The organism is Ralstonia pickettii (assembly GCF_000607165.1).
GTDB classification, from domain to species: Bacteria; Pseudomonadota; Gammaproteobacteria; order Burkholderiales; family Burkholderiaceae; genus Ralstonia; species Ralstonia holmesii.
The window spans coordinates 626398-740005 of the sequence record NZ_JFZG01000006.1; the positions used below are offsets into that span (position 1 = coordinate 626398).

107 protein-coding genes (2 of these 107 running past the window's edge) are annotated in these 113608 nt (G+C 64.0%); 46 read left to right on the forward strand and 61 right to left on the reverse strand.

The window, feature by feature from the left end; all coding sequences use genetic code 11:
* On the reverse strand, window positions 1-628 hold the 5' portion of the coding sequence (locus BG83_RS0109205; RefSeq protein ID WP_024976441.1) for a glycosyltransferase family 87 protein. The gene continues 644 nt to the left of window position 1, outside the view; the window shows 628 of its 1272 coding nt (coding positions 1-628); the start codon lies at window positions 626-628; the stop codon falls past the left edge of the window.
* Between the two features lie 600 nt (window positions 629-1228).
* On the opposite strand from BG83_RS0109205, the gene BG83_RS0109210 reads away from it, so the two are divergent.
* From BG83_RS0109210 to BG83_RS0109270, 13 genes are all read left to right on the forward strand, one after another.
* Window positions 1229-1462 (forward strand): hypothetical protein, encoded by a 234-nt coding sequence (locus BG83_RS0109210; protein WP_024976442.1) that lies wholly within the window; start codon window positions 1229-1231, stop codon window positions 1460-1462.
* Window positions 1463-1592: 130 nt separating this feature from the next.
* Window positions 1593-1760 (forward strand): Flp family type IVb pilin, encoded by a 168-nt coding sequence (locus BG83_RS0109215; RefSeq protein ID WP_004629688.1) that lies wholly within the window; start codon window positions 1593-1595, stop codon window positions 1758-1760.
* 148 nt (window positions 1761-1908) lie between these two features.
* Window positions 1909-2079 (forward strand): Flp family type IVb pilin, encoded by a 171-nt coding sequence (locus tag BG83_RS0109220; protein WP_004629689.1) that lies wholly within the window; start codon window positions 1909-1911, stop codon window positions 2077-2079.
* A 46-nt stretch (window positions 2080-2125) separates the two neighbouring features.
* Entirely contained in the window at window positions 2126-2296 is a 171-nt protein-coding gene (locus BG83_RS0109225; RefSeq protein WP_024976443.1) for a Flp family type IVb pilin, read from the forward strand.
* An 89-nt stretch (window positions 2297-2385) separates the two neighbouring features.
* The gene (locus tag BG83_RS0109230) at window positions 2386-2931 is read left to right on the forward strand and encodes an A24 family peptidase (RefSeq protein ID WP_024976444.1); all 546 of its coding nucleotides are present in this window, start codon (window positions 2386-2388) and stop codon (window positions 2929-2931) included.
* A 61-nt stretch (window positions 2932-2992) separates the two neighbouring features.
* Window positions 2993-4432: an ATP-binding protein gene (locus BG83_RS0109235; RefSeq protein ID WP_200869035.1), complete on the forward strand. Its 1440-nt coding sequence runs from the start codon at window positions 2993-2995 to the stop codon at window positions 4430-4432.
* Window positions 4433-4481: 49 nt separating this feature from the next.
* A complete protein-coding gene (gene cpaB, locus BG83_RS0109240; protein ID WP_024976446.1) occupies window positions 4482-5333 on the forward strand; it encodes a Flp pilus assembly protein CpaB in 852 nt (283 codons plus the stop codon).
* Window positions 5334-5442: 109 nt separating this feature from the next.
* Window positions 5443-7425 carry a type II and III secretion system protein family protein gene (locus BG83_RS0109245; protein WP_024976447.1) on the forward strand — a complete coding sequence of 661 codons (1983 nt, stop codon included), beginning with the start codon at window positions 5443-5445 and terminating at the stop codon, window positions 7423-7425.
* A gap of 25 nt (window positions 7426-7450) precedes the next feature.
* Window positions 7451-7789, forward strand: coding sequence for a hypothetical protein (locus tag BG83_RS0109250; RefSeq protein WP_024976448.1), 339 nt, complete (start codon window positions 7451-7453; stop codon window positions 7787-7789).
* Window positions 7790-7905: 116 nt separating this feature from the next.
* Window positions 7906-9114, forward strand: a complete 1209-nt coding sequence (locus BG83_RS0109255) for an AAA family ATPase (RefSeq protein ID WP_024976449.1) — start codon at window positions 7906-7908, stop codon at window positions 9112-9114.
* 39 nt (window positions 9115-9153) lie between these two features.
* The gene (locus BG83_RS0109260) at window positions 9154-10518 is read left to right on the forward strand and encodes a CpaF family protein (RefSeq protein WP_024976450.1); all 1365 of its coding nucleotides are present in this window, start codon (window positions 9154-9156) and stop codon (window positions 10516-10518) included.
* A 64-nt stretch (window positions 10519-10582) separates the two neighbouring features.
* Complete coding sequence (locus tag BG83_RS0109265; RefSeq protein WP_024976451.1) at window positions 10583-11560, forward strand: type II secretion system F family protein; 978 nt, start codon at window positions 10583-10585, stop codon at window positions 11558-11560.
* Window positions 11561-11630: 70 nt separating this feature from the next.
* Entirely contained in the window at window positions 11631-12593 is a 963-nt protein-coding gene (locus BG83_RS0109270; RefSeq protein WP_024976452.1) for a type II secretion system F family protein, read from the forward strand.
* An 827-nt stretch (window positions 12594-13420) separates the two neighbouring features.
* On the opposite strand, the gene BG83_RS0109275 is transcribed toward BG83_RS0109270, so the two are convergent.
* The 14 genes from BG83_RS0109275 to BG83_RS0109350 form a co-directional block, all read right to left on the reverse strand.
* Window positions 13421-13867, reverse strand: coding sequence for a TadE/TadG family type IV pilus assembly protein (locus tag BG83_RS0109275; protein ID WP_024976453.1), 447 nt, complete (start codon window positions 13865-13867; stop codon window positions 13421-13423).
* Window positions 13860-14357, reverse strand: a complete 498-nt coding sequence (locus BG83_RS0109280; protein ID WP_024976454.1) for a TadE/TadG family type IV pilus assembly protein — start codon at window positions 14355-14357, stop codon at window positions 13860-13862. The genes BG83_RS0109275 and BG83_RS0109280 overlap by 8 nt, the downstream gene beginning before the upstream one ends.
* Before the next feature lie 9 nt (window positions 14358-14366).
* On the reverse strand, window positions 14367-15611 hold the full coding sequence (locus tag BG83_RS0109285; protein WP_024976455.1) for a pilus assembly protein TadG-related protein: 1245 nt from the start codon (window positions 15609-15611) through the stop codon (window positions 14367-14369).
* A gap of 221 nt (window positions 15612-15832) precedes the next feature.
* The gene (locus BG83_RS0109290; RefSeq protein ID WP_024976456.1) at window positions 15833-16279 is read right to left on the reverse strand and encodes a GtrA family protein; all 447 of its coding nucleotides are present in this window, start codon (window positions 16277-16279) and stop codon (window positions 15833-15835) included.
* Between the two features lie 119 nt (window positions 16280-16398).
* Window positions 16399-17484, reverse strand: coding sequence for a M48 family metallopeptidase (locus BG83_RS0109295; protein WP_024976457.1), 1086 nt, complete (start codon window positions 17482-17484; stop codon window positions 16399-16401).
* A gap of 26 nt (window positions 17485-17510) precedes the next feature.
* Complete coding sequence (locus BG83_RS0109300) at window positions 17511-18584, reverse strand: YjgN family protein (protein WP_024976458.1); 1074 nt, start codon at window positions 18582-18584, stop codon at window positions 17511-17513.
* Between the two features lie 238 nt (window positions 18585-18822).
* Entirely contained in the window at window positions 18823-20466 is a 1644-nt protein-coding gene (gene groL, locus BG83_RS0109305) for a chaperonin GroEL (protein ID WP_024976459.1), read from the reverse strand.
* Window positions 20467-20570: 104 nt separating this feature from the next.
* Window positions 20571-20861: a co-chaperone GroES gene (gene groES / locus BG83_RS0109310; protein ID WP_004629730.1), complete on the reverse strand. Its 291-nt coding sequence runs from the start codon at window positions 20859-20861 to the stop codon at window positions 20571-20573.
* A gap of 1093 nt (window positions 20862-21954) precedes the next feature.
* The gene (locus BG83_RS0109320; protein WP_024976460.1) at window positions 21955-22956 is read right to left on the reverse strand and encodes a transketolase family protein; all 1002 of its coding nucleotides are present in this window, start codon (window positions 22954-22956) and stop codon (window positions 21955-21957) included.
* Complete coding sequence (locus BG83_RS0109325) at window positions 22953-23804, reverse strand: transketolase (protein WP_024976461.1); 852 nt, start codon at window positions 23802-23804, stop codon at window positions 22953-22955. Before BG83_RS0109325 ends, BG83_RS0109320 begins: the two co-directional genes overlap by 4 nt.
* Before the next feature lie 51 nt (window positions 23805-23855).
* Entirely contained in the window at window positions 23856-25181 is a 1326-nt protein-coding gene (locus tag BG83_RS0109330; protein WP_024976462.1) for an MFS transporter, read from the reverse strand.
* 97 nt (window positions 25182-25278) lie between these two features.
* Window positions 25279-26028, reverse strand: coding sequence for an SDR family NAD(P)-dependent oxidoreductase (locus BG83_RS0109335; RefSeq protein WP_024976463.1), 750 nt, complete (start codon window positions 26026-26028; stop codon window positions 25279-25281).
* Window positions 26029-26177: 149 nt separating this feature from the next.
* On the reverse strand, window positions 26178-27071 hold the full coding sequence (locus BG83_RS0109340; RefSeq protein ID WP_024976464.1) for a LysR substrate-binding domain-containing protein: 894 nt from the start codon (window positions 27069-27071) through the stop codon (window positions 26178-26180).
* Between the two features lie 827 nt (window positions 27072-27898).
* The gene (locus BG83_RS0109350) at window positions 27899-28102 is read right to left on the reverse strand and encodes a ribbon-helix-helix protein, CopG family (RefSeq protein ID WP_024976466.1); all 204 of its coding nucleotides are present in this window, start codon (window positions 28100-28102) and stop codon (window positions 27899-27901) included.
* Window positions 28103-28219: 117 nt separating this feature from the next.
* Between BG83_RS0109350 and BG83_RS0109355 the strand changes: the two genes are divergently transcribed.
* The 3 genes from BG83_RS0109355 (at window position 28220) to BG83_RS28665 (ending at window position 29843) form a co-directional block, all read left to right on the forward strand.
* Window positions 28220-28531 carry an HPr family phosphocarrier protein gene (locus BG83_RS0109355; RefSeq protein ID WP_235193177.1) on the forward strand — a complete coding sequence of 104 codons (312 nt, stop codon included), beginning with the start codon at window positions 28220-28222 and terminating at the stop codon, window positions 28529-28531.
* Between the two features lie 19 nt (window positions 28532-28550).
* Window positions 28551-29396 carry a fused MFS/spermidine synthase gene (locus BG83_RS0109360; RefSeq protein ID WP_024976468.1) on the forward strand — a complete coding sequence of 282 codons (846 nt, stop codon included), beginning with the start codon at window positions 28551-28553 and terminating at the stop codon, window positions 29394-29396.
* A 99-nt stretch (window positions 29397-29495) separates the two neighbouring features.
* Window positions 29496-29843 carry a YkgJ family cysteine cluster protein gene (locus tag BG83_RS28665; protein ID WP_080693663.1) on the forward strand — a complete coding sequence of 116 codons (348 nt, stop codon included), beginning with the start codon at window positions 29496-29498 and terminating at the stop codon, window positions 29841-29843.
* A gap of 223 nt (window positions 29844-30066) precedes the next feature.
* On the opposite strand, the gene BG83_RS0109365 is transcribed toward BG83_RS28665, so the two are convergent.
* The 8 genes from BG83_RS0109365 to BG83_RS0109405 form a co-directional block, all read right to left on the reverse strand.
* Window positions 30067-30993, reverse strand: coding sequence for a cation diffusion facilitator family transporter (locus BG83_RS0109365; protein WP_024976469.1), 927 nt, complete (start codon window positions 30991-30993; stop codon window positions 30067-30069).
* Window positions 30994-31185: 192 nt separating this feature from the next.
* Window positions 31186-32562 carry an ATP-binding protein gene (locus BG83_RS0109370; protein WP_024976470.1) on the reverse strand — a complete coding sequence of 459 codons (1377 nt, stop codon included), beginning with the start codon at window positions 32560-32562 and terminating at the stop codon, window positions 31186-31188.
* Window positions 32559-33233 carry a response regulator gene (locus BG83_RS0109375; RefSeq protein WP_024976471.1) on the reverse strand — a complete coding sequence of 225 codons (675 nt, stop codon included), beginning with the start codon at window positions 33231-33233 and terminating at the stop codon, window positions 32559-32561. Before BG83_RS0109375 ends, BG83_RS0109370 begins: the two co-directional genes overlap by 4 nt.
* Before the next feature lie 31 nt (window positions 33234-33264).
* Window positions 33265-33996 carry a cytochrome b/b6 domain-containing protein gene (locus BG83_RS0109380; RefSeq protein WP_024976472.1) on the reverse strand — a complete coding sequence of 244 codons (732 nt, stop codon included), beginning with the start codon at window positions 33994-33996 and terminating at the stop codon, window positions 33265-33267.
* Window positions 33968-34459 (reverse strand): diheme cytochrome c, encoded by a 492-nt coding sequence (locus BG83_RS0109385; RefSeq protein ID WP_024976473.1) that lies wholly within the window; start codon window positions 34457-34459, stop codon window positions 33968-33970. The genes BG83_RS0109380 and BG83_RS0109385 overlap by 29 nt, the downstream gene beginning before the upstream one ends.
* Window positions 34460-34507: 48 nt before the next feature.
* Window positions 34508-34924: a DUF1924 domain-containing protein gene (locus BG83_RS0109390; protein ID WP_024976474.1), complete on the reverse strand. Its 417-nt coding sequence runs from the start codon at window positions 34922-34924 to the stop codon at window positions 34508-34510.
* A gap of 484 nt (window positions 34925-35408) precedes the next feature.
* The gene (locus tag BG83_RS0109400) at window positions 35409-36374 is read right to left on the reverse strand and encodes a dienelactone hydrolase family protein (protein WP_024976475.1); all 966 of its coding nucleotides are present in this window, start codon (window positions 36372-36374) and stop codon (window positions 35409-35411) included.
* A gap of 72 nt (window positions 36375-36446) precedes the next feature.
* Window positions 36447-37346 carry a LysR family transcriptional regulator gene (locus BG83_RS0109405; RefSeq protein WP_024976476.1) on the reverse strand — a complete coding sequence of 300 codons (900 nt, stop codon included), beginning with the start codon at window positions 37344-37346 and terminating at the stop codon, window positions 36447-36449.
* 103 nt (window positions 37347-37449) lie between these two features.
* Between BG83_RS0109405 and BG83_RS0109410 the strand changes: the two genes are divergently transcribed.
* Both BG83_RS0109410 and BG83_RS0109415 read left to right on the forward strand, forming a co-directional pair.
* A complete protein-coding gene (locus BG83_RS0109410) occupies window positions 37450-38313 on the forward strand; it encodes an SDR family oxidoreductase (protein ID WP_024976477.1) in 864 nt (287 codons plus the stop codon).
* A gap of 206 nt (window positions 38314-38519) precedes the next feature.
* Window positions 38520-40022: a sensor domain-containing diguanylate cyclase gene (locus BG83_RS0109415; protein ID WP_024976478.1), complete on the forward strand. Its 1503-nt coding sequence runs from the start codon at window positions 38520-38522 to the stop codon at window positions 40020-40022.
* Between the two features lie 66 nt (window positions 40023-40088).
* On the opposite strand, the gene BG83_RS0109420 is transcribed toward BG83_RS0109415, so the two are convergent.
* A complete protein-coding gene (locus BG83_RS0109420; RefSeq protein WP_051541464.1) occupies window positions 40089-41354 on the reverse strand; it encodes a hypothetical protein in 1266 nt (421 codons plus the stop codon).
* A gap of 63 nt (window positions 41355-41417) precedes the next feature.
* Window positions 41418-43715, reverse strand: coding sequence for a LamG-like jellyroll fold domain-containing protein (locus BG83_RS0109425; RefSeq protein WP_024976480.1), 2298 nt, complete (start codon window positions 43713-43715; stop codon window positions 41418-41420).
* Between the two features lie 306 nt (window positions 43716-44021).
* On the opposite strand from BG83_RS0109425, the gene BG83_RS0109430 reads away from it, so the two are divergent.
* Entirely contained in the window at window positions 44022-44936 is a 915-nt protein-coding gene (locus BG83_RS0109430; RefSeq protein WP_024976481.1) for a LysR family transcriptional regulator, read from the forward strand.
* A gap of 36 nt (window positions 44937-44972) precedes the next feature.
* Here the strand turns inward: BG83_RS0109430 and BG83_RS0109435 are convergent, their stop codons facing one another.
* The 11 genes from BG83_RS0109435 to BG83_RS0109485 form a co-directional block, all read right to left on the reverse strand.
* A complete protein-coding gene (locus BG83_RS0109435) occupies window positions 44973-45755 on the reverse strand; it encodes a substrate-binding domain-containing protein (protein ID WP_024976482.1) in 783 nt (260 codons plus the stop codon).
* Between the two features lie 55 nt (window positions 45756-45810).
* Entirely contained in the window at window positions 45811-47106 is a 1296-nt protein-coding gene (locus BG83_RS0109440) for an MFS transporter (protein ID WP_024976483.1), read from the reverse strand.
* Between the two features lie 223 nt (window positions 47107-47329).
* Window positions 47330-48229, reverse strand: coding sequence for an alpha/beta fold hydrolase (locus tag BG83_RS0109445; RefSeq protein WP_037031763.1), 900 nt, complete (start codon window positions 48227-48229; stop codon window positions 47330-47332).
* 79 nt (window positions 48230-48308) lie between these two features.
* Complete coding sequence (locus tag BG83_RS0109450) at window positions 48309-49190, reverse strand: alpha/beta fold hydrolase (RefSeq protein ID WP_024976485.1); 882 nt, start codon at window positions 49188-49190, stop codon at window positions 48309-48311.
* Between the two features lie 115 nt (window positions 49191-49305).
* Window positions 49306-50103, reverse strand: a complete 798-nt coding sequence (locus BG83_RS0109455) for a substrate-binding domain-containing protein (RefSeq protein WP_024976486.1) — start codon at window positions 50101-50103, stop codon at window positions 49306-49308.
* A gap of 43 nt (window positions 50104-50146) precedes the next feature.
* Entirely contained in the window at window positions 50147-51088 is a 942-nt protein-coding gene (locus BG83_RS0109460) for an SMP-30/gluconolactonase/LRE family protein (protein ID WP_024976487.1), read from the reverse strand.
* A complete protein-coding gene (locus BG83_RS0109465; RefSeq protein WP_024976488.1) occupies window positions 51085-52386 on the reverse strand; it encodes an MFS transporter in 1302 nt (433 codons plus the stop codon). Before BG83_RS0109465 ends, BG83_RS0109460 begins: the two co-directional genes overlap by 4 nt.
* A 9-nt stretch (window positions 52387-52395) precedes the next feature.
* On the reverse strand, window positions 52396-53217 hold the full coding sequence (locus BG83_RS0109470; RefSeq protein WP_024976489.1) for an amidohydrolase family protein: 822 nt from the start codon (window positions 53215-53217) through the stop codon (window positions 52396-52398).
* Between the two features lie 2 nt (window positions 53218-53219).
* Window positions 53220-54053, reverse strand: a complete 834-nt coding sequence (locus tag BG83_RS0109475; protein ID WP_024976490.1) for an SDR family NAD(P)-dependent oxidoreductase — start codon at window positions 54051-54053, stop codon at window positions 53220-53222.
* Between the two features lie 26 nt (window positions 54054-54079).
* Window positions 54080-54643 (reverse strand): carboxymuconolactone decarboxylase family protein, encoded by a 564-nt coding sequence (locus tag BG83_RS0109480; RefSeq protein ID WP_024976491.1) that lies wholly within the window; start codon window positions 54641-54643, stop codon window positions 54080-54082.
* 34 nt (window positions 54644-54677) lie between these two features.
* Window positions 54678-55994 carry a cation:dicarboxylate symporter family transporter gene (locus BG83_RS0109485; protein ID WP_024976492.1) on the reverse strand — a complete coding sequence of 439 codons (1317 nt, stop codon included), beginning with the start codon at window positions 55992-55994 and terminating at the stop codon, window positions 54678-54680.
* A 180-nt stretch (window positions 55995-56174) separates the two neighbouring features.
* Between BG83_RS0109485 and BG83_RS0109490 the strand changes: the two genes are divergently transcribed.
* Window positions 56175-57161 carry a LysR family transcriptional regulator gene (locus tag BG83_RS0109490; protein ID WP_235193179.1) on the forward strand — a complete coding sequence of 329 codons (987 nt, stop codon included), beginning with the start codon at window positions 56175-56177 and terminating at the stop codon, window positions 57159-57161.
* A gap of 122 nt (window positions 57162-57283) precedes the next feature.
* Here the strand turns inward: BG83_RS0109490 and BG83_RS0109495 are convergent, their stop codons facing one another.
* Complete coding sequence (locus BG83_RS0109495; RefSeq protein WP_024976494.1) at window positions 57284-58870, reverse strand: isocitrate lyase; 1587 nt, start codon at window positions 58868-58870, stop codon at window positions 57284-57286.
* A 441-nt stretch (window positions 58871-59311) separates the two neighbouring features.
* Here BG83_RS0109495 and BG83_RS0109500 point away from each other — a divergent pair, with 441 nt between their 5' ends.
* Window positions 59312-60556 (forward strand): saccharopine dehydrogenase family protein, encoded by a 1245-nt coding sequence (locus BG83_RS0109500; RefSeq protein WP_024976495.1) that lies wholly within the window; start codon window positions 59312-59314, stop codon window positions 60554-60556.
* A gap of 30 nt (window positions 60557-60586) precedes the next feature.
* On the opposite strand, the gene BG83_RS0109505 is transcribed toward BG83_RS0109500, so the two are convergent.
* Window positions 60587-61636, reverse strand: a complete 1050-nt coding sequence (locus BG83_RS0109505) for an AI-2E family transporter (protein ID WP_024976496.1) — start codon at window positions 61634-61636, stop codon at window positions 60587-60589.
* Window positions 61637-61888: 252 nt separating this feature from the next.
* On the opposite strand from BG83_RS0109505, the gene BG83_RS0109510 reads away from it, so the two are divergent.
* A complete protein-coding gene (locus BG83_RS0109510; protein ID WP_037031673.1) occupies window positions 61889-62170 on the forward strand; it encodes an antibiotic biosynthesis monooxygenase family protein in 282 nt (93 codons plus the stop codon).
* Window positions 62171-62523: 353 nt separating this feature from the next.
* Complete coding sequence (locus BG83_RS0109515; protein ID WP_024976498.1) at window positions 62524-64281, forward strand: GGDEF domain-containing protein; 1758 nt, start codon at window positions 62524-62526, stop codon at window positions 64279-64281.
* A gap of 13 nt (window positions 64282-64294) precedes the next feature.
* Here the strand turns inward: BG83_RS0109515 and BG83_RS0109520 are convergent, their stop codons facing one another.
* Complete coding sequence (locus BG83_RS0109520) at window positions 64295-65107, reverse strand: AraC family transcriptional regulator (RefSeq protein WP_024976499.1); 813 nt, start codon at window positions 65105-65107, stop codon at window positions 64295-64297.
* Between the two features lie 130 nt (window positions 65108-65237).
* Here BG83_RS0109520 and BG83_RS0109525 point away from each other — a divergent pair, with 130 nt between their 5' ends.
* Window positions 65238-65906 (forward strand): glutathione S-transferase family protein, encoded by a 669-nt coding sequence (locus tag BG83_RS0109525; RefSeq protein ID WP_024976500.1) that lies wholly within the window; start codon window positions 65238-65240, stop codon window positions 65904-65906.
* Between the two features lie 7 nt (window positions 65907-65913).
* Here the strand turns inward: BG83_RS0109525 and BG83_RS0109530 are convergent, their stop codons facing one another.
* Window positions 65914-67716 (reverse strand): methyl-accepting chemotaxis protein, encoded by a 1803-nt coding sequence (locus tag BG83_RS0109530; protein ID WP_024976501.1) that lies wholly within the window; start codon window positions 67714-67716, stop codon window positions 65914-65916.
* A gap of 233 nt (window positions 67717-67949) precedes the next feature.
* On the opposite strand from BG83_RS0109530, the gene BG83_RS0109535 reads away from it, so the two are divergent.
* Together BG83_RS0109535 and fghA are read left to right on the forward strand one after the other, a co-directional pair.
* Window positions 67950-69056, forward strand: a complete 1107-nt coding sequence (locus BG83_RS0109535; RefSeq protein ID WP_024976502.1) for an S-(hydroxymethyl)glutathione dehydrogenase/class III alcohol dehydrogenase — start codon at window positions 67950-67952, stop codon at window positions 69054-69056.
* A 22-nt stretch (window positions 69057-69078) separates the two neighbouring features.
* Window positions 69079-69942: an S-formylglutathione hydrolase gene (gene fghA, locus BG83_RS0109540; RefSeq protein ID WP_024976503.1), complete on the forward strand. Its 864-nt coding sequence runs from the start codon at window positions 69079-69081 to the stop codon at window positions 69940-69942.
* A gap of 23 nt (window positions 69943-69965) precedes the next feature.
* Here the strand turns inward: fghA and BG83_RS0109545 are convergent, their stop codons facing one another.
* Window positions 69966-70460, reverse strand: coding sequence for a hypothetical protein (locus tag BG83_RS0109545; RefSeq protein WP_024976504.1), 495 nt, complete (start codon window positions 70458-70460; stop codon window positions 69966-69968).
* 251 nt (window positions 70461-70711) lie between these two features.
* Between BG83_RS0109545 and BG83_RS27720 the strand changes: the two genes are divergently transcribed.
* The 4 genes from BG83_RS27720 to BG83_RS0109565 are packed head-to-tail and all read left to right on the forward strand — an operon-like array spanning window position 70712 to window position 74548.
* Window positions 70712-71476, forward strand: a complete 765-nt coding sequence (locus tag BG83_RS27720; protein WP_235193181.1) for a paraquat-inducible protein A — start codon at window positions 70712-70714, stop codon at window positions 71474-71476.
* Window positions 71473-72237, forward strand: a complete 765-nt coding sequence (locus tag BG83_RS0109555; RefSeq protein WP_024976505.1) for a paraquat-inducible protein A — start codon at window positions 71473-71475, stop codon at window positions 72235-72237. The genes BG83_RS27720 and BG83_RS0109555 overlap by 4 nt, the downstream gene beginning before the upstream one ends.
* Window positions 72234-73877 (forward strand): intermembrane transport protein PqiB, encoded by a 1644-nt coding sequence (locus BG83_RS0109560; RefSeq protein WP_024976506.1) that lies wholly within the window; start codon window positions 72234-72236, stop codon window positions 73875-73877. The genes BG83_RS0109555 and BG83_RS0109560 overlap by 4 nt, the downstream gene beginning before the upstream one ends.
* On the forward strand, window positions 73874-74548 hold the full coding sequence (locus tag BG83_RS0109565; RefSeq protein WP_024976507.1) for a PqiC family protein: 675 nt from the start codon (window positions 73874-73876) through the stop codon (window positions 74546-74548). The genes BG83_RS0109560 and BG83_RS0109565 overlap by 4 nt, the downstream gene beginning before the upstream one ends.
* A gap of 9 nt (window positions 74549-74557) precedes the next feature.
* On the opposite strand, the gene BG83_RS0109570 is transcribed toward BG83_RS0109565, so the two are convergent.
* Complete coding sequence (locus BG83_RS0109570; protein ID WP_024976508.1) at window positions 74558-76021, reverse strand: PLP-dependent aminotransferase family protein; 1464 nt, start codon at window positions 76019-76021, stop codon at window positions 74558-74560.
* A 222-nt stretch (window positions 76022-76243) separates the two neighbouring features.
* Here BG83_RS0109570 and BG83_RS0109575 point away from each other — a divergent pair, with 222 nt between their 5' ends.
* A complete protein-coding gene (locus tag BG83_RS0109575) occupies window positions 76244-76585 on the forward strand; it encodes a hypothetical protein (RefSeq protein WP_024976509.1) in 342 nt (113 codons plus the stop codon).
* A gap of 18 nt (window positions 76586-76603) precedes the next feature.
* Here BG83_RS0109575 and BG83_RS0109580 read toward each other — a convergent pair whose 3' ends face one another.
* Together BG83_RS0109580 and BG83_RS0109585 are read right to left on the reverse strand one after the other, a co-directional pair.
* The gene (locus BG83_RS0109580; RefSeq protein ID WP_024976510.1) at window positions 76604-76792 is read right to left on the reverse strand and encodes a hypothetical protein; all 189 of its coding nucleotides are present in this window, start codon (window positions 76790-76792) and stop codon (window positions 76604-76606) included.
* Window positions 76789-77094, reverse strand: a complete 306-nt coding sequence (locus tag BG83_RS0109585; RefSeq protein WP_024976511.1) for a hypothetical protein — start codon at window positions 77092-77094, stop codon at window positions 76789-76791. Before BG83_RS0109585 ends, BG83_RS0109580 begins: the two co-directional genes overlap by 4 nt.
* Window positions 77095-77268: 174 nt before the next feature.
* Between BG83_RS0109585 and BG83_RS0109590 the strand changes: the two genes are divergently transcribed.
* Both BG83_RS0109590 and BG83_RS0109595 read left to right on the forward strand, forming a co-directional pair.
* On the forward strand, window positions 77269-77856 hold the full coding sequence (locus BG83_RS0109590; RefSeq protein WP_024976512.1) for a hypothetical protein: 588 nt from the start codon (window positions 77269-77271) through the stop codon (window positions 77854-77856).
* 135 nt (window positions 77857-77991) lie between these two features.
* Window positions 77992-78624, forward strand: a complete 633-nt coding sequence (locus BG83_RS0109595; protein ID WP_024976513.1) for a hypothetical protein — start codon at window positions 77992-77994, stop codon at window positions 78622-78624.
* A 50-nt stretch (window positions 78625-78674) separates the two neighbouring features.
* Here BG83_RS0109595 and BG83_RS0109600 read toward each other — a convergent pair whose 3' ends face one another.
* The 3 genes from BG83_RS0109600 to BG83_RS0109610 form a co-directional block, all read right to left on the reverse strand.
* The gene (locus BG83_RS0109600; protein ID WP_024976514.1) at window positions 78675-80879 is read right to left on the reverse strand and encodes a TonB-dependent receptor; all 2205 of its coding nucleotides are present in this window, start codon (window positions 80877-80879) and stop codon (window positions 78675-78677) included.
* Between the two features lie 86 nt (window positions 80880-80965).
* A complete protein-coding gene (locus BG83_RS0109605) occupies window positions 80966-81382 on the reverse strand; it encodes a hypothetical protein (RefSeq protein WP_024976515.1) in 417 nt (138 codons plus the stop codon).
* A 105-nt stretch (window positions 81383-81487) separates the two neighbouring features.
* Window positions 81488-82474, reverse strand: coding sequence for a DUF6685 family protein (locus BG83_RS0109610; RefSeq protein WP_024976516.1), 987 nt, complete (start codon window positions 82472-82474; stop codon window positions 81488-81490).
* Between the two features lie 229 nt (window positions 82475-82703).
* Between BG83_RS0109610 and BG83_RS29660 the strand changes: the two genes are divergently transcribed.
* Complete coding sequence (locus BG83_RS29660; protein ID WP_200869036.1) at window positions 82704-82865, forward strand: hypothetical protein; 162 nt, start codon at window positions 82704-82706, stop codon at window positions 82863-82865.
* Between the two features lie 17 nt (window positions 82866-82882).
* On the opposite strand, the gene BG83_RS0109620 is transcribed toward BG83_RS29660, so the two are convergent.
* A complete protein-coding gene (locus tag BG83_RS0109620) occupies window positions 82883-84097 on the reverse strand; it encodes an HD-GYP domain-containing protein (protein ID WP_024976517.1) in 1215 nt (404 codons plus the stop codon).
* A gap of 343 nt (window positions 84098-84440) precedes the next feature.
* Here BG83_RS0109620 and BG83_RS0109625 point away from each other — a divergent pair, with 343 nt between their 5' ends.
* Window positions 84441-84782: a hypothetical protein gene (locus tag BG83_RS0109625; RefSeq protein WP_024976518.1), complete on the forward strand. Its 342-nt coding sequence runs from the start codon at window positions 84441-84443 to the stop codon at window positions 84780-84782.
* Window positions 84783-84856: 74 nt separating this feature from the next.
* On the opposite strand, the gene BG83_RS0109630 is transcribed toward BG83_RS0109625, so the two are convergent.
* The 3 genes from BG83_RS0109630 to BG83_RS0109640 all read right to left on the reverse strand — a co-directional run bounded on the left by BG83_RS0109630 (window position 84857) and on the right by BG83_RS0109640 (window position 87889).
* Window positions 84857-85372: a MarR family winged helix-turn-helix transcriptional regulator gene (locus BG83_RS0109630; protein ID WP_024976519.1), complete on the reverse strand. Its 516-nt coding sequence runs from the start codon at window positions 85370-85372 to the stop codon at window positions 84857-84859.
* 72 nt (window positions 85373-85444) lie between these two features.
* On the reverse strand, window positions 85445-86578 hold the full coding sequence (locus tag BG83_RS0109635) for an ABC transporter substrate-binding protein (RefSeq protein ID WP_024976520.1): 1134 nt from the start codon (window positions 86576-86578) through the stop codon (window positions 85445-85447).
* Between the two features lie 45 nt (window positions 86579-86623).
* Window positions 86624-87889, reverse strand: coding sequence for a flavin-dependent oxidoreductase (locus BG83_RS0109640; RefSeq protein ID WP_024976521.1), 1266 nt, complete (start codon window positions 87887-87889; stop codon window positions 86624-86626).
* 176 nt (window positions 87890-88065) lie between these two features.
* On the opposite strand from BG83_RS0109640, the gene BG83_RS0109645 reads away from it, so the two are divergent.
* From BG83_RS0109645 to BG83_RS0109660, 4 genes are all read left to right on the forward strand, one after another.
* Window positions 88066-88788: a GntR family transcriptional regulator gene (locus BG83_RS0109645; protein WP_024976522.1), complete on the forward strand. Its 723-nt coding sequence runs from the start codon at window positions 88066-88068 to the stop codon at window positions 88786-88788.
* A gap of 46 nt (window positions 88789-88834) precedes the next feature.
* The gene (locus BG83_RS0109650) at window positions 88835-89512 is read left to right on the forward strand and encodes a DUF2848 domain-containing protein (protein ID WP_024976523.1); all 678 of its coding nucleotides are present in this window, start codon (window positions 88835-88837) and stop codon (window positions 89510-89512) included.
* Between the two features lie 27 nt (window positions 89513-89539).
* Window positions 89540-90901: an amidase gene (locus tag BG83_RS0109655; protein WP_024976524.1), complete on the forward strand. Its 1362-nt coding sequence runs from the start codon at window positions 89540-89542 to the stop codon at window positions 90899-90901.
* A 165-nt stretch (window positions 90902-91066) separates the two neighbouring features.
* The gene (locus BG83_RS0109660; RefSeq protein WP_024976525.1) at window positions 91067-92389 is read left to right on the forward strand and encodes an MFS transporter; all 1323 of its coding nucleotides are present in this window, start codon (window positions 91067-91069) and stop codon (window positions 92387-92389) included.
* 385 nt (window positions 92390-92774) lie between these two features.
* On the opposite strand, the gene BG83_RS0109665 is transcribed toward BG83_RS0109660, so the two are convergent.
* Both BG83_RS0109665 and BG83_RS0109670 read right to left on the reverse strand, forming a co-directional pair.
* Window positions 92775-94187 carry a methyl-accepting chemotaxis protein gene (locus tag BG83_RS0109665; RefSeq protein ID WP_024976526.1) on the reverse strand — a complete coding sequence of 471 codons (1413 nt, stop codon included), beginning with the start codon at window positions 94185-94187 and terminating at the stop codon, window positions 92775-92777.
* A gap of 149 nt (window positions 94188-94336) precedes the next feature.
* Window positions 94337-97060, reverse strand: a complete 2724-nt coding sequence (locus tag BG83_RS0109670; protein WP_024976527.1) for an EAL and GGDEF domain-containing protein — start codon at window positions 97058-97060, stop codon at window positions 94337-94339.
* 169 nt (window positions 97061-97229) lie between these two features.
* Here BG83_RS0109670 and BG83_RS0109675 point away from each other — a divergent pair, with 169 nt between their 5' ends.
* Complete coding sequence (locus tag BG83_RS0109675) at window positions 97230-98405, forward strand: alpha-D-ribose 1-methylphosphonate 5-triphosphate diphosphatase (RefSeq protein ID WP_024976528.1); 1176 nt, start codon at window positions 97230-97232, stop codon at window positions 98403-98405.
* A gap of 8 nt (window positions 98406-98413) precedes the next feature.
* Entirely contained in the window at window positions 98414-99190 is a 777-nt protein-coding gene (locus BG83_RS0109680; RefSeq protein WP_024976529.1) for a DUF1045 domain-containing protein, read from the forward strand.
* Here the strand turns inward: BG83_RS0109680 and BG83_RS0109685 are convergent.
* The 3 genes from BG83_RS0109685 to BG83_RS0109695 all read right to left on the reverse strand — a co-directional run bounded on the left by BG83_RS0109685 (window position 99180) and on the right by BG83_RS0109695 (window position 101800).
* Entirely contained in the window at window positions 99180-99995 is an 816-nt protein-coding gene (locus BG83_RS0109685) for a hypothetical protein (RefSeq protein WP_037031676.1), read from the reverse strand. The genes BG83_RS0109680 and BG83_RS0109685 overlap by 11 nt on opposite strands.
* A gap of 19 nt (window positions 99996-100014) precedes the next feature.
* Window positions 100015-100404, reverse strand: a complete 390-nt coding sequence (locus BG83_RS0109690) for a hypothetical protein (RefSeq protein WP_024976531.1) — start codon at window positions 100402-100404, stop codon at window positions 100015-100017.
* A gap of 211 nt (window positions 100405-100615) precedes the next feature.
* On the reverse strand, window positions 100616-101800 hold the full coding sequence (locus BG83_RS0109695; RefSeq protein ID WP_024976532.1) for an MFS transporter: 1185 nt from the start codon (window positions 101798-101800) through the stop codon (window positions 100616-100618).
* Between the two features lie 156 nt (window positions 101801-101956).
* Between BG83_RS0109695 and BG83_RS0109700 the strand changes: the two genes are divergently transcribed.
* The 5 genes from BG83_RS0109700 (at window position 101957) to BG83_RS0109720 (ending at window position 108945) form a co-directional block, all read left to right on the forward strand.
* Window positions 101957-102871 carry a Ku protein gene (locus tag BG83_RS0109700; protein ID WP_024976533.1) on the forward strand — a complete coding sequence of 305 codons (915 nt, stop codon included), beginning with the start codon at window positions 101957-101959 and terminating at the stop codon, window positions 102869-102871.
* Between the two features lie 18 nt (window positions 102872-102889).
* Window positions 102890-105493: a DNA ligase D gene (gene ligD, locus BG83_RS0109705; RefSeq protein ID WP_024976534.1), complete on the forward strand. Its 2604-nt coding sequence runs from the start codon at window positions 102890-102892 to the stop codon at window positions 105491-105493.
* 139 nt (window positions 105494-105632) lie between these two features.
* Window positions 105633-107171 (forward strand): D-alanyl-D-alanine carboxypeptidase/D-alanyl-D-alanine-endopeptidase, encoded by a 1539-nt coding sequence (gene dacB / locus BG83_RS0109710; RefSeq protein WP_024976535.1) that lies wholly within the window; start codon window positions 105633-105635, stop codon window positions 107169-107171.
* A complete protein-coding gene (gene mobB, locus BG83_RS0109715) occupies window positions 107168-107695 on the forward strand; it encodes a molybdopterin-guanine dinucleotide biosynthesis protein B (protein ID WP_024976536.1) in 528 nt (175 codons plus the stop codon). Before dacB ends, mobB begins: the two co-directional genes overlap by 4 nt.
* Before the next feature lie 203 nt (window positions 107696-107898).
* A complete protein-coding gene (locus tag BG83_RS0109720; RefSeq protein WP_235193182.1) occupies window positions 107899-108945 on the forward strand; it encodes a tetratricopeptide repeat protein in 1047 nt (348 codons plus the stop codon).
* A gap of 79 nt (window positions 108946-109024) precedes the next feature.
* Here the strand turns inward: BG83_RS0109720 and BG83_RS0109725 are convergent, their stop codons facing one another.
* From BG83_RS0109725 to BG83_RS0109745, 5 genes are all read right to left on the reverse strand, one after another.
* The gene (locus tag BG83_RS0109725; protein WP_024976538.1) at window positions 109025-110068 is read right to left on the reverse strand and encodes an SGNH/GDSL hydrolase family protein; all 1044 of its coding nucleotides are present in this window, start codon (window positions 110066-110068) and stop codon (window positions 109025-109027) included.
* A 146-nt stretch (window positions 110069-110214) separates the two neighbouring features.
* Window positions 110215-111228 carry an L-threonylcarbamoyladenylate synthase gene (locus tag BG83_RS0109730; protein WP_024976539.1) on the reverse strand — a complete coding sequence of 338 codons (1014 nt, stop codon included), beginning with the start codon at window positions 111226-111228 and terminating at the stop codon, window positions 110215-110217.
* 13 nt (window positions 111229-111241) lie between these two features.
* Complete coding sequence (locus BG83_RS0109735; protein WP_024976540.1) at window positions 111242-112477, reverse strand: 5-(carboxyamino)imidazole ribonucleotide synthase; 1236 nt, start codon at window positions 112475-112477, stop codon at window positions 111242-111244.
* Between the two features lie 19 nt (window positions 112478-112496).
* Window positions 112497-113006: a 5-(carboxyamino)imidazole ribonucleotide mutase gene (purE, locus tag BG83_RS0109740; protein WP_012434947.1), complete on the reverse strand. Its 510-nt coding sequence runs from the start codon at window positions 113004-113006 to the stop codon at window positions 112497-112499.
* 16 nt (window positions 113007-113022) lie between these two features.
* Window positions 113023-113608, reverse strand: partial view of a phosphoribosylaminoimidazolesuccinocarboxamide synthase gene (locus tag BG83_RS0109745; RefSeq protein ID WP_024976541.1) — the 3' portion only. The gene runs 338 nt beyond the window's last position; the window shows 586 of its 924 coding nt (coding positions 339-924); its start codon lies beyond the right edge, outside the window; it ends in the stop codon at window positions 113023-113025.

Below are 113608 nucleotides of genomic sequence, written 5' to 3' on the forward strand. Positions count from 1 at the left end.
CACCGGCAAGCACGGGACGCTTGTTCAGGTGATACACGGCAGCCCCGGCCACACCGGCCGTCAACAGCGCGTTTTGGCCAGCAAGAATGGTGATGAGCGTTGCCGGAGCGGCCAGCACAGGCAACCACAACCCTTGGCGCCACGGGTGCTGTGCCCCCGTCAACATGCTGATCGATTTGAAATAGACGAGCCCCGTGCCGGCCAGGAACAGCAGATAGCTCAAAGTCAGCGGCATCAACGACAGCGGCAAGACCATCAGCAGAAAGGTCGGCGGATAGAGCCAGGGAAGGATCAGCTCGGCTCCCTTTCCCAACGTTCCATGCTCGGCAATCACCGCAGTCAGTTCGCGCACGTCGTATGCATGCAGGGGGCCCTGCGTCAGCGCGAGATGGGAGGCCCCCCAGAACGCAGAGAAATCCGTTCCAGGACGCGCCATCGTCACATCGGTAAAGCCGTTGCTCGTCCAGGCCCAGCCAAGCAGCAGCACGCAGAACAGAACCAGCAGCGCACCGCTGTAGGCGCGCACTCGGGCCAGGTCGATCCAGTGGCCAGCAGCATCCTCACCAGTTGCACGAGTTGCTGCAGCGGTGCTGCGCGCGGCTGGCAGACGCACAGATCTCTGGCTCATGCTGCTCCTCGCGTCGGTTCCGGGTGATGCGCCGCACACGATGTCTGCGCTGCGCTGAGTGGGGCTTCGTCACGCGCGCGACAGCTTCACGCCGCGTGCGGGTCTTAGAGCCCAGTCTTGTTCGCGCACTCGGATAAGGCAAGGCAGGGCACGCGCCTGCGGTCTGTGTTTAGCGCCGCCCGAGCGTCGAAATTGCATCGACGTTTCAGCACTGAAGCACGGGGACATTTCCCGCGATGCGTTGTGGCTACGGCCTTGCTGCGCGCAACCATCAGAGCGATACGCCAGGAGGATCGATCAACGTTTCCATCCGGAAACGTCGCCCGGCTATGGACACACCCTCGGCTGGGGCACTGTGAGGAGGCTCACGCAGACCCCCAGCCTACCCGACGGCGATTTCCACCATCCACTACGCTACCCCCCCACCTGTCCATTTGAATGAGGGCACCCCTGCGCTGCGTCATCCCTACGTAGCCTCATCCAAATCGACGTGCCACGCCACGCGTTTCCCCCTGGCAACCCCGCCCCCGAGAACGCGGCCCCCAATCACCAGGCACACGCCCCCGAATTCTGTCAGTCGCCCGCAAACCCTTGTCGCACATGGAAGTGCACGAGGGTGGCCCGGCTCTTGCCTATGCCAGATCGCAAGACATCGTCACCGCCGCCTTGAACGGGGAGCAGCAAGTTCACAGCAGAAGGCGAAGCGAAACGGAATCTCCAATTCAAAGCATCGAATTGAAAAAAGGGATCGAGACAAATGCCGGCCAACAACACGCTCACATCGCCCACACGGGACAGCACGCTGCGCAACACCGCACGGTGCGTGTCACGTGAGTTCCTGCGGGCAGGTGACGGCAGCCAAGGCTGCTGGCCCTTTCATGCTTGTGCCATCTGTGCGCCGCCGACATGACCTCTTTCATTCTGGCTTTTCGAACGCGCATTTTTTCCACCGAAGGAGATTGTCATGAACTACCTCAACGCACTCAAGCAATTCGCCCGTGACGAAGATGGCGTGACCGCCATCGAATACGGCCTGATCGCCGCCCTGATCGCAGTCGTGATCATCGCTTCGGTCAAGCTCGTGGGTCAGAACCTGAGCACGGTGTTCTCCAACATCGCCGCGGCACTGTAAGTGCACCGATGTTGCAAACGCGAGGCTCACTGCATTGATGCCCAGCAATGCATGCCAAGCGAGTGCAAGCGTGGGTCGCCACGAACATGGCAACCCACGCCCCAGCAACAACGGGCAAAACTTCTGCCAGGGTCAAAGGGAGATTGTCATGAACCGCTACAGCACGCTTCTACAGCAGTTCCTGTACGACGAACAAGCCGTCACTGCAATCGAATACGGCCTGATCGCGGCGTTGATCGCCGTGGTGATCATCGCTTCAGTTCAGCTCGTCGGCACGAATCTGAGTACGGTGTTCTCCAACATTGCAGCCGCGCTCTAGCGGACTGCCAACGCGGTCAGCTACCAGCGCTACACAGGAGACCAGCATGCACAAGCCAATCAACCCGAGGAAGTGGCTGCGCGACGATCAAGGTGTGACCTCGATCGAGTACGCACTGCTGGGTTCGCTTATCGCAATCGTCATTCTCGGCTCCGTCGTGGCGCTGGGTAGCAGTGTGAAGTCTCTCTACGAAATGATCGCTGCGGCCATCCCGTGATGCTGCGCTGCACCGAACAACTACAACTTTTGCACGACCCGACCCCATTGAACTGAACACGCAACCGCACCAAAGAACCCGAGGACACCATGAACGACGCCACCCTGCTCTCGCCAATGATTGCCCCCGTTGCCATGGGCGTGGCGCTGATAGCGGCGGCCATCGACGCGCAGCATCGCCGCATCCCGAACTGGCTGACCTTCGGTGCATGGCTTGCGGCGCTGCCGTTGCAGGTCGCAATCCATGGCTTCGGCAATGGCGCGCTGGAGTGGACGTGCGGCTGGCTTACGGGCCTGGCGATCTTCCTGCCCTTCTATCTGCTGCGCGGCATGGCTGCGGGCGACGTGAAGCTCATGGCCGCCGTAGGTGCCTGGCTTGGTGCGTTCATGGCTTTTGAGATTGCAATGGCCACGTTCGTGATCGGTGGCATCTGGGCGCTGGTATTCACCCTCCGGCACAAGCGCATGGCGCAGCTGCGCCGGAACCTGCGCGACGTCCTGTTGACGTCGGGGCAGGTCAGCCGGGAAGCCGGCGCGCCAACGCCGCAAGCCGATGCCTCTTGGTCGGTGGGCACGTTGCCGTACGGCGTTGCGATTGCCGCCGGCACGATTGCAGTCTTGTTTGCATCGGCCTGATGCGCGCAATTTGCACATCTTGGCGCGCACTTCGTATTCACTCAGCCAAACGGTGATGAAGATGATCGGGGACCAAAGAATCGAGCACACAGAATTCGGGCACGCCCAACATGCGCCGCGCTCGCTCGAGGCCGTGCCATCGCCCACCGGGCTGGACGCCGCCCGTCGCGAGCCCGCTGCCCCTTGGCACATCCTGCCCCGCACCGTGGCCGAAACGGGCCTGGACATCTCGTTGCTGCTCGGCCTGCTCATGAAAGTGGCCTACCTGCATCGCAGCGCCACGCTGGTCATGCTGATGGACACCATCAAGCTGCCCGCCATGGTCATCAATGAAGTGGCGGCCTACGCTGTGCGCGAGCGCATGCTGGAAGTCGCCCACCGTGGCGCCAACGACCTGGACGTGCGCTTTCACCTGACCGACGCCGGCTATGTACGCGCCGCTGAATTCACTGCGCGCTGCAGCTATGTCGGCGCCGCGCCCGTCACGCTGGAAGCCTATGTTGAATCCGTTCAACGGCACTCCATCCAGTTCGCATCGTTGTCCAAGACTGATGTCACCACCGCCTTCAGCACGTTCGTGATGCCGCCGGACCTGCTCGACGATGTGGGCGTCGCACTGAACACGAGCCGCGCGCTGATGCTCTACGGCCCTGCCGGCGGCGGCAAGACCTATCTCGCCCAGCACCTCGGGATGCTGCTGCCCGGCGCCGTGCCGGTGCCGCACGCCATCACGATCGCGGGCGAGATCATCCAAATCTTCGACCCACTCGTGCACGTGGCGCAGGAAGACGAAGAAGGCCCCGTGGCCCGGCGCCCGCTGGATCGCCGCTGGCAGATGTGCCATCGGCCCGCGGTGCTCTCCGGCGGCGAGCTGACGCTGGAGATGCTCGAGCTGCGCTATGACGGCACGACCGGCTTCTATCAAGCGCCCCCGCACATGAAGGCCAACTGCGGCATCTACATCGTCGATGACCTTGGCCGCCAGCAAGTGGGCGTGAGCGAACTGCTCAACCGCTGGATCGTGCCGCTGGACCGCCGCGTCGATATGTTCTCGCTGCGCAATGGCGTTCGGTTTTCCGTGCCGTTCGATGTTTGGCCGATCTTCTCGACCAACCTTGAACCGGCACAGTTGGGTGACGACGCCTTCCTGCGCCGGCTCGGCAGCAAGCTTTACGTAGGCCCGCTCTCGGTGGCCGACTACCGCGAGGTCTATCTGCGCGCTGCGCAGGATCTCGGCCTGCAGAACGCAGATGCCGCCTTCAATTACCTGCGCGAAGCGCTGCACGAGGGCAGCGGCAAACCGTTGCTGGCCTGCATTCCGCGCGATCTGCTGCGCCTGGTGGCCTCCGCCGTCCAGTACCACGGTGGGCCGTCCGAGGTGACCGCAGAGGCGCTGCGCCGGGCATGGGACATCTACTTCTGTTCGCACACAGATTTCAAGACAACCGATTCCATGAGTGCGGGCATGGGCTGGCGGCAGGACAAGCAGGCTCGCACCTGAGCCTTGCCGATCCGATCCGCTCTATTGATCTCAGAAGGGGGAACTCATCATGAAAAACGCGCGTGCAATCGTGATGCTGGTCGTCGCATTGGTAGCGGGGATCGCGGCCGTTGTCTCTGCATCACGCTGGCTGTCTCAGCAATCATCCAGCTCCGTCAAACAAGTCGCGGTGGCCGCCAGCGACATGGATCTTGGCCAACCGCTGGGCAATGAGCAATTGCGCATGGTCAGTTGGCCAGCCGGCAGCCTGCCACCGGGCACGTTTGACGATCCCAAGGCGCTGCAAGGGCGCGTGGTGCGCGCAAGCCTGCAGAAAGGCGAACCGATTCTGGAAAGCAAGCTTGCACCCATCGGTACCAAGGGCGGGCTTTCTGCCGTCATCGCGGAAGGCAAGCGCGCCATTACCGTACGTGTGAATGACGTGGTGGGCGTAGCGGGCTTCGCATTGCCCGGCAACCTGGTCGACGTGATCGTCAACACCAATGAAGAAGCGAAGAGCGCGAACAACAATAACAACAGCATCTCCAAGATCGTGCTGGAAAAGATCCTGGTGCTGGCAGTCGCACAGCAAGTCAGCCGCGACGACACGCAACCCAAGGTCGTCAACGCGGTCACGCTGGAAGTGACACCCGATCAGGCAGAGAAGCTCGATGTGGCACGCAGCGTCGGAACGCTCTCGCTGGTGCTGCGCAATCAGGTCGACGTGGCCGCCACGGCAACCGGCGGCGCCACCAAGGGCACCTTGCTGGGCACGCCCGCAGCCGAGCCCGCACCCAAGGTGGTGATGGTCAGCACGACGCGTGCAACCGCCAAGGTGCGCCACGTTGCCTCGGGCCCGATCCGGCAACGCGACTGCATCGGTGTACTGGCGGGCGTGCAAGGCAGCATGGAATGCTTCTGACCCGCCATACCTGACAGTCCTTCAACACGCATTGCAACGTAGAGGTTAACCAGCCACAGCGTATCAACCGCATTTTCATCCTGTGCAGCAGACCCTCGGGGGGGGAGATATGAAGACGAACCAAAAAACCAATGTCGCCACTGTCGCGCCACGTAGCGGACAGATCCTCGGCAGCACACGCCTGCTCGTCCTGGCAAGTGCCGCCAGTGCCATGCTCTGCATGCCAACGCACGCGACAGCACAAACGGCCATGGAAGCAGGTGCCGTAGCCAAGTCCACGACGGCACCGGTCGTGATGCAGTCCCGCGCCGGAGCATCCGCGCCAGTGCAGATGACGATCAGCATGAACCCGGCGCTGGCGACTGCGCCGGTGGCTGACGTACGGGGCCCCAACTGCATAGGCGCCGTGCGCGGCGAAAGCAGCGTAGTGGTGCCTGTTGGCAAGTCTTCGCTCATCTCGCTACCGGAGCCCGTGCGCAATCGCACCCTCGGCAATCCAGCCGTGGTGCAGGCCACCATGGTGTCGCCGCAATCGATGTATCTGCTGGGCCGCAGTGTGGGCACCACCAACATGATCGTGCAGGGTCGCAGCGGCGCCTGCAGCATCGTCAATGTAGTGGTCAACGCAGATGCAGGGGGCTTGCAGACCTCGCTCGCACAACTGATGCCAGGGGAAAGCAAGATTCGTGTGATGACCGCGGCTGACAGCCTTGTGCTCGCCGGCAACGTGTCGAGCGCACAGGCCGCGCAGCAAGCCATGGAAATCGCACACGCCTATGCAGCCTCCGCACAGAGTGGCGCAGACAAGGGCGGTGGCGCAGCCGGTGCACCCGCAGGCGGCAGCGGCGCCAGCGTCATCAATATGATGATCGTGGATACGCCGCAGCAGGTCATGCTGGAAGTGAAGGTGGCGGAAGTGTCGAAGACCCTGCTGAACCAGCTGGGCTCGGCACTCAATGTCCAAGGCGGATTCGGCTCGTGGAGCGGCGGCCTGTTGACCTCCCTGTTGACCGGCTCGTCTACCGCGCTTTTTGGCAACAAGGCGAACAACCGGCCCTTCCAGGTTGAGCTGGATGCGCAAAAGAACGACAGCCTGGTGAAGATTCTTGCCGAGCCGAATCTCGTCACGCTCAGCGGGCAGGAAGCCAGCTTCCTGGCTGGCGGCAAGATCTACATCCCGGTTGCGCAGAGCAGCAGCTCAGGCGGCGCACCCACCATCACGCTGCAAGAAGAGGAATACGGCGTTGGCCTGAAGTTCACGCCAACCGTGATGGCCAATGGCCGCATCAACCTCAAGGTGGCACCGGAGGTGTCGGAACTCTCGCCCACGGGCGCAACTGTCACTGGTGCCAACACGAACGGCCAGACCATCCTGCCGCTCATCACCACGCGGCGCGCGTCCACCACCGTGCAGATGCGTGACGGAGAGAGCTTCGCCATCGGTGGGCTGCTGCAAGACAACGCACGCGGCTCGCTGAAGGCATTGCCTGGCGCGGGTGAAATCCCCGTCCTGGGCACGCTCTTCCGCAGCACGCAGTTCCAGCATGATCTGACGGAGCTGGTCATCGTCATCACGCCGCGACTGGTGCAGCCAATGCAGACAGCCTCGTATCCGCTGCCGACTGACAGCTTCTCAACGCCCAACGAGCTTGCCGTCTACCTGACGGGCAACATGGAAGGCTCCGGCCCCAAGAACCGCGCAGCCAAACCAGCAACGGCCGCTGCACCTGCCACGGCACCGCAGGCACCCGCACAGGCACCGAGCGCACCCACTGCGCCCAGCTCGCAGGCGCCGATGCCGGCTCCGGTTGCGCCCGCTCCGGTGGCCCAGGCCATCCCTGCCCCGCGCACTGAGGTGAGCATCGCCCCGCCAACGCAGCCGGCAAACGTCACGCCAGAAAAGCCGGCGGCCACGCTACCGGTTGCAGAGGCCGCGCCCGCCACAACATCGGCCCCGGCGCCCACGGACGACAACGCCGCGCGTGTTGCCCGAATCGAAGCCACCGCAGCACGGCTGGCCCAGGCCAGAACCAAGACGCAGGGCCGGCAGACGGCAGTGGCCGATACGACCACAACCCCGCAGACACGCTAACCCGGGAACCATGTGGAGATATGCCATGAACACCAATCTCAAATACCTGCAACGCGCCGCACTCGTGATCCTGGCTTGCCAGGCCCTGACTGCCTGCATGACCACGACACCCAACTGGGACAAGCACTTCGGCGAGGCCGTCACCAGCGTCAAGCAAGCACAGGTGATCAATCCCGACGCACCGGCCGGGTTGCCCGCGCTGAATGGCTATGACGGCAAAGCCGCAGTGGCCGCCATGAGCAACTATGACCGCTCGATGACCCGCTTCCCCGCTGGGGGTACTGGCACCGGCAGCGGTGGGTACGGCGGATTCGGCAGCGGCGGGTACGGCGGTAGCGGGATGTCCGGTAGCTTCTCACGCTGACAGCACTTGGCGGGTGCCCAAACAGCATCCGCCATCGCCAGCCTGATACCAGGCCAGCCCTGTCACGGCGCGATGCAACGACATACAGAACACACGATCGAACGGGGAGCTTTGCCATGCTCAAGATCTTGATTGCCTCCGAAGACGGTGAACGCCTGGCGGACCTTGCACGCCTGGTAGCCGCCGCCGGCAGCTACCAGGTCATGCACCTGCATGCGGCACCGGGCAGCCTGTCCACGCATGCCTGCCAACTGCGCGGCGCGGATGCGCTCATCATCGACCAGCCAAGCAGTGGCCCCAGCCAGATGCTGAGCATCGAACTGCTGCGGCAGCAGTTCGCTGACCTGCCCTGCATCCTCGTCACGCAAACCCAGGAGCGCGACGACCTGATTCGCGCGCTGCGCGCCGGCGTCAGTGACATACTGACTTGGCCGCTGGAACGCGCCCAACTGACGACAGCGCTCACGCGGCTGGAAACCAGCCACATCCCGAGAACGCGAGAGGAAGCGCGCGTGATTGCCTTCATCTCCAGCAAGGGCGGCGCCGGTTCCAGCTTCATCGCCAGCAACGTCGGCTACACGCTGGCAGCACACGAACACAAGCGCGTGCTGTTGATCGACCTGAACACGCAGTTCAGCGACACGCACTTTCTGGTGAGCAACAAGACACCACCCGCCACGCTGTCCGAAGTGTGCGCACAGGTCGACCGCCTGGACGATGCCTTCCTGGAAGCGTGTCTGACACGCGTGGCGAAGGACTTTGACGTCCTGGCCGGCGCCAGCGACCCCATCAAGGCGGGCGAGATCAAGAAGGACAAGATCGAGTACGTGCTCTCGCTGGTGTCACCGATCTACGACTTCATCCTGGTGGACGTCGGGCAAGCAATCAACCCGCTGTCGATTGCGGTGCTCGATCACTGCGACCAGATCTGCGTCGTGGTCCAGCCGACCATTGCCTTTGCGCGCACGGGGCGGCGCCTGCTGGATATCCTGCACGGACTGCATTACCCCGCCGAAAAGCTGCGCATCCTGGTCAACCGGCATGGCAAGCGTGACGAGCTACCACGCAGCACGCTGGAGCAAGTCTTCGGACAGAAGCTCTTTCATGTGCTGCCCGAAGATGCGGCCTCGGTGGATGACTCCATCTGCCAGGGCATGCCCATTGCCCAGCACCACCGCAGCAGCGCCATGGCCAAGGCGCTCATGGCCTTAGCCAACGTCTTCGCCACAGCGCGCGAGAACGATCGTCACGCATCGCAAGAGAAGGGCTTCTCCTTGAGCAAGTTCTTCTCGCGGGCCAAGACGTCGTCTCCGAACATTGCCTAAGTTTCTCCTGTCCATTTCGCCAGTCAGACGGAGCCCATCATGTCGATCCGCGAACAACTCTCCCGCCCGGACCACGCGCCGATGTCCATGAACGGACACGCACCGTACCACCACAGCGTGGCGGGCCATCCGGCCTATCGGGACTTCAAGAAAACCGTGCACGAAGTGGTGCTGGACCGCGTGGATCTGGAACGGCTGGCCCGGTTCCCGACCGAGCAGGTGCGCCACGAGATCGGCGCCCTGGTCAACAACATCATCGACGAAGAAAAGCTGCTGCTCAACGACACCGAGCGCCGGCAGATGACTACCGATGTGTATGACGAGATGTTCGGCTTCGGCCCGCTGGAGCCGCTGCTGCAGGACCCAACGGTGTCCGACATCCTGGTCAACACGGCAAAGCAGGTCTACGTCGAACGCCGCGGCAAGCTGGAACTTACCGACGTCACCTTCTACGACGATGCGCACCTGATGAAGGTGATCGAGAAGATCGTCTCGCGCGTGGGCCGTCGCATTGATGAAACCAGCCCGATGGTGGATGCGCGGCTGCCCGATGGCTCGCGGGTGAACGCCATTATTCCGCCCTCGGCCATCGATGGCCCGCTGCTCTCGATCCGCCGGTTTGCGACCAACCCGCTGCAGGTCTCGGACTTGATCGATCTCAAGACACTCACGCCGCCCATGGCCAAGCTGATGCAAGCCTTGTCGCAAGCCAAGGTGAACGTGCTGGTGTCGGGCGGCACGGGCAGCGGCAAAACCACACTCCTGAACATCCTCTCGGGCTTCATCCCGGCCGACGAGCGGATGGTCACCATCGAAGATGCCGCAGAACTGCAACTGCGCCAACCGCACGTGCTGCGCCTGGAAACGCGCCCGCCCAACATCGAGGGTAAAGGTGAGATCACGCAGCGTGCACTGGTGCGCAACGCCCTGCGCATGCGGCCAGACCGCATCCTCCTGGGCGAAGTGCGCGGCGGCGAGGCCCTGGACATGCTCAATGCCATGAATACCGGCCACGAAGGGTCACTCACCACCGTGCACGCCAACACCCCGCGCGATGCGCTCACGCGCATGGAAAACATGGTGAACATGGCGGGCCTGAACCTGCCACCCAAAACAATCCGGCAGCAGATCGCTTCGGCCATCACCGTGATCATCCAGGTTGCGCGTTTGACGGATGGGCGCCGCAAAGTCATAAGCATCCAGGAGATCACCGGCATGGAAGGTGATGTCATCAACATGCAGGAAATCTTCACCTTCCAGCGCACGGGCATCGCGCAAGACGGCTCCGTCAAGGGGCTCTTCCGCGCCACGGGGGTCTATCCGAAATTTGCCGAGCGGCTGCGCGTGTTCGGGGTGGGCTTGCCAGACGAGACCTTTGACCCGCAAAGGCACTTTGAGGTCTAAAGGCTTGAAGTCAAAGCCACCACCAGTGTGGTCCAAGCGCGATCTAGAAACGGGGGCACCCTAAATGAACGAAATCTTCTACGCGTTCGCAATCCTGCTGTTCGCGGCCGTCGTGCTCTGCATCGAGGGGGTCTACCAGTGGTGGAACAACTACCACGGCCCCGAGGCCAAGCGCGTTGATGCCCGCATCCGTGCGCTGTCCGCGGGCGGACACGTCGGCACCGAGCAGCTCTCGATTCTCAAGAAACGCCTGCTGAGCGAATCACCGCAGTTCCAGCGCTGGTTGATGAGCCTGCCCCGCGTGAGCACGATCGACCGTTGGCTGGAGCAATCCGGCAGCGCTTGGTCGGTTGCGCAGCTCCTGGGATACACCATCCTGATCGGCGTCGGAGTACTGGCAGTCGGTGCGTTGCTGCCGTTCCCGTTTGGCATCGTGACGGCCTGCGCGCTGCTCATGTCTGCGCTGCCGGTCTTGCACATCGCATCGCAGCGGCGCAAACGCCTGAAGAAGCTGGAGGCGCAGCTTCCCGACGCGGTGGACATGATTGCCCGTGCACTGCGTGCCGGCCACTCCTTCGCCAGCGCGCTGGGCATGGTCGGGCAGGAGATCAAGGAGCCGATGGGCCCCGAGTTCCGCACCACATTCGAAGAAATCAACTACGGCGTGTCGCTCGATGAAGCCTTGACCAACCTCGCCAAGCGAGTGCCCGTCAATGACCTGCGCTACTTCGTGATTGCCGTGCTCATCCAGCGCGAAAGCGGCGGCAACCTGGCGGAGATTCTCGACACCATCGGCAACCTTGTGCGCGAGCGCCTGAAGCTGTACGACAAGATCCGCGTGCTGTCAGCCGAAGGGCGGTTGTCGGCATGGATTCTCGGGCTGCTGCCCTTCGGCACCGCCGGCATGATCCTCATCGTCAATCCGGACTTCATGAAGGTGCTATGGACGGACCCGATGGGGCTGAAGATGATCGGCCTGGCAATGCTCAACATGGTGATGGGGCTGATCTGGATGCGCAAGATCATCCGCATCCGGGTCTGACGGACGTGCGATATGCAGCACAGTGACCTGACCTGACAACGTGACCTCGTTTTCTTGGGGGGAGACGATCATGCAAACGCTCTATTCCAATCAATATTTCATTCTGGCCCTGATCTTCGTGGCTGCCTTTGGCGGTGCACTTGGGCTGCTGCACCTGTTCTCTGCGAACCGCGCGCGCGGCCGGATGCAACAGATCGGCGGCCAGACCGTGGGCGCAGACCTGGCCGGAGTCCCCGACCATGCCTGGGTAGAGAAACTGGCCACCTGGGCCAAGCCGGTCTCGCAACTGTCGTTGCCCAAAGACGGCTGGGAGAACTCGCAACTGCGCATCCGCTTCATGAATGCCGGCTGGCGGCAACCGTGGGCGCCGTCGCTGTACTTTGGTGTGAAGACGGTGCTGGCGATCCTCTTCCCGCTGACGGCACTGCTGGTGCTGAGCAGCCGGCCGGAACATCACGACCAGGAGGTGGTCCTCGCTGTTCTGGGGCTGCTGAGCGCCATTGGCTATTACTTGCCCAACGCGGCACTGGCACGCAAGGTCGAGCATCGTCAGCGCGATGTGTTTGAAGAGTTTCCCGATATGCTCGATCTGCTCACGGTGTGTGTAGAAGCCGGGCTCGGCCTGGACGCGGCCATGATGCGTGTGTCGGACGAACTCGCGCTGCGCTGCCCCGTGATGGCCGAAGAAATGGAACTCACGCTGCTGGAACTGCGTTCCGGGTTCCCCAAGGAAAAGGCACTCACCAACCTGGCGCTGCGCACCGGTGTGGAAGACGTCGACCGGTTTGCATCAATGCTGATCCAGGCAGACCGTTTCGGTACCAGCCTTGCCGACTCGCTGCGCGTGTTGTCCGACATGCTGCGCACCAAGCGCCGCATGCGTGCCGAAGAACAGGCCGCCAAGATCGCGCTGAAGCTGCTCTTCCCGCTGATCTTCTTCATCTTCCCGACGCTGCTGCTGGTGTTGCTCGGCCCAGCATTCATCCAGATCTACCGTGTGCTGCTGCCGACCATGACAGGCTCGGGAGGCTGACATGCACGCGCGAATATAGCTGGTGGTGAAGGCCCCCGGACTATCACCTGGCGTATGTGCTAGCGCGGTGGTCCTGTTCCCGGACGCGCGCCGGGTTTTTTCCTTTGTATCTTTAGCGTTTGGGATTGGGCTTCGTGTTGCTGGCTTCGGCTTCGAGGTTGCGCTTAGTGGTGTGCCTTCCCTTCGCGCGCTACCGGGGCGGGCGTTTGTGGCCCATCCCTGTTTCATTCCCTACCGGGGCTGACTCACTGTCTTGCCAAAGAAAGCCGGCAAAGATTGATGCGCCCGAGATAGCGACTTCGTCTTGCATTTCTGTCACCAGGGAAAGGGTGGGAAAGTCGCTTCGCTCAGACAGTTCCCCACCTTTTTCCCGGCCGCTTGCAGAAATTCAAGGTGCCATCTCGGCAAGGAAGTCAAAGGCCAACCCCTCTGGACGCCAGCCCAAACAACAAGGCCAACCTCACGATGAGCTGGCCTTTTTCTCGGGTGCGCCGAACATGGCACCAGAACTAAAAATCCACTCCACCTACACGGCGACCAAAGCAACGCCGAACTCTCGACGGTTTGGCCGTCCCTGCCATTGATGACGCCTTGGATTCTGTTGCTGGGAGAAAAGAAGGAAGGAGAACTGCCTGAGCACAGTGAGTTTTTCCCTTCCCCTCACTACGACATAAATTCAAGAAGGCTTTCGCCATCTCGGGCACATCTATCTTTGCCGGCTTCCCTTGGCAAGACCAAGAAAGTGGTTCAGGCCCGGCAGGGAACGAAAAAGGGGATGAACCACCAGGCCCATCCCCCACAAAAAAAGTGAACCCGACCAACGCCATTCAGGAGCAAACACTACTGCTATTAGGATCCTGCCCCATGACCTCTCGCGGCAAGTAAGTGGAAAACCCGGGCACAGCGAGCTGAGAAAAGCCAATCCAGGTAGCAGGCGAATAAGGCGCCACCGTCATACCGGTCACGCTGACTGCAACACCACCGCAGCTCGTAGCATCACAACTGGTGCTCACCACCCCACTGGTGTCGTACCACTGCACTGACACATTCGCAGACGTGAGCGTCGGAAGAATGGTCTGCATCTTGCTCAACACAGATGTCGAGCCCTGCCCGCAGACCACCGCCTGTCGCGCCCCCCAGCGCGTCGCTTCTCCCACGGCGTTCCAGGTAAAGAGAATGCGCCCAAAGTCGAGGATGCCAAGCAGCACCGTCAGAAAGAGCGCCACCACAATGGCGAACTCAACCGCCGTCGTACCTTTCTGATGTTTATTCATAGGACTGCCTCATGGTCACTGAGATGTTCCCAAACGGGAACGAGGTGATCGACCCGGTGCCGCCCGCATAGAAACGCAGGAACGCCATCATGTCGATCACCGGGTTGAACGTGTAGCCCGAGATCGTGACGGTGACGGTGTTGATGGCAGGGTTGGTCCCTTGTGCAATGTTGGACGTGCAGCTCGTGTTGGACGCATCGCATATGGAAACCATGCTCGACGTCAGCCCCGGTGCCAGCGGCACTTGCGTGCTGCCGACCGTCGGCGTGCCATAGACCGCCAGATTTGTTGCAGTCGTATAGGAGGTCGTGTTGCCGGCGGCCTGCGTGCTCAGGTAACGGGTGGCGTCTCGTGTGGCCTTGGCCAAGGTGTTGTACGTGTAGATGGCCCGGCCGAACTCCGTTACCGCAAAGGTGATGGCAAGCAGCAGGCTGAGCATGATGGCCAGTTCGACCAGCGCCACGCCATGTTGTCGTTGTCGCGTCTTCATGGTTCGCTCCTACTGCACCAATGCTGGAACCAAGGGGCCCTTGCTGCCGCCCGCCAGGCCACTGGGTGAACACGGGCTGCTGGTGCCCCCTGCGTTGCCCAGGAACTCAAACTGCGGCGTGTTGTGGACACCGTCAATGGGCTGCAACATCAGCATGCAGGCGTAGTCGATGATCTTTGACGCGGATGAGATGACGGGTACTAGGACAACGCGCCGATTCACCCCATAGGTGGCCAAATCGCCACTGTTCCCGCTGGTGGCGAGGCTCTTGTAGCCGCCCTTGACGTTGAGCCCGGTGATCTTGTCGCCGCCGGTGACACTCGTCCCGGTATCGTCGTAGTTGGCATAGGCAAGCCGTTTGCTCTTGAAATTGGCAGCGCTCGGGTCGGAGCCCGCAGCAGGTGTGCCGCTGTAGGCGTTCTGCGGCACCGTGTTCGTCCAATTGGTCGACGTATAGGAGTAGCCCGTGAAATCCGGCTGCAGTTGCGATGCGTTTGACTTGTTCTTGTAGATGCCAAAGCGCCCGTTCCAGTTGTCGTCAACAGAGACCTTCGCACCAGGTGTCCCCAACTGATCACCGATCTTGGAATTGCAATAGCCCTGATCCATTTCGGTTTTCGTCTCGTTGGCATTGGTGGAGCCGTCGAGGTTGTACCAACCCATCTCGCCCGGTGTAGTGGACCCGCCGGAGTACAGCATGCTGACCCACTCACCGATCTGGAAACCATAGTTGGGAGCCGTACCCCCGGATTTTGGGATCAGGGCCACTGGAATGGGGCACGTGCTCTGCGCATGTACACGCGTGGCCACCGCCAGCGCAGCAACGGCATTGCTGGTGGCACCACCAACGAACTTGATCAGGCGTGCCGTGATCCCGCTCTTGGTATGCGTGCACTTGACATAGCTCGACGAACTCGACGCCACGCCGGCCGCGCTGTAGGTGCCGTTCAGGGCCGTGCTGAACGTGACATCCGCGTTCGCCAACGATGCGGACGATGCTTGGTAGACGACGCGGTTGGCGTTGCCCGCTGTCAGCCCCGCATTCGTTGCCCGAGTCAGTGCATCCGATGCACCATCCAGTTCCTGCGCCGCTGACAAGGCACAGCTATCCACCGCTGACTGAAGCTCCGTCTTGGCCACGAACAAGCCACTCAAGTCGATGACCAGGCCTGCCATTCCCAGCAACACGGCAAGGGTCAAGCCGACCATTGGGAGCACCGCCCCTCGTTCTCTCTGTTTGGTATGCGCGCGCATATGCCTTCGCCTCCGCCGGTGTGAGTGGCTATCGGGCGTTGTACTGACTACCTGCCGCGGCTCGCCGGTCGCTTGCAGATTTCCCCGTCCCTTATCGTCAGTTGTAGCCGCCACAGACGCAGTCCGAAACTGGCCGTAGGTATGATTCAGCGATGAAACGCGAAGCCGCTTGGTGGCTTGCATTGCGGGCGGTTTGTGCAGGCAGCCCATGTTGCCCTCCGCTAGCGGAACGTCCAGAACCGATGCAATAAAAAGGTGAGCGGCGGCACCACCGACAAGATCGCCGCAAGCCCGACCCAGTAGCTCAGGCCCAACGTCTGGGCTAGCCACGAGATCGCAAGCGTCAGCGCCAAGCAGAGCAGCGAGACGGCGTAGAAGCGCAAGAAGTTCGCGCGTCCGGGCTTGGCCGAAAAGCTCCACAGCGCGTTGAGCAGGTACGAGCAGACGTTGGCGCAGATGAACGCAACGCCGTTGGCCGTCACCTGAGAGGCAGAAAAACCGTTGATGAGCGTGGTGGCGATGGCAACATGCATGCCGGTGGCCACAACACCGGAGACCCCGAAGCGGAACACGCGGGTCACCATCGTGCGGTCCGGCAACCGCCGTACAAGCGTGGGCGGCAGCACACCCGCCAATGCGTTCATGACGCCCGATTCAGCGTGTCGCATGATGTCCCCCCGTCCCTCTGTCACCATTCTTGGTGGCCCGAGGCAGGGGGGAAATCGATCAAACGGATGACGAAGCAGCCGGGAATTAGACGAGCGTGACGAGCGGAGTGCGTGACGCGTCAGTCCGCGTCGCCGTTGTCACTGCCGCCGTGCGTGCGGTCAAAGCGGCGCAGCGTGTCGATGCGCTCGCGCGTCAGCGGGTGAGACGAGAAGAACGCCGAGGCATCGTCATCGCTGGCGGCGTCGGCCTTCTTCGTGGCATCGGCCTTGCGCGTGCCGCCATGCGTGTCTTCCAGCGCCTGCAGCACGTCGGCAAACGCACCGACGGACAAGCCGTTCTCCTGCAGCAGCAACGCGGCATAGTGGTCGGCGTCGCGCTCGTAGTCACGCGAATAGCGCAGCGTCAGCAGCGCCGCCGGCACGCCTGACAGAATGGTCGAAACATCGCCAAACAGCAGCGCCGCCGTGGCTCCAATGGCCGACGACTGAATCACCTGCCGCAGCCCGTGGCGATATTCAACGTGACCTGCCTCGTGCGCCAGCACACCCGTCAGGCCATCGCCCTCACCCACCAGCTTGACCAGCGCGTCAGTCACGACAATGTCGCCGCCGGGCAGCGCAAAGGCATTGGCGCCGATGTCGGCATCACGAAAAACAATGTGATACGTGTGCGTGGCCTGCGGCGGCCTGTGCAGGGCGGCAAACCGTGCACGGATGCGGTCTTGCTGCGCGGCGGGCAGCTTGCTGGGCCGGAGCCAGCGCTCGTCCATGGCTTTCAGCGTGCTGCGCCCGAGCTGTGCCTCGGCGCGCTGCGGCACCATATTGGCCACCACCTTGGCGCCCCACGGCAAGCCGTAGCGATAGCCCAGCGCCAGCACCACCACCATGGCCAGCAGCGAGCCCAGCGCCAGCTTCCAGCTGTTCTGCGCCAGCACGACCCAGCCCTCGCGATAGCCGGTGCGATGCAGCAGCGCATTCAGCGATGCCTGCTCCGCCGGGTCGGTGATCTCGCAAAACGCACCGTCCTCGAACGTAATCAAGCGCGGTGCATGCTTCACGCGCTCCGACACCCGCAGCGTAGAGAGCGGCGCGCGGCGCAGCGCCGTGCCCTCCGCGTCGAACAGCACCGCCTCGCCCGCCTCGACGGCAAGGCGCACGGGTTGCGCCCGCGAGGTACGGCCGTCGAAGTAGGTCGCGATAATCACAGGGGTTGCCTTTGCCTGCAGCGCGCTTACAGCGCGATGTCGATGTCGTACCAGTCCACCGTGGCGTCGCCCAGGGCGCTCACCTTGGTGGTCTCGCCAGCAACGAAGGTGTCGAGTGAGCCCGACGCAAACATCGTCACGGATTCGAGCTTGTAGCGTGCAGTACGCACCCGTGCAAAGGGCGTGAACAGGCCGACGGTGATCACGATCATCACGGCGTTCGACACGAAGATCCAGAACAGCTTGCCTGCACCGACCTGGCTCTGAAAGCGGTGCGCGCCCAGCGTCGTGTTGCTCCACACCAGGTTCTGCAGGCGCGACAGAACGTACGGGGTCAGGAACAGCATCGCCGCATACATGAACAACCCGATGACGATGAAGCCGAAGATCTGACCTATGCCCGGCGCGCGATGGAACGACACCCCCAGCAACAGCGACAGCACACCAGCCACCACGACGGCGAGCACCGCCAGCCCGAAGGTGCGCAGATACACGCCGTAGAAGTTGCCCGGCGTGCCCGAGAAATCAAACGATGCGGTACCGAAGCGCGTGTTCTTGTGCTGATAGCGCTTGAAGCGCTGATGCGCCAGCGGCGCCAGCAGGTAGAGCGAAAACACGCTTAGGATCGGCCACACCAGGAACACCATGTAGCCCTCGGCATCCTTGCCAGTAAAGGCGAAGCGCAGGCCACGATAGCTGGAATTGGCCATACGGAAACGCAGCGAGCGCACGAGCAGCCACGGAAACGCAGCGGCCATCAGTGCAAGCAGCGCCAGCCCCAGCAGCGGCGACGAATGGCCCAGGAGGTTGAACGCAAGCGCCAGTACGAAAATGATCGCGCGGCCCTTCAGAATGGCGATCGGGCTGCCGTGATAGTCGAAGCTCGAACCGGCCAGCTGCGTGTTGCGATAGAAATACTGCAACGTGCGCACCTTCGCCCAGGCCGAGTAGATGCCCAGCGTAACGATGGTCAGCAGCAGATTGACGATCCAGATGCGGAAGTATTCGGAGCCACTGCCGATAAAGCGCAGTCGCAGGGGCTGCGGCGCAGCCGGAGCGGGGGCGCTGCCCAGGACGGACTCGCGTGCGATGTCGTTCATCTGTTTTCCCTTCCCTGAGTTGTTGTCGTGCCCGCTTCAGGACGCTGATCGCTTATCGACACTTAACGACGCTGAGGCTCGCGGGTGGGCCGATTGTAGCGAAGCCCACTGCATTGCAGCGTTAACGCCGTCTTAACAAAGCAGGCAACAAAAAACCCCGCGGGCTCGCACCCACGGGGTTTTTTGCTTGGAACAGCCATCCCGAAAGATGGCCGGGCCAGGTTGCCGAACAGGCAAATTACATCATGCCGTCCATGCCGCCCATGCCACCCATGCCGCCCGGCATTGCCGGAGCTGCATCGTCCTTCGGCAGTTCTGCCACGGCGCAATCCGTGGTCAGCATCAGCGAAGCGACCGAAGCGGCGTTCTGCAGCGCGGTGCGGGTCACCTTGGTCGGGTCCAGCACGCCCATCTCCACCAGGTCACCGTACTCGCCGGTCGAAGCGTTGTAGCCGTAGTTGCCCTGGCCGGCGATGACGTTGGCCACCACCACCGAAGCCTCGTCGCCAGCGTTCGTGACGATCTGACGCAGCGGCTCTTCCATGGCGCGCAGCACGATCTTGATACCGGCGTCTTGGTCAGGGTTGGCACCCTTCAGGCCGGAGATCAGCGCACGGGCGCGCAGCAGTGCAACACCGCCGCCAGCCACGATACCTTCTTCCACGGCAGCGCGCGTTGCGTGCAGAGCATCTTCCACGCGGGCCTTCTTTTCCTTCATTTCGACTTCGGTGGCAGCGCCAACCTTGATCACAGCAACACCGCCGGCCAGCTTGGCCACGCGCTCTTGCAGCTTCTCACGGTCGTAGTCCGAGGTCGCTTCTTCGATCTGGGCACGCACTTGCTTCACGCGGGCTTCGATGTTGCGGGCGTCGCCTGCGCCATCGATGATCGTGGTGTTTTCCTTGCCGATTTCAACGCGCTTGGCTTGGCCCAGGTCGTTCAGGGTTGCCTTTTCCAGCGTCAGGCCGACTTCTTCAGCGATGACTTGGCCGCCCGTCAGGATGGCGATGTCTTCCAGCATGGCCTTGCGGCGGTCGCCGAAGCCCGGTGCCTTGACGGCGGCGGTCTTCAGGATGCCACGGATGTTGTTGACCACCAGCGTTGCCAGGGCTTCGCCTTCAACGTCTTCAGCGATGATCAGCAGCGGACGGCCAGCCTTGGCGACTTGTTCCAGCACCGGCAGCAGGTCGCGGATGTTGCTGACCTTCTTGTCGAACAGCAGCACGAACGGGTTGTCCAGCTGGACAACTTGCTTTTCCGGGTTGTTGATGAAGTACGGCGACAGGTAGCCGCGGTCGAACTGCATGCCTTCCACGACGTCCAGCTCGTCGGCCAGCGACTTGCCGTCTTCCACCGTGATCACGCCTTCCTTGCCGACCTTGTCCATGGCTTCAGCGATGCGCTGGCCGATGGATTCGTCGCTGTTGGCCGAGATGGCGCCAACTTGAGCGATTTCCTTGCTGGTGGTCGTCGGCTTGCTGATCTTCTTCAGTTCTTCGACGGCAGCGCCGACAGCCTTGTCGATGCCGCGCTTCAGGTCCATCGGGTTCATGCCGGCGGCAACGTACTTCATGCCTTCGCGCACGATCGACTGAGCCAGCACCGTTGCGGTGGTGGTGCCGTCACCGGCGTTGTCGCTGGTCTTGGAAGCGACTTCCTTGACCATTTGCGCGCCCATGTTCTGCAGCTTGTCCTTCAGCTCGATTTCCTTGGCGACCGACACACCGTCCTTGGTCACGGTCGGACCACCGAAGCTGCGCTCCAACACCACGTTACGGCCCTTCGGGCCCAGGGTCACCTTGACTGCGTTGGCGAGAATGTTCACGCCTTCGACCATCTTGGCACGTGCGGCGTCGCCGAACACTACGTCTTTAGCTGCCATCTTGAGAATCTCCGAGATCTTTGGATGTTGCCTACACCGGGGGAATCCGCCGGGCAGACAATGAGGATTGGTTTACTGGTAAGCCGATGCGACAGAGCGCCCGCTTACTTCGCCACCACGGCCATGATGTCTTCTTCGCGCATGACCAGGACTTCCTGACCATCCACCTTGACGCCTTGGCCGGCGTACTTGCCGAACAGCACGCGGTCGCCGACCTTCACGTCCAGCGCGATCGCATTGCCCTTATCGTCTTTCTTGCCCGGACCGACGGCCAGCACTTCGCCTTGATCCGGCTTTTCAGCGGCGGCGTCAGGAATGACGATGCCCGAAGCGGTCTTCGTTTCGTTGTCCAGGCGCTTCACGATCACGCGATCATGCAAGGGACGCAGGTTCATACAAACTCCTCAATGCAAAGTGAGTGTTTATTCACAAAACGCGCCGCGGGACGCGGCGCATCGGGAAAGCATCGGGGGTGGAGGCATTGTTAGCACTCCTGCCCGGCGAGTGCTAATTATAGGGACGGGGTATTACGATTTCAAGAAGGGGGGGTGGCTGAAGTTGTTGTGGTCGAGATTCACGCAACTCTGAACTTTGTTCACGCAACTCTGAACTCTGCCTTGTGCCCGCCCCGGCCTCGCGCTGAAAATTCCTTCATCCTCAATGATTTAGCGTATTCGATGTGATGAGGGCACAGTGACGAAAGAGAGCCGCCGCTCTCTGAAAACGAAGCTCACTCAAATTGAGCAGCCTGTCGCAGCCCCATAAATGTGCCTCACGGATCTCAAAAATCTGCACCGCACCCGGTTGAAGTGTCGATCAAGACCACTGGGCACAAGGAGGCGCGGTCCACCCATCCTCCAATAGCACCTCCCAAATGGCGTCGGCATCGGCGGTACCAAAAACGGGAGAGGTGGGGTGCGCCAGATTTTTACCGGAGGGCAACACCGCCACAGCCAGTCTTTCAACGCAATAGCGGTGTGACAATCCGATCGCGGAACTCAGTGGTCCAGGTGGGTCCACGGGAGTGCCGACTGTTATCAGCCAGGACGCCGTTGCGGCTAATCGTGGAGTTGACCGGAATGCACCACACGGGACACGCATCAAGCGGCCGGCCACCGCGTTATCAGCAACCACCACGACTCGGTGGACGGCGCGGGCTAGGAAATGCTCTTCGTGGCCGCAGATGCCCGCGCTCGCATCGCGTTCACAGCCACGCCCCCGGATAAGAGGAGGGGCAGCGCCGCGCAGTTCCTGCGTGACGCCGTTGCGTACTACGCTGGGGTTGGCATCCTCTGCCTCTGACGTTGGCTCTTGCGGCCAAATTCGATACAGAGCACTCCCCCGCTCGGCAGCGAGCAGGAGAGTGCTCTGATCAACGCGGCTGCCCTCAGCATCATTCGAAGCTGGCGGGACGCGAACCAGTCGACACTACCTCACCGCGGAACGCCCCAATGTGCCGCTGCCCGCTGGAGCGAGAGGTGCACTCTTTCAATCTAGCCAACCGCGAATGGTCGATGCCATGACGTTCGTGGAAATCCCATAGCGATCGTGCAGGGTGGGAAGTGCCCCGGCATCGAGAAATGCGTCCGGCAGCCCAACCTGGCGGAACGGCACGCAGACCCCAGCTCGCATCAAGGTGCCAGCAACCGCCTCGCCCAGGCCGCCGATCACGGTGTGGTTCTCGGCCACCACCACGAGCCGGCCCGAGCGCTTCGCTTCACGCACGATGGTTTCGGTATCGAGGGGCTTGATCGTCGGCACGTGCAGCACGCCCACGCCAATGCCGTCGCCTTCCAACGCCTTAGCCACTTCCAGCGCGCGCATGGTCATGATGCCCGACGAGATGACGAGCACTTCGGCGCCGTCGCGCAGCAGCTTGGCCTTGCCCAGTTCGAACTGATAGCCGTATTCGTCAAGCACCACCGGCACGTTGCCGCGCAGCAGGCGCGCATAGACAGGCCCGGCATGCGCCGCAATGGCCGGCACCATCTGCTCGATCTCCAGCGCGTCGCACGGGTCGATGACGGTCATGTTGGGCATGGCACGCATCAGCGCCAGGTCTTCGGCGGCCTGGTGGCTCGGCCCGTAGCCAGTGGTCAGGCCGGGCAGCGCACAGACGATCTTCACATCGAGGTTGTCTTCGGCAATCGTCTGGTGCATGAAGTCGTAGGCACGACGGGTGGCGAAGACAGCGTAGGTCGTCACAAACGGCTGGGCGCCTTCGTTAGCCAGCCCGGCGGCAGCGCCCATGAGCAGTTGCTCGGCCATGCCCATCTGGTAGTAGCGGTCGGGGAATTCCTTGGCGAAGATGTGCAGATCGGTGTACTTGCCCAGGTCTGCCGTCATGCCGACGACGTTCGGCTTCACGCGTGCCAGCTCGGCCAGCGCGTGGCCGAACGGCGCCGGGCGTGTTGCCTGGCCCTCGCCCGCAATGGAGGCGATCATTGCGGAGGTCTTCAGCTTGGGCTTGTTGATGACGGTGCTGCTCATGCGGTCCTCCCGGCTTCCAGTGCCTGCAGCGCAAGCTGCCATTCGTGCGCGTCAACGCGGATGAAGTGATTCTTTTCGCGCTGCTCCAGGAACGGAACACCGCAACCCATGCGGGTATCGCAAATGATCATGCGCGGCTGCGCACCCTTGTGTGCGCGCGCTGCGTCAAACGCGGCCTTCACCGCGTCGATGTCGTTGCCATCCACGCGTTGAGTGAACCAGCCGAACGCTTCGAGCTTGGGCAGCAGTGGCTCGAACGCCATGATCTGCGTCGACGGGCCGTCGGCCTGCTGATTGTTCACGTCCACCACGGCGATGAGGTTGTCCAGCTTCCAGTGCGCGGCGGACAGCAGGCCTTCCCACACGGCGCCTTCATCCAGCTCGCCATCTGAGAACAGCGTGTAGACGAACGCGTCGGAGCCCTTGCGTTTGAGGCCCAAGCAGCGGCCGACGGCAATCGTGAGCCCCTGGCCGAGTGAGCCACCGGACATTTCCATGCCGGGCGTATAGCTGGCCATGCCCGACATCGGCAGGCGGCTGTCGTCACTGCCGTACGTCTCCAGTTCTTCGGCGGGCAGGATGCCGGCTTCGAGCAACGCGGCGTACAGCGCGATCGCATAGTGGCCGTTGGAGAGCAGGAAGCGGTCGCGGCCTTCCCAGGCGGGGTCTTCGGGCCGATAGCGCATGGCGCCGAAGTAGGCGACGGCCAGCACGTCGGCAATGTCGAGCGCTTGCCCGATATAGCCCTGGCCCTGCACTTCGCCCATCAGCAGGGCGTTGCGGCGGATCCGGTAAGCGCGCTCGGCCAGAGGCAGAGCGTCGGTTGGGGGCAATGATGTGGAAGTCATGATGGTTCCTGTGATGAAGCGGGAAGCACGGGGGCAGAGACAGTCAGCGCCTCAACGGTTGACGGTCTTTGCGGGCACGAAGAACACCAGCACGGCGCCAAGCACGATGGCCGAGGAGATGAAGATCAGGCCAGCCGTCGATTTACCCGTCAGGTCGTTGAGCCACCCGACGATGGCCGGCGAGAAGAACCCGGCAAGGTTGGCGAAGCAGTTGACGGCGGCGATGCCCGCAGCGGCCGACATGCCGCCCAGCATTGCGGTGGGCAACGACCAGAACTGCGACGACGAAGACAGGATCCCGGCGGCAGCAATGCTCAGGCACACCAGCGCAGCGCCCACGTTGCCAATCAGCGGCAGCGCGGCGAACCCGCCGGCGGCCACCAGCATCGGCACGGCAAGGTGCAGACGGCGCTCGCGGTGGCGGTCCGCGCTCATGCCAATCAACGGCAGCGCGACGATGGCGCAGATATACGGCACGGCGGTGAACACGCCCACCCACAGCGGATCAGCCACGCCAGCCTTGCGGATCAGGGTCGGCAGCCAGAACGTCAGCCCGTATTGGCCAAGCACCACGCAGAAGTAGATGGCGGCCAGCAGCCACAGGCGGCGGTCTGCGATGAAGGCGCCCACCGAACCGTGTGCGGTCTTCTGTGCGTTGTCTCCGGCGACGTTGCGCTCAAGCAGCGCCTTTTCTGCGTCGGTCAGCCATTTGGCCTGGGCGATGCCGTTGTCCAGATAGAACAGGATGGCCACGCCCAGCAGCAGCGACGGCAGAGCTTCAATCAGGAACAGCCACTTCCAGCCGGACAGCCCTGCCACATCGTGAAAGGTGTGCAGGATGTAGCCCGACAGGGGCCCCCCGACGATGCCCGCAAGCGGAATCGCCATGAAGAACATCGACAATGCCTTGGCCCGGCGCTGCGACGGGAACCAGTACGTCATGTACAGGATGACGCCCGGCGCGAAGCCGGCTTCGGCCACCCCGAGCAGGAAGCGCAGCACGTAGAACGACGTCGGTGTGTTCACGAAGGCAAAAGCTGCAGAGATGACTGCCCACGTCAACATGATGCGTGCGAGCCAGTTGCGCGCGCCGACCTTGTGCAGGATCACATTGCTCGGCACTTCAAACAGGAAGTAGCCAAGAAAGAAGATGCCGGCACCCAGGCCGTACACCGTCTCGCTGAAACGCAGGTCGTTGAGCATCTGCAGCTTGGCGAACCCCACGTTGACGCGATCCAGGTAGGCACCCAGATAGCAGATCATCAGGAATGGAATGAGCCGGCGCGCGACCTTGGCATACGTGCGGGCTTCAAACGTGGCGGCATCGGCATGCGCCATCTCGTCGCCCGGCAGGGGCGATGCAAACTTCGTCGTCATGGTGTCTCCTACCATGTGCCCCGGGTGGGCCCGGGTGCATGTGTCTTGAAGAAGTCCACGGCCGGTGTACGTGCCGTGGCGGTGTAGGTTGGATCGTTCAGTGAATCAGCATGCCGCCGTTCACGTCGAGCGTGATGCCGGTCAGGTAGGCAGACAGATCGCTCACCAGGAACAGGCACGCGTTGGCAACGTCGGCCGCATCGCCGAGCCGGCCAAGCGGGATGCCCTTGATGATCTCGGCGCGCATGTCGGGCGTGAGCTTGTCGCCGGTGATGTCGGTTTGGATCAGCCCTGGCGTGATGGAGTTGACGCGGACATTGTCGCCACCGAATTCGCGGGCCATGGCCTTGGCAAGGCCAAGCACGCCTGCCTTGGCAGCGCTGTAATGGGGCCCGCCGAAGATGCCGCCGCCGCGTTGCGCAGACACCGACGACATGCAGACAATGCTGCCGCACTTGCGCGCCTTCATATGGGGCAGGACGGCTTGCGACATGTACAGCGTGCCGCGCAGGTTGACGTCGACCACCGCATCGAAATTGCCCGCCTGGATGTCGAGCGTGCGCAGCGGCTGGGTGATGCCTGCGTTGTTGATGAGGCCATCAATACGGTCGTATTTGGCAAGCGTGGCCTGTGCAGCCGTATCGCACGCAGCCCGATCGGTCACATCGCAGGCCAGGCCCAGGTGGCCTTCACCGAGTTCGTGCGCCGCCTGTTCGGCATCTTCGCGCCGCAGGTCGAGTACGACCACATGCGCGCCTTGTGCGGCAAGTGCCTTTGCGGTGGCCCGCCCGATACCGCGCGGCGAAGCGGCACCGGTCACGATCACGACCCTGTTCTCAAGCAACATCGTTGTCTCCTGGCTGTTGGAATCTTGTTGGCTGCAGTGTTGTGCCAGCAGACGATTCGATCAACGCAGTTGGATTCAACTATGGCTGAGAAATTTTCAGATGAAGCCGGGCATGCCACTGGTGCGGCGCACCATGGCGCCCCGGCAAGCTAGGCGTCCGGTGCTGTTTTGACCTGCCGGTCGACCCAGGCGAGAAAGCGCGCCACGCGCGGCAGTTCGGCATTCTGGGGTGGGAAGACGATATGGTGGCCCGCCACCTCCAGCGCGTGGTCCTTGCCAAATACCGGCACGAGCCGGCCCTGGTCGATCAAGACCGATGCGAGCAACGTGCTTTCCAGCGCCACGCCCAGGCCGAGCGCCGCAGTCTCGAGCGACATGTACGAACGGTCGAAGGCGAAGTCGAACGACACGTGCATGTGCTCGACGCCAACGCGTGCAAACCACTGCTGCCACTGCACGATCGGCGTCTCCGACCGAATGAGCCGATGCGCGAGCAAGTCTTGCGGCGAGGGCACGGGGTGCCGTTCGAGGTATGCCGGTGAGGCCAGCGGAGCGATGTGCTCGGTGCGCAGCGTCCTGATCTGCACGTCGCGCCAATGCGCGTGTCCGTAGCGGATGTCGAGGTCGTAGAACCCGCTGGTGAACGAGACGTCTTCATACGAACACGACACGTTCAACCGAATGTCGCTGTGATCCTCCTGGAATGCCGCGAGCCGGGGCAACAGCCACATCAGGCCAAAGCTCGGGCTGGAATGCACGCGAAGAATCTCGACATCGGCGCGGCTGGAGGCGCGCTCCGTGGCACGGTTGAGTTCGGCCAGCGCGCCCGTCACCTCACGCAGATACTGCTCGCCCACGGGCGTGAGTACGAGCCCTCTCCCTTGCCGGAAGAACAGGGGCTGACCGATCGCCGCCTCGAGATTGCTGATCTGGTGGCTGACCGCCGACGCCGTCAAGCCGAGCTCTTCGGACGCACGATTTACGCTCTTGGTCCGCGCGACGGACTCGAATGCGATGATCGCCTTCATTGGGGGAATGCGCATCTTTCGCGTGGCCGATGTCGGCGGGCAGTTGGCGAAATACGGAGCCTAACCCCTTTTTCTGCGTAGGGTGGAAAGTTCCAAACTCAATGACTAGTTGAGCACCGCTTCCTTCAACTGCTTCGATCCCAATGACGCGCCAAACAGGTTGGGATCTTGCGCTCGCCAAGTGCTTGAGCAGAATCTCCCGCAACAAGTCCGGGGAGTGTCAGCCAACCCACGCAGTTATCGTCGGAACACTCTGCCCAGGCACGGACTGCGTAGTCGTCGGCGAACTGCCTCCCGAGTTCCTGTCGTACAGGGAAGATCTGCTTCATGGCGGTGAGCTGAAAGCGCGTACTCCGTTCGCGGGAGCATGGCCTCAGATCGTACAGACCGGACCAGTGGCCACGACGGACGACTTACCGGCACCTCTGCTCGCGCCGTTGCGGAACGCCCTGATTGGTCGCACGAGTGGGCTCTTGATGTTCGGTTCGTCGGTCATCACAGACCATTGTGCAATTGACTTGGTGGCCGCATCGCTGGCCCTCGTCAAACATGTTGGCCCAGCGGCGCGCATCATGCCGCGGCACCGCTCCACGCCGGCGAAGGATTGGATGGTGCCCGAGGAGATCTGCCAACGACCTTGCCGTCACCGAAGATGGAATCGAAGCCGCACGAGTGGTTAAGCGACAGCCGCTCTTGCCACTCGCCGGCTTCATCAGTGGTCAGCCGGCGCTGACATTGGTCACAGGAGCATGCAGCCAATTCTTGGACGGTATCCGTCCCTCCCAGGACACAGGCAACGCGTCAGTGCAATTCGAGGCGATCCGCCGTGAGGGGCTCAGAGACTACGGATTGCGTTTTTGAGTCAGGGTGGCCGTCCCGACTTTGGGGCGGGTCGCATAGCTGACGCCGTGCTGCTCCAGGTAGTCGCGAATCAACTGTCGCACCACTTGCGACGGCGTCTGATCTTGCGCCGCGCACAACTTCTCGAAGGACTTCTTCTTCACCGGATCGATCAACACGGTGAGACGCGCAGTCTTGGATTCCATGTGGAGTATCATTGTATGATAATGTCATTATCATTATATACAACCATGCACCAAAGCACAGCCTGAGACGCGCGCTAGGTGCTCCGTCGCCAATTCGCGGGCTGCAGCCAGGCGACCGTGAGCCTGTTTGGAATTCACCGTTTTTTTGAGGATGCATTGGTAGAAGCGACGATCGAGATGACCTGCCGCGTTGGTCTGCAAGGCAGTGGATCTGCGCGGCTGGTACATGCCGCCAGCCAGTTCGATTGCGACATCCTGCTCGTCTGCAACGAGCGCACGGCGAACGCCAAGAATGTCATGGAGGTCATGCGGCTCCCCGCCCGCGCGGGCGCCAAGGTAATGATCCAGGCCGTTGGCCGGGATGACGCCGCCGCAGTGAAAGTCATTGCAGCGCTGCTGAGCGCCCGACTCATTCATACGAACGCTTGATCAAGATCGGCAATTTGACATGTCCTACGGCTCCCTTGACGCCTATGTGAAGTTTCTCGCCGAAGCCCCTAACGACGGGACGCCAACGCTGCTGGAAACTGCGCACGAACTGTCGCTCCATTTTGACGTGCATGGGGTACAGAGCCTCATGTCAAGGCGCGACCCAAACAAGTTGGTGCTCGGCTATACCCGAACGATGATGGGCTTTCTGCTCCTGCAGCCGGCGCCTGCCCGAATCTCCATGATCGGCTTGGGCGGCGGCTCGTTGGCCAAGTACTGTTACCACCACCTTCCCAATACCAAGGTGGCGGCAATCGAGATCGACCCTGCTGTAATCGCTTTGCGCGATACGTTCCACATTCCCCGCGACGACGACCGCTTCGAAGTGATCTGCGCGGACGGTGCCGAGTATGTCAAAGGGCAGGATGCACGACCCGATGTGATTCTGGTCGACGGATTTCTGGCGCATGGCATGGCCGCGCAACTGGGGACTGCAGACTTTTACGCTGCCTGTTACGCGCGCCTTGCCGACGATGGCGTACTGGTTGCCAACTTCCTCGAGAGTGATCGCGATATCCCGTTCTACCTTGAGGAGTTGCACTCGGTATTCGGCGAGTCGTTCTCCGTTTCGACGTCCGAGGACAGCTGCAACTACACGTTGTTCGCTTGGAAGGGGTCGTGGAAACTTCCGGCGCTGGACACGCTGCTCACGCGTGCGCGCACGCTGGAGATGGAGCACGCTCTGAACCTGCGCTTGGCTGCGCGCCGCCTGAAGCAAAGCAAACGGCTCGCGCTGGACCTCGAATTCTGGGAAGAGCGGGCGAGCTTACGGGGCGGCGGCGAACGCCGAATCGACCAGAGCTGAACGCTCTTGCCACGGAAGTGACCATGCCCATTCGCATATGCCGGGGATCGTGTCCACGATGGACGACAACCTTGTACTCAGCTACGCCTAGCTACACCGATGCATAGCCAAAAAATCAGGTTTCTTCGCTCACGAATTCCCACATTCGAGTGCACTCCGGGATGTCACGATTGTTGTGGACCTGTGACAACCTCAACGGAGGAGATGTCGAGGCTTCCCGTTAAGAGCGATGCCGAGCGCGACGCTGCGCTGGCAAACCTAAGTTGCCCTCATCTTGATACCAAGGGATGCAGTGTGTATTTGGAGCGCCCGTTGATTTGTCGCTTGTTTGGCTCGACTCCAAGGCTTGCCTGTCCGAACGGAAAACGGCCGGACGAAATGATCGATCCGAAAATTGAACAAGAGATTCAGCGCTTCTTTCTTGAGGTGCGTCACGTGCTGGTCTGAGGCAAGGCGACCGCTGCCGATAACAACAGACGCAGGCAATCCGCTATCGTAGGCCGCCCTGCGCAGGAGAGCCAACGCTGGCGGCCAGTAATGAATCGCCCCGGCTTTCCTAGACACCCGCGGGCCGTTGGGAATGGCGTTGTTCGAACTCTACCGGTGGTAGTCCGTTACCCCAGGTTGGGAGTGGCTTCTCACAAGCTCACATAACAGGAGTCGGTTGCGATTAAACCGGCACATCCACCGGATCCACATGGGTCATCAAATTGAGCACGTCGTGGCGTTCCATCACGCGGCGGCGAGCCTCCAGTGCGATGTTGTGGCCCTCGCGCACACTGGCGCGGGCGTCGACTTCAAGGTGAGCGTCCACCAGGATCATGTCGCCCATGCGGCGTGTCTTGACGTCGTGTACGCCAAGCACCCCAGGCGTTGCAAGCATAGCTTGGTGGATCGCCTCCACAGTCTCCTCATCGACGGCGCGATCCATCAGGTCGTGCAGGGCTTCCCGGCCGAACTGCCACCCCATGCGGGTCACCATCAGGCCCACGACAAGCGCCGCCACCGGGTCGAGCAGGCGATACCCCAGCACGTTGCCCACAATGCCAAGCGCTACCACCAGCGACGATGCGGCATCCGAACGCGCATGCCAGGCGTTGGCGACCAGCATGCTCGAACGCACCCTTTCGGCCACCGCCAGCATGTAGCGGAACAACAGTTCTTTGGCGGCCAGGGCGCCCAGCGCGACCCATAGACCAATCAGCCGCACCGGCTGGATCGCCTCGACGTGCTCCAGCTTAAGCACCGCGTTCCAGAGCATGCCCACACCCACCGCCAGCAGGAGCAGACCGAGCGCCAGCGAAGCGGCATTCTCGAAGCGTTGATGACCGTAGTGGTGGGTCTGATCCGGCCCCTTCTGGCTATGGTGGCTGGCAAACAGCACCACAAAGTCCGCGATCAGGTCGGACAAGGAGTGGATAGCGTCGGCAATCAGCGCCTGCGAGCCAGCCAGCATGCCAGCCGCCACCTGCGCGACCGTCAGCCCAAGATTGACCGCCACGCTCACAAGGGTGCTGCGCCGGGCGGCGGCCTGCTTGACCACGCTGTCATCAGAATCGGCAGCGATCTCAAGATCGATTTCTTTTGTCTGTTGCATGGGTTATCTGAGCAGTGAGCGTGGGGATGGGGTTCAGGTTGAGCAGTAGCACTCGGTCGATTGCGCAGCCCCGGGCCAATCCATTGAGCATGAGATACGCCGGTGCGACCTTCCACATATAGATGATCTTCGATCCGCGCTGGTGGCCCGTATTCTTCATGGCTTCCATGAAGGGATGAAGTCGCGCATGACCTATTGGTGGATCCCGGACACGCTGGGCTCCAGCGCTGGCCAGATGACGTCGACGCGCAACCCACCGAGACCCGACGAGCGGCCTACCGTAACGCTTGCACCGTGAACTGCCGCGATCCGGCGCACGATCGACCATCCGAGGCCGCTGCCACTCTGTTCCGTTCCGACGACACGAAAAAAACGCTCGCCAAGTCGGTCCTGTTCGGAAGGCGGAAGCCCGGGGCCGCTGTCTTCCACGCTGAGCGCGGCACGTCCGCTTCGGTTCGCTACCGTCACGACGATGTGTGCCTCGGCGGGGCTGTAGCGTATGGCGTTATCGATCAGGTTGCGGGCAAGTGAGGCAAGCAAGGCCCTGTTACCGGTGACCATGCAACACTCCGGGCTCTCCAATTCGATGTGCTGTCGCTTGCCGAGGGCCATTGGCGCAATGTCTGCCATGACTTGCCTTGCCAGTGCGCCAAGGTCAATCGGTTCTATCGACACGCCGGCGTTGGCGTCCAGGCGCGAAAGCAGCAGTAATTGGTCAACCAGATGGGCGGCACGGTCGCACCCTTCCAGCGTTCCGAGCAAGGCATGGCGACGCATGGCGTCGTCTTCGGCGGCCATTGCCACCTGGGCCTGTGCCTTGATCGCGGCAAGCGGCGTGCGTAACTCGTGGGCTGCGTCTGCGGTAAAGCGGCGCTCGGCTTCGATCATGGCCTGAATGCGGACAAAGAGCGCGTTGAGCGCGTCGAGCATGGGCATCATCTCGTCCGGCGCATGGGGCATCCGGACCGGATCAAGCGCTCGCGGGTCGCGCTCAGCAAGCGCGTTGCCCAATTTGCGCAGCGGCAGCATGCCCCGCTTGACCGCCCACCAGACGGCCAAGGCGAGTAACGGCAATGCCAACGCCATCGGCCACAGCATGTTGCGCAGTATCGCTGTCAGGATTGCGGTGCGCGAGTCGATGCGCTCACCAACGTAGACCTGGACGTCCTTATGCACACCCTGCGCTGCAAAGACACGCCAGGCATTGCCCCCGATTCGCACCGTCGCGAATCCGGACGCGGTGTGCTCACCCGGTTTCACCATCGGCTGGTCTGGCGCGTTGGCTGAATGGATGCCCAGTTTCCCTTCGTGAAACACTTGAAAGGCGACCTTGGGCGCGTGGCGATACTGGAGCGGCAGGTCGTGGCTCGGTTCATCGTCTTCGTCGAAGGCCTGCGCATGCTGCATGGCCAGTAGCGCGCCGGCTTGCGCCAGATGGCTGTCCAGCAGTTGATCAATCTCGTCCTGGGCGTCGTACCACGTGATCAATGCAGTGACGAGCCACAGGCCGGCGACGGCGCCAAGCACCAGAAGCAGCAGCCGACCATGGAGCGAGCGCGGCCGCGTCATGGCGCTTCTGCGTTGTCACGCGGCAGCATATAGCCGACGCCGCGCACGGTCAGGATGAGGTCGCTGCCGAGTTTGGCGCGCAGATGATGGATGTGCACCTCCACTGCGTTGCTTCCGACTTCCTGCCCCCAGGTGTACAGGCACTGCTCGAGCTGCTCGCGTGACAGCACGCGCCCTGCGTTCAGCATCAAGGCGTGCAGCAGGTCGAATTCCCGCGTGGACAGCGCAACCGCGCTGCCGTTGCAGAAAACCGTGCGTGACGCCGGCTCAAGCACAATGCCGCGCGCGCGCAGCTGCTCCGTGGGATGGCCATGTGCGCGGCGCACCAGCGCGCGAAGTCTCGCACTGAGTTCGTGCAGATCGATGGGCTTGACAATGTAGTCATCGGCGCCGAGATCGAGACCGCGTACGCGATCCGGTATCGCGTCTCGCGCGGTCAGCACCAGGATGGGGACCGCGATGCCTGCGGCGCGCACCTTTCGCAGCACGTCCACACCGTCCATGCGCGGCAACCCAAGATCGAGTATCGCGGCCACGTAGGCGTCCGTGCGCAACTCGCGCCACGCCGCCTCACCGTCACGCACCCAATCGACCAGGAAGCCCTGCTGCTGCAGGCCCGCCCGAATGCCGTCGCCAAGCAGCGAATCATCTTCGACAAGCAGGATGCGCACGGATCAGATCTCCGCTCGATACCGGGTTGGATCAATAGTCGTCTCTGACTGCACCGTGTTGCTTCGCGGATGCTGAAGGTCGGTCAGCGGCCCCAGCCGGCGGCGCGGACTGCCATTGCACCCACCAGAAGCCCAGCACCGCCACCAGCATCAGCACCGCGAGGCTCCACCACGCGCGGCGGATGCTCTCATTCGGCAAGCCCGTCTTGCGTCCGCTGATCATCGCGCCAACCAGATTCTCACGGTGCAGCCAACTGCTGGCGAAGACGGCGAGAACATGAACGCCCACCAGTGCAAGCATTGCGTTGGCGATGCCCTCGTGCAGTTCGCCGAGCCAGTCACCGCCGACATCGTTGTAGGTGACCCAGCCCGTTCCTGCCAGGCCGCACGCCATCAGCAGCAAGGCGATGATAGCAAGCGCACCAGCGGGGTTGTGGCCAATATGGTGCTCCGGCTGACCGCGCATGATGCTGGTCAAATAGCGGAGTGTGGCGGCGGGGGACCGTATGAAGTTGGAGAACCTGGCGTATCGCGTACCCACCATGCCCCACACCAGCCGAAAGCCGACCAGTGCAGCCATCGTGTAGCCGAGTGTGATGTGGACAAGGCGCCACTGCTCACTTTCCGCAGTCAAGTAGGCGCCAAGGAAACTCAGCGCCAGCAGCCAGTGGAACAGACGAGTCGGCGCATCCCAAACCAGGATGCGGCGAGCGATGGAATCGGGTTTCATGGTTTTAGCGTGGGATGCGGACATCGTGTTCATTGAAATTGCCCTGATCCGCCTTGGTATGGCAGGCGACGCAGTTCGAGGCGCTCTTGATGGAGGGCCGGCGCCACACCGCAGCGGGCACTTCGTCGTGGGTGCGTGCAAACCACGCCGAGCGGGTGATCCGGTCCTCGGGCGGCGGGGGCATCGACCTCGAGCGATCCGCCGCGTTGGCCGTGAGCCATTGATCAAGCTGCTTGACGGTGGCGGGGTCCAACGACGCATCCGTCCCATAGTGGTGCTGCAGGTTGCCCACAATGCGCTGCCACGAGCTGGCAGGTAGCATGCCCGGCGGATAGGCAATGTGGCAGGACGCGCATTCCTGGCGATACTTGGGCAGCAGCGGTGCTGCGCGCACGCCAGGCCCCTCTTCGGCGGCGGCGAGAAACGACAGCGCCAGGCCCGCGACTGCCAAGCAAGCGCGTGCAGTTGGGCTTGTAACGATGAAATGTCCAGACATTGAGATGCTCCGAATCAGGTCAGGAATTGCGTGGCGTGCTGAACGGTCCTACTTGCCGAGAGTCATCAGCCAACTCAGGACGTCTGCTTTTTCGGCTGCCGTGCACTCACGCCCGACCACGTCGTTGCAGTTGCGCCGAAACCATTTCTCGGTCTTGGCGACATCGGTAAAACGCTCTGGGTTGAATGCCGGAGCCAGCGGCGCGATCGACTTGCCGGTCGCGGCATGCCGGCCGGTTTGCGTTGGCGGATTGCCATGGCAAGAAGCACAGCTCCATTCACGGCCGTGCTTGGATGTAAAAAACTGCTGCCCGCGGGACGGGTCGGAGGGGGTTCCGGCCTGCGCTCGATATTGGTCGAGCAGTTGCGCGGGCGCTTGCGCATTTGCCAGGGGAGCGGCAACGGCTAGCGCCAACGCCAAGACCGAATGCAGGCGGGCAGCAGGAAGAAATTTGGGGGTTGGCATCACGGCCTCTCACGCTGAGGAATGCCTTGATGCTCTCGGATTCTTCTTAACGGATTCTTAAGCGATACCCCGGAAACCATTTCAGTGGCCCGATCAAGGATCGGCCCGCTTGCATGGATTTCCTATCGATAGGTTTCGGATGCGGTGTGGCAAAGGCCGAGCGACGAAGGGGCCCTCACCCCGAGGCCCCGCTCGTTGCGCCCCAAGCAGCTGCCGGTACCGGAGTCAGTCAGTAAGGAGAGCGCCAGCGCGGTCATTCCGCCCGGCTTGCCTCGGCATTCCCGCCCGTCACGGGAATGCATCAATCGGCTTTTATTGGCTGTAGCCCCGCCGCTCTATGGCGGCTAGCGCATCCCACGTCTGCGGATCGCCGAACATGATGACTGCCGCTTTCAGCCATCGCAGAGCGGCCGTGGGGCGCGGGAATGCGTTCATAGATGGGGCTCGCACGTTGGATGTGGAAAAGGTGTGCAGATGCCTGAATCTACTGCCGTGAGAAGAGCGTGCTCAGATACGCACGAACGTCACGGATGGCCGCTTCGCGTGCCTGGGCGTTCGCTCCGACATGCGGGCCCAATTGAACGCATGCATCCTTGAAGGTGAACTCGGATTGCGTGGCGAGGTTGATCAATATCCCCTTCTCGTCTTCGGCAATCTCGCACGCGCGCACGGTTTGCGAGCCCTTGGCTACGGTGGGTGCCATGTCGAACGGCAGATCGAATGCATGAGGCGCATCGGGGTACACCGTCATCGCGACATCGTTGCCGGCCTTGCGCAGGCGGTCTACATAAGCCGCGCATTTTTGGGGCGGGTCGTAATCGTCCGCAGCGCCATGGAACTCTCGGATGGGGGCATCAACGTCGGTGTCGTCGCGATAACGCGTCATGCAGTCGGGATAAAACGGAATGTATGCCTGGAAGCGCGCACCGCTGGTATTCCACAGCCGGTGAAGCCTGCGCATCGCCGCATACAGCGTGGCCTGCCCGCCGCGCGAAAAACCCATCAGCACGATCCTTTTGGAATCGATTCTCGGATGATGCGCCAGAACGGAAAGCGCACCATATGCGTCGATGATGAGATTCAGCCGACCCAGTTGGCTTTGGTCACGACTTGTCGAAACGATGCCTCGCCCCGTGAAGCCGTCGATGGCGAAGGTAGCGATGCCCATGGCATTGAATATGCGCTCCCACATCTCAATGTTGGGGCCAATGCCGCTGGAACCGTGAATGAGCACCACCACCGGCTGGCGCCCGCTCGCCTGGGCAAGGCGCAGTACGCCACCCACCATTACCGGCTTTCCATCTTTGCTGCCGGTCAGGGCCTGACTGTCCGACAGCGTGAGCGAGGGAATCGCATGCACTTCGACATGCGCAGCAATATCACCGCTTTGCGCGTGCGATGTGGTGGCCCAGCAGCACAGGGCAAGAGCGAAAACAGTTAACCACTTCATTGCTTATTCTCCTGGCGTCAGGCTTCGGCTCTAATCGTACCGCGCGAAATCTGATCGCGCTGCCCCCGGATTCTATGGCGAGAAATGGAGATAGGCCGCCAACTCTTCGGGCTCGCCCGTCGGAAACGCGTCTTTGAGGTGGTCGAGAAAAGCGGAAACACGGGCGCTGAGCAAACGCCTGGAAGGATAAAGCGCCCATAGCGCGATTTCGGGGCCGTCCACATCACCCCAATGCACCAACGTGCCGGCCTCCAGATCGTGGGCCACGAGCGACACCGGCAGGCACGCTGCGCCCACGCCAAGACGGACTGTGTCGCGCACCATGATCAGCGACGACAGGTGTGCGACGGGCTTGATCGCTATGCGCGACTTTCCCTCCGGTCCGGTGATATCCCAGGCGGTGCTTCCAGTGCCGGGGCCGCGAAGGACGGCCGGCGCAACGGCCTTACCTGATGGCCGCTCCAGTTCCGGCTTTGCCACGACAACGAGGCGGTCACGCAAGAACACGCGCCCGATCAGACTTTCGTCCGGGTCCGGGTTGACTCGGATCACGAGGTCATAGCCCTCCTCGATCATGTCGACGCCACGGTCTTCGGTCGTCACCTCCAACTGCACCTCGGGACATTTCAACGCGAACGTGGCAACCAGCTTGCCCATGGCAATTTGGGAAAAGAGCATCGGCGCGCTGATGCGCAGACGCCCGCGTGGCCGCTCGCTTCCTGACGCAATTGCCGCGGCGCTCTCGGCAATCTCGGTGAGCAGCGCGCCGGTACGCTCGTAAAGCGCATGTCCCTCCTGCGTGAGCTTGAGCCCGCGGGGCCCGCGCTCAAACAGCCGAAGATCGAGACTGCCCTCCAGCTCCGAGACCCTGCGAGACAGCGTGGCCTTCGGACGCCCGGTCGCGCGCGCGGCCTCGCCAAAGCTTCCATGCCGGGCAACCAGGTTGAAATCGGCAAGCGCAAGCAAATCCATGTGTTCCACCAGTGAGATACCCTGTCTATTTATAGCATCTTCCGGACCACAGATGGATCACCTACCTTAGCTGGGAACGCAACCCACTCAAGGAGTGAACATCATGACCATCCTCGTTACTGGTGCTACCGGCCGCGTCGGCCGCCAAGTCGTCAATCAGCTCGTCAATCGCGGTGCGAACGTGCGCGCGCTGGTTCGCGACCCGTCGAAAGCCGACTTCCCGGCCAGCGTGAATGTCGTGCAGGGCGACATGCTGGATCTCGAATCGCTTCGGCGTGCCTTCATCGGTGTCCGGACACTGTTCCTGCTCAACGCGGTTGCTGGGGACGAATTCACCCAGGCGCTCATTGCGCTGAACGTTGCCCGCGAATCCGGCGTTGAGCGCGTCGTCTATCTGTCGGTCATGCACGCCGAGCGCTTCGTGAACGTGCCGCACTTTGCGGTGAAGTCCGGCGCAGAACGCATGATCGAGCAGATGGGCTTCAGCGCCACCATCCTGCGTCCGGCTTACTTCATGGACAACGAGCACATGGTCAAGGACGTCATCGTCAACCATGGCGTCTACCCAATGCCGATCGGCAGCAAGGGGGTCGCCATGGTCAACACGCGCGATATCGCAGAAGTGGCGGCCATCGAACTGATCCGCCGGGACACGGCACCGGGCAAGCTGCCGATCGAGACCATCAACCTGGTGGGCCCCGACACGCTGACGGGCCCTGAACTGGCCTCCATCTGGTCACAGACCCTTGGCCGCCCCGTCGTCTACGGCGGCGACGATCCAACCGGTTTCGAGAACAACGCGGCGAACTTCCTGCCCAAATGGATGGCCTATGAGATGCGCCTGATGGCCGAGCGTTATGTCAGCGATGGCATGGTTCCGCAGGCTGGCGATGTTGAGCGTCTGACCAGCATCCTGGGCCGACCGCTGGGCTCGTATCGTGAGTTCGCCGCCGCGCTCGCCGGCTAAGCCGCATGCAGGCGTGGCGGGCATCTCGGCCGAATTGGAAAGGCCTGCAATAAAAGCCGCTCGTCGGACTGCAGTTTTTCTGTCTTGTGCCGATTACCAGCGGGGATGGCGTGCTACGCACACATCAATACCGCCTCCAGATCGACCGCACTCTGTCTCGCCAAACAGGCAGACGTGCGGTCTGTCGTCGCGCCCAAGACCACGACATGCCTCTTCGCCCATTCGCCCGACGGCTGGCCACATCGGCAGGCCAACATCCTTTTGTTGTTGGGGCGGTGGGAACGCTGCTGACATTGATTGTCCTGGCAATCAGTGTACTGACGCTGTGGGCCAACCGTGAAACGGCCATCGAGCACGCTCACGAAACCTCGAGGAATGTCGCGGCCGTTCTGGCAAGCCACATCTCGCGCACCGTTGAATCGGCAGATCAGTCGCTGCAGACGCTGATCGCCGCACTCGACAAACCCAGCATCCGACACCTCGATCCGGAGATCCGGCACGATCTGCTGTTCAGCCCGACAGCCTCTGCCCGGTATGTCACGGGCATGGGCGTCACAGACGACAAGGGCCGGCTCATCGACGGTTGCTGTTCTGTGACACACCACTGGGATTTCAGCGACCGCGATTACTTCATCGTCCATCGCGACCACGCAAACGTTGGCCTCTACACGTCCGCCGTCTATAAGGCGCGCTCACGCGCAGGCGTGGAGGCCATTGCGCTGAGCCGAAGGATGAACCGCGCCGACGGGACGTTCGCGGGCACCGCATTGGTCGCGATCGATCTCGATTACTTCAAGCAGCTTCTTGAGAAGCTGGATGTCGGGCCGCGCGGCATCACGGCCATCGTTCGCACCGACGGAACGCTGGTGGCGAGAAATCCGCCGCCCGGCGCAGCCCGCGCGCTCAATCTCAGCAAATCGTTGACGTTCCCGCGCATGGTGAATCAGGAGTCCGGCTTCTACGTAGCACCGTCGGCCAGCGACGGCGTGCTGCGCCTCTATACGTTTCAACGTGTACCGGGCACACCCTTCATCGCCGTGGTGGCTCCGGCAATGAGCGATGCACTTGCGCCCTGGCAACGGCTGTCGTGGATCGTCGGGTTGTCGTCGCTGTCGGTCAGCCTTGCCTTCTGCGCAGGTGTCTGGCTCCTGGCTTTTGCGCTGCGGGGCCGCGTGATGGCTGAAAACCACCTGCGCGAGCTTACGCAAACCGACCCGCTGACCGGCCTGAAGAACAGGCGCGCACTGGATGTCGCACTGGAGAACGAGTGGGACCGCCTGCAACGGAATGACAGTCGCCTATCCGTGCTCTTTGTCGATGCCGATCACTTCAAACGCTACAACGACGAGCACGGGCATGCACAGGGCGACTCCGCGCTCCAGTACCTCGCCAACTGCATTTCCAAGCATGCGCGTCGACGCGGCGACCTCGCAGCCCGATACGGCGGTGAAGAGTTCGTGGTGTTGTTGCCAGACACGGGCGAAGCCGGTGCCAGGCGAATCGCTGAAGCGATACGCGCCGAAGTCGAAGAAAACCGCACCGCAATCGGGAGCTCAGGCTTGGCTCCCTTCACCGTGAGTGTCGGTTGCGCTACGGGGCGCCGCTCGAGCTTCCCGTCGCTGGATGCGTTGACCAAGGCCGCGGACGATGCGCTCTACGAGGCCAAGCGCAAGGGGAGAAACCGCGTTGACTACGCGACAACTGCGTAGCCTCGCAAACAGGGTGTGCTCGCGGCATATAGCCCGCGAGCAGCCCCGCATAAGCGCCGCGCCCGGTTATTGCAGCGTGGCCCCGCCCCCGCCGAGATACAGACCGAGCAGGCGCGCAAACTGGCCACCGTCGGTGTTGATCGTCGTCTGGTACGTACCGCCCGAGCCGAAGACGACCGCGAAGGTATGGCCGTCGCCGTATTCCTGTGTGTTGCGCAGCATGTAGTCGACGCGGTTATCGCGATAGTGCTGGTTGGTGCCGCCCGGCGTGCTGGACGGCACACCCAGCGGCGTCTGCCACCACAGAATGGGCAACCCATTGCCCAGTGCGGTCCGATAGTCCAGGTAGCTGCTTTGCGACTGATGGAAATTCGGCGTGTTGATGTTGGCCTCGTCCCAGTAGAACGTGCCGCTGCGGCCCGTGCATTCCGACACCGTGGCGGCTTCGAGGCAGCCGGCGTCACGGTCGCTGGTCTGGGCGACGATGAAGTCGGCCTGGTGCGCACCGGCGGCACGCATTTCCCCCGCAACCGCTGTCGGCGATCCCGACCAGAACGCCGGTGGGAAGCCGATCAACGTCTTGGGAGCGATCTGGCGAGCCATCTGCACCAGACACTGCCCGAGGCCGGCGGCTGTGTTGGGCAGGCTGCTGCATTCGGGCTGGCTGTTCACCACCGCGGCCATCTGCGTCGGATCATGGTTCGGTGCCTGCGCCCATACGTAGCCCCAGAAGTCGGGCTCGAGGTTGACCAGCACGGGCGCATTCAGGGCGGCAATGCGTTGATACATCAAGCGCGCCTGGCTCCAGTACGTGTTCATGAACGTTGCATCGTTGATGCCGCTCAGGTTGCCGTCACCGTTCTGCGCCATTTGGTAGAAGGTGAACATCGGCGTTGCGCCATAGGCCTGGGCGGCCTGCGCGCTGTACGTGATGTAGGCGCCGTCGGGGCTGTTCCAGTAGGGCCATGAGCCGGGTCCCGCGCCTACGAGGTAGACGTCGATGATGTCAGGACGAATGCCCTGGCTTTGCATGTCCGAAATCGACTGACCCGACCCGAGCCCGACGAGCACGCGCGAAGGCTTGCCCAACTTGGCGACGAGCGCGGCGCTGGCTGACAGGCTGGATGTGCTGCCGCCGGTGGTTCCACCTCCAGTTCCGCCGCCATTTCCACCGGTCTGGCCACCAGTGGTGCCTCCGTTGGTGCCGCCTTGCGTTCCAGTGCCGCTGCCTGTCGTGCTACTGCCCTGCGTGCTATCGGACCCGCCGCCGCAGCCAAATAGCGCGAACGCAATCGCGGCGACGGCAATCCATCGTTGAGAAAACACGGTCATCAAAAAATCCTTGAAAGAAAAGATGCATCGGATTGCCGGGGCCCTCCATCGGGCCCGTGGCAATCAACTCGCCATGAGCGATGCGATCTGGGCAGCGCTGAGCGCGCCGCGATAGATGCGGAAATCATCGATCCGGCCGTTGAACGTCGGGTCTGTGCTGTATTGCGATTTGCCCAGCCAGTTCTGTGTGGTGCTCTCCAGGCGGAACGGTGCCTGGAACATGGCTGTGTTGGTGCTGACGGCCGCACCGTTCACGTACAGCGTGCCGGTGGAGCCTGATAGCGTCACGGCAACATGCACCCATTGCTTGCTGGGCAGCTCGGTGGGGGCGTCAATGATCTGTTCCGGCGGGCCATCGCCGGGGCCATTGGCCGTCATGGCGAAGCGTATGCCAGCCCAGCCGCTTCGCAACTGCGCGCGGGGCGTCAACATCAGGTAGCGGTGAAAGCCCGTTCCGAAGTCGAACAGGCGGGCCCATGTTTGCGAGCCATTCCAGAACACCCACGCTGCGATGGTGAAGTCCGACACGTCGACCAGAAGGTCGTTTGGCAACGCCACGTAGCCACCCGAGCCGTTAAGCGAGACCGCGTTGCTGCTGCGACCTGCGCCCCATGCCGCACCATTGAGCGTGCCGTTGCGCCCGTTGCCGGAGCGATCGGCTGCGGTGGTGCCGCTGCCCTCATCGAAGGCGAGATGCGTGAGCAGCTGCACCGCCGTGATGGCCTTCACCTCGTTGGAGACAGCCGATTCACCACCAATCGTTTGCGCTGTCACGACATAAAAATACGTGCCGGCAGCGGGCGGCGTATCGGTATAGGTCAGCAGATCGGTGATTCCGCTGCGGATGGTGGTGTACGGGCCACCGGCCATCGTCGCGCGCTTGACGTTGTAGCTGGTGGCGTTGCTGGTGCCCCACCACGACAACACAACCTTGCCCGCGCTGGCATAGCCCGTGAGGCCGCTCGGCGCCGCAGCGGGTGTTCCAGGGTCGAGCGTGCACGTGAGCGTGCCATAGCCAAGCTGATCGAAGCCGCCACTGTTGGGGCCGTAGTTGCCGCCACCGCCTTCCGGCGCCACGAGGTCAGCCGCGCGCTTCGTGTAAGGCGCCGCCAGGCCTTTCCGGTTGATGTAATGGTTGGCCACCAGCGCCCAGCACGGGCGGCCCAAAGCACCGCCCTGCCCACCGGTGGAGAACTGCGTCTGGATGACGCCGGCGCTGTTCTGGTACGTGACAAAGGGCACCGAATAGAACGTGCCGTCCGGCTGTGTCAGGTTGGCCTTGGCGACGTACTCGGCGCCCGCCAGGAAGCGGTTGTTGTCATAGCCGTACAGATCGATGCCCTGGTTCCAGGCCATCTCGCAAATGGCGCCCGTCAAGGCAATGCCGAGCGTGGTGTGGCCCTGATCGCGGCCGGCTTCCTGCCATTGTCCGAGGTTGCCGGGGTGCATGTAGTACACGGCCTGCCGGATACAGCCGTTGCTGCCCCCCGTCTTGAAATGGGTGATGGCCTCGTTGACGAGATCGGCATCGTCACACAGCACCCCAATGGCCAGAATGCACGCGATGTTGGACAGGCCCCAGTTGGCCCAGTAGTGCGTGTCCATGGCGGTGTCGATACGCGTCAGGAAAGCATGACTGACAGGGTAGAAAACCTTGCGCATCATCGACTGGAACGCGGCCAGGCCAGCCGGGCTCCAGCCGCTGTAGCTGCGCATGATTTCGGCCGCGTTGGCGAACTCGTAGCCGTAGATGCCAGCGGCCAGCGCCACGTCACTGCCGCCCAGCGTTGTCAGCGTCGAGGCCCACTGGTCGAGATATTCGATGGCTTTATCGGCGTATTGCTTGTCGTCCGACACTTTCCAGCGCAGCGCGTCGCCGTAGGCAGCGGCGATGTCGTGGTAGAGCGTGCCGTAGTTCTGACCATGTGTCGGGTCATTGCCCCGGTAGATGGCGACTTGCGGATTCGGCTTGTTCGTCAGGCGAGTGTGGCCATTCGCAACCAGCACGTTCCAGCTATCGATCCAAGGGGACGCATGCGCCCCCACCTTGGTGCGCATGCGCGCGAAATCCGCTTCGGTATGCAGCAGGCCGGGATGCGTGAAACTCTGGATCTGCACGGTGCCCGCGGGCGGCGCGACGGGCGTCTTGTTGATCGGGGAGCCCGGCGCGGTGGTGCTCCCGCCTGTCGTTGTCGCAGGGGCGACGCTCGCAGCTTCGGCATCATCGCCCCCGCCCCCGCAACCGGCCAGCAGCGAGGCTCCCAGCCCCATCACGAAGTGTCGGCGCGAAATTTTCGTGATGCTGCCCGGCTGGCAAACCGCTTCCAACAGCGGCTCCCCTGGCACCTGCTTGTTGCTCATACACCCTCCCAACTTTTTTGTTGTCGTCAAACCGTGCGCAAGGCTGCACGAACCATGCCACACCCCCTACGAAAGAGGGGTGACGGGGCGTGGTGCGACATGTGACACGAAGCGTCGGTGCAGTTCAATGCATTGGCAGGTTTGATGAGCTTTTTTGATAAAGCGCGCGTGCGCTTTCCGACATGGTTCCTTGCGCAAATGGGGGCATCATCGTGACAGCAGCATCGCTTCCGTCCTTCTCCGCCCCGTGTCACCCCGTGATAAATCGCGCAAAATGCTGCGCATCTGGGATGTGGAGGCTGGCCCGTGGGCATCAACTTCGATTTGACGGACTTGCAGGCGTTTCGCGCGGTGGTGGAGTTGGGCAACTTCCGAAAGGCCGCCGAAGCGATCAGCATTTCCCAGCCCGCGCTGAGCCGCCGGATCGACAAGCTCGAGAGCGCGCTGGGCGTGCCCCTGTTCGAACGCACCACCCGCAGCGTCACGCTCACCACGGTCGGCCGCGTGTTCGCACGCAGCGCAGAACAACTGCTCGACGATCTCGACGTCGCCCTGCTCGGCATCCGCGACGTGTCATCGAGCCGCCTTGGGCACGTGACCATCGCCTGCGTGCCGTCGGTGGCCTATTACTTTCTGCCCAGCCTGATTGCGACCTATCACCGCCGCTTTCCACGCATCAGGGTCAAGCTGCTGGATGCAAGCGCGAACGAGGTGCTCGGGGCGGTCATTAGCGGCGAGGCAGATTTTGGCGTGAGCTTCATGGGCAGCCAGGAGCCCGAGATCGAATTCAAGATGCTGCTGCAGGAGCGGTTTGTTGCCGCCTGCCGGCGCGATCATCCGCTTGCCCGAAAGAAGCGCGTGACGTGGAATGAGCTTTACGCGCACGAATACGTGTCAGTGGACAAGACGTCCGGCAACCGACTGCTGCTGGACCAGGCGCTGTCGGCCGTAGCGCCGCGTGCGCCAAGCGTTTGTGAGACGCGGCACGTCACCACCATGCTGGGGTTGGTTGAAGCTGGGCTTGGTGTTGCTGCGGTGCCATCGATGGCCATGCCTGGGAATGACCACCCGATTCTCACGAGCGTGCCGCTGGTCGAGCCGGTGGTGAACCGGCGCGTAGGCATTGTGAAGCGGCGCGGCCGGGCGCTCACGCCGGCCGCAGAGGAATTTCACCGGATGATCATTGAAGCAAAGCGTGGCGGGATGGCGAGCGATGCATAGCATGGGCCGCTTGGCCCATCGCCACGCCGCCCTGCCTCAATGCGCAGTCACCGAATCGAGCCCGGTCGATTTCACGTCTGCCTGCACTCCAGGCGAAGCAAGATAGTCGAGTAGCGCCTTCGCTTCCTTCGGATGCTGTGCCCCAACCGGGATGCCCGCAGCAAAGCGCGTGACCGACTGCAGCGACTCCGGGATCTTTCCGACGAAGGTGGCACCCTGCACCGGCAGAAGCTCGCTCACTTGCTGAAAGCCGATTTCGTAGTCGCCGGTGGCCACCACCGATGCCACCGGAATGCGCGGGACCATCTTCGCTTTCGCCTTGACCTGCTCTTCAATGCCGAGCTTCTTGAACAGCTCGCGCTCGATATAGACGCCGCTCGCGCTGTCCGAGTAGGCAATCGACTTGGCATGCAGCAGCACTTGCTTGAGGCCCTCCGGCGAGCTGATGTCGGGCTTGGCCGCGCCTTCACGCACAACCATGCCGATGCGCGAGTCGGCCAGTTCCACGCGCGAGTCTGGAATGACCTTGCCTTGCTTGATCAGATCGTCGAGTGCGTAGCCGACCATGATGACGGCGTCGGCCGGCTCACCGCGCGCAAGCCGATTTGGAATCGCTTCGGGCGATTTGCCCATCGAGGGTCCAAGTGCGGTGTTGAGCGTGTTGCCTGTCTGCGATGCAAATTTCGGCCCGAGCATCTTGTAGGCGGCGGTAAAGCCACCGGAGCTCATGACGTGCAGCTCGGCAGCCTGAACGTTGACCGCAATGGCTGAGGTTGCGACGAGCGCGGCTGCGCACAGTTTCAAAAACAGAGTCTTCATGGTGATGGTCGTGCCAGGTCGTACGTGTTTGTGAGTATCTGGAGCGCGCTCTGCGTCAGTGGGCCGGAGCCAGCGTCACCGCGCGGCGGCGATACAGCGTCAACGTCGCCAGGAGCGCGCACACAGCGGCAAAACTCATCCAGTAGCCGGGGGCGGCCTTGTCGCCGGTCATGTGGATGGCGGCCGTCGAGATGGCGGGGGTAAAGCCGCCAAACACTGCCGTCGCAAGGCTATAGGCAAGCGAGAATCCGGCAACGCGCACCTGCACGGGCATCACTTCCGTGAGCGCGACAACCATCGCGCCGTTGTAGATGCCGTACATGAACGACAGCCAAAGCAGCACGAGCAGCATGTTCATGAAGCTCGGCGCGTGAGCGAGGAACGAAAGCGCCGGATAGGCGGTGGCAATCGTGAGCACCGTCATGCCGATGAGCAGCGGCCGGCGACCGATCCTGTCGGAGAGCGCGCCACCAATCGGCAGCCACACGAAGTTCGACACCCCCACACACAGCGTGACGAGCAGGCTGTCGGCCGTGCTCAGGTGCAGAACGGTCTTCCCGAACGTGGGCGCATAGACGGTGATGAGGTAGAAGCTCGTGGTGGTCATCGCCACCAGCATCATGCCGGCGATGACGACGCCCCAGTTTTGCACCAGCGTGCTGAGCACATCCTTCATGCTCGGACGATGCTTGCGTGCCTTGAACTCCTGCGTTTCCTCAAGATTGCGGCGCAGCACGAAGATGAACGGCACGATCATGCAACCGACGAAGAACGGCACGCGCCATCCCCATGCGGCAATGGCCGGTGCGCTCAGCCATTGGTTGAGCGCAAACCCCAGGCCCGCCGCCACCACAATTGCGACCTGCTGGCTGGCGGACTGCCAGCTTGTGAAGAAGCCCTTGCGGCCCGGCGTAGCCATCTCGGCCAGGTAGACCGATACGCCACCCAACTCGGCGCCCGCCGAGAAGCCCTGCAAGAGGCGCCCGAGCAACACGAGCGCAGGTGCCAAGAGGCCGATCGTGGCGTAGCCGGGAACGAATGCGATCAGCACGGTGCCGCTTGCCATGATGGACAGCGTGACGATCAGGCCCTTTCGGCGGCCGACGTCGTCAATGTACGCACCGAGCACGACGGCGCCCAGCGGCCGCATGAGGAACCCGGCGCCAAAAACGGCGAAGGTCATCATCAGCGAGGCGAATTCGCTATCGGTGGGAAAGAAGACGTTGGCGATCTGTGTGGCGTAGAAGCCGAACAGGAAGAAGTCGAACTGCTCCAGGAAATTCCCGGCGGTGACGCGGAAGACCGCGGCGGCCTTTGATTGCCCGGTCGAAAGGCTGGACTGGGGGTGCATCGAGGTGTCTCCTGGAAGCCAAAAAAAGAATACGCCGTCGAACGGCGTTTGTCGTTTTGGCAATGTTCGCCGGGAGACCAACAAACGAGAAGTGCAATTTTCGGAAGAATTGATGTGCTTTGGTTATCAATCCCTTTGCCCTTCCTCGCGGGGTTTTCCGTCCAATTAGGCAAGCTGTGGAGGCGAATCACGGACCCAGCCTCCACATGGCAAGCACGTTCGATTACTGCTTGGCGGGTTCTGCGTACACGCGCTTGGCGAACGTTGCGATCGCATCCGCCATCGCCTTGGGCTGTTCGGGTGCAAATGCATGGCCTGCATTCGGCACCACAACCACCGTCACACGATCGCCCAGCATCGATTTCAGAACCTGCGAGAAGCGGCGCGGCGCTACTGCATCGTGCTCGGCCTGGAGGTCCAGGATCGGCGCAGTGCCAGCCGCAAAGTACGCATCCACCGGCGTCACGTTGCGGGCATGGGACTCCGCCTCATGCGTCTCTTCGTGCCAGCCATCGAGCCACACGCGTGGGTCATTGCCCGGCGCAAAGAAGGCCTGTCGCAGATACGCAAGGCGCTGCGCTTCCGAAAGACGCATATCACCCGCGCCGTCGATGGCTTTACGCATCTCTGCGTTGATCGGCTTTTCGGTCGAACCCGGCGGCACCTTGCCGGCCGAAGCCGCAACCAGAACGACGCCGCGCACCAGCTCGGGCCGATCCACCGCCACCATGCGTGCCGGGAAATTGCCCCAGGCGTGGCCCACCACAACTGCGGGCCCTTGCTTCTCGTGCTCGATCACGGCAGCAACATCGGCGGCAAAGGCATGCATGTCCAGATCGGTCATGGGCCCTTTGCTCTGGCCGATGCCGCGCGGCTCAGGACGCAACACGCGGAAGCCATCGGCGACGAGCTGGTTTGCAACCTGGTCGTAATCGCGCCCCGAACGGCCCAGCGACGGCAGGATGACGATCAACGGGCCCTTGCCCTGCCGCATCACCTCAATCTGTACGTTGCTGTACTTGACCAGTTCACGATCAATCTGACCGGCATCCGTTGCTGCCAGTGCAGAGAAGGAAAGCATGACCGCAGCCAACGCGGTACAGCCGTACTTGATCAATTTCATGATGTTCTCCTTGGTGTGCTTGGTGTGGATAGGCATGCCACGCGGATGCGTCGGCCTGCGCGTTGTTGTGTTGACGAAATCAGGACGCGCCCGCATAGACACGTCGGGCGAAGCGCGCGATGGCGCGGCTCATCGCCGCGGGCTGCTCGGGCGCCATGGCGTGCCCGGCATCTGGAATCACTTCCACCGTCACGCGGTTGCCCAGCATGGGCTTGAACACGTTGGGCACGACCACGGCGTCGTACTGCGCTTGCAGATCAAGCATGGGCACCGTGCCGCCCGCGAAGTACGCATCCACAGGCGTGACGTTGCGGGCGTGGGCCTGCGCGTGGTGCGCATCCGAATACCAACCGCCAAGCCACGGCTTGGGGTCGTGGCCGGGAGCAAAGAACGCCTGACGCAGATATTCCAGACGCTTTGCCTCGGGCAGCGCGAGGTTGCCGGAGCCGTCAATCGCTTCGCGCAACCGGCCATAGGGCTTCTCGTTGGAACCGGGCGGCAGCTTGCCGGCAGAAGCTGCGGCCATGACGAGGCCGCGCACCAGGTCAGGCCGATCCACCGCCAGCATGCGCGCCGGCTGGCTGCCCCAGGCATGCCCCACCACGACAACGGGCCCCGTCTTTTCCTGATCGAGCACGGCGGCAACGTCGGCTGCAAACGCATGCATGTCGAGATTCGCCATCGGGCCCTTGCTCTGGCCAATGCCGCGCGGTTGCAGCCGCAGGACACGCAGCCCATCGGCTGCAAGCAGGCGGGCCACCTCATCGTAGTCTTCCGCGCCGCGCCCAAGCGACGGCAGGATGACAACAGTCGGGCCGCGCCCCTGGCTGAGCGTTTCGATCTGCACGTTGCCACGGCGCACGAGCGTCCGCTGTACGTCTGCTCCGTTGTTTGGCGGCGCGGCGCACGCCGCCATCACCAAGGTCAATGCGGCGCCCAGAAGGCACTTCTGCAACGTCATGGAGTCTCCTTTTCCGGGATCTGGCCCGGTTGTTTTTTGCTTCGGGCAGCAGTTGCCCCTCGCGGCAGGAAACCCACCGCGATGCAACGGACAACGGCAACGAATCAGGCGATTTCTATTTGGTGGGGATCGGGTCGAGCCCCGTCTGGACCAGCTTGGCGGCGACTTCCGGAGAACGCAGATACGTGATGAGACCTTCAGCGGCCTGGCGCTCCTTGGCATCTTTTGCCACTGCAACGGCAATCACGCTCGTCTTCTGCACCTCGGCGGGCAGCGGCCCCACATATTGGATGCCGCCGAATGCCCGCAGCTCGCTGATCTGCTGCAGGCCCAGATCCGCCTCGCCGCGCTCAAGCGCCGAGCCGACCAGCTCCTTGCCCCGGATCAGCACGCTCTTGGTTTTCATCTGCTCGGCAATCCCGAGACGCGCGAACAGCGTGCCGGTGATGTAGGTACCGCTGGCGCCTTCCGAAAACGCCACAGACTTGGCCGCCAACAAGGTTTGCCGCAGATCGTCAACGGTCTGGATATTCGGCGTGGGCAAGCCCTTGCGCACTGCAACGCCCACGCCTGACGCCACCAGGTCAACGCGCGACTCCGGAATGAAGCGCCCTTGCTTCACTTGATCCGTCAAGGCAGCGCCGATCATGAAGCACACATCCATCGGCTCGCCGTTCTTGATTCGCATCGGCAAGGCGTCGGGCGAGGTGCCATAGGACGGCCCCCACGCGATGATCAGATGGTTGCCCGACTGCTGCTCGTACGCCGGTATGACCTTCTCGAAGGCCGCGTGCAACGCGCCGGTCGCCAGCACGTGCACATCTGCGGCCCAGGCGGCACTTGTGGCGGCAATGAGCGGTATTGCACAGAGGCTGCGCACGGCAAAGCGGCGCACGCTGGATTGGAATGGCATGTCGTGTCTCCTCGTTCGTTATTGGTGTAGGGGTGGCGCAGGGCTAGACTGCCCCGCGTGTGTTCACGTACAGGGCATAGAGCGATGTGGTGGACGCCATGAACAGGCGATTGAGGTGTCGGCCGCCGAAGCACAGGTTCGCGCAACGCTCCGGCAGTGCGATGTGACCGATCGCGGTGCCGTCGGGGGCGAACACGCGCACGCCATCAAGCTCTGCCGACCCCGTGCCCCAGCCGCACCACAGGTTGCCGTGCGCATCGACGCGAAAGCCGTCCGGCGCACCGTCCGCGGCGTCGATCAACACACGGCGCTCGCCAAGCGCATTGCCGTCGAACACGTCGAATGCCAGGATCTCGCGCGGCCGCGCACGCGATGCCACCACATACAACGTCCGCTCATCCGGCGAGAACGCCAATCCGTTGGGGCCGAGCACATCGTCGGCAACACAGTCCAGTCGCCCGTCGCGCGGGTCGATCCGATAGATGCTGGCCGGCAACTGCGGCTCGGCAATCTGGCCCATGTAGTCGCTCACCAGGCCGAACGGCGGATCGGTAAACCACACTGCGCCGTCGCTTGCGACCACCACATCGTTGGGCGAATTCAGCGGCTTGCCTTCAAACTCGCTGGCCAGCACGGTGATGCTGCCGTCGTATTCCGTGCGCGTGACGCGGCGCTGGCCGTGCTCGCAGGCAATCAGCCTGCCCTGCCTGTCGCGCGTCAGGCCGTTGGCCTTGTCTGAGGGCGCGCGGTATGTCGCCACCGCGCCGGAGGCCTCGTCCCAACGCAGGATGCGATCGTTGGGCAGGTCGGTCCAATAGAGCGCCCCTGCGTCCCCAAACCAGACGGGGCCTTCGGCCCACCTGCAGCCGGTCCAGAGGCGTTCGACCTTGGCGTGCGGCAGACGGTAGTGCTCGAAGCGCGGGTCCAGGATACGCACGGCCGGATCTGGCGTGCGCAGGCTCGGCTGCCACCCATCGTTGCTCATCGCCGGCCCTCCTTGATGCGGCCCAGCAGCACCATAGAAAGCAGCGTCGCGAGAACCAGCATGGTGCCCATGCCGATCAGCCCGGCCTTGAACGAGCCCGTGGCGTCTTTCAGCCAGCCCACCATGTACGGGCCGAACAACCCGCCAAGGCTGCCCACCGAGTTGATGAACGCCAGCCCGCCGGCGGCGGCCTGCTTGTCCAGGAACGTGGCCGGGATGCTGTAGAAGCACGTGCGCACGGATGACAACCCCACCACCGCCACGGTCAAGCCCAGCATGGCCGGCACCAGCGCATCGGACGCAACCGACACAAAGAAACCCAGCGCCGCCACCGCACAGGTGATCACCAAGTGCAGAACATAGCGCTGCGTGCGCGCCACCACGCGTGCCCAGCCCAGCATCACCAGGGCGCCAACAACATAGGGCAGCGCCGTGGCAAAGCCCACCTGCGTGTTCGACAGGTGATGCGTCTTGAGGATGGTCGGCATCCACACACCAATGCCGAGAATGCCGATGATGTAGCTGAAGAGAATGGCCGTGAGCAGCCAGACGCGGGCGTCCTTGAGCGCCGGCCCGAGGCGATGCTCGACCGCCGCGCTGCGCTCCCGCTCGATGGCAGCCGCCAGGGCGGAGCGCTCCTCTGCCGTAAGCCAGGCTGCGTTGTCCGGCCGATCGGTCAGCATGCGCAGGCACAGCAGGCCCAGCACGCCGGCCGGCAACCCCTGCAGGATGAAGAGCCATTGCCAGCCGTGCAGCCCGAGCCAACCGTCCAGCTCCAGCATCGATACCGACAGCGGCCCGCTGAACACCGACGACAGCGGAATAGCAGCGAGGAACCAGCCCATCATGCGCGTGCGATACCGCGACGGAAACCACAACGTCAGATAGAAGATGACGCCGGGAAAGAACCCCGCCTCGCCAATCCCGGCGAGCAAGCGAATCGCCGCATAGCTGTTGGGGCCCACGGCGAAGCTGGTGGCGGCGGCAAACAAACCCCACGTGATCATGATCCGCGCCAGCCAGCGACGTGCGCCGTAGCGATACAACGCCAGGTTGCTCGGCACCTCGAACAGGCAATAGCCCACGTAGAAGATGCCGGCCGCCAGGCCAAACTGGGCCGCGCTCAGGCCCAGGTCGCGGTTCATGGTCAGCGCGGCAAAGCCGACGTTGGTCCGGTCGAGATAGTTGACGAAGTAGGCGAGCGACAGCAGCGGAATCAGGCGCCAGGCGGCCTTGCGGCAGGCGCTCTGCTCAGCAGTGTGCTCTGCCTGGGCGGCATCGATGAGGGTGGCTTGCATGGCGATGCCTCAGAAATAGAGCCGTTGCGGGTTATGAACGAGCACGGCTTCAGCCGCTTCAGCACCGCAGGCTTCCTGCACGAACGCGAGCAGGCTGCTGTCGTCGGGCACGTCGCCCTTGATGTTGGGGTGCGGCCAGTCCGTGCCCCAGATGGCCCGCTCTGGCGCCGCCTGCGCCAGCCGCCTGACCAGCGGCAGCGCTGCAGTCCATGGCGGCGCTGCGCCTTGCATCAGGCGGTCGACACCGGAGAGCTTGATCCACCGATTGTCTTTACGCAGATGGCGCTCCAGCTCGCGCACGGCGGCTTCATCCAGCGGGCGGGTCGCATCCTGCCGGCCCATGTGGTCGATCACCAGCGGCACGTCGAGGTCTTCCCACGCATCGAGCACCGGCAGAAGCTGATCCAGTTGCCCATGCAGCAGCACGTGCCAACCCATCGGCCCAACGCGCTCGGCGAGTTCGCGCAAGCGGTCCAGATCGCGCTCGCCCGGCAGGTGGCCCATGAAGTTGAAGCGGATGCCGCGGACGCCGCCCTCGTGCAATTCGCGCAGGGCGTCGTCACTCGTGGTGTGGTCGACCAGCGCGACGCCGCGATAGCGCCCGTGCGTCATGGCCAGCGCCGACAGCAGCGCACGGTGATCGGACTGGTAGCACGCCGCCTGCACCAGCACGCCGTGCGTGACGCCCAACTGCTCATGCAACGCAAGCAGTTGCGTCATCGGAGCTTCCACCGGGCGATACGACGCGTCGGCGGGCAGCGGAAACGCGTCCCAGGGCCCATAGATGTGCGTATGGCAATCCCACACGCCGCCGTTCAGCTCGCCTTGCATGGTCAGTCGCACCGCGCCGTCATGCCGCCATCGACCACGACTTCGGTGCCGGTGACAAAGCGCGCCTCGTCAGACGCCAGGAACAGCGCGGCATGCGCGGTGTCACGCCCGTCACCCATGAAGCCGAGCGGAATGCGAGCGAGCCGGCTTTCGAGCAGCTTGTCGACGTCGCCGCCGGAGCGCTGGCCGGCCAGGCGCACTTCCACCATGGGCGTATGCAATTGGCCCGGCACCACGGTGTTCACGCGGATGCCCTTCTTCGCGTACTCGACGGCCACGACCTTGGAAAGCTGGATCACGCCCGCCTTGCAAGCGGCATAGGCCACCTGCGCCGAGCCCGTCCAGCGGATGCCGGATGTTGAAGCCGTATTGACGATGGCGCCACTGCCCTGCGCTTCCATCACGGGCAGCACGTGCTTGCAGGTCAGATAGACGCTCTTGAGGTTGAACGCAACCTGTGCATCCCACTTGTCTTCCGACAACGCCACAGGGCCGCCGGCAGCGGAGCCGCCAACGTTGTTCACCAGGATATCGACGCGGCCGTACTGCTCCACGCAGGCATCGACCATGCCTTTGACGGCCGTAGTGTCGGTCACGTCGCAGGTGTACGGCGTGACCTCACCACCCGCCTCGCGCACGCGGCGCAGCGTTTCTTCCATGGCTTCGAGGTTCTTGTCGACGGCGAATACGCGTGCCCCAGCCATCGCAAACAGCACGGCCACGGCGCGGCCGTTGCCCCAGCCCGGCCCGACGCAGCCCGCGCCGGTCACGATGGCTACCTTGCCTGCCAGTCGGCCCGCAGCCGTGGCTTGTTCAAATTCGGTCGTTGCTTGCACAGTGAATTCCTTGTTGCTTATTGCTGTTACATCGGCAGTTGCGTCGGCAGTTCCGGCGTCGCACCGGCCGGCGCGGGCACGTTGAATGCCTTGATGGTCATGGAGATGAGCGTGTAGTAGCCGGCAATGCCAACCAGATCGACCACGCCGTCCTTCCCAATGGCGTCAACCAGCTCGGCGTACAGGCCGTCGTCCACTTCGCGCTCGGCATGCAGTTGCGTCAGGAAAGCGAAGACGAGCGCCTCGTCGCGCTGCTCGAACGCCGGGTTCATGCCGTCACGAATGGCGTCGATCACCGCCGGCGACACACCGGCTTCCAACGCGAACGGCTTGTGCGCGGCCCATTCGTATTCCGCCAGCCAGTAGCGGCCCATGAACAGGATGGCCAGTTCGGACAGGCGCGGCGGCAGGCTGCTGTCGTAACGGCAGTAGCGTCCGAGCGCCTGTGCGCGGTCGGCCAGCAGCGGGCGATGCAGCCAGACGGCCAGCGGGCCGCGCACACCCTTGCGGGGGCCGTTGGCAATGGCGTCGTAGACGGCGCGCTGGTCTGCGTCCAGCGCATCAGGATCGAGGGCGGGAATGCGTTGCATGTTGGTGTTGCTCAGTGCTTAGTGGCTTAGTGGCTTAGTGGGTCAGCGCGTCTTGCGCAACCGCAGCCTGTGCGGTGGGCTTCTGCAGCTTGAGGAGAGAAGAACGGGCCTGCCCGCCGGTCTCGCGATGGAACGCTTCGGCGTCGAACGCACCTTCCCAGCGGGCGATGGCGAACACCGCCACGGTGTTGCCCACCACGTTCACGAGCGCAGTGGCAATCGCCATCACGCGGTCGATGCCGAACAGCAGCCCCAGGCCGGCTACGGGCAGCGAGCGCACCGATTGCAGCGTGGCCGCCAGCTTGACGAACGCCCCGCCGGCAACGGTGGTCCCGCCCTTGGAAGTGAGGCTCAGGATGGCGAGCAGCCCGAGTTGCTGCCACAGCGAGAACGGCGTGTCCGTCGCCTGCGCAATGAAACCCACGGCGATGGCCATGTAGATGGAGGTGCCGTCGAGGTTGAAGCTGTAGCCCGCAGGCAGCACGAACCCGACCACGGCCTCATCACAACCTGCGCGTTGCAGCTTCTCAACCAGACGCGGGAAGGCCACCTCGCTTGATGCCGTGCCGAAGATCAACAGCATCTCGTCGCGAATCAGCTTGAGCACGCTGAAGTACGGCAGGCCGATCATCCACGTAATCGAACTGAGCACGCCGAACACGAACAGCAGCGACGCGGCGTAATACAGCAGGATGACCTTCAGCAGATAGAGCAACGTCACGCCGCCATAGCTGCCCACGGCCGCGGCCATGGCACCGAACGCGCCGAGCGGTGCCAGCTTCATGATGAAGCCGAGCATGCGAAACAGCACCTTCTGCGCTTCATCCATGCCGCGCAGCAGGACCGAATCCGGACCCACCGAGAGGTTCAGCGCCAAGCCCGCCAGGATGGAGATGATCAGCACCTGCACGATGTCGCCCTTGGCAAATGCATCGACCAGCGTGTGCGGAATCAGGCTGAGCAGGTAATTGACGGCCGAGATGCCGCCGGCGCCGCTGGTGGCCTTCACAGCATCGGCGCTTTCGGCAAGGTTGGTGGCATGCAGCCCCACCCCGGGCTCGAACACGTTGACGAGCACAAAGCCCAGCACCATGGCCACCGTGCTGACCACCTCGAAGTACACCAGCGACTTCACGCCCATGCGGCCCAGCATGCGCAGGTCGCGCACATGCGCCAGGCCCTGCACCAGCGTGCAGAAGATGATCGGGGCCAGCATCATCTTCAGCAGCGCGATGAATGCCTGCCCGATGGGTTTCATGGCAACGGCCCACTGCGGCGCGGCGATGCCGAGGACGACCGCACACGCCAGGCCGATCAAGACCTGCACATGCAGCTTCTTCAGATGTTTCATGGTGTCTCCTGCGTCCAGTCATTCAGCGCTCTGCCGCTACCAGGCGGCACCAGCGTGCTGGACTTGTCTTGCTTGAAAGGCGGTCGTCGCTGGGGGCGTGAACGCCGTCTCCGCTACGCGTTGGGTGATTTGTTATTTGTAGAAAGCATAGATTGACGGTCTTTTCTTGACAAAGACCATGTGAACATACAAATCTATGCCGACACGGCATATCTCAACGCAAGCATGGACATCCGAGAACTCAAGAGCTTCATTCGCGTGGCGCGTGCCGGCAGTTTCAGCCGCGCAGCCGCCGAGCTGTACATCGCGCAACCCGCGCTGAGCCGGCAGATTGCAAAGCTGGAGGCAGAGATTGGCGTGCCGCTGCTGGTTCGGCATGGCCGGGGCGTCCGGCTCACCGCGGCGGGCTCGCGTCTGCTGGAGCGCGCTGAAATGATCACCCACCTGCTCAGCGAAACCAGCGAAGACGTACGCGCCAGCGCGGACGAGGAGCGCGGGCATCTGGCTGTTGGCTTGCCGCCGACCATGGGCGCGCTGATCGGCGCCGATCTCGTCCAGGACTTCCGGGCGCAGTGGCCTCGGGTGTCACTGCACGTGCGAGAAGGCCTGAGCAGCTCGCTGCAGGAGTGGGTGCTGGACCGGCGCGTTGACCTGGCCGTCGTCTACAACCAGCCGCCGCTGGATGCGTTCCACGTGCGCCCTTTGTTCAGCGAGCCCATGATCCTCGTGGGGCCGCCTGGCTCAGAGACCGACAAGCGCGAATACCAGATCCGCGACCTGGCCAGCATTCCGCTGATCTTGCCCGGCCTGCCGCACAGCAACCGGCGCCTGGTCGAACAGGCGGCGATCCAGCACGGTGTGCGCCTGCGCATCGCCCTGGAAGTCGACAGCGTGTCGCTGACCAAGCAACTGGTGAAGGCCGGCGCCGGCTATTCGATCCTGACCTACATCGCGATCAAAGAGGAGATCGCGCGTGGTGAACTCGTTGCGCATCGCATCGGGCGTCCCGGCATCCGGTCGAGCGTGGCGATCACGACCCTGCGCGAGAATCCCCCTTCCCGCTTCGCCGCTGCCTGGACCGCACTGCTGCAAGACAAGCTCAAGCAATTCATTGCGTCGGAATCGTGGAAAGCCGATGTGGTCTGGCCGAAGGACGGTGCTCTCTGAGCACACCTGAAGCGCACGTGTGATTCGACGAGCATCCCACGGCGTTCTCGGCAAAAGAAAACGCCAACCCGCGATGGGTTGGCGTTTTGCTTGGGGTATGACCGAATCAGTCGATCAATGCATCAGTGGAACTGGTTCATCGTGTTGTCCTTACCCGCAGCCTTCAGCGCTGCTTCGCCGCTGAAGTATTCCTTGTGGTCGTCGCCAATATCCGAGCCCGACATGTTCTGGTGCTTGACGCAGGCGATGCCTTGACGGATTTCCTTGCGCTGCACGCCAGCCACATAACCGAGCATGCCTTGGTCGCCGAAGTATTCCTTGGCCAGGTTGTCGGTCGACAGCGCGGCGGTGTGGTACGTCGGCAGCGTGATCAGGTGGTGGAAGATGCCGGCTTCGCGCGACGCATCGGCCTGGAACGTGCGGATCTTCTCATCAGCGAGCTTCGCCAGTTCGCTGTCGTCGTATTCCGTGCTCATCAGTTGGCCGCGCTCGTAGGCCGACACATCCTTGCCGGCTTCCTTCATCGCGTCATACACCTGCTGACGGAAGTTCAGCGTCCAGTTGAACGACGGGCTGTTGTTGTACACCAGCTTGGCGTTCGGGATGACCTTGCGGATTTCGCTCACCATGCCGCCAATCTGGGCGATGTGCGGCTTTTCGGTTTCGATCCACAGCAGGTCGGCGCCGTTTTGCAGCGAGGTGATGCAATCCAGCACGCAACGTGCTTCGCCAGTGCCTGCGCGGAACTGGAACAGGTTGCTCGGCAGGCGCTTCGGACGCAGCAGCTTGCCGTCGCGCTTGATGACGACATCACCGTTGCCCAGTTGGTCGGCCGACAGCTCTTCGCAGTCGAGGAACGCGTTGTATTGGTCGCCCAGGTCGCCCGGCGTGTTCGTCACGGCGATCTGCTTGGTCAGGCCTGCGCCCAGCGAATCGGTACGGGCGACGATGATGCCGTCGTCCACGCCCAGCTCCAGGAACGCGTAGCGGATCGCGCGGATCTTGGCCAGGAAGTCTTCATGCGGCACGGTGACCTTGCCGTCCTGGTGGCCGCACTGCTTCTCGTCCGACACCTGGTTTTCGATCTGGATGCAGCAGGCACCCGCTTCGATGAACTGCTTGGCCAGCAGGTACGTGGCTTCTGCGTTGCCGAAACCGGCGTCGATGTCGGCAATGATGGGCACCACGTGGGTGACGTGGTTGTCGATCTTTTCTTGGATCGCGGCCTTGGCAGCGGCGTCTTTGGCAGCGTCCAGTTCGCGGAAGAGGCCGCCCAGTTCACGCGCGTCGGCTTGGCGCAGGAACGTGTACAGCTCGCGGATCAGCGCGCTGACAGAAGTCTTCTCGTGCATCGATTGATCCGGCAGCGGGCCGAACTCCGAGCGCAGCGCAGCGACCATCCAGCCCGACAGGTACAGGTAGCGGCGTTCGGTGCTCTTGAAGTGCTTCTTGATGGAAATCATCTTCTGCTGGCCGATGAAGCCGTGCCAGCAACCCAGCGACTGCGTGTACTTGGACGGATCGGCGTCGTAGGCGGCCATGTCGGCGCGCATGATCTTGGCGGTGTACTTGGCGATGTCCAGACCCGTCTTGAACTTGTTCTGTGCACGCATGCGAGCAGCGTACTCGGGGTTGATCGCGTTCCATGCGTTGCCGTAGGTTTCTTTCAAACCGGCAACTGCCTTGATGTCGTCTTGATACTGGGCCATGTCAATTTCCTGGAAATAAAGCGCGTTTGAGAAGAATCGGTTGCGTGTGCAGCTCCGGAGTTCGAAGCGAGCAGCATGGATTTATTGTAGGTCGGCTTTGACGCGTCGCAGCAATGTCTTATATAAGACATAAGAGTTAGTTTTTCTTTATTTTTCAAATAGATAGCTGACAAATTTTGCGATGCGGAACGTGTTTTCAGCAAACGGGAAGACGACGCCCGAGAAATTCGAGGCAAATTCCGTAATGTGAAACGGTCTTTCAGGTGCTGGAGGCGGTGAACGTGGGGGCCGCGGGGGGCGACGGAGGCGTGTCCGCCTGAGTCATGCGATGCCGACGATGCCAGTTGCCTGGCGGGCGGGGCACCTTCACTATTGTTTGCCGCTGAACGACAGAAGGCCGCCATACCGGCACTTTCATCCGCCCATCAAAAGGAAGACTCCATGCCCGCTCCGGACTATGACGTTGTCGTGTTTGGCGCCACCAGCTTTGTCGGTCAGATCCTGACCCGCTACCTGGCCGAACAGTTTTCGGGCGGTGGAGAAACGCCGCGCTGGGCCATTGCCGGCCGATCCGAAGCGAAGCTGCTGGACGTCAAGCGTTCACTAGGCGCGGCGAGTGAATCCCTCCCGATCATCGTGGCAGACGCCGCCAACGAACCCCAGTTGCGCGCACTGTGCGCACAGACCCGGGTAGTGGTCTCCACGGTTGGCCCCTACGCGCTGTACGGCGAGCCCTTGATCAAGGTCTGCGCCGAAAGCGGCACGGACTACTGCGACCTCACCGGCGAGACCCAGTGGATCAAGCGCATGATCAACAAATATGAAGCGACGGCGCAGCAGTCAGGGGCACGCATCGTGCATTGCTGCGGCTTCGACTCGGTGCCGTCGGATATGGGGGTCTACTTCCTGCAGCAACAAGCCATGCGGCAATGGGGTACACCCGCCACGCGGGTGAAGTTGCGCGTCAAGACGCTCAAGGGCGGCGCATCTGGCGGCACTGTGGCCAGCCTGATCAACGTCGTGCAAGAAGCCGCTGCGGACCCTGCCTTGCGCCGGGAACTGGCAGACCCTTACGCCCTCTGCCCCAAGGGCCACGGCTTCACGGCACGCCAACGCTCGGTACGGGGCGCGGCGTTCGATGCCGATTTCGATGTGTGGATTGCGCCCTTTGTCATGGCGGCCATCAACGAGCGCGTGGTGCACCGCTCCAACGCCTTGTCCGGAAACGCCTATGGCAACCCATTCACCTACGACGAAGCAGTGATCACCGGGGCGGGCCTGAGCGGCCGTTTGAAAGCCGTGACGATGGTGGCCGGCCTGGGCGCCTTCATGCTGGGCATTGTCATCAAGCCCATCCGCATCGTGATGGAGCGCTTTCTGTTGCCCAAACCCGGCGAAGGCCCCACGCCTGCGGCGCAATTGGCAGGCCGCTATGACCTGCGGCTCTTTGGCCGCACCGATCAAGGAAACACCTTGCGGGTGAAGGTGACCGGAGATCGGGACCCCGGCTATGGCTCGACCGGCAAGATGCTGGGTCAGGCTGCCGCCAGCCTCGCGCTGGACCACGTAAAAGAGGGCACCAAGACCGGACGCCCCGGCGGCTTCTGGACGCCGGCCACAATGTTCGACGAACGCTTCATCGAGCGCCTGACCCGCCATGCTGGTCTGCGTTTCGAGCGGATATAAGCGCGATGAAGCGCCCGCTCAGCCGAGGCATCAGTCGTTCTGCCCGCGCGCAAAAATATCCCAGCTGGCCATGAACAGCGCGGCAACCAGCGGCCCGATCACGAAGCCTGTGATGCCGAACAATTCCATACCGCCCAGGGTGGAGATCAGCACGACCCAGTCGGGCATCTTGGTGTCCTTGCCGACCAGCAGCGGGCGCAGCAGGTTGTCGACCAGGCCGATCACACCGCCGCAGAACGCGACGAGGATCACGCATTTCCAGATCGCGCCCACCATCAGGAAGTAGAGCGCGACCGGAATCCACACGAGGCTCGCGCCAATCGCGGGCAGCAGCGACAGGAAGGCCATCAACGCGCCCCACAGCACCACGCCGTCAATGCCGAGGAGCCAGAAAATCAGCCCCCCAAGCGCGCCCTGCACCAGCGCAACGGCAATGTTGCCTTTCACGGTGGCGCGCACGACGGTCGTGAACTTGCTCAGCAGCAGGCGCTTGTGCTCTTCATCCATCGGCAGCGCGCGGCGCACGCGGCGGCCGATCTCGGCGCCATCGCGCAACAGGAAGAACACCATGTACAGCATCACGCCAAAGCCGACGACGAACTGAAACGTGTTCTGCCCGATGCTCAGCGCCTGCGTCGCGGCAAACTGGCTGATCTGCGCTGCCCCGTCGGCCAGCTTTCTCTGGATGCCGGGGATGTTGGTCAGGCCGGCTTTGGCAAGCAGTTGCTGCACCCATGTGGGCAGCGCATGAACCGCTTCCGAAAGGTACCGGGAGTAGTTCGGCTGCGCGCTCTGGATCTCCTGATAGGCAACGCCGATTTCCTGCACGATGGTCGCCGTCACAAAGATGACCGGCAGGATCACGATCAGGACGATCAGGGTGAGCGTGGTGAGCGCAGCAAGATTACGCCGCTTGTCCATCCGGGCGACCAGCGCGCGCTGCACGGGCTGGAACAGGATCGCCAGGATGACGCCCCAGAACACCGCGCCAAAGAACGGCGAGAGGATCCAGCAGAGCCCGAGCGTGACGACAAACAGCAGGAGGTAGAAAAATTTCTGGTGGTCGTTTCCGCTATCCATGGGTTGCTTTTGCTTAAAGGTGACGTCTCAAAGGCCCGAGCAGGATCCAGGCCAGGCAATGAAATCCGAGTATGCCCGCGCAACCGCGGTTGTCATAGGGGCGGCCGACGGGGCGGACAGGCTGACGAAGCCCGCCGAAAGCTGGCGCCCGCGGTTGAACAACCCCGATACCGGCCGGGCTATGGCGACGGGCATTGCCAGCTATAGTCTGCCCACCCATCCAACCGAACGGAGCACAACGTGGTATTCGAAATGGCCCACATCGAGATTCTCGCCGGCAAGCAGCGCGAGTTTGAAGCCGCCGTCCAGCAAGCCTTGCCGCTGTTTGCACGCGCCAAGGGCTGCCACGGCGCCGAGCTGCACCACATCGTCGAGCGCGACACCAGCTACGTGCTGATCGTGCGCTGGAACACCGTGGAAGACCATATGGTCGATTTTCGCGAGTCCGACGACTTCCAGGAATGGCGCAAGCTGGTCGGGCCATTCTTTGCGAAGGCGCCGGAGGTCGTGCACTCCGAAGTGGCGGTCAAGTAACCGGCCCGCCTGAATCATTCGATCCTCACCCAGGCACGAGATGCGCTCGGCGCTCTCAAGGTGCACCCCCATCTCGTGCCATGCCGACGTGGCAACCTGACCGCCGGCCCCTTTTCAGCGCTTGGGCCTGAACATCCCGTAAGAATCCTTTTGCATTTGTTTGCAGTCCGCCCGCGCGGCGCGAGTCCAATGGCACGGTAAAGAAGCCCCCGGTGCTGCCGTTAGCCAGAGATGTGCATTGCGCGCGGCAACGAGCGCGGGCACCTGTGCAACCCATTCGCAACTGCCTCCCGGCTCTGCCCAACCGCCCGCCAAGACGCTCTTCCACTCTGTTCATGTCTTCTGAAACGTCGATGGACAGGCGCTTTAGCGCCAGCGTCGCCATCGTCCTTGTTCCGGTGTTGTCGCTGTCGTGCTGGCTGCTGGGCTACGCGTGGCTGGCTTACGGCCGCGCCGACAATGCCGCCCGCAGCGTCCAGGCGCTGCGCATGACGTTGTTGGCCATGGAAAAGGTTTCAGCCGAACGCGGCCCGACCAACGGCGTGCTCGGCGAAGACTTGCCGCTGCCCGCCGAGCGCAAGGCGGCCCTGCAACGCATGCGCGCCACCAGCGATGAACACGTCGCCCAATTGCTCGACGCCCTGAGCCCCGAACATTGCCCTGGCTGTGAAGCCGACATCACCTCCGCGCGCCGCGCCCAAACGCATCTGGCCGCTGCCCGCGCCAACATCGACCGGTTGACCGCACTGCCCCTGCGCGCACGCAGCAGCGATGACCTCGCCGACGGCGTGAACCGCATGATCGCGGTGATCCCCGAATTCCTGCCCATCGTCAACGCGCGCACGGCCAACATCACGCGCGGCGATCCCGACGTGCTCAATTGCCTGACGCTGGCGCGGCTGTCGGCCGATCTGCGTGAATACGCGGGCCAGCTCGGTTCGCGCTTTACGGGTGCGCTGGCCAGGCACCGCATGCTCACATTTGAAGAGCAGCTTGCGATCGAACGCACGCACGGCCGTATTGACCAGTTGCGCAGCATGATCGAGACCCGCGTGGGTGCGCATTCGGCACTGAACCAGCACGCCTTGACCACCCTCGGCGCCCAGTACTTCGGCGATGGGCTGCGCTATGTGGCTGCCGTGCGCGCCGAGGCCAGCCAGCCCGGCGGCGTCGATATCACCCCCGCCGCATTTGCCGAGCGCTACGTGCCCACCATGCGCGCCATTACGGATTTCCGCGACATCGTGCTGGGCCTGGCGGATGACGACATCCGCGAACATCGGCGCGCGATGCTGCTGGTGCTCATCGGCTCGGCAGGCGCGGTGCTGTCGGTACTCGGCGCACTGGCATGGATGACGATTTCGTTCCGCCGCAACGTGGTGGGGCCGTTTGTCAACGCCACGCGGCTGATCGACGGGATTGCGCGCGGCAACTTGAGCGTGCACATCCCGACCGGCTTTGCGCGGCGCGAGATCCGCGCGATGTTCGAGGCGATTCGCGTACTGCGCATCAACAGCATCGAGCGCCGCCGGCTGGAACTGGAACGCGCACACCTGATGCAGGAACTCGCGCGCATGGCCGAGACCGACCCGCTCACCCATCTGCTCAACCGCCGCGCCTTTGAAGACCGTGCCAGCGCGATGTGCAAATCGCCGCAGCCGAAAGCGCGGCTCGTTGCGCTCATCATGTTCGACATCGACCACTTCAAGCGCATCAACGATACGTACGGCCATGCCGTGGGCGACGAAGCGCTGCGCACCGTTGCAAGCCTGTGCCGCGCCGAGGGCCCGTCGGCCGACATGGTGGCGCGCATCGGCGGCGAAGAATTCGCGGTGATGGTGTGGGCGGATAGCCTCGCGCAGGCGCGCGCGGTGGCTGACCATCTGCGCCATCGCATTGCCGAGGTGGCGGTGCCCATCGGCACCGATCTGCCCTGCCGCATGACGGCCAGCTTTGGCGTGGCGGCGGCACCCGCGGCGGATGGCCCCGAGCTGGAGCCACTGCTGCGACGAGCAGACCGCCTGCTGTATGCCGCCAAGCTGGCGGGGCGCAACTGCGTGATGACGGACCGCCCGCCTGCGTCGCCGGACGTGGCGCTCGCGGCGGATTGATGCGCCGGGCGCGCTAGGCCTGATTGGCGCGCCGATACTCCGCAGGCGCCTTGCCGACAAGGCGGCGGAAGTCACGCGTGAAATGGGCTTGGTCAAAGTAGCCAAGCCCGTGCGCAAGCTCAGCCAGATCCACACCCACGCCGTTGGCAAGCTGGTCCGCCGCCTCATGCAAGCGGTATCGGCGGATCACCCACTTGGGCGTCACACCCACATACTCCGAGAACAATTGCTGCAGCGTGCGTTCGCTCATGCCGGCGCGCTCGGCCAAGTCGCGTACCTGGGTCAGACCTGCGTCCTGTTGCAGCGACTGCAAGATGCTGTGAATGCGCTCAACCTGTGGGTCCGGTGGCGGCAGCACGCGTAGCAGCAGCGTTTCTGCGGCAGACACCATGCCGGCGTCGTCAGGTGCGCCGAGCACCATCTCTTCTGCCTGCGCATCGCCAATGCCAAGCACATCGGAAACCGGCAGGGTCTTGTCGGTCAGCAAACGCACCGGCTTGCCGAAGAACGCGCGAAAGGCACCGGGCCGCAAGCGCAGGCCGATCACGCGGCCCGTCTCCGCCAATGTGGTTTCGAACGCGCCCGACATCACGCCAAAGACGGCGGTCTGGCGACGGTCGAACACCAGGTTGACGCACGGATACGGAAGCGTGCGCTGGGTGTACGGCGGCTGGCCGCGCAAGTCCCATTCAACGATCCAGTGGTGCTCGAGCACGCCGGCCAATGCATCACTCGGCTGATAGCGGTTCAGGCGGAAACGCTGGCGGAAGGCGAGCGGGTCGACCACGCCCTTTGGCTTGTCGGCAACGTCACGTAGATCGGTCATGGAAGCGGCGTCCGCGAAAACAATGCCGCGATGATGCACCGCCGCAGCGGATTTTTCCAAGACGGAGGCAAGCCTTGCGCCTACAGTGGCACTCTTTTCTCACCCGTATCCATCGAACACGGAGCCGACGATGCCCCAAGACCGCCACCTGATCCTTTACCACTCGCCGCGCAGCCGCTCGCGGGGCGCGCGCATGCTGCTCGAAGAACTCGGCGCCGACTACGAGGTGCATGCCTTCGACCTGACCACGGGCCAGCACAGGACGCCTGAGTTTCTCGCGATGAACCCGCTTGGCAAGGTGCCGACACTACGCCATGGCGATGCGGTCATCACCGAGCAGGTGGCGGTGTATCTGTATGCGGCAGAGCTGTATCCGGAAGCCGGGCTGTCGCCAGCCGTGGGCGATCCGCTGCGCGGGCCGTACCTGCGATGGATGGCGTTCTACGGTTCGTGTTTCGAGCCCGCTGTCGTCGACCATTCAATGGGCCGCGCGCCCGCTGCGTATTCGACCTCACCCTATGGCGACTTCGATACCGTCATTGCCGCGATCAACGCACAGTTGGCCAAAGGGCCCTACTTCCTCGGCGAGCGCTTCACGGCGGCAGACGTCCTCTGGGGCGCCGCATTGGACTGGATCACGATGTTCAAACTGATGCCCGAGACGCCCGTGGTGCGCGCGTATATCGACCGCATCCTGGCACGGCCTGCGGTCCAGCGCGCACGGGCAGCGGACCTCGCGCTGGCGGAAGAACAGGACAAGGCCAAGGCGGCCGCCAGTACGGCCGCTCCCCAGGCCTGAGCCCGATTCAGTGCGACAGGCGGAACTGCCCCACGGCCTCGTTCAGGTTGAGGGCCTGTTCTTCCAGCGACTCCGCAGCGGCCGCGGCCTGCTCGACCAGCGCGGCGTTCTGCTGCGTCACCTGGTCCATCTGGTTGACGGCCTGGTTGACCTGCTCGATGCCGCTGCTCTGCTCTTCCGACGCTGACGAAATCTCGCCCATGATGTCGGTCACGCGCTTCACCGCATCGACGATCTCTGCCATCGTCACGCCGGCCTGATCAACCAGCGCCGTGCCGTTGCTCACACGATCCACCGAGTCGTGAATCAGCGCCTTGATTTCCTTCGCCGCGCCCGCCGAGCGCTGCGCCAGGCTGCGCACTTCGCTGGCCACCACCGCAAAGCCGCGGCCTTGCTCGCCGGCCCGCGCGGCTTCCACCGCAGCGTTCAGCGCCAGGATGTTGGTCTGGAACGCAATGCTCTCGATCACGCCGATGATGTCGGCGATCTTCTTGCTGCTCTCGTTGATGCCGCCCATGGTTTGCACCACCTGGCCGACCACGTTGCCGCCGCGCGTGGCAACGTCCGACGCCGTCACGGCAAGCTGGCTGGCCTGACGCGCGTTATCGGCGTTCTGCTTCACGATGCTCGTGAGCTCTTCCATGCTCGACGCGGTTTCTTCCAGCGAGCTGGCTTGCTCTTCCGTGCGCTGCGAGAGGTCTGCATTGCCAGCGGCAATTTCTTGCGCCGCCGAGCGCACCGAATCGCTGCCCAGGCGGATCTGCTGCATCACCGCCGTCAGCTTGTCGGCAAACGTATTGAACGAGCGGGCGATCTGCGCGACTTCGTCTTCGCCATCCGACAGCAGACGCTTGGTGAGGTCACCGCTGCCCGAGCCGATGTCGTCCATGGCATCGCGGATCATCGACAGGCGGCGGAACGCACGCGAAGTCATTGCGCCGACGATGAGCGCCGCCACGATGGCCACGCCCACCAGCGCGCCAATCGACGTCATCACCAGTGAGCGCATGCCGGCCGTGGCATCAGACTTGTCCAGCGCCACCACCAGGCCCCAGTCGGTGCCCTTCACGCCCTGGCGGTAGAGCAGCTTGGATGCGCCATCCACTGACACTTCCACCGGCTTCTCCGCCTGCGCCAGCGATGCCAGCGTGGCTTCGTTCAGCCCTGCCGACAGATCGGTCGCCGGCTTGAGCGTGAGCTTGTCATTCGGGTGCGCGACGATCTTGCCGGCCGCGTTGACGAGGAAGCCGAAGCTGGCCGGCGTCGGGTGAATGGCCTTGACGTTGGCGATTACGCTGTCCATCGCCACGTCGCCGCCAATCACGCCCTTGAGGGTACTGCCGTCCAGAATGGGCACCGCGAAGGTCACGACGAGCTGGCCGGTGCTGGCGCTCACGTACGGCGGCGTCACCACGGGCTTGCCGGCCTCCACCGCCTGCTTGTACCAGGGGCGCGCAGTCGGGTCATACGTGGGCGGAATGCCTTCGGGGTTCGAGAATTTGTACGACTTGTCGGGGTAGCCGACATAGACGTTGATGAAGCCGCCAGCCTTGTGCACGGCCTTGAAAACCGGAATCGGGTCCGCAGACACTGCCACGTCTTGCAGCGACACCATCATCTGCGTCTTGGACGCCACCCAGTCGTCGATGCCGGCGATGTGGCCGCGCGCGACGGACTGCAGGTTCTGGCGGATGGACTCGTCGTTGTACGAACGCGTCACGAGATAGTTAAGACCGCCAGCGAAGGTCAATGCGCCGACCACGATGGCAACGCAGGTCAGCAAAATGCGAGTACGGATGGATGCAAGCACGGTATGGTTTCCTACTACGAGGCCCATGGCAGGGATTCCACCATGTAAGGCATGCGGCACACGACCCTGTCGGCCTTGCCGTCGCACAAGAAACGGCCGTCATAACGAAATCTGAAGTCTGATCTGCGTGACATGACTCCGCTATCACGTTGCCGGAGCAGGCAACGTTCTACAATCGCCCTCCCTACGCTGCCCACGTCGGGCAGGCTCCACTTCAAAAAAAAGGAATGCGCATGAAAACCAAAGCCGCCATCGCCTGGAAAGCCGGTGCTCCGCTCACCGTGGAAGAAGTCGACCTGCAAGGCCCGCGAGCCGGTGAGGTGCTCGTCGAGATCAAGGCGACCGGCATTTGCCATACCGATTACTACACGCTCTCGGGCGCCGACCCGGAGGGCATCTTCCCGGCAATCCTCGGCCATGAAGGCGCGGGCGTGGTGTTGGAGGTGGGCGCGGGGGTCACATCGTTGAAAGCCGGCGACCACGTGATCCCGCTGTACACGCCGGAATGCCGTCAGTGCAAGTTCTGCCTGTCGCGCAAGACAAACCTGTGCCAGGCCATTCGCGCCACGCAGGGCAAGGGCCTGATGCCGGACGGCACGTCGCGCTTCTCGCTCGACGGCAAGCCGCTGTTCCACTACATGGGCACGTCCACGTTTGCCAACCACATCGTGGTGCCGGAGATTGCGCTGGCAAAGATCCGCCCCGATGCGCCGTTCGACAAGGTCTGCTACATCGGCTGCGGCGTCACCACGGGCGTGGGCGCGGTGGTCTACACGGCCAAGGTGGAACCGGGCGCAAACGTGGTCGTGTTCGGCCTGGGCGGCATCGGCTTGAACGTGATCCAGGGCGCAAAGATGGTGGGCGCCGACAAGATCATCGGCGTGGATCTGAACCCGGCACGCGAAGCCATGGCGCGCAAATTCGGCATGACGCACTTCATCAACCCGAATGATGTGGAAAACGTGGTCGACCACATCATCCAGCTCACCGACGGCGGTGCGGATTACTCGTTCGAGTGCATCGGCAACACGAAGGTCATGCGTCAGGCGCTGGAGTGCTGCCACAAGGGCTGGGGCCAGTCGATCATCATCGGCGTGGCCGAGGCCGGCGCGGAGATCAGCACGCGCCCGTTCCAGCTCGTGACCGGCCGTGAGTGGAAGGGTTCCGCCTTCGGTGGCGCACGTGGCCGCACGGACGTGCCGAAGATCGTCGACTGGTACATGGAAGGCAAGCTCAACATCGATGACCTCATCACGCACAGGCTGCCGCTGGAGCGCATCAACGAGGGCTTCGAGCTGATGAAGCGCGGTGAGTCGATCCGTTCTGTCGTGCTGTATTGAACCTCGAGGACGGAGCCACGCAATGACGATCCCGGTACCGGCACTTGAACTGCTTTCCGAGCATGCCTGCTTTGGCGGCGTGCAGCGCTTCTATCGGCATGCCTCGACGGCGATCGGGCTGCCGATGCGCTTCTCGGTCTACCTGCCGCCGCAGGCGTTGGAAGGCACGCGCTGCCCCGCGCTGTTCTATCTGGCGGGCCTGACGTGCACGGAAGAGACGTTTGCCATCAAGGCCGGTGCGCAACGCGTGGCAGCACGCGAAGGCCTCATCCTCATCGCGCCCGACACCAGCCCCCGCGACGCGAACATCCCCGGCGAAACCGATAGCTGGGATTTCGGCATCGCCGCCGGCTTCTACCTGGACGCCACGCAGGCGCCGTGGCGTGGGCATTACCGCATGGAAAGCTACATTGCCGACGAGCTGCACCACATCGCGCGCGTGGCCTTTCCGGTGGCGCCGGGGCGCATCGGCATCTTTGGGCATTCGATGGGCGGCCACGGCGCGTTGACGCTGGCCTTGCGCCATCGGGAGCGCTTTGCTTCGGTCTCCGCGTTTGCGCCCATCGCGCATCCGTCGGTGTGCCCGTGGGGCGTCAAGGCGTTCACCGGGTATCTCGGGGACGATCGCACCGCCTGGGCAGCGCACGACGCCACGGAGTTGATGCGGCAGGCATCGTGCCCGTTCCCGGGCGGCATCTTGGTCGATCAGGGCGAGGCCGACAAATTCCTCGCAGAGCAGCTGTACCCGGATGACTTTGCCGCCGCGTGCGCTGCAGCCGGGCAGCCGCTGCAACTGCGCCGCCACCCGGGCTACGACCACGGCTACTACTTCATCGAGACCTTCATCGAAGACCACCTGCTGCATCACGCAGCACAACTGCGTTAGCAGCAGGTAAATGCGGGGCCAGGCTAGCGGCTGCCGCCACCGGCACTGCCGCCCGCCGCCCCACCGGCGCCTCCGGTACCCGCACCGGCACCAGCGCCCCCTGAACCCGCAGCACCACCGCCACTACCGCTGCCCGGCGCACCCATCGACCCGCCCGTGCCTGGCGCGCCTACGCCCACTCCACCCGAGCCGCCGCCGGTTGCACTGCCCGTTGAATCGTTGGCACTGCCGCCATAGCCACCGCTCGAACCCGAGCGCATATTGCCGGCGCGCCCTTGCTTACCGGTGGCGTTGCGGTTGCGGGTGGCATCCCGACCGCCGTTGGCCGAACTGCCGTTGACAGCGGTCCCCCCCGTGCCCGTTGCAGTTGCGCCGGTGTCGGCACCACCCGCCGGAGACATGCTGCTGCCGCCCGCCGTGCTGTTGGATTGGGCTGCCCCCGTTTGGGCATACGCCGCTGCAGTACCGCCCGCCAGCGCCAACGCGATGACGAGAGAAGATGCACGGAGATACGTCATGAAATGCTCCTTTGAGGTTGAGAACATGCCCCTCCAAGGCAGCAAGGCCCGTTCCTCCGTCACGCCATGCAATATCGAGTGCGCCGATTGGCGGGATATTTGCTTCGGACCGTGCGTCAAAATGAGGAAGCCCGCACTCAGCTATACATTCAACGGTGTATGTATAATCGCCTGCCCCACTGTCGGTGTGCCGCTGCATGCTTCTGCAACGCTGGCGGCCCACCTTCAGCCCGACGATGGAGCTGTAAACCGTGAAATTCCCCTTCCCGCTGCCGCCGTCCTGGCGCGCAGCGGGCGACACCCCCGACGCCAAGGCCGCCCCTGTAGCCCAGCCCTTGCCTGGCGATCCAGATGCCTGGATCGCATGCGAGCACTGCGACACCCTGCATCGCCACGAAGTCATTGCGTTGGATGAAGAAGCGCATTGCACACGCTGCGGCGTCAAGCTGTACCGCAACCAGAGCGAGCGGCTCTCGGTACTGCTGCCGCTCGTGTTGACGGGCCTCATCGTCTACATCGTCGCCAATATCTTTCCGATTGCCGAGATGAACGGTGGCGGCAACCGGCACGCCACCACGCTGTGGGGCGCCATCGTGGCGCTGTACGACTACGACATGCTCTTCGCTGCCGTACTGGTGGCACTCACCACGGTTTTCTTCCCGCTGATGTACATGTCAGTGCTGGCGCCGCTGCTCATTGCGCGATTGCGTGGGCGGCAGCATCCGGCCGCGGCGCTGGTGCTGCGCACGGCGGCGCTGATCCGCCCGTGGGCGATGGTCGAGATCTTCATGCTGGGCGTAGTGGTAGCGCTCATCAAAGTGGCGCGCATGGTTTCGCTGGAAGCCGATGCGGGCTTGTGGGCGTTTGCTGCGCTCACCGTGTTCCTGACGGTGGCGTTGTCGATCGACCTGCGACCGTTCTGGCGCGAGATCGGGTTGACGCTGCCGCCAGGCTCACATGTCGACACGCCCACCGGCATGGACGCCGCCGCCCGCCCCGGCGAGGATCACCCATGAACAGCGTCACTACCCCTGCACCGGCCCAACCGGCCCAACCGGCCCAACCGGCCCAACCGGCCCAAGAGGGTCGCCCGCTGCGGGCCGCCGCACACGGCCTGGTGACATGCGAGCGCTGCGGCCTGCTGGCACGCATGCCCCAAGCTTCGGCAGCCACGCAGGCGGTGCTCACACACGAAGACGCACCTAACGAGGCCGCCGCGGCGCCGGTCTGCCCGCGTTGCATGTCGCCCCTACACGTGCGCAAGCCCGACAGCCTGGCGCGCTGCTGGGCGCTGCTGATTGCGGCCGCTGCCATGTACCTACCCGCCAACCTGCTGCCCGTGATGATTACCGACACCCTGCTCGGCACGCAGCAGGACACCATCATGAGCGGGATCGTCTACCTCTGGACGTCGGGCTCGTGGCACCTGGCCATCATCGTGTTCATCGCAAGCTTTCTGGTGCCGCTGGCCAAGCTCGGCATCCTGGCGGTGCTGTGCCTCTCGGTGCAGCAACGCTGGCGCTGGAACCCGCGACTGCGCACGCGCCTGTATGCGCTGGTCGAAATCATCGGCCGGTGGTCGATGCTCGATGTGTTTGTGGTGACACTGCTGGCAGGGCTCGTACATCTGTCGACGCTGGCCATCATCAAGCCCGGCCCTGGTGTCGGCCCGTTTGCCGCCGTGGTGGTACTGACCATGTTCGCCGCCCGCTGTTTTGATCCCCGCCTGATCTGGGACGTCATCGACGAGCCCGATCCTGAAGAGACCGATGTATGACCGACCCCGTCGATAACGAAAACATCCCCGCGCCGCGCCGCACGAAGCGCAAGCGCTGGCTGCCCTCGCTGATCTGGCTGGTGCCGATCGTGGCACTGTTGGTGGGCGCCACGCTCATGGCGCGCGTGATCCTGGCGCGCGGCGCGCAAGTGACCGTCACATTCAGTTCGGCCGAGGGCATCGAAGCAGGCAAGACACGCGTGAAATTCAAGAGCGTCGATATCGGTGTGGTCAAGGCGGTGGGCCTCACCGACGACCGGTCTGGCGCCGTGGTGCTGATCGAACTCACCCACGACGGCAAGGCGTTCGCCGCGTCGGATACGCGCTTCTGGGTGGTGCGCCCGCGCGTGGCGGCCGGCAGCATCTCGGGGCTCGGCACGCTGCTCTCAGGAGCGTACATCGGCGTGGACGGCGGCCGCTCGCAGGAGAAGAAATCCACCTTCAAGGGGCTCGACACACCGCCGGCCATCTCCGCTGATGCGCCCGGCAAACAGTTCACGCTGCGCGCGCCCGACCTGGGCTCGCTCGATATCGGCGCGCCGGTGTATTTCCGCCGCGTGCGCGTGGGCCAGGTCACCGCCTATGACATCGACACCGACGGCAAGGGCGTGACGTTGCACATCTTCGTCAACGCGCCGTTCGACAAGTTTGTGGCACACGGCACGCGGTTCTGGAATGCCAGCGGCATCGACCTCAAGCTCGACGCCAACGGGTTGAAGGTCGATACGCAATCGCTGCTGACCGTGGCGCTGGGCGGCATCGCGTTCCAGACACCCGAAGAAGCCGATCACCAGCCGGCCGCCTCTGACGCCGAGTTCCAGCTCGTGCGCAACGAGACCATGGCACTGAAAGACCCCGAACACCTGTCGCAGACCGTGGTGATGTACTTCCACCGCTCGCTGCGCGGGCTCAACGTGGGTGCGCCGGTGGAATTCAAGGGCATCAACGTGGGCGAGATCAAGTCGATCGGCATCCACTACAGCAAGAAGCGCCACGAGTTCGTGCTGCCCGTGACGGCCACGCTTTACCCCACGCGCTTCGGCATGGACATCCGCGACGACAACCCGCAGCACGCCGCCGAAGACGTCCGCACGCAGTTCGACGTGCTGGTGAAGAACGGCATGCGCGCACAGTTGAAGAGCGCGAGCCTGCTGACGGGCCAGCAGTTCGTGAACCTCGACTTCATTGACGCAGCCGACCGCGACAAGACCCCGCCGCGCTTCGGCATGCGCGATCGTGACGGCGCATATGTGTTCCCGACTGCCGATAACCCGACTGACGACATCGAAGCGCAGATTGCCGGCATCGCCAAGAAACTCAACAAGGTGCCGTTCGAGCAGATCGGACAGGATGTTCACCGCACGCTGACGACGCTCGACGCCACGCTCAAGCAGACCGAGCAACTGGCCAAGACCGTCAACAGCGACCTCGCCCCGCAGATGAAGGAAACGCTGGCCGAGGCGCGCCGCACGCTCGATTCTGCGCGCCAGGTCTTCTCCGACGATGCCCCGCTGCAACGCAACGCGCGCGACACGCTGGAACAAGTGGCCAAGGCCGCCGCGTCTGTGCGCGTGCTGACCGATTATCTGGACCGCCACCCGGAAGCGCTGATCCGCGGCAAGGCAAAGGACGCGCAATGATGCCGATGCAAACGACGATGCTGTCTTCTTCTCTTCGCTTGGCCGGCGCCGCTGCCGTGGCGTTGCTGATTGGCGCGTGCGCTTCGCCCGAGCCGACGTTGCATACGCTGTCGGTGCGCCCCGAAACAACAGATACCGGCCGTTTCCAGCGCGCCTTCCGCCTCTCGGGCGTGCGGGTGCCCGATCGGCTGGACAAGCCACAGATCGTGCTGCGTACGTCCGATAGCGAAGTGGTGGCGCTTGAGCAGCAACGCTGGGCCGCGCCGTTTGGTTCGGAACTGCGCGATGCGCTGTCTGCGAATCTGGCGACAACGCTGTCTGCGGTGGACGTCGGGAGTGCGGCTGCGCCGGCGGGCGTGCCGCTCTACCGCATCGGCGCCGAAATGCGCAGCTATGACGCGCGGCCCGGACAGGGCGTGACGGCACTGGTGACGTGGCGCGTATCGCGCGATGCGGCCACCCCGGGCACAAGCCCCGCCGCCCTCACCTGCCAGACGACGCTTGCGCTGCCCGTGAATGGGCAACCTGCAGGTGCGGATGCGAATGCGAATGCGGGCGTAGATGCGGTGGTGTCATCCACGCAACGCCTCGTGCAGCAGTGGTCGCAACAGATTGCGCAGAGCGTGCAGGGTCTGGAATCGTCTTCCGCTGCGCCGGCGTGGTGCCGGTAGGTTGATCGGTCAGCGCTCGGCCAGTTCCTGCGTGAGCCGGCCGAGTGTGGCGAGCGCAGCTTCGAGGTTGGCCGAAGGCGGCAGGCCGAAGCAGATGCGGAAATAATGATCGAAGCGGTTCAGGTTCGAGAACATCGTCCCCGGCGCAATGCGGATGCCCTGCGCCAGCGCCGCATCAAACAGTGCCACCGACGACACGTTGGCAGGCAACTCCACCCACATCGCCAACCCGCCTGACGGCACCGACAACCGCGTGCCGGCGGGAAAGCATCCCGCAATCGACTCGGCCATGCGCTCGCGCTGTTCACGCAAGGTCTGGCGCAGCGTGCGCAGGTGACGGTCGTACGCACCCGAAGCGATAAAGCGCCCCGCCAGCACCTGCGACCACGAATCGTTTGGCCGCGACTGCGCAAACTTCAGCATCTGCACGCGCCCCTGCCAGCGGCCGGCAGCCATCCAGCCCAGGCGCAGGCCGGGCGCCAGCACCTTGCTCAAGGACGCGCAATAGATGACGTTGCCCGTGCGGTCCCACGCCTTGAGCGCCTTGAGTGGCGTGGGGCTATCGCCCAGCGCGCTGTAGGTATCGTCTTCAATGAGCGCGATGCGGTTGGCATCGCAAAAGGCGGCCATCCGGCGCTTGGCCGCGTCCGGCATGATGCTGCCGAGCGGGTTCTGCAGGTTGGGCACCACCACCACGGCGCGGATGTTGCCGTAGGCCTGCACCGCCATCTCCAGCGCTTCGAGCGACATGCCGGTGCGTGGGCTGGTAGGAATTTCCACCGCGCGCATGCCCAGGCTTTCCAACACCTGCAGCAGCCCGTAATAGGTCGGTGATTCCACGGCCACGGTATCGCCCGGCTGCGCCACCGCGCGCAATGCCAGGTTCACCGCTTCGATACAGCCGTGGGTGACGATCACGTCGTCCGGCGCGATCTGCACGCCCATGTCGAGCGCACGGCGCGCCACGGCAGTCTGCAATTCGGGATGGCCGTTCGGGATGACAGCCTGCGTCAGCAGCAACGGATACCGCCGCAGCACCTGCGACGCAATCCGGTTGAGCGCCGCCGCCGGGTACAACGCGGCCGCCCCACTCGCCCCTGACAGATCGACATGCACGCTGGCCTGCTGCCCGCGCGCCACGATGGCGGACACGCGCGCATGCACGCCCACGTAAGCGGCCGGGTCGGGCGTCGAGACTTCAGGCTCCTTGACCGGTGCCAGCATAGCCCGGCGCGGCTGGCGCACGAAGTAGCCCGAGCGCTCACGCGCTTCGAGCCAGCCTTCCGTCTCCAGATGCCGGCACACCTGCAGCGCGGTCGACAGACTCACAGCGTGCGTGCGCATCAGCATGCGCACCGACGGCATGCGCTCGCCCGGCGCCAGCACTCCGCTGCGGATCGCACCAAGGTAATGATCGGCAAGCGTCCGGTACAGCGGCTGCGCGGGCGGGGGAGTCAACTCGGTGACGGACATGGCGGCGAAGGGCGGCGGCGAGCGGACGGCGACAGGCGGCAAGGAGAGGAGTCCGGCACATCATGCCGGCACGACCGCCACCGCAACAGATACAGACGACGTCAAACTGTACCGCAACAGATTGTCGCAGGGGCGCGGCTGTTGCCCCGCACATTGCCGGTTTCTGTGTCTGTTGAGAGAGAAGCCGCGTGCCTACGCTGGAGCCATGTTCAGGAGATCGACATGACTGCAACGACACCCGCATCCGAACCCGAATGGCTGGCGCTCTGCCCCGGACAAGCCGGGCTGCACTGGCTGCCCGCTGGAACGACGCTCGTGGCATTGGAAGGCAGCTTGCGCCTGGCACCACCATCGCGTTGGATTACGGCAGCGCAATACACGCTTGGCGCCGGACACGCGCATGTTGTGGAAACCTCCGGGTGGTGGCACCTGCATGCCGACAGGCGCAGCGGCGCGCACGTGCACATCGTGGCTGCTGTCACTGGCACACGACGCCCGGCGTGGCCAGCGATATGGCGTTGGTTGGCACACGTCATTCAGCCGCGCCAGACTTCGCGCGGCTGAAGTGAAGAGGTGTCCCTGTCAGCGCCCCTCGCTAGGCGCGCGGGGACGCTTCCCGTCGTCCGAATGGATCGACGCGTTCTCGAAGTCGCCAGGGTCTTCCTCGCCCACGCCGCTTTCACCTGGGATGGCCGGCGCGATGGGCTTGGCGGTGTCACCCGAAGGCGCCTTGGCTTTGTCTTCGCCACGAGGCTTCTTGGTGGCGTTCATGGCTGCTTCCGACTGTTCTGATGCTGCCCCAGACGCTGCTGGTTCTGCGGCAATTGCCCTTCCTGTGCGGCGGCACGGCCATCCTCGGCGGGCACCGGCATCGGGCGTTTCGCCGAGTGGTCCGTGCCGTGCTGCATGGAAGTGCGCTCGGCGCGGTCGGCTTCAGCGCGGTCCTTGGCGGCACCCCGTCCTTGCTGGGCTTGATCGCTGCGCTCACCCTTCTTGCCCTCGCGCTTTCGTTCCCCCGCGTTTTCCGCCGCGTGGGCAGCCGGCTTGTGCGGTTGCTGTGCGTGTTGCCTCATCGTCAGCCTCCTGGTTCGGTTTACGGACGACTCGCCCGTACCCAACTGCGTCGCAACCAGCGTGCCGCCGCAACAGTGCGCTGAAATACGCGTGCGGCGCGCCGCGCCCAGGTATCCGCCTTGCTGCACGTGCAGTGTCGCGCGTTGGCGCACAAGCACGCATGGAGAAACCACATGGCAACCAGCAACCTGTATCGCACCGGCGAAGCCCCTGCACAGACCGGCAAGGGCCACGGAACCGACGCACTCGGCCCCTCCGACAGTTCGGACTCGGGCAGCGACGTGGTGGGCGGCCCGGGCTTGGGCAGCGACGTTGAAGATCGCTTTGACGACGATCCCGCCGTGCACCCGCGCGGCAACGCAGCCAACCGCACCGCGGGCGCAGACCTGGGAGATGTCAACCTCGACAGCGACACAGATTCCACCGGCACCGGCGAGCGTCGCGCGGCAGGGCACGAACCCGTCATACGCGAAGGCGGCGACCTGATGCCCGACGCCATACACGACATAAACCATCCCGAAGTCGACACACCCATCGACGACGAGAACTTTGAACACGCCACGGGCCTCGCCGGTGAAAACGACGACGCCGATGCTCCGGATGCGGTCGACCTGGATGAAGCGCCGATCGATCCGAAACCCGGCAGCCGCGATGTTCCGGTGCACTCACCCACCGGGGGCGGCACGGATTGGTCCGACAACATGCGCCGCAGCCGCCCGACGTACAAGGGCAAGCGCGTGCCGGGCCAGCATCGCGGCTAAGCCGCAGCGGATGAACGCGGACCGCGCCTGCAAGCCAGCGCGGTCCGGTCTAGACTGGCGGATCGCCCCCGCAGCCCATGCGAGTTGCGCTGGCCCGCCCCGCTCACCTTGAGCGAACTTCACGCCCCCTACCCAATGACCCGACTACGTTTCTCAGCTCGTACCGCCGCGGTTGTCACCGTCGTGACAGCACTCTTCCCGCTGGCAGCATCCGCGCAAAGCACCGCTGCGCCAACGCGCGTGCGCGCCACCATCAATGCCGTCCACAGCACCGCTGTCGACGTAACCGACGCCTCCGGCAACAAGGCGACTGTGACGCTGCCGGTGGACCTCAGCGTCACCCAGGTCGCGCCGATCGAACCGTCGGCCATTCGCGCCGGCAGCTATATCGGCACGGCAGCGGTCAAGGAGCCGGACGGCACGTTGCGTGCACTCGAAGTCCACGTGTTTCCGGAGGCGATGCGTGGCACCGGGGACGGCCATCGCCCCTACGACATGGGCCCGAACAGCAGCATGACCAACGGCACGGTCGAGCAGGCAGGCGCCGTCACCGGGGCTCAGGGCCGCACGCTGTCGGTCAAATACAAGGACGGGGAGCAGCGCATCGTGGTGCCGCCGCAAGTACCGATCGTCACCTTCGAGCCAGGTCGGCGCGATGACCTGAAAGCCGGCGCGCACGTTGTCATGTTCGTGCGCGCCGATGCGCAAGGCACGCTGGTAGCGCAGCGCGTGCTGGTCGGCAAGGACGGGATGGTCCCACCGATGTGACGGCGATGTGATGGGAGAGCGGGCCAGCCTCATACGCTGGCCCGATTTGCTTAGAACGGCTTGCTGACCGACAAGAGGAACGTACGGCGCGGTGCAAACTGCGGCGCCCCCACGCCAATGCCCGTACCGTCGCGCAGTTGATAGCTGCGGTCGAAGATATTCAGCACGGTCAGGCGCGTCTTGAACTTGCCCAGCGCCGGGAGGTTGAAGTCCCGCGCAGCGCCGACGTTCATCTGCCAGTAGGCCGGCAGGTGCTCGGTGTTGGCGAAGCCGTTGCGCAAACCTGTACCGAACAGCACATCGCTCGTATACGTCGTACCAGAATACCGATACGACACACCGGCCGACGCGGTCAGGCGCTGGTCGTGATCGAGGTTGACCCAATGGTTGTTGATGTAGGCCAGCTCGTCGGCACCAAAGTTGAACTGGCCGGTCTCGATGCCCTTGCCCTGCGCGCGTGACACGGCCAGATTCAGGTACGCCCCGAAGTTACCGTTGCGATAGTTCGCGCTGCCTTCCAGCCCGTAGATCCGGCCACGCTCGTAGTTGAACGCCGAATACAGCAGCGCATTGCCGAACTGCCCTTCATCCTGCAGATGGCGCACGTCGCGGTAGTACGCATCCAGCCCCAGCGTCAGATGCGGCGTGAGCTGGTGCGAAACCCCCAGGTCAAAGTAGTTCGAACGCTCCGACTTGACGGCCGTGTTGGCGTCCGAAGGCAGCGCATTGGTCGTGCCGGCAAAGGCTTGCACCGAGGTGGTATCGAACTTCTCCGTGGGCGGCGGCGTGAAGTAGCGCGCGTAGCCGGCATGCACGCGCGTGCGCGGCGTCAGGTCATATGTCAGGCCCAGGCGCGGGCTCAGCTGCTGCTCGCTGACGATGGTGTTGACGCGGTCGTAGCGCGCGCCGTAGTTGACGGTGAGCTTGTCGGTGGGCTTCCACTCGTCCTGCAGGTAGACGCCCATGGTCGTGCCGCTGCCGCTGTGGTTGTCGACGATGGTGAACGGCGTGGTGCTGGTCTGGGCGCCGGAGCTGTCGGCGGCAAACACGCTGGCGGTGTTGTCGGCCACGTAGCGCTCGCGCTGCACGAATACGCCGGCACGCAGCGTGTGCTTGTCGGTGAGCTTGTAGCTTGCGTCGCCCTGCACACCGTAAGCCTCGTTGCGGCGCGTGATGTCGGCAGCCACGCCGTTGTAGACCAGATCGCCAATCGGATCGGGCGTGTAGTCGATCCGACTTGCACGGCGGAACACAGACACCTGGTAGTCCAGCTTGGCCGACACCTTCTGCTGATACGTCAGGATCTGGAAGTCGGTCTTCTCGCGTTGATTGGCGTTGAGCGCTTCAGAAGCGGGCGGCACTGCACCGTCGAGCGTGAATTGCGGCGTCAGGCCGGGGCGCGTCGGAATCTGGAAACGGCCGTTCGACGTGCCGAACATGAAGCTCACGCGGCTATCGTTATCAAGCAGGTACGACAGCATGCCGAACGACTTGTTCTGCGTGGTGTGATCGTGCGTGGCGTTGCGGTTGCCCGTGGGATTTTCGATGCCGAGGTTGTTCTCGGCAAACACGCCCGAGAGGTAATAGCTGAAGCGGTCTTTCGTGCCCTGGATCTGCGCGTTGACCTCGTGCGTGGCATTGCTGCCCAGCACGGTGCCGATCTCGCCGCCAAATGCCTTGGGCTCGCCGTCCTCGTCGGTGGATGCGCCCTTGGTGGTGATGTCGACGATGCCGGCAGTGCGGTAGCCGTACTGCGCCGGCAGCGCGCCGGTCAGCACATTGATCTGGTTGGCGAAGCGCGTATCGAGCATCTGCCCGAAACCGCTGATCGGCTCGGGGACGATCACGCCATTGATGCGGTACTGCAGGTTCGAGTGGTCCCCGCGCACGTGCAATTGCCCATACGAATCCTGCACCACGCCCGGCGCCTGCAGCAGCACCTGGTTGAGCGGCGTGGCATCGCCCAGCGGCAGGCGGGCGATGTCATCGGTGTCGAACTTGTAAACAGAGCTGCCGGTGTCCGGCGACAGCGCATTGCGTGCAGCGTCCAAACGCTTGGCCGTGACGCGGGTTTCGCTGAGGTCGCGCACGTTGGCGGCAGCCGGCTTGGGCTGTGCTGCGGGCGCTGTCGTGGCAGGCGTGGCGGGTGTGGAGGCCGGCGTCGCGGCTTCCTGAGCCAGTGCGGAAACCGAGGCGATGGATGGCAAGACGGCGGCAAGCGCCATCACCAGCTTGCGGGGCTGGAACGGAATCATGAAAGACCTTTGAATCGAGCGGATGCGTTAAGCAGCGGCCCGCGCATGCGTCAACACAACGCGCGAGCCGATGGGCAAGGCAGGAATCAAAGGCGGAATGGAGGATCGCGCGAGCAGACGGCCACCGGAAAAACCGGCGCGCCCGCATGAAAGCCAATGCGCGGAAAATGCCAGCGCCGCGTATGCGCCAGGCGCAGCGCCACCAGCATCGGCAAGGCAGCCGCCAGCGCAGCATAGGCAGCGCACTGCAAGCACGCGGCGTGCTCCTGCGCGGGCTGGCTGCGCTGGGCGCCGGCCGGCTTGGCCGTGGCGGCGGCGTTGAACTCGACCGCAGTCCCTTCGCTCAGTTCGCTCCAATGCGAGAGCGCATGCCGCAGCGCGCCCTGCTGACCAAACAGCAGGAACACGGTCAGCAGGCAAGCCAGCCAACGCAGATGGAGGAAGGAGGAACGGAAGGAACGCAAGGTCGGGCGCAGGTGCCGGCGCACGATGTCACTCGACACTGCGCGCCTCAATGCAACTAAGTTGCGAATTCTGACACCAGCCGTCTGATTCAGCAATCCGACAGGTGGAGGGGCAGAACACCCGCCGAGCGTAGCGCCGCAGTATTACAAGCGCGTGTGCGCAAAGCCCGGCATGAGACCCGTCGGCACGCCCAGGCTCGGCACCGGCACCCGCTTCCAGTTCGGGCGCGTCTTGCGGCCGGCCTCGGCGCGTTGCGCGGGGGCACCCACCTCGGTGGCATCGTGCAGGCTGGCCAGCCAGGCGCCGTAGTCGAACCAGCCGTCGCGCACGAGCTGTTCGCCCACGCAGTTGGCAAAGCGATCCGACTTGGGCAGGAAGCACAGCTCAAAGCCTTCGGCCTCGCGGCGGCCATGCATCCAGCGATGCGGCACCTGGTGGCTGGCCAGCGCTTCCGACAAACGCGTGCCGTAGCGCTGCTGCCCTTGCCGTCGCGCGCCGATCACGTAGAAACCGTCAAGCAGACGACGCAACCCCAGCGCAGAACGCGCGTGACGCACCTCGGCATCGACCAGCAGCTCACGGTTCTGCGTGCGAGCCTGCAACGCCAGCGCAGCGAAATGGTGCGCGCCCCACTCGTTCATGTAGAACAGCTCGCCGCCGGCAAAGTCGTAGGCGCGGAACACGTTGGACTGATCTGCGTAGCGGAATACGTGGCGCCGGTTGGCGGCAAAGTCGGCGTCCGTGCTGTGCGGAATGCGGCGGCAATGCTGATGCGCAAACACCAGCATGCTCGGAAACGAATGCACCGAGCACGGCGACTGCGCCAGCCCCGTCACCGCGCGGATGTCGATCTTGCAGTGCTCCCGTCGCACGCCCACGAGCTGGCCCAGATGGTGGTGCAGCTCGTCCACCCATTCGGCATGCGCCAGATGCTTGGGAAACAGTTGGTGCGCGGGCTCGGCAAGGCCGCCCTCGAACAGGAACGGCACGCTCTTGTGCCAGATATCGAGTTTCCAGTGCGACAACGCATCGCTGGGCGTGCGATGGTGTGCCACCGATTGCGCGACATTGAAAGCGCGCGACTGGACAACCCAGTTCGACGCTGCATGCAGCAGATTGGAAACGTTCATGTCACCCCCCGGAAGACTGAATCGTTCGTTTGCGGGTTGCCGACATCGCTCTGAATGTGTGGCGATTGTTCAGCAATGTAAAAACCAACGACTCAAACGTACCCCACTTTAGAGGGGTGCGCCATGAAGTTTGTTGAAGTCCGTGTTAAGAAAAATACACATAAAACGTGGGGACTTGCCAGGCGCGCGACATGCTGGAAGAGGGGCATCCGCAAATCAGGAGACCGCGATGCCCACCCAGCCAAGCCGTTCAGAAACCGATACGACACAGCCCGCAAGCCCGAAAGCCCAGCCCGAGCCTGCCAAGCGCAAGCCCGGCGACCCGCTGGTGCCACGCGATACCCGCCCGAATCCAGCCGAGCAGAATGAGCCGCCCGTGGAAAACGTGTGAACCTGGGCGCCCGCGGCTCAGACCAGGCACATGTCGGAGACTTCCTCGTCCGATAGACCCCAGGTGGTGGCATCTTCCACGGTGACGATGGAATCGTCGGACTTGCCCAAGCTGATGCGCTCGGGGCGCACGCGCGTCTTGGTGTTGCCCGAATAGAAAACGACCACGTCGGGCTTGAGCGCAGACGCCTCGTTCTGGTGGACCACCACGCCCAACCGGTTGGTGCGCAGCTTCACCAGCGTGCCTACCGGGTAGATGCCCACGCTGCGCGTGAAAGCCTGGAACACGGTGCGATCGAACTGCGTGTCGGTGCGCGCCATCATGTATTTCAGCGCCTGCGCGGGAGACCACGCATGGTGGTACGGGCTGCTTGACGTAAGCGTGTCGTACACGTCGCAGATGGCGCCCATCTTGGCCCACAGGCTAATAGCCTCGGCCTTCTGGGCGTCAGGATAGCCGCTGCCGTCAATGCGCTCGTGATGGTGCAGGCAGATCTCGCGCGCGATCTCGCTGAACTGGCCGGTACCCTGCAGCAGGTGGTGGCCACCCACGGCGTGGGTCTGCAGCAGCGCCAGTTCGTCCTTGGTGAGGGCGGTGCTCTTGTCGAGCAGCGTGCGCGGCATGGCCGATTTGCCGATGTCGTGCACCAGCCCGCCCAGCCCGCATTCTCGAATCTCGTCTTCAGGCAACCCCAGCGTCTTCGCCAGCGCCACCATCAACGCGCAAACGGCAAACGAATGCAGATAGGTGTAGTCGTCCTTGTTCTTCAGCCGCGCCAGCGCAATCAGCGCATAGGAGTTGCGTGCCAGCGAGTTCGACACGTCGTCCACCAGCAGCAGTGCCTTTTCGGTTTCCAGAGCACGGCCCATGCGGGCTTCGGAAAACATGTGGCCAAGCGTCGCCTTGCCGTTTTGCATCAGCTGCTGGGCGTGCTTCCACTCTTCCTTGAGCGACGTTGGCGTGAGCGGCGGACGCGCCGCCAAGGTCTCGCGCGTGAGCGGCTCGGGCGCAGGCGCCGGCGCAGGTACGGGCATCAGCGTTTGCGACATGACGTCTTCGCCGCGCTCGGGGTCGATCCAGATCTCGGTGATACCCGCCTTGCGGATGTCGTCAATCTGGCCCTGGTGCGACAACTGGAATTGCGCACGCCAGAACGGATGCTTGAGCCAGGACCCGCCCAGCTTCATCACAAACATGCCGATACGCAATTGGCTCGCATCGATTCGCTTCATACCCTGCCTACCTCGGCTCGAAGCCCGGTTTTTTGATTGAATTAGGGGAGCGGCGTGCCAGCCGACACTGGCTCGTGTTTCGCAGTCTAGGCGTTTTACGCTGGTGGATGCTCTGGTCCGTCAGCGCGCCAAACCGCGCTTGGCTTATCGGCAAGCCTGCGCAAAACTTGAGGCGAATGTGGATTGGGCGGCGCGCAGCATACTGCAGCCTCGGCAAGCAAACGGCGGGACACTGGCTGTGGCGGCGGTCGAATCAAACGGGTGATGCGTCAAGACCCTCGCCTGTCGGGCTGGCAGGCCGGCGCGGGAGGGGTACACTAGACTTCAAGGATGCGCATCCGATATGACTCAAGATCCCACCTCTCAACGCAAGCAGCAAAACGCCGATGACTTCGCGCTCAACCGCGACGCCATCCGGTGGCTCGCGTCCCTGCCCGACCAGGTGAGGCCGATCGAACTTGGTCGGAAATTTCCGCGCATCATCAACACGATCGCCGCCAAGTGGGCCGATTTCATCGGCTGCCGGCGCTACCTGAACAGCCTGCAGATTGACGACCGGGGCGGCCGCCAAGGCTTCCCGTTCGAGATCGTCCAGGAGATCTGCGCGCTGCGCGAGTACTTCGATTCGCTGTATCCGCCAGACAAGGACCTTTGGCAGAAGGCCATCGACGCCAACAAGCGCTGAAGCGCCCGCAGCCCGCACCAAAGCAAAGCGGCCCACTTTCGGGCCGCTTGTCATTTGCACGGGCAGGCAGCAGATCAGGAAGCGGAATCCGGCCCGGATGCCAGCTTGTTGAGCAGTGCCAGCAGCGTGTGCCGCTCATCCTTTGAAAGATGCGCTGTTACGCGGGCGTCGTGTGCGGTGACGGCGCGGGTGATTTCGTCGAGGGTGGTCGCACCCTTGGCAGTCAGCACAAGCCGGAACGCGCGCTTGTCCTTGGGCGACGGCTGCCGCTCGACCATGCCCATGTCTTCCAGCGTATCGACCAAGAGCACTGCACCGGAGCGCGCCACGCCCAAAATGCTGGCCAGCTCCGTCAGCTTGAGGTTCGGGTTATGCGCGATCACGGTCATGGCCGAGAAGCGCGGCGGCGTGATGTTCCACGCGTGCAGCGAGCGCACGAAATCTTCGTAGATGTGCAGCTGGGCGCGGCGCACGGCATAGCCGACCAGCCCGTCGAGCGCGCCATACTCCACGTCCGCCAGATGCGGGTTGAAGTGCCCCGAAGGGGCCACGGCGGGATACAGGTCGTCGGCTTTGGGCGTGCGGGGCATGGCGGTGTGGATGGGAAAGACCCCTCGATTATCGTCGGCGACGCGCCCGCCGGCCATGCACGCGCGCGTGTTTCAGTTCAACAATTTCCACTTGCCGTGGTCGATGGTCAGCAGCACGCGGCCGCGCGCGTCAAAGCCAAAGTGATCCGTGGCCGTGTAGTTGAGCACGCCGTGCGAAACAACAATGTCGTGCTCCGATTCCAGCGCGCTCTTCAGCGCCTGGCGGAACTCGGGCGTGCCCGGCTTGGCCTTCTTGAGCGCCACCGGCACGATGCGCTGGAGCACCTGCAGCGCATCCCACGTGTGGGCGCCGAACTGCGTGCGCGTGTCGGGCCCGTTGGCCTTTTCATAGCGCGTCACGTATTCGAGGGCGGTCTTCTTGCTTGGGTGGCTGTCGGGCAATTGCTCGGCCACGATCACGGGGCCTGCCGGCAGGATGGCCCCGTCAACCGCCTTGCCGCCGATGCGGATCAGGTCTTTCGTTGCCGCGCCGTGCGTCTGATAGATCGGCCCCGCATAACCGCGATCGCGCAACGCGGTGTGCGGCAGCGCGGCGCCCGTGCCTGCACCTGCCACCAGGATCGCATCGGGCTTGATGCTGACCAGCTTGGCGACCTGCCCCGTCACGCTGGTGTCTGCGCGGGCATAGCGTTCCACGTCGACGATCTTGATGCCGCGCGGCGTGGCGGCCGCAGTGAAGTCCTTGAGCCAGCTCTCGCCGTACGCATCGGCAAAGCCGATGAAGCCGACGTTCTTGATGCCGGACGCCGCCATGCGCGCGGCAATCGCCTCGGCCATCAGCGAGATCGGCTGCGCAAGACGATAGGTCCAATCGCCCTTGCCCGGCTTCAGCTCAACCGGCGCCAACGCCAGTTGCGGCGTGTGCGATTCGGTGGCGACTTCGGCAATCGCAATCGACGGTGCCACCGCCGACGAACCAACGATGATGTCGACATGGTCTTCCGTCACGAGCTTGCGTGCCAGGCGTGTGCCGGTGCTCGGATCGGACGCGTCATCCACCACCACGAGACGCAGCTTTTCTCCGCCGATGGAATCCGGATAGAACGCCAGCGAGTTCTTCTGCGTGATGCCGAGCGACGCCGACGGCCCTGTCGTCGACAGGCTCACACCAACGACGATTTCGGCGTGGGCAGCGGTGGCGAGCAACAGCGCAGCAGCGGCGCAGATGGTGCGGCGGATGGTCATGGGGCCCTCTTTTTCTCTCTTCTGGCGTGTGAACGTATCGGTGTTTCAGGCGCGGCCAGGCATGGGTGGCTGATCGCGCAGCGATTGCGGATCGAAGCCGGCCAGCTTTTTGTAGCGCATCGCAATCCCTTCCAATTCCGAGCGCGGGATCACGTCATCGATGCGCGCGAAGCCTTGGGGCGCGCGCTCATGCGCGAGCTGCATGACCTGCTCCGGCCCGTTGAGGCGGTTGCGCAGCACGATGCCAGCTGTACGCGGCAGGCGATCAGCCTCGTACTCACGCAGGGCCACGCCGGTGTCGCGCGTGGCGAGCAGGCAATCGACCAACGCCCGCGCATCAAGAATCGCCTGCGCGCTGCCGTTCGAGCCGATCGGATACATCGGGTGTGCCGCGTCGCCCAGCAGCGTAGCGCGGCCGAAGGTCCAGCGTGGCAGCGGATCTTTGTCGACGAGCGGGAATTCGTACACGGCCTCTGCGCCGTCGATCAAAGCCGGGATGTCGATCCAACTCCATTTCCAGTCGGAGAAGGCGCTGCGGAAGATCGCGCGGTCGACCTCGCGGTTCCAGTCGCTGCGCGGCGGTGCCTCGTCGGGCACGCGCAGCTCGGCAATCCAGTTGATGCGCGAGCGGCCCTGCTGGCGTAGCGGTTCGGAGATCGGATAGGCGACGAATTTCTGATCTTGGTGGCCCGCCATGAACATGGTGCGTCCATCGAGATACGGCTCGGCTTCGGTGACGGCGCGCCACAACATGCGGCCCGCAAAACGCGGCGCATCGCCGCTCGGGTAGAAGTGCCGGCGTACGGCGGAGTGGATGCCATCGGCGCCGACCAGCACGTCGGCCGAGGATTCGACAACGGTGTCGTTGGTGCGATCACGCAGCGTGAAGCGCACGGGGCCGCCCTTCTCGCCCGTCGATTGAACCGCCTCGAAGCTGTGGCCAAGGCGGATGCAACCAGCGCCGAGGCGCTCGGTCACGGCATCGGCCAGGGCCATCTGGAATTCGCCACGGTGAATGGAGAACTGTGGCCAGTCGTAGCCTGCGGCCAGCCCGCGCGGCTCGTGCCAGATCGGCTGGCCGAAACGGTTGTAGTAAGCCAGCGCGGACGTCCGAATCGCGAGCGCACTCAGCGTGTCTTCCAAGCCCAGTTCGCACAGCTGGCGCGCCGCGTGCGGCAGCAGGTTGATGCCAACGCCCAGTGGCCGCAGCGTCTGCACGGCCTCCCACACCTCAACCTCGAAACCTTGGCGCTCCGCCATCAACGCGAGCGTCAGGCCGCCGATGCCCGCCCCGATGATGGCGATCTTCATGGCTGTCTCCCTGAAATTTGTTGCAGTCTATAACGAATCTCAACGGCATCCTGCCAACGACATATCAGGGCAAATACCTAGAAGAACGCGGCTGAATGCGGCGTGTTGCTCGCTTGACGCTCTGTGAGATATCACAATACCATCACTCGACTTTTACAAAATTCGAGGCCGTCGCGATGTCGCGTCCGATCAAGCTGGTTTCCGGTTCTGCCAAACCCGCGTCTGCATCTGCACCGTTTGCCGTTGAACCCGACGCGCATGCGCCCAAGGGCGCCGCCATGCGTGAACTCGCCTACAACGAGATCAAGCGTCGCATCATGGCGTGCGAATTCCGCCCCGGCGAGCCGCTCAACGAAGCGCAGCTCGGCACGATTCTGGGACTGGGCCGAACGCCGATCCACCAGGCGCTGCATCGTCTGGAGGTGGAGGGGCTGGTGCAGATCCTGCCGCGCAAGGGCGTGCTGGTGACGCCGCTGTCGCTCAACGACGTGCTCGACATGATCGAGGTGCGCGCCACCAACGAGATCCTGTGCGTGACGCTGGCCGCTGAGCGCGCCCACCCCGCCGATTTCGAGGCCATGCGTGCCATCGTCGATGCATCGCCCGCGCTGATCGAGCACCGCGACATTGCCGCGTTGGCCGCGCTGGACCTCAAGTTCCACCTCGCCATCTCCGCCGCCTCGCGCAACCGCGTGCTGGCCGAGTTGCTGCGCGGCCTGCACGAGAAGCAGGCGCGCTTCTGGTTCCTCTCGCTCTCAGAGCCGCAGCACCTGCAGAACGTGTACGACGAGCACCTTGCCGTGCTGGATGCGCTGGAGCGCCGCGACGTGCCCGCAGCGCGTGAAGCCATTCGCGAGCACATCGACGAGTTCCGCCGCACGATCATCCGCACGCTCTGATCCCGATTTCCCTCCGTTCGTTTTTCCCGCTTCTTCCGGATTCCGCATGACCACGCTGCACCTGAACCTGATCGGCCACGGCCCCATCGACGTGACCGTGGACCACCTTGTCATTGCCGGCTGGACCGGCCGCGATGCACAAGCTGTTGAACACCACATTGCTGAACTGGAAGCCATTGGCGTGGCGCGCCCGGCGCGTGTGCCGTGCTTCTACCGCGTGTCGGCCTCGCTGCTGACCACCGACGCCAGCGTGGAGATTCCCGGCGCAGATTCATCAGGCGAGGCGGAGTTCGTGCTGTATTCCACGCCGATGGGCCTGCTGGTCGGCATCGGCTCGGACCATACCGACCGCAAGGTCGAAGCCTATGGCGTGACGGTCTCCAAGCAGATGTGCGCCAAGCCCGTGAGCCGCGACGTGTGGCGCTTCGACGCGCTCGCCGACCATTGGGACAACCTGCAGATGAAGACCTGGCGCACACGCGACGGCCAGACCGCGCTGTACCAGGAAGGCGGCGTCACGCGCATGCTCGACCCGCGCGACCTCATCCGCCGCTACACCGGCAACGACACGCTGCCGGTGGGCACCGCCATGTTCTGCGGCACGCAGCCCATCATCGGCGAACTCGGTTTTGGCGAGGCCTTCGACATGGCCCTGATTGACCCGGTGTCGGGCACCGAGCTGCGCCATCGCTATGCTGTTGACACGCTGCCTGTTGAAGGCTGAAGCGCACCACCCAACGGAGACCACCGCATGATGACGCCCCGCCCGAACATGATCCGCGCACTGGCCGCTGACCTGGCTGCCGGCCGCACCACCAGCGTCGCGCTGACCGAAGCCGCGCTGGAGCGCGCCGAATCGCACCGCGCCGCTGGCGGTGCCGCCTATGTGAGCATCGACGTGCAAGCCGCGCTGGCCATGGCGCGCGCCGCCGATGCCGCGCGTGCGGCAGGCAACGTGCCCTCGCCGCTGGCGGGGTTGCCCGTGTCGATCAAGGATCTTTTTGACGTGGCCGGGCAGGTGACGGCAGCCGGTTCGCGCGCCCTGGCCCATCAGCCGCGCGCCACTGCTGATGCTGCTGCCGTTGCGCGCCTGCGTGCAGCCGGAGCAGTGCTGCTCGGCCGCACCAACATGAGCGAATTTGCGTTCTCGGGTCTTGGCCTGAACCCGCACTACGGCACGCCGCGCACGCCGGCGGACGGCGCGCGTGCGGCGGGCGGCTCCACGTCGGGCGGCGCCGTCACCGTTGCGGGCGGCATGGCCGTGGCGGCACTGGGCACGGACACCGGCGGCTCGATCCGCATTCCGGCGGCGTTCTGCAATCTGACCGGCTTCAAACCCACCGCGCGCCGTGTGCCGATGACGGGCGGCGTGCCGCTGTCCACGTCGCTCGATTCGGGCGGCCCGCTCACCAACTCGGTCGACTGCTGCGCCATCGTCGATGCCGTGCTGAGCGGCGAGTCGGGCAGCGACGCGTTCGACACCACCGCTGTGCCGCTGGCCGGATTGCGTTTGGGCATCACACAGGACTTTGTCGGTGCCGACCTCGACAACACGGTCGCCGTTGCATTCAACCGCGCCGTTGAACAGCTCGAACGTGCCGGTGCACACGTCGTGCGTTTTGAATTTCCAGAGCTGCTGAAACTGCCGGAGATCAACAGCGGCGGCGGCTTCTCGGCGGCGGAATCGTGGGCATGGCATCGCTCGCTGCTCGCGCGTGCGGAAACCCAGTACGACCCACGCGTCGCCACGCGCATCCGCCGTGGTGAGCAGATGAGCGCCGCTGCATACATCGACGTGATCAACGCACGCGCACGCATGATCGCCGCCGCACGCAAGCGTCTGGGCAACCTCGATGCATGGCTGATGCCGACGGTTGCCATCGTGCCACCCGAGGTCGCACCGCTCGAAGCGGATGACGCGCAGTTCTTCCGCACCAATGCACTCACGCTGCGCAATCCAAGCGTGATCAATTTCCTGGACGGCTGCGCGCTGACGCTGCCGGTACACGCCGCCGGCGAACTGCCGGTCGGCCTGTCGCTCTGCGGTCTCGCCAACAACGACGCACGCATCCTGCGCGTTGGCCGGGCGGTGGAGGCTGCCCTGCGGCGTTGATCGACTAGCCAGAACATTCCCCGCCTGCGCCCGGGCCGCGCAGGCGGTTTCCCAAGCCAAGTCAAAAGGCGCGCTGCAGACGCGCCGGGCCCAACTCATGCCTGCGTTTCGTACAACACAGCAGCACACGAAGCGCTGGCCCCTCACACGCTATTGGAGGAAACCATGTCGCAAACCCAAGCCCTGGCGGCTACCCCAACGGACCCGGCCAGCCGCCCACTCCCCAGCGCCGAGCTGGATGTCACCTACCGGCGCATTGCGTACCGGCTGGTGCCGTTCCTGGTGGTGCTGTTCATCCTCGCCTGGATCGACCGCGTTAACGTCGGCTTCGCCAAGCTCTCGATGCTGCAGGACCTGCAGTTCAGCGAAGCAGTGTACGGCCTGGGTGCCGGCATCTTTTTCATCGGTTACTTCCTGTTTGAAGTGCCGAGCAACCTGCTGTTGGAAAAGATCGGCGCACGCAAGACGCTGGCGCGCATCACCATCCTGTGGGGCCTGGCCTCGATGGCGATGATCTACGTAAAGACGCCCACCTCGTTCTACGTGATGCGCTTCCTGCTGGGCATTTTTGAAGCGGGTTTCTTCCCAGGCGTGGTGTTGTATCTGACGTACTGGTTTCCCTCCGCACGCCGCGCACGCATCAATGGCCTGTTCATGACCTCGTTTGCGATTGCGGGCGTCGTGGGCGGCCCCGTTGCCGGCTTCATCATGAGCCGCATGGAAGGCGTGGGCCACCTCGCCAACTGGCAATGGCTGTTCCTGCTCGAAGGCATTCCGTCGGTGCTGGCCGGCTTTGCCGTGCTTGCGTGGCTGCCCGAAACGCCTCGCCAGGCCAAATGGCTTTCTGCTGCAGAACAAGACGCCGTCGTGCGCGCCGTTGAAGTGGAGAACCGCGACCCTGCCAAGCACGCCTCGTTTGGCGCCGCACTGGCCAACGCTCGCGTGTGGATCTGCGCAGCGATCTACTTCTGCGTGGTCAGCGGCAACGCCACCATTGCCTTCTGGACGCCGTCGATCATCAAAGAACTGGGCGTGCAGGGCAATTTCCACATCGGGCTGATCTCCGCCATTCCGTTCATCGCGGGCACGATTGCGATGGTGTGGAACGGCGCGCATTCCGATCGCACCGGCGAGCGCCGCATGCACTGCGCCATTGCGGCCGTCATCGCAGCCGCCGGCCTGGTCGCAACAGGCGCATTGCTCGGCTCGCCGGCGCTTGCGCTAATCTCGCTGACGGTCGCCGCCATCGGCATCCTCGCCGCGTTCCCGGTGTTCTGGTCGATCCCGGCCGTGTTCCTGGCCGGCACTGCAGCCGCAGGCGGCATCGCCCTCATCAACTCCATCGGCAACCTGGCCGGCTTCGTCGCGCCGTACATGATCGGCTGGTTGAAGACGAGCACAGGGCACCTCTCCGCCGGCCTCTACTTCGTAGCCGCGCTGGAGCTGGGCGCCGCCGTGCTGGTCATCCTGGGCACGCGCAAACACTAAGCACTTACGCAAACGAAGCATCGTGGCGCCAACCTCAGCGCCGCGATGGTTTGGCCGTACCCTGCCCTAGATGGCGCCTTGAATTTCTGTAAGCGGGCGGAAACAAGAAGGAGACCTGTCTGAGCGAAGCGAGTTTGCCTCCTTCTCCGCCCGGTTACAGAAATTCAAGGAGAAGTCGCCATCTCGGGTGCGCCTTTCTTTGCTTACTTTCTTTGGCAAGACAAAGAAAGTGAGTCAGCCCCGGCAGGGGATGAAACAAGGAATGCACCAGCAACAAAAAAAACCCGCGAGCAAAGTCAAAAACCCCACGCGCGAAGTTCCCTCCCCCCCGACGTTGCGAACCCCATCAGCGAAGTTCGGAACATCAACCCTGCAGTTGCGGACTCTAGCCCGCCACCTTGTACCCCATCCGAACGCCACCCCAGTGGCGGCCTTTGACGTAAATCGGCGCCGACACATCCTTCATCATCGCAAACGTCCCGTTCCCCATATCGCGACGATACGTCTGCAACAAAAATGCCTCGGTATTGCGCGCCGCCCCGAGTCCCGTCCTATCGGTGAACAGCCGACGGTTACGGCTGTTGGCAGCATTCCAGGCTGGATCGCTGCCCTGCGGCTGGGAGAACTTCAGGTTGTGCGTCGGCAGATAGCCATTGGTGTCCACCGCCGCACAAAACACCACGCGAGGATCAAGCTGAAGCAAAGGCTCCTGCACCGCAGGCAGCACGCGATCCGTGAACACCGTAAACCGCGCCATATGCTGCGGCGGATCGGTATTCGGCACCGGCTCATAGGCGCGGTCGAACAAGTCGCCCTCGCTGATATCGCCCCGCGCCAGCGCCGATTCAAACAGCGCACTGATCTTGCCAGCTGCGGTCTGCACCGCTTCGATGAACGGCGTATCGGCGCTCTGCACACCGGTTGACGCCGTCAACCGGATCAACGTTTCCGACGCCCCCAGCAACCCGGAAAGCTGCCGTTGCGCGTTGTCGATGTTGTGGCTCGATTGCTTCACACCCTCGGCCATCGCATCCACCTCACGTGCAAGCGACGCGCATTCGCCTTCAATGGCGGCAGTGGATTCCGCAATGCTCGTCGCCTCAACGTCAAAGCGCGCGATGGCCTCGCCAGCCACGCCAATCACCGCACCAATCGCCTGCGTGCCGGTATCCACACGCTGGGCGCGTGCCACGTTCGCACTGCTGTCGCCGATCAACTTGTCGGTCTGGCCGGACAAATCCGCCAAGGTGGTTTCGATACGCTGCGTCGCTTCGGCGGTCTGGCCTGCGAGCTGCTTCACAGCACCCGCAACGACGGCAAAGCTGCGGCCCGATTCACCCGCGCGCGCGGCTTCAATGGCGGCGTTGATCGCCAGCAGATTGGTCTGCCTGGCAATCTGCGAAATCTGCTCGGATGCCTGCGCCACGTGGATGAGCGCCTCACGCAGCGCAGCAATCTGCTGCTCCATGCTCGCCACGCCAACGGCAAGCTCGCGAATGTCGCGCAGCGATGCATCGACCGTTGCACGCGAGCCGCTCACCTCCTCGCTGGCATGCGAGGCGACTTCACGCGCATGCCGCGCTGCCACAGCGATGTCGTGGTTGCCGCGCATGGTGACGTCGGCAGCATTGCGCAACTGATCGAACACATCGGCCTGCCGGCGCAGCCGCACGGCCACGTCTTCCACATTGCCGGACACTTCGCAGATGCCCATGCCCACGCGGCCGGCCTCTTCGGCAATACGGGCGACAAGTTCGGGAGGGGCTTTCGGGCCGCGGCCCCAGGCAAATGGCTTCACGTGCGGTGGTCTCCAGATGTCGTTGTTGTGTGTGCGCTCGCGCTGATGGCGAAGCAACCCTCTGTGGGGAGTATCGGCGCGGGCGGTCCGCGCTTGAGCCACGCTACCCGCCCCGGCTTACGCGGGCATTACATGCGCCTTGCGCAGCACTACGCCTGGGCGGAACGGTCGCGACGCAGCCGGGCCTCGTAGGCGGCGGCCGTCATTGGGGGGCCGAACAGGAAGCCCTGCAACTTGTCGCACCCGGCAGCTTGCAGGAACTCGGCCTGCTCCAGCGTCTCGACACCCTCTGCCGTGACGGTCATGTCCAGCGACGCGGCCATCGCGACCACGGCGCGCGAGATCACCACCGAATCGCGATGGCGCGGAATGCCCGAGACGAACGAACGATCCACTTTCAGGTTGTCGATCGGGAAGCGCTGCAGATACGACAGCGACGAATACCCCGTGCCGAAATCGTCGATCGAGATGCGAATGCCCAACGCCGTAAGTGCGTCGAGCATCGGCATCACAGCGGCGGTGTCGCGCATGAGCAGGCCTTCGGTAATCTCCATCTCCAGCGCGCTCGCGGGCAAACCCGCTTCGGTCAGGCAGCGCGAGATGGTCGGCACGAGCCCCTCGCCAAACTGGCGCGGCGACAGGTTCACGGCGACAAAGAACTCCGGCATGCACGTGGCACGCCAATGCGCGGCCTGGCGGCACGCTTGCGCCAGCACCCATTCTCCGATGTCGCCGATGAGCCCGGCATCTTCCGCCACGGGAATGAACTCGGCCGGTGACACTTCGCCCAGTTCGATGCTGTGCCAGCGCAGCAGCACTTCAGCGCCGACGATGTCCATCGACGTGGCATCGACGATGGGCTGGAAGCGCAGCGACAGCTCGCCCGCTGTCAGTGCGCGGCGCAGGTGGTATTCCAGCTGGAAGCGCCGTTGCGCACGCTGCGACAGGCGCGCGGTGTAGACGCGATGCTGGTTGCGGCCGTTCTGCTTGGCGTTGTACATGGCGGCATCCGCGCAGCGCAGCAGCGTGGCGGCATCGTTACCGTGCTCGGGGTACACCGCGATGCCGATCGACGCGCCCAGGTAATACTCCGTGCCGCTCGTCGAAAACGGCTGTGCGATCGAATGGACGATGCGCTTGGCCAAGCGCTCTGCCTCACCCAACGAGCGCACGTTGTCGAGCAGCACGACAAACTCATCGCCGCCCAGGCGCGCCAGCGTATCGCTCTGGCGCACGCAGGCCGACAGGCGTTGCGCGACGATGCGCAGCAAGTGGTCACCGGCTTCGTGGCCGGCTGTGTCGTTCACCTTCTTGAAGCCGTCCAGATCGAGGAACAGCACGGCGACCTGGCGCGCTTCGTTGGCCTGGCTGGCCGCCTGCTCCATCACCGCCTGCATGCGCTGAGAGAAATACGCGCGGTTGTACAAGCCGGTGAGCGCATCACGCTGCGCGAGGAAAGTGAGCTGCTGCTGGGCCGCGCGCGCTGGTCCGATATCGTTGAACGAGATGAGCACGGACGACGGGGCATCGTCGCCGGGGCGCACGATGGGCAGCACGTTTTCGTGCACCCACACGATGTCGCCGTCCACCAGTTCCAGGCCGACGGTCAAGCCGAGCAGCGGCTTGCCGGTGGCGAACACCACGCGCGTGGGGCGCTCATTGAGCGGGATCTCGCTGCCGTCTTCGCGCAACGAGCGGCGCATCAGCGTCAGATGGCTGGTGCCCACGGGCGACACGTTGCCCGCGCGAAGAATGCGCCGTGCGCTCGGATTGCACGCGAGGATGGTGCCATCGGCCGCCTGCACGACGATGCCTTCGGTCAGGTTGTCGACGGCCAGGCGGTAGCGTTCTTCGCTCTCTTGGAGATCGCGTGCGATATGCGCCTTCTGCACAGCCACGCCGATGATGTCGGTAATGCCGTCGAGCAGCCCCATGGCGTCGCGCGTGGGTGCACGCGGGGTGTCGTAATAGATACCCATCGCGCCGATCATCTGCGCGTTGTCGCCGCGGATGGGCGTGGACCAGCACGCGCGCAGGCCCAGCGGCGCAACGATATCGCGGTAGCCATCCCAGAGCGGGTCGGCGTCGATGTCTTCTACCACCACGGTCTTGTTCAGGAACATGGCCGTGCCGCACGAACCGACCGAAGGACCGAGCGTGATGCCGACCAGCAACTGCGAGAGTATGAAAGGCAGCGACGGTGCCACGGCCTGCGTGATGTGCTCGCCATCGCCGCTTAGCAGGACCGAACACATCGCGCCGTCGTCAAGCAGCACCTCCACCAGCCGGCACACCTCAGCCAGCAGATCCGGAAGCGGCACGTTGCGCGAGCTAAGCTCCAGCACGGTTTTTTCGCAGCGCAGCAATTCCTTGGCGCGCGCAGTTTCAGCGGCCAGTGCCCGGTAATTGGCTTCGGATTCGCGCAGCGCTTGTTCGGCCTGCTTGCGCTGGGTGATGTCGCGTGCCACCACCTGGATGGCGGTGCGCCAGCCGAGCTGCACCGGCGCGGAAAGCACCTCGACTTCCACGGGAGTGCCATCGCAACGCAGCAAGGTCTGCTCGACCGGCGGCAAGCCCGCATTGTGCTCAACCATCCACTCCCGGCGCTGACGGGCGAGGTGCGTCGAATTGTCGTGGACGAACTCGTCCAGTTCGTGGCCCACGATGTCGCGAGCCGTCTGCGCGCCAAACAGCCGAACGCCCGCCTCGTTGACGAAAACGATAATGTCGTCCGCCACGATGTACAGCGCATCTGGCATTTGCCGGACAAGCGCCTCGTAACGGTCATCAGCGAGCGGCAACGGCCTGGGGCTGTCCTGATCGATCACATCCGGTTCGGGACGGTCAGGCCGCTCAGCAGAGGTGGCGTCCATATCTGGGTTGTTTTTCAAGATATCGACCAATGTGTCAGGAAAGTTAAGGCGTTTGGCTGGCCCTCCCCTCTTCAGGGTGGTGCAAATGGCGGATGTGCGGCTAAGCGGCATGCCAGTTGCGGCACAATGCCTGCACGATGTCTCTGCGCACTTTTCGCACCTCGGCCTTATGCAATCGTTTTCGTCTTCCGTCAGCCACGTGGCCGGCCTGATTTCGCGACGTACCCTGCTGCCCGAGGGGCTGACCGAAGCTGCCGTGCAGTTTCGCGACGGGCATATCGCCGCCTGTGATGCCAACCCGACGCGCGGCATGATCGACTGCGGCGACCTGCTCGTCCTGCCCGGCATCGTCGACCTGCACGGCGATGCCTTCGAACGCGCCGTCATGCCCCGGCCCGGCGTGGCCTTTCCCTACGAAACCGCCCTGGCCGACGTTGACGGTCAATTGCTTGCCAACGGCATCACCACCGAATTCCACGGCGTGACGTATTCCTGGGAGGGTGGCCTGCGCGGCCACGCCTATGCCCAGCGCATGCTCGACACGCTCGATGCCATGCGCCCGCACCTGGGGGCACAGCATTTGATGCACCTGCGCTTCGAATTGCATCACGCCGATGGCGTTGCCGATGCGCTGGCCTGGATGGACGCCGGCCGCGTGCACTTCCTGTCGTTCAACGATCACCTGCCTGGGATGCGAGAGAAGCTGGGCGACGCGCGCAAGCTCGCACAATACGCCGATCGGGCCGAGTGCGACATCAACACGTTCCTCGCCCGTCTGAATGCCGCCGCAGTCAACGCCACGAGGCTCGCTGAGGTGACCGGCACGCTCGCGCGGGCGGCGCAGCAACGCGGCATCTGCATGGCGTCACACGACGAACCCGACATTGCCACGCGCAACACGTTCCACGCGCACGGCTGCACCGTCACTGAATTTCCGTTGACCGAGAATGTCGCGCAGGCGGCACGCGCGCATGGCGGACATATCGTCTTCGGTGCGCCCAACGTCGTGCGCGGCGGCAGCCATAACGGCGCACCCGATGCGACAGCCATGGTGGCCGCGGGCCTGGGCACCGTGTTGGCATCCGACTATTACTACCCCGCGCTGCTGGCCGCGCCGTTCAAGCTGGCTGAGCGCGGTGTGGTGCCGCTGGTCGAGGCCTGGGCGCTGGTGGCGGCCAACCCGGCCGAAGCCGCTGGCCTGACGGATCGCGGCGCGCTCGCGACTGGCCTGCGCGCCGATGCCATCGTGGTGGATGACCGCCGCCCCGGCCTGCCGCGTGTGGTGGCAGCCGTGGTGGGCGGCCGGCTGCGCCATGCTGCCGGGCAGTTGCCGCTGATCGGCTGAACCACACCATGGAGCAAGCGCCGGCACCTTTACCGTCAGCCTGGCGATACGCGCTCTACCTGCTGCCGCCCGAGCCCTGGTACGGACTGGGCACGCGCTGGCTCGGCCGCTGCGCCCGCACCAGCACCGCCATCTCTGCCGATGAGCGCGAGGCGTTTGTCCGCGAAGCCGGCATCGACCTCGCCACGCTCGACTGCTGGACGGAAGCGCCGCGCCAATACGGCCTGCACGCCACGTTCAAGCCGCCGTTCCGCTTGGCAAGCGATCGCACCGTTGATGAGCTGGACGCCGCGCTGCGCCGCTTCGCACAGCAACAGCAAACCTTCGCGATCGAGCCGGCCTTGCAGACGCTGCGCGGCTTTCTCGCTTGGCGGCTGCGTCATGGCGACCCAGCGCGCGACAGGCTCCACCGGTTAGCCGATGCGTGCGTCGCCGAGTTCGATGCCTTTCGCGCGCCGCCTCCGCCCACTGAACTTGCGCGCCGTCGTCGTGCGGGCCTGTCGGATGCGCAAGAGCGCCATCTGCAGCGCTGGGGCTATCCGTATGTGTTTGGTACGTTCACGTTCCACATCACGCTGACCGGCCGGCTCGACCATGCCGAACAGCTTGCGTGTTATCGCGCATTGGAAGCCACGCGCGTGGTGCTGCCACCCGCCATGCCCATCGACCACATCGCGTTGTTCTCGCAGCCCGCGCCGGAAGCGCCGTTTACGGTGGTTCGTGTGTACCGGTTTGATGGGAGCACGGAAGATTTCGACGCTGCGCAGAGCGCGCTCAGCGCTTGAGTTCGACCACGTCGATCACCTCCGTCTGGCCGTGCTGCTCAACCTCCTGGCGCATCACGACGGCCGCTTCGGGGCAGTACCAATCGGTGATGTGCGCCACCGTCGGGTCGGGCTCAAGCGTTTCATTGCCCAGCCGCAGCACACCGAGGCGCGCCGTGCGCGTGTAGCGGATCGGCCGGCACTGCAACTCGCCGACCACGGTGTTCATCGGCTGCGGCGGCCCGACCTCGCGCTCCGACACCTCCACCTTGGCGCGCTCGGCCCGCATGCGCCCCACGGAGATCCCCAGACGTGGCGAGACCACATCGAAATCGAAGCTCGATTCATATGTATCGCCGGGCAGCATCTCGGCTTCGGGCGCCAAGCCAGCGCCATACAGGAACATGCCGGAAATGGCAGTGCTCACGGTGCCGATCAGATCGGCATGTTCGCTTTGCGCAAACACGCGACCGTTGATGCTGACGATGCGCGTGACCACGCCAGCCTCGTCCACCAGCAACTGGTGCTCCTGCACCGTCTCGATCGGCCGGCCACCCAACGCCACGAGGCCCGATTTGGCGTAGATGTGCAGACCGATTTCGCAGCCGTCCTGCATGTCGCGATTGACGTCGTGCAGGGTGAACTCGACGATCATCGGCGTCTTGCCGTTGCCGTCCAGACGCACGCGGCTGCCGTCGTGCACCCAGGGCGCGGAGCATAGCCCCGCTGCCTGCGCAGGCAACGCCAACGCCATCGCCGCCACGGCTGCGGCGGCGTTCCATAAAGAAAAACGCTGATGCATCGGGCGATGCATCAGCGTCTTCATGAACCCGATCGGCACGGGCTTACTGCTTGGGCGCGTCCTTCTTGTTGGCACCCTCGCTGTACGGGTCAAACTTGCCGCCGGCCTTGGCACCTTGGGTGTACGGGTCGAACTTCTCGCCGGCCTTGGCGCCCTGGGTGTACGTGTCGTACTTGCCCTTCTCGACATTGGCCGGCTGGGCGCCCGGGTTGAGCGCGCTGGCGGTGCTGTCATTCTTGTTGGCGCCCTGCGAATACGGGTCGAATTTGTCGCCGGCCTTCGCACCCTGCTGGTACGGATCGAACTTGTCGCCGACTTTTGCGCCTTGGCTATAGGGGTCGAACTTCTTCTGGTCAGTCTGCGCGTGGGCTACGGTGCCGATGGCTGCTACGGCAGCGACTGCTGCCACGAGGGTAAGACGTTTGTACGGCATCTGAAGCTCCTTTCCTATGGGTCGTTTGGGCTGATCAAATCAAATGGTCCAGCCTCGTTTTGAACGCATCCCGGTGTCATGCACAACTGGCACGTTGGCAACGGCGCCGGGAAACCCCTCTCCTCGTCGTAAGCTATGGCAAGAGCACAGGAAAGTCAACGCGCAGAAACTGCATATTTTTTGGGCAGTTGCCAGCTGACGCGCAGGCCGATCAGCGGCGTTCCGGCTGGCGGATCGCACGCGGGCCTAACACCGCAATCAACGCCATGGTGAGCGCCACCACCGACAGCCCCCAGCGCAGGTCGGAGCGATGGGCAATCAACCCGATGATGACCGGGCCGATCAGCAAGCCCACGTAGGCAAAGCGCGCCACGGCAGCAATGCCTTCGGCGGCCGGCACGCCCGGCAGGCGCGACGCGGTGATGAAGAAGATCGGCACCATGTTGGCGGCGCCCACGCCCATCAGCGCAAAACCTGTCAGGACAGCAATCGGCGCGGGCCACAACAGAGCAAGCAGGATTCCGCCCGTTGCCAGCACGCCACTGCCGCAAAGCACACGCATGTTGCCCCAGCGCCCGCGTGCGAAATCGCCGCCAAAACGCGCCAGTGCCATGCCGCCCGAAAACGCCGCATAACCCGCGCTGGCAATGGCCTCGGGCGATTGCGCGATCTCGCGCATATACACGGTCGTCCAGTCGTACATCGCGCCTTCGCCTACCAGCCCCAGGAAGGCCAGCACGCCGAGCAAGAACAGCGTGCGGCCCGTGGTCGGATGTGCGGATTCGCCTTCTGCATGCACGTGGTCAGGCAGCATGAAAGGGCCCGCACACAGCGCAGCCGCCATGGTGACGAGCGCCATGCCGCCGCAGTGCACCGCCGGCGGAACGCCCAGTTCCAGCAGCACGCCGCCCACCGCCGCCCCCACCATGCCGCCCAGGCTGAACATGCCGTGCAGCGACGAGATGATCGGCTTGTGGTGATTGGCCTCCACTGTGGTGGCCTGCGCATTGATGGCCACGTCGAAACCCGCGTTGGTGATGCCGAACAGCAGCAGCACCGCCAGCAGCGCGGGGTAGCTCGGCATCAGCATGAGGAGCGCCGTCGTGGCACCAAAGGCAACGCCGCCCTGCACGCTCGCGCGCCGTGTGCCGACGCGTGCCGCCCACTTGCCCGCAAACTTCATCGCGACGATGGCGCCGGCGGCCACCATGAACATCGCCAGCGACAGCGATGCCTCGGACAATCCGAAACGCGCCTTCACCGTAGGAATGTGAACGCCCCACGTCGCAAACGTTGCACCGTTGGCGAAAAAGAGGGCCATCGTCGCCGCGCGGGCCGACAGGGGAAGCCGGCGCCGCTGCAACGCGCCGGCAGATTGGACGTATTCGGAAGACATGAAGGACTGCTGAGAAAAACGCGCGGCGCAAACGTGCCGCGCCGCAAAGGCACCATGCTACCGCGCCCGGCTGATGAGCGTATGACGCCGCCCCGCGCCAGGCAGGTATGCGGCTTGCGTCACCACGCTCGAATCCACCGCATCGGGAGACCCGCCATGCCCCGCGTGATCTGGAAAGGCGCCGTCAGCTTCGGCCTTGTCCACATCCCCGTTGCGCTGTATCCAGCCACCCGCAGCGACGATCTCGATTTCGACTGGCTCGACCGTCGCACGATGGACCGCGTCGGCTACAAGCGCATCAACAAAACCACCGGCAAAGAGGTGCCGCGCGAGCAGATCGTGCGCGGCTACGCTTACGAGAAAGACCGCTACGTGATCCTGACCGACGAGGACATCCGCGCGGCCAACCCGGTCTCGACGCAAACGGTGGATCTGCTGACCTTCGTCGATGCGGCTGAGATTCCGTTTCTTTATCTCGATACGCCCTACTTTCTCGCGCCCGACCGGCGTGGCGAAAAGGTCTACGCGCTGCTGCGCGAAGCGTTGACGCGCTCGCAAAAGATCGGCGTCGCCAACGTGGTGCTGCACACCAAGCAGCATCTGGCTGCGCTGATTCCGATGGGGCCGGTGCTTGTGCTGCATACGCTGCGCTGGCCCAACGAGGTGCGCGACTGGTCCGAGCTCGACGTGCCGGAAGAAGGTGCCAAGGCTGCCAAGCTCACGGCCAAGGAGATCGACATGGCTGAAAAGCTGATCGACGACATGAGCGGCACGTGGGACCCTGCCGAATACCACGACACCTTCCGCGACGACATCCTTGCGCTGGTCGATCGCAAAGTGCGCGCAGGCCGCACGGAATCCGTCGAGCCGATGGAAGCCGAGCACGCCGCACCGCGTACCGGCAACGTGATCGACCTGACCGACCTGCTTCGCCAGAGCCTTGCCAAGCGCGGCAAGGGCAAAGGTGCGTCAAATGACGAGGCGGAAGACGAACCTGCCCCGCGCAAGCGTGCGCCACGCAAGGCCACTGCCAAAACAGCGCGCAAGCCGGCCGCGCGCAAGCGCGCATAACACGACGGAGCCGACGCCATGCCACGCCATCTCGCCGACTACCACCGCAAGCGCGATTTCACGAAGACGCAGGAACCCGCGGGCGCACGCCGCAAAGCCGACGAGCGACATGACGATGGCGCCCTGCACTTCGTGATCCAGAAGCACGACGCCACGCGGCTGCACTACGACTTCCGGCTCGAACTCGACGGCACGCTCAAGAGTTGGGCCGTCCCGAAAGGCCCCAGCCTCGACCCCGCCGACAAGCGCCTCGCCGTGCATGTTGAAGACCATCCGCTGGACTACGCCGATTTCGAAGGCCACATCCCCGAAGGCCAATACGGCGGTGGTGACGTGATCGTGTGGGATCGTGGGACATGGCGCCCGCATGGCGATCCGCGCAAGGCGTACCGCGACGGCAAGCTCAAATTCGATCTCGACGGCGAGAAGCTCCACGGGGCGTGGGCGCTCGTGCGCACGCACTTGCACGGCACGGGCAGACATCCGAAAGAACAGTGGTTGCTGATCAAGGAACGGGACGGCCAAGTGCGCGCATCCAGCGACTACGACGTGACACAGGCCCTGCCCGCGAGCGTGATCACCGGAGAGAACGTTGGCGCAAAACCCAAGGCCAAAGGAAAGGCCAAGGCCGATGACGGCAGGACCGAGCGTGCCGAACCGGCACAAGTGCAGCCGCCCTCCGGGGCCGTGCCCGGCACGCTGCCCAGAACGCTGGAGCCGCAACTCGCCACACTGGTCGATGGGCCGCCCGCGCAGGGGGAGTGGGACTACGAAGTGAAGTTCGATGGCTACCGCATCCTTGCGCGCATCGACGGCAACACCGTGCGCCTGTTCAGCCGCAACGGCCGGGACTGGACAGCCAAGCTACCGCGCCAGGCGCGCACGCTGCATGCGCTGGGCCTGCGTGAGGCGTGGCTCGACGGCGAAGTCGTGGTGATGGGCGAACGCGGCGTGCCCGACTTCCAGGCGCTGCAGAACGCCTTCGAAACCGCGCATGCCGAACGCATTGCCTACTACCTGTTCGACATCCCGTTCTGCAACGGCATGGACTTGCGCGGCGTACCGTTACGCGAGCGGCGGGCGCTGCTGCAACGCATTCTTGATGCGGCCCCGGGCGACCTGGACCGCGATGCGGTGCTGTTCTCAGGCACATTCAACGCGGCACCCGAAGACTTGCTGTCGTCGGCGTGCAGCATGTCGCTCGAAGGTGTGATCGGCAAGCGCGCCGATGCGCCGTACTGGGCCGGCCGCGGCCCCGCATGGATCAAGCTCAAATGCGGGCAACGGCAGGAATTCGTGATCGGCGGCTACAGCGCCCCGAAGGGCAGCCGCAGCGGCTTTGGCGCCCTGCTGCTCGGTGTGTATGACGACGCGGGCAGGCTGCGCTATGCAGGCCGCGTCGGCACCGGCTTCAACGAGACGAGTCTGCACGCTTTGCATCACGAGCTGACCGGTCTGACCCTCGACACGCCGCCCTTCGCCGACCCGCCCACCGGCAGCGATGCGCGCGACGTCCGATGGGTCAAGCCCGAGCGCGTGGCGGAAATCGCCTTTGCCGAATGGACGCGCAAAGGCATCGTGCGGCAGGCGGTGTTTCAAGGTTTGCGCGACGACAAACCCGCCCGCAACATCGTGCGTGAAGAAGCCAAACCGCCCAGTGCCGCCGCCCGCAAGGAGACCCGTGCCGTGAATGCCCCTGAACGCAAGGTGCGCCCCGGTGCCGAACGCATCGCGGGTGTGGATGTCACGCATCCGGACCGCGTCATCGAAAAAGCCAGCGGCACCACCAAGGCTGACCTGGCGCGCTATTACGCAGGCGTGGCCGAATGGATGCTGCCGCATCTGCGTAACCGGCCGACGTCGCTCGTACGAGCGCCCGATGGCATCGACGGCGAGCGCTTCTTCCAGAAGCATTCCGCCGCACTCAAGCTGCAGGGCATCACGCAGTTGGACCCTTCGCTTGACCCGGGGCATCCGTCGCTGCTGGCGATCAACTCGGCTGAAGCCCTGGTCGGTGCGGTGCAGATGGGCACGGTGGAATTCCACACGTGGAATGCACTGGCCGACCGCATCGAACAGCCCGACCGCATCGTCTTCGACATCGATCCCGACCCGGCACTGCCATTCGCGCGCGTGATCGAGGGCACGCAGCTCACGCTCGCGCTGCTCGATGAACTCGGCCTGAAGGCGTTCCTGAAAACCAGCGGCGGCCATGGCATGCACGTGGTGGTGCCGCTCACGCGCCGTGAGGCGGCCGGCTGGGACACGCTCAAAGCCTTCGCGCAAGCCGTGGTGCAGCACATGGCGGCGACTTTTCCTGACCGGTTTGTCGCCAAGATGGGCCCGCAGAACCGGGTGGGGAAGATCTTCATCGACTATCTGCGCAACAACCGCGGCGCGAGCACGGTGGCCGCGTATTCGGTGCGCGCGCGGACGGGGCTGCCGGTGTCGGTGCCGATCCGCCATGAAGAGCTGGAGGGACTGCAGGCGTCTGCACAATGGACGCTGCGCACGCTGCCGGAGCGGCTGGCCCAGCTCAAGGACGACCCGTGGGCGGACTACGCCGGCACGCGCCAATCGGTCACGGCCGACATGCGCAAGCGCATCGGCGCCAATGACTGAACCATCACACGCTGGCGATTCTTAAAGAATTGGGCGGTGAACGCCCTATTGCTTGTCGGCCGAAGTGCGGGGCCACTGCGTTAACATGCCTGCGTCTGCACTTGGCGCACTTGTCTGCGCTCCACTCTGCCCCCCGCCGATGGCCCGAATTCGTCCGACCCGTTTGCTGAATCTGTCGCGCAGTGCGCTCGCCTGCGCCGCGCTTTTGACCATTGCGGCCTCGCCGCTGGCCCACGCCAAGAAGGCCAAGGCCCACGCCGCACCGCACGCCACCGCCGCGCAAGCTCGCCAGGCCGCGCACAACCCCGCCGGATTGCCTGCCAACGTGGCGCTGGCCTTTGCGCGCGCGCATATCCCGCTGGATGCGGTGAGCGTGTTCGTGATCCGCACCGGCACCGCCACGCCCATCCTGCAATGGAATGCCGACACCGGAATGAACCCGGCGTCGACCATGAAGCTGCTGACAACCTTCGCAGGGCTGGACCTGCTGGGCCCGGACTTTCGCTGGAAGACCACGGCCTATGCCGACAAACAGCCCGTCAACGGCACGCTCGACGGCAACCTGTACCTGCGCGGCCAGGGCGATCCGAAGTTGATTCCCGAAGAACTCGTCAAGCTGGTGACCGACGTGCGCCGCGCCGGCGTGGATGAACTGGCCGGCAATATCGTGCTCGATCGCACCTACTTCGAGGGCGGCCTGTCGGAAGCACCGCCGCTGGACGGCGACAGCGCGCGTGCCTACAACGTCGCGCCCGACGCCCTGCTGTATTCATTTAAGACGCTCACGTTCACGCTGTCGCCAGATGCCGGTAACGGCGCGGTCAACATTGATGTATCGCCGCCGCTGGCCCAATTGCAGATCGACAACCAGTTGCGCACCACGCGCGGCGGCTGCGGCGACTGGAAGACAACCTCCGGCGCCAACATCTCCACGCAAACCGACGGTCATGTGCTTGCCAGCTTCGACGGCCGCTATGCCGCCGCGTGCGGCGAACGCGTTTTCAATATCGCCGCGCTCACGCATGCCGACTTCATCTGGGGCGGCTTCCTGGCGCTGTGGCAGCAAGCCGGCGGCACGACCCGCTTTACGCCGGGCCTGCGCGAGGGCAAGGTGCCACGCCAGGCCATTCTGCTGGCCACGCACTACGGCCCGCCGCTGTCGGAGGTTGTGCACGACATCGACAAGTATTCGAACAACGTGATGGCGCGCCAGCTCTTCCTGACAATCGGCGCGGAAATCGGCCGCAAGCCCGCATCGGTGCGGCAATCGACCGAGGTCATCAACCGCTGGCTGGCCAAGCAGAACCTGACGATGCCGGAGCTGGTGCTGGAGAACGGCTCGGGCCTGTCGCGCATCGAGCGCATCAGCGCACGCAACATGGGGCGCTTGCTGCAGCAGGCCGATGCCAACCCGAACGGCGGCGTGCTGCGCGATGCGCTGCCCGTCGTCGGCGTGGACGGCACGATGCGCAACCGCCTGACACGGGCTGGGGTGGCGGGCAATGCCGAGATCAAGACCGGCACGCTCAACGACGTGCGCGCCATCGCGGGCTACGTGGAAGGAGAAAACGGCGAGCGCTTCGTGGTGGTCAGCATGATCAACCACCCGAACGCCAGCGGCGGCCAGGCTGCACACGACGCACTGCTGCAATGGATTTACCAGGGCGCGCCGCGATGAGTTCACGCAAGGCATTACTGGGCATCACCGGCACGTCGGGCAGCGGCAAGACCACGCTCGTCGAGCAGCTCATCGCCCGTTTCGTGCGCGACGGGCGCCGCGTGGCGGCCATCAAGCACACGCATCACGGCTTCGATCTCGATTCGCCGGGCAAGGATTCGTACCGTATGCGCGAAGCCGGCAGCGCCGAAGTCGTGCTCGTGGGCGGTGAACGCCTCGTGCTGATGCGCGAATACACCAACGCCGTGGAACCCGAACTTGATGACGTGCTGGCGCTGCTCTCGCCCGCCACCGACCTCGTCATCGTAGAAGGCTATAAGCGCAGCACCTTCCCGAAAATCGAAGTGTTCCGCCCGTCGCTGGGGCGACCGCCGCTTTGGCCAGAAATTGGCGGCGTGGTGGCGGTGGCCACCGATTCGCCTGACGCCGTGCAGCCGCCTGAAGGCGTGGCCGTGCTCGATTTGAACGACGTCGATGCGGTGTACCGGTTTGCCGTACGGCAACTGGCCAACGCATCCATATGAAGCACTCTTAACATCCGGGCGAAGCAGCTTGGCTATGATGGGGCCGTCCAGTTTTTTGCCAGCCCCCTCCCAACAACATGCTTTCCCGTCTATCGGCCGCGCTGCTTGGCGCGGCATTTTTTTGCTCGGCCCTGCCAGTCGCTGCGCGTGATTGGGTCGCCCCGAATGCGACTCTCGGGCGCGGCGCACAGGTCCACCAATTCGTGCTCATCGATTCTGCGACCGGGCGCCCGATGCCCAACGCGCGCTACCGCCTGTTCCTGCCCGGCCACACCATCGCCGGCAAGCCGCCGCAGGCGGGTGAAACCGACAGCGTGATGTTCGGCACCACCGACGGCGCCGGACGTACGGCCAAGGTCCGGTTGCCAAAACATTACGCGGCGGCACGCTGGGTGCTCAATCCCGTCGTCGGCAATGGCGACCTCGGCGAATCGTTCCGCCTGGTCGATTCGCTCGGTGGCGCACCCATCGAGGGGCATCCGTATCTGATCGATGTGGTGGACGAATACCTGGTCTGCGGCCACTCCAGCGCCGGTGGTTATACCGCCTACGTGCAATCGCGTGAGTCGCGCACCGTGCACCTTGAAAACACTGTGACCTTCACGCCGGCCGACGATGCCTGGTGCGCCGGCGAAGGCCGTGCGATCGCCGATAGCAGCAACTCGCAGGGCGCACCCGCTCTCTATTCGCAGTATCTCGGCACGCTCACCGCCAACGCGGCGACACTCAGCGAAGACTTGCAGAGCCGCATCGCGCGCAAGCTGATGTCGCTCGCGATTGCCGAACGTGATGACGCCCGCATCGACCTGGCCCTCGACCTGCAGCCGGTGCCGGAAGACCGCCTCAACAGCTACGGCTACGAACTTGTTGACGCGGGCCTGCGCGTGGAGCGCGGCCTGTCGATGATCGAAGCCTATCTGGCCAAGCACCCGAACGACCCATTCGCGCTCGACAGCAAGGGCTGGGCGCTATACCGGCTCGGCCGCAACGACGAAGCGCTTACATGGTTCGACCGCTCTATCGCCGTCTTCGCGCAACCCGGCAGCGACTATGAAGCGAGCGATGACGCAGTACGCGAAGCACGCGCGGAAGGCCTCGCGCACAAGGGCGAAGTGCTTTGGAAGCTGGGCCGCGCGGACGAAGCGCACGATTGCTTCAGGCAGGGCCTCGCCATGTCGCCGCAGAACGATGTGCTCAAGGCCTCGCTGGCCCGCCTGGCCGTGACATTGCCGACCGCCGACGCCAAGTAGGAAAAACATCGCTACAAACAAAAACGCCCGCTTCACGCGGGCGTTTTGCTCAGTGGTGCTCGATCTCAGTGGTGCTCGATCAGTGCGTCACGCCGTCAGCCAGCAGGCGTTGCAGCACGTTGCTCGAGATCAGGCGATGACCGCCCGTGGTGGGGTGCACGCCGTCGGCGAACAGGTAGGACGTATCGGCGCCCGTGGCCACAAGCGTGTTGGCCGAGCAGAACAGCGAGCTGCCGCCCGCGCCCGGCACGAGTGTGTTGATCTTGGTCGCATCGCACGCCGGCACGCTGGTGTTGCTGAACCCGAACGTCGCGCCGTTCTGGATGACGGCCGTCAGCTGCGCGTTGAAGTCGATCACGCGAGCGCTGGTGCCGGCCAGACCGGTTTGCAGCGTGGTGTTGAACGCGCCCACCAGTGCGTGCAGCAGTGCCTGGCCTGTCGCGCCGCCCGCCACGCCCTGCGGCGTCAGGCTGCTGTCAGGCAGGTTGAACACGTAGAGCTGCGTCGCGTTCTTGCTGATCATGTCCTTGATGTAACCGACCAGATCGGTCGCCGCCTGCTGCACTTGTGCGGTAGCGATGGCAGGCGTCACACCCGAGTTGGGTGTCGCGACGGCGGCAGCCCAGTAGAAGATGTCGTTGTTGCCGCCGAACACGAACACCACGTCGTTGTTGCCGTTGAACGTGTTGTTGCTGGCCGCGTAGAAGTTGGCGAGTTGCTGTTTGACCGGATAGGTGAGCGCCCCGGCGCCACCGTTGTGACCAATGCCATTCGGGTCGGTCACGCGCGAGCCGCCTTGCGCGTAGTCGAAGCAACCGGGTTTCGGGCAGGTCTGCACCGAGGTGGCGTAACCCATCACTGCCGGCGTGAGCGTCACACCGAGTTGTGCGGCCACGGTTTCCGCCCAGATCGGACCGGGGTTGGTGGTGAACTTGCCGCCGCCCACGGCAGCCGCTGCCGGCGTGTAGGTGCCGGCATCGCTCAGGCTGTCGCCGAATACCACCATGCGCTGCACCTTGGCGACGTTGGGGTTGCCGCTCTGATCGCTTTCACCGCCGCAAGCCGCCAGGCTCAAGGCCAGGGCCGCCGATGCGACGACGCCCATCCATTGACGCAACTTCATGATGTCTGTCTCCCGTGTGGAATTTTTTTTGGTCTGTGGTGCCGCGGTGCGTAACCTCGCCGTGCGCGTTTGAAGCACGCGGAACGACACAACGCCCAAGTGTAGCGAGGTTGCCGGGCGCACGGCGAACGCGCACCCCGTAAGAATTAGAGGTCCGTCTCGAACGCGGCGGCCGCGCGACGCAGGCGGTCGTTGACGGCCGCCCAGGCGGGCGTGTCAGCTAGGGTTTCCACCCAAATGGCGTCGTAGCCGCCGCGGTCGAGTTCGCGCAATAGCGCGTAGAGCGCGTTGGCATAGGCGGCAGGTGTGGCGGGGGCGACGCGCTGATCGCAGCCGTCACGCAGTGCCACGGGGGCACCGAGCCACACGATGCGCTTGTCCGCGGGCAGCGCAGCCAAGCGCGCGGGCACATCGGCAGCCGATAACAGATGCAATGGCGTACGCGGCGCGTAGTGCGCCTTCAACGTGCCGGAAGCACGCGGCGCAGCGGCATCGGGAAGCGCCGGCACTTCGCCGGTCACGCGCTCGATGTCTTCGGGCGTGATGGCGCCCGGGCGCAGCAGCACGGGGCCAATGCCTTGATCCAGCCGCGAAAGATCGATGATGGTCGATTCGATGCCCACATCCACGCCGTCGCCTTCGAGCACGAACACGGCGTCGCCGAATTCGTCTCGCACGTGCTGCGCGGTGGTCGGGCTGACCTGGCCGAACTTGTTGGCCGACGGCGCTGCAATGCCGCCGCGCCCGCGCTTGAAGCGCGAGAGCAACGCCTGCGCCACCGGGTGCGATGGGCAACGCAGCCCGATGCTGTCCTGCCCACCCGCCACGGCCGCGGGAATATGCGGCGCACGTTTCAGGATCAGCGTGAGCGGCCCCGGCCAGAAGGCTTCGATGAGTTGGAGCGCGATGCCGGGCACATCGTCGGCCCAATAGGAAATATCGGCGCCGTCGACCACGTGCACGATCACGGGGTGATCGGACGGACGGCCCTTGGCCGCATAGATCTTGGCGATGGCCTGCGGGCTTTCGGCATCGGCGCCGAGTCCGTACACGGTCTCGGTCGGGAAGGCGACCAGCTCGCCCGCCTCCAGCCTGCGCGCAGCCTCATCAAGACGTTCGGCGGAAGGCATGGTGTAGGGCGTTTTCGTCCGATGCGGCATGGGCGACTCGTCTTTAGGCGGGCTGCAGGCCGAGCACGTGCGCGGCATGGCGGAATGCTTCGTCCACCACTTCCGGCGAGGTGCCGACGCAATTCACGTGACCCATCTTGCGGCCCGGGCGCGCATCCGCCTTGCCGTACAGGTGGACCTTCGCACCGCTGTGGCGCATCACTTCGTGCCACGCAGGCGTGCGCTCGAGACCGTATTCGAACCACACGTCGCCCAGCACATTCAGCATGCGCCCCGGCGAGTGCTGCCGCGTGCTGCCCAGCGGCAGGCGGGCCATGGCGCGCACCTGCTGCTCGAACTGGCTGGTCTCGCACACGTCCATGGTGATGTGGCCGGAGTTGTGCGGACGCGGCGCCATTTCGTTGGCGACCAGAGAGCCATCCTGCAGCACGAAGAACTCGATGCACAGCACGCCGACGTAGCCCATTTCTTCGGCGATCATCGCCGCGGCGGCACGTGTGCGCGTGGCAATGTCATCCGACACGCTGCGCGAGGGCATGGTCGTTGAAAACAGGATGCCGTCACGGTGCTCGTTCTCGGCAAGCGGCCAAGTGGCGGTCGTGCCATCGGCGCCGCGCGCGGCCAGCACCGACACCTCGTACGCCAGCGGCAGCATCTTCTCCAGCACGCACGGCACGTGCTGCATGGCCGCCCAGGCGGCGCGCAGTTCTTCAACCGTTGAGACACGCGCCTGGCCCTTGCCGTCGTAGCCCATGCGGGCGATCTTCAGGATGCCGGGCAGCAGGTCGGCGGGCAGTTGTTCGATATCGGCTTCGTGTTCAATCACCCAGCTCGGTGCGGGGTGGATGCCGGTGCGTGCGGCGCACAGCGCGAAGAACTTTTTCTCGGCGATGCGGTTCTGCGCGATCGATACGCAGTTGGCACGCGGCGCAACGAACGCACCGAGTTGCTCCAGGCGATCGAGCGCCATGGCCGGCACGTTTTCGAATTCAGTGGTGACGGCCGGGCACAGCGCAGCCATCTCTGCCAATGCGGCTTCATCGGTATAGCCAGCGCACAGATGGCGCTCTGCGATGGTGCCGGCAGGGCTGTTCGGATCCGGGTCGAGCACGCAGACTTTGTAGCCCATCGCCTGCGCGGCGTGCGTGAACATGCGGCCGAGCTGGCCGCCGCCGAGCATGCCAAGCCAGGCATCGGGCAGGATCGCGTTGGGAACGTTCAGCGCGCGGGATTCCGCGGTGTGGGCTTGCGCCAGGCGCGGGTTCAGGTCGTCGGCCATGAATCAGGTCGTAGGTTACTTAAGCGCCGTGCACAGGGAGCGTCATGCCGCGCGCGACTTCGGTCTGCTGCGCGCGGAAGGCCTCGAGCTTGTCGGCAAGGGCCGAGTCGGTGGTGGCGATCGTCGCGATGGCAGCCAGCGCTGCGTTGGCCGCACCGGCCTCGCCAATAGCGAACGTCGACACCGGAATGCCCTTGGGCATCTGCACGATGGAGAGCAGCGAATCTTCGCCGCGCAGGTACTTGGACGGCACCGGCACGCCGAACACCGGCACGATCGTCTTGGCGGCGATCATGCCCGGCAAGTGGGCTGCCCCGCCCGCGCCGGCGATGATGGCGCGCAAACCACGGCTGCGTGCGGCTTCGGCGTAACGGAACATGTCGTCCGGCATACGGTGCGCAGAAACAACCTGCGCCTCGAACGGAATGCCGAACTGCGTGAGCATGTCGACGGCGTGGCGCATCACTTCCCAGTCGGAGCTGGAGCCCATCACCACGCCAACGAGCGGAGCGGATTGCTGTGCGGTCATCGTCATCGCTCCTTGTTCAGCGCAGCGATTCGCCGGTCAGGCGGGTCAGCGCTTCGCGGTACTTGTCGGCGGTCTTTTCGATCACCTCGGCGGGCAGTTGCGGCGCCGGCGCAGTCTTCGGCCACGGTTTGCCGTCGATGCGCACCGCTTCGAGCCAATCGCGCACGAACTGCTTGTCGAACGACGGCGGGTTCGTGCCGACCTGGTACGAATCGGCCGGCCAGAAGCGCGACGAATCTGCGGTGAGCGCCTCGTCCATCAGCGTGAGCGTGCCGTTCTCATCCAGACCGAATTCGAACTTGGTGTCGGCGATGATGATGCCGCGCGTGGCAGCAAAGTCGGAGGCTTCCTTGTACAGGCGGATGCTCACGTCGCGGATCTGCGCGGCGAGGTCGGGGCCGATGCGGCGCTCGACTTCATCGAAGGAAATGTTCTCGTCGTGCTCACCCATCTCGGCCTTGGCGGCGGGGGTGAAGATCGGCTCGGGCAACTTCTGCGCGTTCTGCAGGCCGGGGGCCAGATGCACGCCGCAGACGGCGCCGGTGGCTTGGTAATCCTTCCAGCCGCTGCCGGCCAGGTAGCCGCGCACCACGGCTTCCACC

Bases quoted from the DNA above. Each gene is read 5' to 3' on its own strand.
- groES (WP_004629730.1), bottom strand. From the start codon at position 20,861: ATGAACCTGCGTCCCTTGCATGATCGCGTGATCGTGAAGCGCCTGGAC.
- BG83_RS0109260 (WP_024976450.1), top strand. From the start codon at position 9,154: ATGTCGATCCGCGAACAACTCTCCCGCCCGGACCACGCGCCGATGTCC.
- BG83_RS0109565 (WP_024976507.1), top strand. From the start codon at position 73,874: ATGATGCCGATGCAAACGACGATGCTGTCTTCTTCTCTTCGCTTGGCC.
- BG83_RS0109455 (WP_024976486.1), bottom strand. From the start codon at position 50,103: ATGCCATTCCAATCCAGCGTGCGCCGCTTTGCCGTGCGCAGCCTCTGT.
- BG83_RS0109440 (WP_024976483.1), bottom strand. From the start codon at position 47,106: ATGCACCCCCAGTCCAGCCTTTCGACCGGGCAATCAAAGGCCGCCGCG.
- BG83_RS0109250 (WP_024976448.1), top strand. From the start codon at position 7,451: ATGAACACCAATCTCAAATACCTGCAACGCGCCGCACTCGTGATCCTG.
- BG83_RS0109275 (WP_024976453.1), bottom strand. From the start codon at position 13,867: ATGAATAAACATCAGAAAGGTACGACGGCGGTTGAGTTCGCCATTGTG.
- BG83_RS0109300 (WP_024976458.1), bottom strand. From the start codon at position 18,584: ATGAACGACATCGCACGCGAGTCCGTCCTGGGCAGCGCCCCCGCTCCG.
- BG83_RS0109650 (WP_024976523.1), top strand. From the start codon at position 88,835: ATGACCACGCTGCACCTGAACCTGATCGGCCACGGCCCCATCGACGTG.
- fghA (WP_024976503.1), top strand. From the start codon at position 69,079: ATGACGATCCCGGTACCGGCACTTGAACTGCTTTCCGAGCATGCCTGC.
- BG83_RS0109640 (WP_024976521.1), bottom strand. From the start codon at position 87,889: ATGAAGATCGCCATCATCGGGGCGGGCATCGGCGGCCTGACGCTCGCG.
- BG83_RS0109535 (WP_024976502.1), top strand. From the start codon at position 67,950: ATGAAAACCAAAGCCGCCATCGCCTGGAAAGCCGGTGCTCCGCTCACC.
- BG83_RS0109380 (WP_024976472.1), bottom strand. From the start codon at position 33,996: ATGAACACGATGTCCGCATCCCACGCTAAAACCATGAAACCCGATTCC.
- BG83_RS0109320 (WP_024976460.1), bottom strand. From the start codon at position 22,956: ATGAGCAGCACCGTCATCAACAAGCCCAAGCTGAAGACCTCCGCAATG.
- BG83_RS0109230 (WP_024976444.1), top strand. From the start codon at position 2,386: ATGAACGACGCCACCCTGCTCTCGCCAATGATTGCCCCCGTTGCCATG.
- BG83_RS0109675 (WP_024976528.1), top strand. From the start codon at position 97,230: ATGCAATCGTTTTCGTCTTCCGTCAGCCACGTGGCCGGCCTGATTTCG.
- BG83_RS0109525 (WP_024976500.1), top strand. From the start codon at position 65,238: ATGCCCCAAGACCGCCACCTGATCCTTTACCACTCGCCGCGCAGCCGC.
- BG83_RS0109270 (WP_024976452.1), top strand. From the start codon at position 11,631: ATGCAAACGCTCTATTCCAATCAATATTTCATTCTGGCCCTGATCTTC.
- BG83_RS0109660 (WP_024976525.1), top strand. From the start codon at position 91,067: ATGTCGCAAACCCAAGCCCTGGCGGCTACCCCAACGGACCCGGCCAGC.
- BG83_RS0109585 (WP_024976511.1), bottom strand. From the start codon at position 77,094: ATGAGGCAACACGCACAGCAACCGCACAAGCCGGCTGCCCACGCGGCG.
- BG83_RS0109580 (WP_024976510.1), bottom strand. From the start codon at position 76,792: ATGAACGCCACCAAGAAGCCTCGTGGCGAAGACAAAGCCAAGGCGCCT.
- BG83_RS0109340 (WP_024976464.1), bottom strand. From the start codon at position 27,071: ATGCGCATTCCCCCAATGAAGGCGATCATCGCATTCGAGTCCGTCGCG.
- BG83_RS0109730 (WP_024976539.1), bottom strand. From the start codon at position 111,228: ATGCCGCATCGGACGAAAACGCCCTACACCATGCCTTCCGCCGAACGT.
- BG83_RS0109690 (WP_024976531.1), bottom strand. From the start codon at position 100,404: ATGCCGTACAAACGTCTTACCCTCGTGGCAGCAGTCGCTGCCGTAGCA.
- BG83_RS0109435 (WP_024976482.1), bottom strand. From the start codon at position 45,755: ATGAAGACTCTGTTTTTGAAACTGTGCGCAGCCGCGCTCGTCGCAACC.
- BG83_RS0109695 (WP_024976532.1), bottom strand. From the start codon at position 101,800: ATGTCTTCCGAATACGTCCAATCTGCCGGCGCGTTGCAGCGGCGCCGG.
- BG83_RS0109325 (WP_024976461.1), bottom strand. From the start codon at position 23,804: ATGACTTCCACATCATTGCCCCCAACCGACGCTCTGCCTCTGGCCGAG.
- BG83_RS0109365 (WP_024976469.1), bottom strand. From the start codon at position 30,993: ATGCAACAGACAAAAGAAATCGATCTTGAGATCGCTGCCGATTCTGAT.
- BG83_RS0109225 (WP_024976443.1), top strand. From the start codon at position 2,126: ATGCACAAGCCAATCAACCCGAGGAAGTGGCTGCGCGACGATCAAGGT.
- BG83_RS0109350 (WP_024976466.1), bottom strand. From the start codon at position 28,102: ATGGAATCCAAGACTGCGCGTCTCACCGTGTTGATCGATCCGGTGAAG.
- BG83_RS0109590 (WP_024976512.1), top strand. From the start codon at position 77,269: ATGGCAACCAGCAACCTGTATCGCACCGGCGAAGCCCCTGCACAGACC.
- BG83_RS28665 (WP_080693663.1), top strand. From the start codon at position 29,496: ATGCATAGCCAAAAAATCAGGTTTCTTCGCTCACGAATTCCCACATTC.
- BG83_RS0109725 (WP_024976538.1), bottom strand. From the start codon at position 110,068: ATGAAGTTGCGTCAATGGATGGGCGTCGTCGCATCGGCGGCCCTGGCC.
- BG83_RS0109595 (WP_024976513.1), top strand. From the start codon at position 77,992: ATGACCCGACTACGTTTCTCAGCTCGTACCGCCGCGGTTGTCACCGTC.
- BG83_RS0109485 (WP_024976492.1), bottom strand. From the start codon at position 55,994: ATGAAACATCTGAAGAAGCTGCATGTGCAGGTCTTGATCGGCCTGGCG.
- BG83_RS0109215 (WP_004629688.1), top strand. From the start codon at position 1,593: ATGAACTACCTCAACGCACTCAAGCAATTCGCCCGTGACGAAGATGGC.
- BG83_RS0109480 (WP_024976491.1), bottom strand. From the start codon at position 54,643: ATGCAACGCATTCCCGCCCTCGATCCTGATGCGCTGGACGCAGACCAG.
- BG83_RS0109610 (WP_024976516.1), bottom strand. From the start codon at position 82,474: ATGAACGTTTCCAATCTGCTGCATGCAGCGTCGAACTGGGTTGTCCAG.
- BG83_RS0109670 (WP_024976527.1), bottom strand. From the start codon at position 97,060: ATGGACGCCACCTCTGCTGAGCGGCCTGACCGTCCCGAACCGGATGTG.
- BG83_RS0109335 (WP_024976463.1), bottom strand. From the start codon at position 26,028: ATGTTGCTTGAGAACAGGGTCGTGATCGTGACCGGTGCCGCTTCGCCG.
- BG83_RS0109500 (WP_024976495.1), top strand. From the start codon at position 59,312: ATGCCCGCTCCGGACTATGACGTTGTCGTGTTTGGCGCCACCAGCTTT.
- BG83_RS0109450 (WP_024976485.1), bottom strand. From the start codon at position 49,190: ATGACGTTGCAGAAGTGCCTTCTGGGCGCCGCATTGACCTTGGTGATG.
- BG83_RS0109330 (WP_024976462.1), bottom strand. From the start codon at position 25,181: ATGACGACGAAGTTTGCATCGCCCCTGCCGGGCGACGAGATGGCGCAT.
- BG83_RS0109655 (WP_024976524.1), top strand. From the start codon at position 89,540: ATGATGACGCCCCGCCCGAACATGATCCGCGCACTGGCCGCTGACCTG.
- BG83_RS0109545 (WP_024976504.1), bottom strand. From the start codon at position 70,460: ATGACGTATCTCCGTGCATCTTCTCTCGTCATCGCGTTGGCGCTGGCG.
- BG83_RS0109220 (WP_004629689.1), top strand. From the start codon at position 1,909: ATGAACCGCTACAGCACGCTTCTACAGCAGTTCCTGTACGACGAACAA.
- BG83_RS0109255 (WP_024976449.1), top strand. From the start codon at position 7,906: ATGCTCAAGATCTTGATTGCCTCCGAAGACGGTGAACGCCTGGCGGAC.
- BG83_RS0109600 (WP_024976514.1), bottom strand. From the start codon at position 80,879: ATGATTCCGTTCCAGCCCCGCAAGCTGGTGATGGCGCTTGCCGCCGTC.
- BG83_RS0109680 (WP_024976529.1), top strand. From the start codon at position 98,414: ATGGAGCAAGCGCCGGCACCTTTACCGTCAGCCTGGCGATACGCGCTC.
- BG83_RS0109245 (WP_024976447.1), top strand. From the start codon at position 5,443: ATGAAGACGAACCAAAAAACCAATGTCGCCACTGTCGCGCCACGTAGC.
- BG83_RS0109685 (WP_037031676.1), bottom strand. From the start codon at position 99,995: ATGAAGACGCTGATGCATCGCCCGATGCATCAGCGTTTTTCTTTATGG.
- BG83_RS0109620 (WP_024976517.1), bottom strand. From the start codon at position 84,097: ATGAAGCGAATCGATGCGAGCCAATTGCGTATCGGCATGTTTGTGATG.
- mobB (WP_024976536.1), top strand. From the start codon at position 107,168: ATGAGTTCACGCAAGGCATTACTGGGCATCACCGGCACGTCGGGCAGC.
- BG83_RS0109625 (WP_024976518.1), top strand. From the start codon at position 84,441: ATGACTCAAGATCCCACCTCTCAACGCAAGCAGCAAAACGCCGATGAC.
- BG83_RS0109265 (WP_024976451.1), top strand. From the start codon at position 10,583: ATGAACGAAATCTTCTACGCGTTCGCAATCCTGCTGTTCGCGGCCGTC.
- BG83_RS0109460 (WP_024976487.1), bottom strand. From the start codon at position 51,088: ATGAGCAACGATGGGTGGCAGCCGAGCCTGCGCACGCCAGATCCGGCC.
- BG83_RS0109285 (WP_024976455.1), bottom strand. From the start codon at position 15,611: ATGCGCGCGCATACCAAACAGAGAGAACGAGGGGCGGTGCTCCCAATG.
- BG83_RS0109465 (WP_024976488.1), bottom strand. From the start codon at position 52,386: ATGCAAGCCACCCTCATCGATGCCGCCCAGGCAGAGCACACTGCTGAG.
- BG83_RS0109735 (WP_024976540.1), bottom strand. From the start codon at position 112,477: ATGGCCGACGACCTGAACCCGCGCCTGGCGCAAGCCCACACCGCGGAA.
- dacB (WP_024976535.1), top strand. From the start codon at position 105,633: ATGGCCCGAATTCGTCCGACCCGTTTGCTGAATCTGTCGCGCAGTGCG.
- BG83_RS0109560 (WP_024976506.1), top strand. From the start codon at position 72,234: ATGACCGACCCCGTCGATAACGAAAACATCCCCGCGCCGCGCCGCACG.
- ligD (WP_024976534.1), top strand. From the start codon at position 102,890: ATGCCACGCCATCTCGCCGACTACCACCGCAAGCGCGATTTCACGAAG.
- BG83_RS0109570 (WP_024976508.1), bottom strand. From the start codon at position 76,021: ATGTCCGTCACCGAGTTGACTCCCCCGCCCGCGCAGCCGCTGTACCGG.
- BG83_RS0109645 (WP_024976522.1), top strand. From the start codon at position 88,066: ATGTCGCGTCCGATCAAGCTGGTTTCCGGTTCTGCCAAACCCGCGTCT.
- BG83_RS0109400 (WP_024976475.1), bottom strand. From the start codon at position 36,374: ATGAAGTGGTTAACTGTTTTCGCTCTTGCCCTGTGCTGCTGGGCCACC.
- BG83_RS0109280 (WP_024976454.1), bottom strand. From the start codon at position 14,357: ATGAAGACGCGACAACGACAACATGGCGTGGCGCTGGTCGAACTGGCC.
- groL (WP_024976459.1), bottom strand. From the start codon at position 20,466: ATGGCAGCTAAAGACGTAGTGTTCGGCGACGCCGCACGTGCCAAGATG.
- BG83_RS0109495 (WP_024976494.1), bottom strand. From the start codon at position 58,870: ATGGCCCAGTATCAAGACGACATCAAGGCAGTTGCCGGTTTGAAAGAA.
- BG83_RS0109415 (WP_024976478.1), top strand. From the start codon at position 38,520: ATGCCTCTTCGCCCATTCGCCCGACGGCTGGCCACATCGGCAGGCCAA.
- BG83_RS0109515 (WP_024976498.1), top strand. From the start codon at position 62,524: ATGGACAGGCGCTTTAGCGCCAGCGTCGCCATCGTCCTTGTTCCGGTG.
- BG83_RS0109290 (WP_024976456.1), bottom strand. From the start codon at position 16,279: ATGCGACACGCTGAATCGGGCGTCATGAACGCATTGGCGGGTGTGCTG.
- BG83_RS0109385 (WP_024976473.1), bottom strand. From the start codon at position 34,459: ATGTCTGGACATTTCATCGTTACAAGCCCAACTGCACGCGCTTGCTTG.
- BG83_RS0109575 (WP_024976509.1), top strand. From the start codon at position 76,244: ATGACTGCAACGACACCCGCATCCGAACCCGAATGGCTGGCGCTCTGC.
- BG83_RS0109210 (WP_024976442.1), top strand. From the start codon at position 1,229: ATGGAAGTGCACGAGGGTGGCCCGGCTCTTGCCTATGCCAGATCGCAA.
- BG83_RS0109370 (WP_024976470.1), bottom strand. From the start codon at position 32,562: ATGACGCGGCCGCGCTCGCTCCATGGTCGGCTGCTGCTTCTGGTGCTT.
- BG83_RS0109700 (WP_024976533.1), top strand. From the start codon at position 101,957: ATGCCCCGCGTGATCTGGAAAGGCGCCGTCAGCTTCGGCCTTGTCCAC.
- BG83_RS0109520 (WP_024976499.1), bottom strand. From the start codon at position 65,107: ATGACCGATCTACGTGACGTTGCCGACAAGCCAAAGGGCGTGGTCGAC.
- BG83_RS0109470 (WP_024976489.1), bottom strand. From the start codon at position 53,217: ATGCAAGGCGAGCTGAACGGCGGCGTGTGGGATTGCCATACGCACATC.
- BG83_RS0109425 (WP_024976480.1), bottom strand. From the start codon at position 43,715: ATGAGCAACAAGCAGGTGCCAGGGGAGCCGCTGTTGGAAGCGGTTTGC.
- BG83_RS0109390 (WP_024976474.1), bottom strand. From the start codon at position 34,924: ATGCCAACCCCCAAATTTCTTCCTGCTGCCCGCCTGCATTCGGTCTTG.
- BG83_RS0109505 (WP_024976496.1), bottom strand. From the start codon at position 61,636: ATGGATAGCGGAAACGACCACCAGAAATTTTTCTACCTCCTGCTGTTT.
- BG83_RS0109445 (WP_037031763.1), bottom strand. From the start codon at position 48,229: ATGAAATTGATCAAGTACGGCTGTACCGCGTTGGCTGCGGTCATGCTT.
- purE (WP_012434947.1), bottom strand. From the start codon at position 113,006: ATGACCGCACAGCAATCCGCTCCGCTCGTTGGCGTGGTGATGGGCTCC.
- BG83_RS0109420 (WP_051541464.1), bottom strand. From the start codon at position 41,354: ATGACCGTGTTTTCTCAACGATGGATTGCCGTCGCCGCGATTGCGTTC.
- BG83_RS0109635 (WP_024976520.1), bottom strand. From the start codon at position 86,578: ATGACCATCCGCCGCACCATCTGCGCCGCTGCTGCGCTGTTGCTCGCC.
- BG83_RS0109555 (WP_024976505.1), top strand. From the start codon at position 71,473: ATGAACAGCGTCACTACCCCTGCACCGGCCCAACCGGCCCAACCGGCC.
- BG83_RS0109360 (WP_024976468.1), top strand. From the start codon at position 28,551: ATGTCCTACGGCTCCCTTGACGCCTATGTGAAGTTTCTCGCCGAAGCC.
- BG83_RS0109630 (WP_024976519.1), bottom strand. From the start codon at position 85,372: ATGCCCCGCACGCCCAAAGCCGACGACCTGTATCCCGCCGTGGCCCCT.
- BG83_RS0109235 (WP_200869035.1), top strand. From the start codon at position 2,993: ATGATCGGGGACCAAAGAATCGAGCACACAGAATTCGGGCACGCCCAA.
- BG83_RS0109510 (WP_037031673.1), top strand. From the start codon at position 61,889: ATGGCCCACATCGAGATTCTCGCCGGCAAGCAGCGCGAGTTTGAAGCC.
- BG83_RS0109410 (WP_024976477.1), top strand. From the start codon at position 37,450: ATGACCATCCTCGTTACTGGTGCTACCGGCCGCGTCGGCCGCCAAGTC.
- BG83_RS29660 (WP_200869036.1), top strand. From the start codon at position 82,704: ATGCCCACCCAGCCAAGCCGTTCAGAAACCGATACGACACAGCCCGCA.
- BG83_RS0109405 (WP_024976476.1), bottom strand. From the start codon at position 37,346: ATGGATTTGCTTGCGCTTGCCGATTTCAACCTGGTTGCCCGGCATGGA.
- cpaB (WP_024976446.1), top strand. From the start codon at position 4,482: ATGAAAAACGCGCGTGCAATCGTGATGCTGGTCGTCGCATTGGTAGCG.